This is a genomic window from Microbacterium sp. IO18 (genome assembly GCF_049099505.1).
In the GTDB taxonomy this organism is placed as follows: Bacteria; Actinomycetota; Actinomycetes; order Actinomycetales; family Microbacteriaceae; genus Microbacterium; species Microbacterium aurugineum.
Genome location: NZ_JBMJAF010000003.1, coordinates 1 through 111,671, shown reverse-complemented (window position 1 = coordinate 111,671; position 111,671 = coordinate 1). Strand labels below are relative to the sequence as shown.

Sequence of the window (111,671 nt, the reverse complement as noted above, 5' to 3'; positions counted from 1 at the left end):
CTGGCTTCCGTGGTCAGCTCGATGATGGTCAGCCGAATCCTCACGCAACGGGGTGCGGTGCAGGCCTACCTGTGGGCACTCGGCCTGTTCGGACTCGGCTCGCTGCTCTGCGCCGCGAGTCCGTGGATGTGGGCACTGCTCGGCGGTCGGGCCGTGCAGGGTCTCGGCGGCGGTCTGCTCGCCGGACTCGGCTATGCACTCATCCAGCGCACCCTCCCCGAGCGCCTCTGGGCACGGGCCGCCGCCCTCGTGTCGGCCATGTGGGGCGTCGGCAACATCGTCGGCCCGGTGGTGGGAGGCGTCTTCGCGCAGCTGGACGCCTGGCGCGTGACGTTCATCGGATTGGCCGTCGTCTCGGCACTGATCGGCATCGTCGTCGTGCGCGCCCTGCCGCAGACCACTCGGATGCGATCGAGCGAGTCCGTCCCGTGGACATCCCTCGTGCTCCTCACCGGTGGCGTCGCCGCCGTGGGTGTCGCGAGCATCGTCCCCGCCGGCTTCGGCACGGGAGTCGCCATCGTCGTCGGTGTCGTCCTCGGTGCCTGGTTCCTGCGTCACGAGCGGCGTGGGGGCAACGGCATCCTGCCGCGTGTCACGTTCGCCGCGGGGTCCTCACTCGGATGGGTGTACATCACCGTCGCCGTCCTGGCCTTCGCGATCGGCACCGAGGCGTTCATCCCGCTGTTCGGGCAGGAGATCGGCGGGCTGATGCCCTTCGTCGCCGGCCTGCTCGGTGCCGCGCTCTCGCTCGGGTGGTCGGTCACGCAGGTGTTCACGGCCAACGCCACCGGCGTCCGCTCCCGTCGCCTGCTCATCACCATCGGCCCGGTGACGGTCGCCGCCGGCCTCACCGGCTACGGACTCCTCCAGCACGAGGGCCCGTCCGCGCTCGTCATCGCGCTCTGGTTCGCCACTCTCTTCCTCGCCGGTGCCGGCATCGGCCTGGGATTCCCCCATCTGACCGTCGCCGCGCTCGGCAGCACGTCCGGCGAGGAGGAAGGTGCCAAGGCGGCCGCAGCCGTGAACACGGTCTTCATCATCGCGAGCGCGTTCAGTGCGGCGATGGCCGGAGTGCTCGTCAACCTCGCGATGCCCGACGTCGTCGACGCCGCCCGACTCCTGATGCTGGTCTTCGCCGGAGTCACCCTTCTCGGCGCGTTCGTCGCCAGAGGGGCGAGCTGGGGCATCGGCGAAGACACCAACACCAACACCAACACCAACACCAACGAAATGGAAACGCCATGATCCCCTTCGGACCCCAGCTCATCGGCCAGACGGAGAAGGCGCTGAGCGCGCTCCTGCAGACCGTCCTCACCCCTCACGACCTCAGCGAACGCGAGTGGGTCTCGCTGAGGCTCACCGCACAGTTCGACGGCGCCGGGGAGCTCGACGCCTTCCTGGCCGATCGTCTCCCCGCCACGGAGGTCGGACCGATCCTCACGGACCTGCGCCACCGTGGACTCCTCGCCGGCTCCGCGCTCACCCCGACAGGCGAGGCGCGGGTCGCCGAGATCGGCCGGGAGATCGCAGACCTGACGGGGCCCCTGTGGGCGGACCTCGACCCGCACGAGACCGACGCCGCGGCCGCGGTCCTGAACCGCGTCCTCGACAAGGCACGCCTCCTGCTCCTGCGGGGCGCCACGGCGGGCTGAGCCCTTCGGGACACCCGGAGCCGGAGTCGGAGCGGTTCGGCATCGGACGTAGGCTGGATCGGTGGCGGAATCCCGGGGAAGAGTATGGACCGGCGTCCTCCGCGTCGAACCGCACCGCGGTGATCACCGAGTGGCGCTCCGCGCGGCGATCAGCGTGGCGGCGCCGTTGCTCGTGCTGTGGATGCTGGGCCGCCTCGACCTGAGCATCTACGCGAGCTTCGGCGCCTTCGCCGCGCTGTACGGGCGCCATGACGTGTTCCGCGATCGCATCCGGATGCAGGCGAGCGCCGGGGGCATCATCCTCGCCTCGATGCTCGTCGGCACCGCCCTGTCGGCTCTCGCCGCCCCCGCCCCGGTCAGCATCCTCGTCGTCGCCGTCATCGCCTCCGCCGTCACCCTGCTCGCGTACACGATGCGGTGGCACCCGCCGGGGCCGCTGTTCCCGGTGTTCGCGGTCGGGGCGTGCGCGACCATCCCGGCCACCATCGCCTCGTTCGGCGATGTGCTGTTGGTCGGCGGACCGAGCGTCCTGTTCGGACTCGCGATCACCGCGCTCATCGGCGTCTTCACGCGCCGCACGGACGACGTGCCGCCGAAGACCCTGCAGCCCGTGGGCCCGATCGCCCGAGAGATGGCCCTGTCGGTCGGCGTCGCCATCATCGGGGCAGGCTTCGCCGGGCTGCTGATCATGGACTCGCACTGGTACTGGGCGGCCGTCGGCGCGGTCGCCGCCGTCAGCGGGCCGCAACTCAACGCCCGCGTGATCCGTGGTATCCAACGTCTGCTCGGGACGTTGCTCGGCGTGCTCGTCGCAGCCGGGATCCTCGTCTTCGACCTGCCGCCGCTCGCGGTCATCGCCCTCGTGGTGCTGCTGCAGGCCGCCGCCGAACTCTTCGTCGGACGCAACTACGGCATCGCGATGGTGTTCATCACCCCGCTCGCGCTGCTCATGGTGCACCTCGCCGCGCCGACGCCCGTCGACGTGCTCCTGCAGGATCGCGCGATCGAGACGATCATCGGTGTGACCGTCGGCACGCTCGTCGCCGTCGCTTCGGCCGCGCTGCGCCGGCGACCGCGGAAGACGCGGGTCTGAGCGCCCTCAGAGCCGCAGGGCGACGGCGAGCGACACCGCACTGTCGCTGCTCACCCAGGGGAAGCTCGCGGTGTTGAGCAGGAACACCACGAGGCCGATCGCGGCGATCAGGAGCACGAACAGGAAGACGAAGATCGCCACCGTGAGGCCACCGTAGCCGCCGGAGGTCGGAACCTCCGGCGCGACCGACGGCTGCGCCCAGTCGTCGGCGACGGCGGCGGGAGGCTCACCATCGAGGATCGCGGGAGTCGGGCGCGGGCGGTCGGAGCGACGGCGCGTCTCGGGCGGAGGCGGCGGGATCACCGCGTCCGCCGGTGGGATCGCTGCGGACGAGGGCGGGGCCAGCAGACCGTCCGGGATCGGGATCTCGGGCGGGGGCGGCGGGATCACCGCATCCGCGGGCGGAATCAGCGGCTCCTCGGGAACCCCGCCCTCCTCAGGCTCGATCGGTTCTTCCGGGGTGGTGCCGCTGATGTCGCTCATCTCAGCCTCCGACTGCTCCGACGTCGGTCACGCCGACGTCCGTTCGATGGAAGTTCTGGAACGACCGGGAGGCCGTCGGTCCGCGCTGCCCCTGGTAGCGGTTGCCGTAGGGGCCGGACCCGTAGGGGCTTTCGGCCGGTGAGGTCAGTCGGAAGAAGCAGAGCTGCCCGATCTTCATCCCCGGCCACAGCTTGATCGGCAGGGTCGCGACGTTCGCGAGCTCCAGCGTCACGTGACCGGTGAACCCCGGGTCGATGAACCCGGCCGTCGAGTGCGTGATGAGCCCGAGGCGCCCGAGCGAGGACTTGCCCTCGAGACGGGCGGCGATGTCATCCGGGAGGGTGACCTGCTCGAACGTCGCGCCGAGTGCGAACTCGCCGGGGTGCAGGATGAACGGCTCCTCGGGATCGACCTCGATCAGACGCGTGAGCTCCGGCTGATCGACCGACGGGTCGATGAACGGGTACTTGTGGTTGTCGAACAGCCGGAAGTAGCGGTCCAGGCGCACGTCGATGCTCGACGGCTGGATCATCCCCTCTTCGCGCGGCTCGAGGCCGACGCGGCCGGATGCGAGTTCTGCTCTGATGTCGCGATCGCTGAGAAGCACGGCACCAGCCTAGTTGCCAGGCCGCGACCGTGCCGCGTTGCTTTGGCCATCGGGCGGCGTGCAGGTAGGCTGGCCTTCACCTGCTCCTCGGATGCGGGTACGGGGCTGTAGTTCAATGGTAGAACTTCTGCTTCCCAAGCAGACAGCGCGGGTTCGATTCCCGTCAGCCCCTCCACTTGTGACTTCCAGAGCGACTCCGGACGTCGAACCCTCGACCGCTACGGCAGGTCAGCGAGATCGATGTCGTCGTCCTCGTCGCGCTCCTGATCTTCCTCATCCTCGGGAACGACTCGATCGTCGTCGGTCGAGGGGATGTCCGGGTCGATGCCTTCGGCCTCGACTTCGCGCTCCTCGTCCGGGTACATCTGCGGGTCTGACATCGCAGTCTCCAATCGCATCAGCGGTGACGCCAGTCTTGCTCTCGAACCCCGTCGCCGACTCCCCGTTGACACGCGACCTGGCGAGGCGCGACAATCCGCCTCGCCAGGCCGTGCTCAGGCGGTGGCGAGCGGCGGCCGGTGCGGGATCGCCACCGGCCTGCGGTCGCGCGCAGGGGCGTGGAAGCGCTGGACGTCTTCCAGCACGTCGGCCGCCGACATGTACGAGGTGGCGAGCGGAAGGTCTCGCAGCCACAGCACGTCCACCTCGACCGCATCCAACTGGTACACGCACGCGACGGTGCGCCGGGAATCATTCGACTCGTAGCGATGGTCGAGGATCAACCACTCGGTCTCGGTGATCTTGCGGAGCTCGAATCGGGGATCGGGCATCGTAAACATCGCAACACTCCAATCAATCAGCCAAAGGCGGTGACCGAGAGGAACGCACGACCCTGCGACCAGGGATCGGAACCCTGCCCGATGGGTCGACGGGCGCCCTTCAGCCCGCCGGAATTCACCCTTATTTTAGGATCCGCCGGGCTGCTCCTCAAGCGATGCGCCACGGAGAAGATCCACGCCGCGACGGTAGCTGGTGACCTCGAATTCGGGGAACCGCCGAGCGAACTTCGTGGAGTCGAATCTGTTGTCGTGCTCGTACCGCGGGAGCAGTTCTCTGATCTCCCGCGCCTGCGGGGACACGAGCCCGGCCGCCCCCAGCATCCACGTCGGAAGAACGGTGTAGGCGGGTGGGCGCGGCCGGTCGAACGCGTCGCTCACCAGGGAGACGAACTGTCGGTAGGTGGGACGGTCGGGATCGGTGGGCAGATGCCACGTCTGCTGGAACGCATCCTCGGTGGTGCCGAGTGCCGCGAGAGCACGGCTCGCGTCGGGCGTCCAGATCAGGGTGCGCTGGACGTCATCTCGCACAGGGACGAACGGGCGCTTGCCGATCCTGATCCGGTCGACGATGAGAGCGTTCGTGAAGCTCTGCGTTCTCCCCGGCCCGTAGAACTCCGGGGCGCGGGCGATCAGGACGGGGATGTCACCACGCGCCATCTCGTCGAGCACCATCGACGCCATCGCCGCCCGGACCCGACCCTTCGGTCCGACGGGCTCGAAGGGCGTGCTCTCGGTCTGCACCCGGTCATCCTGCGGATACATGTAGGTGTTGTCGAAGTACGCGAACCTGGCGCCGGCCGCACGGGTCGCGTCGAGGGCGTTCTTGAGCATCGTCGGGAACTGCCGCTCCCACAGTGCCGTGTCCGCGGGTAGACCGGCCGTGAAGTACACCACGTCGCTCCCCTGAACCGCGGCCCGCGTCTGAGCCGCATCGAGCAGGTCGGCGCTCATGAGGTCGTCGGTGTCGTTGACTCTGCGCGGGTTGCGGCTGACGAGCCTGAGCGGGGACGCGTGGTTTCGGGTCAGCTCTCGCGCGAGCTCGACGGCGATCTGGCCGTTCGCGCCCAGTATGGTCTGCATTCTTTCTTCTCGACTTCCGATCGCTGGATCCGTGCGGTATGTTTACACTGTTTACATCATCGTACGGAAGGATGGTGAACAGTGTCAACATCGGAGAAGACCTACCACCACGGTGATCTTCGCGCTGCTCTCATCGACGCGGCGATCCAGGTGCTCGAATCAGGCGAGCCGTTCTCTCTGCGCGCCGTCGCGCGTCGAGCAGGTGTGTCGCCGGCCGCCCCGTATCGGCACTTCGCCGATCGCGAGGCGCTGGACTCCGCCGTCGCCGTCGAAGGGTTCCGCGACTTGCGGGCAGACCTCGCCGCCGCACTCGACAGCGCCCCGGCGTCGTCGTCCGCGGCCGATGTCATCGCAGAGCTCGGCATCGCCTACGTGGCCTTCGCGATGCGTCGTCCCGCGGTCTTCCGACTGATGTTCGGGAACGAATGCGACGACGCGAACGCCGAACGGGTGACGGCGTCCGCGGAACTGCACACCGTCCTGAACGAGGCTGTCGAGCGGTTGTTCCCCGGGGCGGACGTCCCGAGTCTGTCGACGGCCCTGTGGAGCCTGGCTCACGGGTTGGCATTCCTGCACCTCGACGGAAAGCTCCGCCCGGAACCCGCCGACGCGGTGTCCGCACGCGTACACACCGTCGTCGGCGCGATCCTCACTGTCCCCCTCCGACCCGCATCTCTGCAGTTGGTCGACACCACCACGGGAGAGATCTCATGACCAGACGCATTCTTCACGTCGTCACCAACGTCGGCCACTACGACGACCCCTCGCACGCGACCGGCCTGTGGCTGTCGGAACTCACCCATGCGTGGGAGGTGTTCGAGAAGCGCGGCTTCGAGCAACGGATCGTCAGTCCGCAGGGCGGTGCCTCACCGCTGGAACCTCGTTCGCTGAGGTTCCCCAGCTACGACAAGACCGCCAGAGCCTGGCGCGACGACCCCGCACGCATGGCGCTCTTGGAGAACACCCTGCGCCCGGACCAGATCGACGCCGCGGACTACGACGCGATCTACTTCACCGGCGGTCATGCCGTGATGTACGACTTCCCCGAGAGTGAAGGACTGCAGCGGATCACCCGAGAGATCTGGGAACGCGGAGGAGTCGTGTCCTCGGTCTGCCACGGCTATTGCGGGTTGCTCAACACGCGACTCTCCGACGGCTCTCTCCTCGTCGCTGACCGGAAGGTCACCGGCTTCGCCTGGCAGGAGGAGGTTCTCGCCCGCGTGGACAAACTTGTCCCGTACAACGCGGAGGAAGAGATGAAGAAGCGCGGCGCCCACTACGAGAAGGGTCTCCTGCCGTTCGTCTCCCATGCCGTCGTCGACGGCCACCTCGTCACGGGACAGAACCCCGGATCGGCGAAGGAGACCGCCTCGAAGGTCGCGGCCCTGCTCCGAGACGAACCGACGACCGACCAGCCGGGCCCCGCGTCTAACGAATGTGCATCCGGCCCGGATCTGGCGTGACCGGGTCGAACCGGCGGACCGGATGGGTCGCGGCGACCAGCGCGCGCAGCTCTTCCAGCTCGATGTCCACGCCCTCCAGAGCCCGCCACTGCACGAGAACATTCCCGAGGGCGGTCGCCTCGACGGGGCCGGCCAGCACGGGAAGGCCGGCGCGGTCGGCCGTCGCCTGGCACAGGAGCGCGTTGAGTGATCCGCCCCCCACGAGATGGATCACGTCGACCTCTCGCCCCGACAGTGTGGACGCCGTCCGAACCGTCTCGGCGAACGCCGCGGCGATGCTCTCCACGATGCTGCGCGCGAACACTGCACGACTCGCGGGGACAGCCGCCCCCGCCTCCCGGATCAGCGCGGCGATGCGAGACGGCATGTCACCGGGCGCGCTGAGGGACGGGTCGTTCGCATCGAAGAGCGGCACCTGGTGCGAGACCGCGGACGCCCCCGCGAGCAGCTCTGACAGGTCTACCGAGGCACCGTCCTCCGCCTCCCAGGCGCGCACGCTCTCACTCAGCAGCCACAGGCCGGTGACGTTGTGCAGGAAGCGGTATCGCCCGTCGACGCCGCGCTCGTGAGTGAAATTCGCCTCGCGCGCGGCCTCCGTCAACACGGGCTCGGCCAGCTCCAGACCGACGAGGCCCCACGTGCCGCACGAGATGTAAGCGGCGGACGGCGAGCTCAGCGGGACCGCGACCACGGCAGAGGCGGTGTCGTGTGAGCCGACCGCGACCACGGGGAGGGTCCTGCCGATCCGCTCGGCGAGTTCGGGGCGGAGCGATCCGATCAGCGCGCCGGGGTCGAGAAGCGGAGGCAGGACGCGGGTCGGGATGCCGATGCGCGTTGCGAGGTCGACGTCCCACTCGCCGTCACCCACTCCGAGCAGCCCGGTCGTCGAGGCGTTCGTACGCTCGGCGGCGCGAACACCTGTGAGCAGGAACGCGATCAGGTCGGGGATGAGGAGCGCCGTGTCGGCATCCGCGACCCTCTCGTCGATCCGGTACTGGTAGAGCGTGTTGAAGGGCAGGAACTGCAGTCCGTTGCGTGTGTAGAGCTCGGGGAACGGGATACTCCCGTGCACCTCGCCGACGCCGCCCGCGGTGCGCTCATCGCGGTAGTGGAAGGGCTCAGCGAGAAGCTCCCCGCCCGCGATCAGACCGTAGTCCACGGCCCACGAGTCGATGCCGATGCTCTCGATCGCCGGCTCGCGTCGCACGGCCTCCGCCAACCCCTCGAGCACGTTCTCGTAAAGGGCGCCGAAATCCCAGTGCAGCCCGTCGGCGCGCTCGACGGGTCCGTGGGGGAACCGCGAGACGAGCTCGAGGTCGAGCCTGCCGTCGCCGACGCGCCCGATCATGACCCGGCCGCTGGTCGCACCGAGATCGACGGCCGCGACGGCGCGCACGCTCATCGCAGGAACGCCGCGGCGACGCCGGAGTCGACGGGGATGTGCAGCCCCGTGGTGCGACTGAGCTCCGGGCCGGTGAGCACGTAGACCGCGTCCGCGACGTTCTCGGGGACGACCTCGCGCTTGAGGATCGTGCGGTTCGCGTAGAACTGCCCGAGGTCCTCTTCGGCGACGCCGTAGGTCGCGGCGCGGTTCGCGCCCCACCCGGAGGCGAAGATGCCCGAGCCACGCACGACGCCGTCGGGGTTGATCCCGTTCACACGGATCCCGTATTCGCCGAGCTCGACCGCGAGCAGGCGGACCTGATGGGCTTGGTCGGCCTTCGTGGCGGAGTAGGCGATGTTGTTCGGGCCGGCGAAGACCGAGTTCTTCGACGAGATGTAGACGATGTCGCCACCGAGCTTCTGATCGATGAGCACGCGCGCGGCGGCCTTCGACACAAGGAAAGACCCCTTCGCCATGACATCGTGCTGCAGATCCCAGTCCTTCTCGGTCGTCTCCAGCAGAGGCTTCGAGAGCGACAGTCCGGCGTTGTTGACGATGAGGTCGACGCCGCCGAACGCGAGCACCGCATCGTTCAGCGCAGTCTGGATCGCATCGGCGTCGGCGACGTTCGCAGCGACGCCGATCGCGACATCGGTGCTCCCGAGCTCGGCCGCCGCAGCCTGGGCCTTGGCGAGGTCGAGGTCGGCGATGACGACACACGCACCTTCGGCCGCGAGGCGGGTGGCGATGGCCTTGCCGATCCCGGAGGCGGCGCCGGTGACGAAGGCGATGCGGCCCTGATGCGACTTCGGCTTCGGCATCCGCTGCAGCTTGGCCTCTTCCAGCGCCCAGTACTCGATACGGAACTTCTCAGCATCCGAGATCGGAGAGTAGGTCGACAGCGCCTCGGCACCGCGCATCACGTTGATCGCGTTCACGTAGAACTCACCGGCGACACGAGCGGTCTGCTTGTTCGCGCCGTACGAGAACATGCCCACACCGGGGACGAGCACGATGAGCGGATCGGCACCGCGGATCGCCGGAGAATCAGCCGTCGCGTGCGCGTCGTAATACGCCTGGTAGTCGGCGCGGTACTCCGCGTGAAGCTCGTGCAGACGGGCGATCTCCTCCTCGACGGACGCCGTGATCGGCAGGTCGAGGAGGAGCGGCTTGACCTTGGTGCGCAGGAAGTGATCGGGGCAGCTCGTGCCCAGCGCGGCGAGGGACGGCGCCTTCTCGGAGGCGAGGAACTCGAGCACCTCCGGGGCATCGGTGAAGTGGCCCACCATCGGACGGTCCGTCGAGGCGATCCCACGGATCGTCCCGGCGAGCGCGGCGGCGCGTTCACGACGCTCTCCCTCGGGCAGAGGCTCGAAACCGGAGCGGACACCGCCGAACGGATCGGCCTCGCCGTTCTCCGCGATGTACGAGGCGGCGGTGTCGATGATCCACAGCGAGTTCGCCTCGGCCTCGTCGGAGGTGTCGCCCCACGCCGTGATGCCGTGCCCGCCGAGGATGCATCCGATCGCCTGCGGGTTCGCCGCCTTGATCTCGGCGATGTCGAGGCCGAGCTGGAAGCCGGGGCGACGCCAGGGCACCCAGACGACCTTCTCCCCGAAGATCGTCCGGGTCAGCGCTTCACCGTCGGCGGCCGTCGCGATCGCGATGCCGGAGTCGGGGTGCAGATGGTCCACGTGCGCGGCGTCGACGAGGCCGTGCATGGCGGTGTCGATCGAGGGCGCAGCTCCGCCCTTGCCGTGCAGGCAGTAGTCGAACGCCGCCACCATCTCGTCTTCACGCTCGATGCCCGGGTACACGTCGACGAGCGCACGCATCCGGTCCAGGCGCAGCACCGCGAGGCCGTTCTCGGTGAGCGTGCCCAGGTCACCGCCCGAGCCCTTCACCCACAGCAGTTCGACGGGCTGCCCGGTCACGGGATCGATCCCGCTGCCCTTCGCGGAGGTGTTCCCGCCGGCATAGTTCGTGTTCTTCGGATCGGCGCCGAGGCGGTTGCTCCGCGCGAGGAGGTCGGAGGCGGTCGGATTCGTCATGTGAGTCGTTCCTTGGGAGAAGGGTCGAAGATCGAAGGGTCGAAGGCCGGAGCTCAGGCGCCCCAGCCGGCCTGGACGCCGCCCACACGGTCGGCCGCGATCTTCTGCGGGTACCCCGAGGCGAGGTAGGCGGCCATCGGGTCGGCGGCGAGCCCGCGGGACTCCCGCCACTCGGCCAGGGCAGGGCGCACGTCGGTGTAGAACGCATCCATGAACACGGCGTTCGCGGCCAGCACGTCGCCCGACTTCTGCGCGGCGGTCAACGCCTCCCCGTCGACGAGCAGCGCGCGTGCGGTCATCTCCTGCACATTGAGCACCGAGCGGATCTGACCGGGGATCTTGTCCTCGACGTTGTGGCACTGGTCGAGCATGAACGCCACGTCCGGGTTGTTCAGACCGCCGCCGCGCACGACCTCGAAGAGGATGCGGAAGAGCTGGAACGGGTCGGCCGCGCCCACGATCAGGTCGTCGTCGGCGTAGAAGCGCGAGTTGAAGTCGAACGACCCGAGCTTGCCGAGACGCAGCAGCTGCATCACGATGAACTCGATGTTCGTGCCGGGGGCGTGATGCCCGGTGTCGAGGCACACCATCGCCTTGTCGCCGAGGGCGCTCACCTGGGCGTACGACGTGCCCCAGTCCGGAACATCGGTGTGGTAGAACGCGGGCTCGAAGAACTTGTACTCCAGCACGAGCCGCTGGTCGTCTCCGAGACGGTCGTAGATCTTCTGCAGTGAGTCCTGCAGTCGGTCCTGGCGCCCGCGCAGGTCGGCCTGGCCGGGGTAGTTCGACCCCTCGGCGAGCCAGATCTTGAGGTCGCGGCTCCCGGTCGCGTCCATCACGTCGATGCAGGCCAGGTGGTGGTCGATCGCCTTCCGACGGATCGCGGCGTCCTCGTGCGTGAGGGCACCGAACTTGTAGTCGTCGTCCTGGAAGGTGTTCGAGTTGACGGTGCCGAGCGCCACACCCAGGTCCTCGGCATACGTGCGCAGGTCGGAGTACGAGTCGACCACGTCCCACGGGATGTGCAGCGCGACAGCGGGGGCGAGTGCCGTGTACTGGTTGACCTGCGCGGCATCGGCGATCTTCTCCCAGGGGTCACGCGGGGTGCCGGGGGTGCCGAAGACCTTGAACCGGGTACCGGAGTTGCCGAACGCCCAGCTGGGGAGCTCGATGCCCTGCTTCTCGAGGACGGCGAGGGTTTCAGGGGAGAGGATGCTCACGATGCACTGCTTTCGTTGTGGAGACCGGAGGTGGGGAGCTGGTCCTCGAGGTGGAACACCTCGGGAAGTGTGGGAGCGGCCTGGTCCGGCCTGCCGTCGAGACCGACGAAGAATCGGGCCATCTCGGCCTCCCACCGGGCGGCGATGGGCGACGCGGCGAGATACGCCTGAGCCGCGTCGTCGTCGTCGGTCTCGTAGTACCCGATGAGTTCACCGTCGGGCGCGAGGAAGAGCGAGTAGTTGCGGCGTCCGGCCGCCGCGATCTCGGCGAGCATTTCCGGCCACACGGGCGCATGACGCTCGCGATACTCCTCCAGAAGCTCGGGTCGCACCTGGAGCTTCACGCACACGCGCATCATCCCTGCCTTTCTGTGAACGCCCGGTCGACACCCTGCCGACCGGGCGTTCGATGATCATCAGAAGTCGAACTCACCGATGTTGTCGGCGTCGAACACGAACGGGTCGCCGAGCAGCACGACGCCGTCGTCTCCGACCGTGTACTCGCCGAGGTCGCCTGCGGTGAAGGTGTCACCCTTCTCACCCGTGATGTCGCCCTCGATGAGCGCCTGGGCCGCGAAGGCCGCAAGATAGCCGAGGTCTTCCGGGTTCCACAGCGCGAACGACGTGACAGTGCCGTCCTCGACGTACTCGCGCATCTGGTTCGGGGTGCCGAGACCGGTCAGCGAGACCTTGCCCTTGTAGTCCGAGGTGGACAGGTAGCGGGCCGCCGCGGCGATGCCGACCGTCGTGGGCGAGATGATCCCCTTCAAATCGGGGTGCGTCTGCAGCAGCGCCGCGGTCTTGTCGAACGACGTCTGGTCGTCGTCGTCACCATAGACGGTCTCGACGAGGGTGATGTCGGGGTAGTCGCTGGCGAGATAGTCCTCCATCAGGTCGATCCAGGCGTTCTGGTTCGTCGCGTTCGCCGAGGCGGAGAGGATCGCGATCTCTCCGGCACCGCCGATCTGCTCGGCGATCTGGTCGACCTGGACCTTCGCGATGCCCTCGGAGTCCGCCTGGTTGATGAAGACATCGCGGCATTCCGGGTTGGTGTCGGAGTCGAAGGTGACGACCTTCACGCCGGCGTCGCGTGCCTCGTTCAGCGCGTCGCAGATCGCCTTCGGGTCGTTCGCCGAGACGACGAGCGCTCCGACGCCCTGCTGGGTGGCCGTGTTGATGTAGCTGACCTGTGCGTCGGGGGTGGCCTCGGCCGGTCCGACCTCGGCGAAGGTGCCGCCGAACTCCTCGACGGCCGCCTTGCCACCCTTGCTCGATGTATCGAAGTAGGGGTTTCCGAGGTTCTTGGGCAGGAAGGTGATGGCGAGGTTGCCGTCGCCGCCGCTGTCGCCGCCGTCGTCACCGCCGGTGCTCGCGCATCCGGAGAGGGCGACCGCTGCGGCCACCGCGAGGGCGGCGACCGCGGTCACACGCTTGCGTGCAAACATCATTGTTCTGTTCCTTTCGTGAGGTGCCGCGAGTGCGGCGTCGGCGTCATGAAGCTGTGGAGGTGGCGCCGGTGGTCGAACGCCCTGGTCTGCGCCGGGCCTTCTGCAGCCAGGCGAGGAAGCTCGCGGCCACGACCGAGACGATCAGCAGGGCGCCGGTGATGATGTTGATCACATCGGAGGTCACGTTCATCAGACGCAGCGCACTGGCCAGCGAGCCGATGAGGAGCGCGGCGGCGACGACCCCGTAGATCTTGCCCCGCCCGCCGAACACCGACACACCGCCGAGGACGACCGCGGCGATCACCTGCAGCTCCAGACCGGTGGCGTTGTCACCGCGGGCGCTGCCGTAGCGGAGCGTGTAGAACACCCCGGCGAACGCGGCGACCAGTCCGGAGAGCGCGAAGAGGATGAACTTCGTCCGCTCCACGTGCACGCCGGAGAATCGAGCGGCATCCTTCGCCAGGCCGATCGCGTACACGCCACGTCCGAAAGGCGTGTAGTGCAGCAACAGGATGAACGCCACCAGCAGGATCAGGAACGGGATCATGACCACCGGAACCGTCGTGCCCGCGATCTTCGCCTTGGCGAGGTCGGTCCAGAATTCCGGGAACTCGGTGACCGCCGCCGTGCCGAGGATGCCGACCGCGAGGCCGCGGAACAGCGCGAGCGTTCCGATCGTGACGGCGAGCGACGGCAGCCCGACCACGGTCACGAGGAACCCGTTGAAGGCTCCGCCGACCAGACCCACGAGCAGCGCAGCGAGGGCCGCGACTTCGAAGGGGATCCCACCCTGGACCAACGCGCCGGTGACGACGCTGGAGAGGCCGACCATGCTGCCCACCGACAGGTCGATCTCGCCGGTGATCATCACGAGCGTCATCGGAAGGGCGATCAACAGGATCGGGGCGATGTCGAGGAGCAGGTAGGTGAGCGTGATCGGCTGACCGAAGCCGCGGACCGTGCTCGCGGAGACGATGACGACGAAGAGGAGCAGGGCGACGATCGCCATCTCCCTGGTGAGGAGGACACGACGCCAGAGCGGCTTGTCGAAGTCTCGGATGATCCGGGTGGTCGTGGTCGTCGTGGTCGCGGCGGTCATGACTGGTCCCTCGCTTCGATGAGCCGTCGTTTCTGCCGGACGGCGAGGACGCGGTCGAGCACGATCGCGCCGATGATCAGGAGGCCGACGACGGCGCGCTGCCAGAAGTCGGGGATGCCGAGGATGGGGAGAGCCCGGTTGATCGTGAGCAGGAGCACCGCACCGATCGCCGCGCCCCACACCGAGCCGATGCCGCCCGTGATCGCGACGCCACCGATCACGGCCGCCCCGACCGCATCGAGCTCCCACCCGGCTCCGGCCTGCGAGTTGATGGTGCCGTAGCGGGCGGCGTAGAACACTCCGGCGAGACCCGCGAGAGCACCGGACACGACGAAGGCGGTCAGCACGCGGCGCGTGACGCGGAGGCCGTACAACTCCGCTGCTGCCGGATCCGAGCCGATCGCGTAGTACTCGCGGCCACCGCGTGTGTTCTTCATGTACCAGGCGGCCGCGGCCAGGACGATGAGGGCCACGATCGTGAGGATCGGGATGCCGACGAGCTGCCCGGTGCCGAGCGCCAGGAAGTCCTTCGGCATGTCCGAGGCGTTCACCCGGTCACTTCCGGTCCACAGCACGTTGATGCCGCGGTAGGCGTAGAGCGTACCGAGGGTGATCACCATCGCCGGCACCTTGGCGAAGGCGACCAGGGCGCCGTTGATGAGTCCGAGGAGGGCGCCGAACACGACCGCGGCCACCACGACGATCACGATCGGAATGCCGGGGACGTCGATGAACAGGCGACCGGTGAGGTAGGCGGTGAGTCCCATGACCGAGCCGACCGAGAGGTCGACGTTGCGCGTGATGAGGACGATCGCCTGCCCGACCGCGACGAGCACGAGGATCGACGGCGTGAGCAGCAGGTCGCGCCACCCGTCAGGGCTGAACAGGAAGTTCGAGTTATTCGTCGTGGCCGCCACGATCACGAGCGCGAGGGCGAGGAGGATTCCGAACTCCCGCGCCCGGCCGAGCGCGGAGAGCCTCTTCGTCATCGAGGAGACGGGGATTGCGGTGGTCACGAGGAGAGCTCCGATGCGTGCGTCGCGGCGTACATGACGTTCTCGGAAGTGGCCTCCGAGCGGGCGATCTCTGCGGTGATGCGCCCCTCGCGCATGACGAGGACGCGGTCGGCCATTCCCAGTACCTCCGGAAGCTCGGACGAGATCATGAGGATTCCCATGCCCTGCCCTGCGAGCTCGGAGAGCAGCCGGTGCACCTCGGATTTGGTGCCGACGTCGATCCCACGGGTGGGTTCGTCGATGATGAGGACCTTCGGCTGCGTGGCGAGCCACTTCGCGAGGACGACCTTCTGCTGATTGCCGCCGGAGAGTGTGGCGGCGACGGTGTCGAGGGCGTGCGCTTTGACCTCAAGCCTGGTCGCCCACTCCCGGGCGGCACGGTTCTCCATTCCGGTGGTGAGGAACCCCAGCTTCGCGAGCTGGCGGCGGATCGAGAGGGTGATGTTGCCGCCGACGCCCGATTCGATCACGAGACCTTGCTTGCGGCGGTCTTCCGGCACGAGCGCGAGGCCGGCGCGCATGGCGTCGGTGGGACGACCACGCGGGATGGGCACGCCCTGCATCGTGACGGCGCCCTCGCGGTAGGGGTCGACCCCGAAGACGGCACGAGCCACCTCGCTGCGCCCCGCGCCGACCAGACCGGCCAGGCCCACGATCTCCCCTGCGCGCACGGTGAAGGAGATGTCGTGGAAGACACCGGGGCTGGTGAGGTTCTCGACCTCGAGCAGCGGGGCGCCGACGGTGGTCTCCTGCTTGGGAAACAACTCGGTCACCTCGCGGCCGACCATCTGGTGCACGATCTCCTCGACCGAGGTGTCGGCGATCGCGCTGGTGGCGATGTAGGCACCGTCGCGCATGACCGTGACGGTGTCGCAGAGCGCGAACACCTCGTCGAAGCGGTGCGAGATGAAGATGAGCGCGCGGCCCTCGTCGCGAAGACTGCGCGCGATCGTGAAGAGGCGCTCGACCTCGACACCGGACAGCGCGGCCGTGGGCTCATCCATGACGAGCAGACTCGCGTCGAGGGAGACGGCCTTGGCGATCTCGATGACCTGCTGGTCGGCGATCGACAGACCTTCTGCGTGACGATCGGGATCGATCGTCACGCCGAGTCGAGTGAAGAGGCGCTCGACCTCGTGCCGCATGGCCCTGCGGTCGATGCGCCCGAAGCGTCCCGTGGGCTGACGACCCATGAAGATGTTCTCGGTGACGGACAGGTCGGGGAAGAGCGTCGGCTCCTGGTAGATCACGGCGACGCCCGCGCTCTTGGACTGCGCGGTCGATGTGAAGTCCACGTCTTCGCCATGGAAACGGAAGATCCCGTCGTCGCGCTGGTAGAGCCCTGCGACGATCTTCACGAGGGTCGACTTGCCGGCACCGTTCTCGCCGACCAACGCGTGGATGGATCCGCCGACGACGGAGAGAGTCCCGGAACGGAGAGCGACCACCGCACCGAAGGACTTTCGGATGTCGCGGAGTTCGAGCGCCGGCGGAGAGCCGGGAGCCCCAGAGGGAATCGTCATTGATCGGACCTAAACTGCAGGATCATCCCTGCGGATTGAATCGTTTTAAAGGATGGCGCATCTGTAAGTTACGACCCTCGGTGACCTGCTGTCAAGTCATGGGATGGTCGATGGTACGTTTCAGGGACAGGTTTCGCGGTCCCGCGGGAAGGAAGACGCCGTGGTCGTCAGTGTTCGAGATGTCGCTCTCGCCGCATCCGTCTCCGTCGGGACCGTCTCGAATGTGCTGAACCATCCGGACAAGGTCTCCCCCGCCACGGTGGAACGCGTCACGGCCGCCATCGAGAAACTCGGCTTCGTGCGCAACGATGCGGCCCGGCAGCTCAGAGCAGGCCACAGCCGCTCGATCGGCCTCGTCGTGCTCGATGTGCGCAACCCCTTCTTCACCGACATCGCCCGGGGCGCGGAGGAACGCGCGGCCGAGGCCAGGATGACGGTCATGCTCGGCAACAGCGATGAGAAGGCCGAGCGCGAGCGCGCCTATATCGACCTGTTCGAGGAGCAGCGCATCGCCGGTCTCCTCATCTCCCCCCTCGCCGACGACCTCCCGCGTCTGCGCCGCCTGCGTGACCGAGGCACGACCGTGGTGCTCGTCGACCGCGAAGTCGCCGACGAGAGCTTCTCGTCGGTCTCCGTCGACGATGTCGGCGGCGGCTACCTCGCCGTGCAGCACCTCGCGGCCCAGGGGCGACGACGCATCGCCTTCGTCGGCGGGCCGATGGGCATCCGCCAGGTGGTCGACCGTCTCGAGGGAGCCAGCCGAGCGGCCAACGAGGCCGGAGTCTCGCTCGAAGTCATCCTGACCGATTCCCTGAGCGTGCTCGCCGGTCGTGCCGCGGGCGACGCCCTCAGTGCCCGTGCGCCGGAGGACCGTCCCGATGCCGTCTTCGCCGCGAATGACCTGCTCGCGATGGGCGTGCTGCAGGCGCTCATGATGCGGAGCAGCATCCGGGTCCCCGACGAGATCGCCCTGATCGGATACGACGACATCGACTTCGCCGCGGCGGCCGTCGTCCCGCTCTCATCGATCCGCCAGCCCGCCGAGCTGATCGGCTACACGGCCGTCGACCTGATGCTGCGCGAGGCAGGCGGGAAGTCCGATCCCGAGCGCGTGGTGTTCCAGCCGGAGCTCGTCGTGCGCGAGTCGACCGCGCGACCGGCCTGAGCGACGTCCGAAGCGAGAGATCAGACGCTGTCGACCCCGTACATCTCCCCCACCGGGATCGGCACCGCCATCACGTTGCCGGGTTGCGCGAGCGGGCAGGCCCAGGCGGGGTCATAGGCGCAGGACGGGTTGTAGGCGAAGTTGAAGTCGAGCACGATCGTCCCGCGCTCGGCATCGGATCCGAGGTCGGCTCCCTTGATCGTGTCGACCAGATAGCGGCCACCGCCGTAGGTGCCGCCCGGGCGCCCCGCGAGAGCGTCGCGCACCGGGATGAACAGCCCACCGCCGTAGGACATGAGCCGCCAGACGTCGAGTGATCCGGCATCCGGGACCTCGACGCGACCCACGCGCTCGAAAGGCACGACGCCGTCGGTGCCGGTCGCGAAGTCGAAGCCGCCGGGGTCGGCGGGGAGGACCGGCAACTCGAAGCGCCACTCCGGGTCGTACGAGGCGATCGGCAACCCCTCGAACGCAGAACGATCCTCGGCGAGCAGCGGCGTCGCCGGATGATGCAGCATGAGCTCATCCCGTTCGATCCGCCACAGCTCATGCGCATCCTCCGGCGAATCGGAGAGACGCACGGCGGCGTAGAGAGCGAAGACGCGGCGGCGCCAGTCGACGACCTCGGCAGCCGTCCGTGCGAGTGTGTTCGTCATCCCCCCAGGCTACGGGCGCGGCATCGAGTCCTCGGCGATCATCTCGGCGTATCCCGCTTCGAAGGTCGGGTACTCGAGGTGGCCCAGCACGGATCGCAGCAGCGTCCCGTCATAGACGACCCCGCTCGGACCGCCGGACGCCACATCCGGCGGCACCTCCACGCTCAGCTTCCCGGCGATGAACGCGACGACCTCGGCGAGAGGTGCGGGCCGCTCGTCCACCGCGTGCAAGAGCGGCGGCGGTCCCTCCATCCGCACCAGCAGGTCGAGCGTCCGCACCAGATCGACCTCATGGATCCGATTCGTGCGCCGGGCGTGGTCGACGGCAGCGCCCTCGCGCACCTTCCGCAGGAGGAACTCCCGACCCGGCCCGTAGATCCCCGCGGGGCGCACGATCACGGCGGAGAACAGCGCGACGGCCGCCTGCTCACCGTCGTACAGCTCCCGAGATCGCGCACTCGTCGGTGCGGGGACATCCTGTTCGGTCAACGGATGATCTGCCGCAGCTCCCTCGAACACTCCCGTCGACGACACGAACACGGTGCGCGCCGGCAGCACGGGCAGTGCGGCCCTCAAGTTCGTCAACGCGGTGCGGTACCCCGAGCTCACGCCGCTGGGCGGCAGCGTGATCACCATCGCGTCGACGACCGGAAGGGGCGAATCGAGCGGATGGGACGGATCGGCGGAGAGTCCGATCACGCCCGCCGGCAGGGAGCCGGTGCTCCGCCGCAGGGCGAAGACCTCGCCGTCGTCGGCGAGGAGACGTGCGGCGAGTCGCTCGCCGAGCTTCCCGTATCCGACGAGGAGCGTGCGACGAGGTACCGGAGTCATGGGGCTGCCCAGCGAACGGCGAGCGCGGGCAGTCCGCGGCGATCGTGCTGCAATGGAGACCCTCCGAAATCGTCGTCGCGCGAGTCGGTTCACGTAGGGCCACTACCGTACCGGATGGGCGTGACCACGGTGCACGCGACCGATCCGACGCACGCCCTCCTCAGCGAGCGGCCACAATCCCCGTGCGATCGCTCGTGCGGCTGATCGTCGCGAATCCGCGAGCGGCGAGGATGCTCTCGGTGCGGCGCATGATGTCCTCGCCCGAGACCGCGGCCAACGGCCCCGAGGCCGGGATCGCGGAGGTGGTCGTCGCGTCCGTCACGAAGTCCACCTCGTAGCCGAGATCAGCGGCCGTACGAGCGGTCGTCTCGCAGCATTGCTCGGTCCGGATGCCGCAGATGACGACCCGTCGCACGCCGGCGCTCCGCAACCGCTGGTCGAGATCCGTCGAGAGGAAGGCGTTGATCGTGGTCTTGGTGACCGCATCCTCCGAGTCGAGGGGACCGAGCTCGTCGATCACGCGCACGAACCCCTGCGCGGGGTCGAACACACCGCCGGAGCCGGGCTCGGAATGCGTGATCCACACCACCCGCTCGCCACGCTCGCGGGCGTCAGCGACCAGGAGGGCGATGTTGTCGAGCACGGCGGGGTTGGCGGTCGCCGCCCAGTCGTCGGCACGAGCACGGAAAGACTCCTGCGCGTCGATGACGAGCAGGACGGTGTCGGAAGAGGCCATGCGTCCCATGTTCGCCGGGATTCGTCCCCGCGCCAAGCCGCTGCATGGACAACCGTCGAATGGTTCCCGCCAGTGTCACCCCCGTGCGGCGGTGGTCACTCCGCAGGCGGTTCGACGCAGGTGATGGCACCGTGCGTGATCGACTGGTGGTACTGCTCCGCCGTGAAGGGAAGCGCGAATTCCGGCGCGGTCTGCCCGGACGCAGCCGGCGCCTTCGAGGCGATCGCGGCGAGTTCCCACGAGAGCTGCTGCGCAAACCTCGAACCCGCCGTCGAATCGTTCAGCACGACCGCGACCGTGAACCCACTCGACGGGTCCGAATACGCCGCTGTGGCATAGCCGGGGACCCAGCCGTGCTGGCCGATCATCGACCCCACGAGATACGCACCACCGGTGGCCTGGTACCAGGAAGGACCGTCTTCCTTCGCAGGCAATGGCGTGCCGAAGCGCTCTGGTTTCGCGTCGGCTCCACGCAACGCCTGGCGGGCTTCGGCCTGGATGTACCGCCCGAGGTCATCGATGGTCGAGACGGCGCCGGAATCGGTGAATCCCGAGCTCGACGAGATCGTGGTGATGTCGTTGGGGGCGGCGCAGGTGAATCCGCCCTCGACCGCGGGGAGGAAATGCCCCTTCATCGGGTCGTCACCGGGAGCAGCCGGAGCGGGGCCGGGGAGCGACGTGGCCGTGAGCTCGAGCGGGTCGGTGACGTACTCGGCGATCAGCTCGGACGCGGTCATCCCGGTGGCGCGCTCGAGGGCGAGCCCGAGCAGGAGATACCCCGCATCCGAGTCGCGGAAGGTGGTCCCCGGGTCGACACGAGGGCGCGCCAGTCCGTAGCCCGCGAGCTCCAGCGGCGCCCAGATGCGGTCCGGTGTGTTCAACAAAGCGGTCTTGGTGGTCGGCTCGGACGAACCGGCGCCGCTGGTGCCGTTGCACAGGTCGAGGAGCGTGACGCCCTGTTCCCGCATGTCGGCGACCCCGGAGACGTAGTCGGCGACGTTCGCATCGAGTTCGAGCGTTCCCTCATCGGCGAGGGCGTAGAGCACGTCGCACGCCATCAGACGCGTCACGTCGGCGATGCGGAAGGACATGTCGGTGGAGACCTCTCCACCGCCGTCACGGTCCTGCGTGCCGACGGCGGTGACCCAGCTGCCGCTCCAGGGCACCCAGACCCCCACGATCGCCGCGGTGGCCCCGGAAGCGACGAGTGCATTGTCGACCGCGGCCTGCATCGAAGCGACCGTGTCGTCGGGCAGAGCACCGTCGACCTGAGCCGGTGGCGTGTAGCTGAAGGAATCCTCGGATGAGCATCCGGTGAGGACGAGAGCGAGCGCGGCCGCACTGGCCGCAGCGGCACGCCAACGGCGCGACGAGAGAAGCTGCATGAAGGAACCCCCGAGGATGTATCTCCCGAGTCTAGAACGCCCTTCCTGAAAGACGGCATCGCGCCGGGCGCCTTTGCGCGCACATAGGGTGAGAAACGTGCCCCACTTCTTCGATGCCGACGTGATCGCCGCTGTCCTGCGCCACATGAACGGTGACCACACCGATGACAACCTCTTGATCGCCCGCGCCTTCGCAGAAAGCTCCGCCGACATCACCGCCTCCGTGATGACCGGGTTCGACGGCGACGGCGGCGTCTGGGAGATCACCGTCGACGGCGAACCCTCCGAACTGCGGGTTCCGTGGCCCGGCGGACCCATCACGGATCGCCCCGCTGTGCGCCGCGAGGTCGTGGCGCTCTACGACGAGGCCTGCGCGCGCCTCGGGGTCGAGCCTCGCCCGCACGCCTGAACGGCTCGGACGCGGCCCGTCGCCCATCTGACTCGGCACCGCCACTACCGCCCGAGGTAAGGCAACCCTTACACTAGGCACATGCCCGAGATCCTCTCCTTCTCCGCCGCCCTGCGCGAGCGCTCGTCGGGATCACACTCCCGCAGCGAGACCGCCGGCTTCATGTCCGACCTCCTGAAGGGCGAGGGCTCACGCGAGGACTACATCTCCCTCGTCGCGCAGCACTACTTCATCTACGAAGCGCTCGAAGGAGCCGGGGAGCGCATGCGACAGGATCCGGTGGCGGCGGTCTTCCTCAGCGACAAGCTCACGCGACTCCCCGCGCTGGAAGCCGACCTGGAGTTCCTGCTCGGTGGCGACTGGCGCGAGCAGATCGTGCCGCTGCCCACCACCGTGCGCTACGTCGAGCGCATCCGCCAGGTGGGTGCCACGTGGGCGGGCGGCTTCATCGCCCACCACTACACCCGCTATCTCGGCGACCTCTCCGGCGGGATCTTCATCGGCCGGGTGATGGCCCGTCGGTTCGGCTTCGAGACGAACGGCATCGGGTTCTACCTGTTCGACGACATCGCCGACCCGTCCGCATTCAAGGACGTCTACCGCGAGCAGCTCGACGCCGCCCCGTGGGACGACGCGGAGCGTGAGCGTGTGATCGACGAGGTGCTCCTCGCCTATCGATTCAACACCGAGCTTTTCGAGGATCTCGACCGGGCCCGCGCCGCCGCCTGATCCCTCTTCCGTCAGGTCTTCGGCAGCTCGGGCGTCGACGCCGCCAGCCAGGCGTCGCGCATGAACCGGCGCACGTCTTCGTCCACCCGGATGTCGCGTGGCCGCAGGTCGCGTGACAGGTACAGGCCGTCCAGGGACGTCAGTCGACTCAGCGCCACGTACGTCTGCCCCGGCGCGAACGCCCCGGATCCGAGGTCGATGATCGCCCGCTCATACGTCTTGCCCTGCGACTTGTGGATCGTGACCGCCCAGGCGAGACGCAGCGGGAACTGGGTGAACTCGGCGACCACGTCGCGGGTGAGCTTCTTGGTGTTCTGGTCGTAGGCGTAGCGGAAACGCTCCCACACGGCGGGCTCGACGTCGACCTCCTCGCCGTCGATGTCGACGCGCACCGCGCTGCCGAGGATGCGCGTCACCGTGCCGATGGTGCCGTTCACCCAGCGCGGCGGCTCGCCGGACATGGCGGTGTCGTTGCGCAGGAACATCACCTGCGCCCCGACCTTCAGCTTCAGTTCGCTCTCGGCGGGCAGGGCGGCTTCACCGCGTCCGAAGTCGCCGCTCACCTCGGCCCGCGCGGTCTGCTCCTTGCCGGGCAGCGCATTCAGGTGCTGGCTGTTGATCTTGTTCACGATGTCGTTGCGCGTCGCGAGGGTGATCATGGGCACCTCGCCCGGCTCCGGCTCCGGGGGCGTGCGTCGTCCCTGCGTGTTCAGCACGCCCGCGATCTCCGCCGTGACGCGGCCGTAGCGCACGGCGTTGAGCATCGACTTGAAGCCGTCGTCGGACTGCCGGTGGATCTGCACCAGTTCCCGCACGTGCAGTTCAGCACGGGTGTCGACCTGGAACAGCCCCTCCTGGTCCGAGAGCCCCGATCCCCCCGCCCAGACCTTGGCGTCGAAGAACCAGAACGAGCGGTAGTGATCCTGGACGTAGCGGGCCTCGTCGCCGCGGGGTGGGACGGGAGCGAGCTGGTAGGGGTCACCGAACATGACCACCTGGACACCGCCGAAGGGCTCCCCCCTGCGCCCCCTGGCCTGGCGCAGGGAGCGATCGATCGCGTCCATCAGGTCGGCGTTGACCATCGAGATCTCGTCGATCACCAGCGTCTCGATGGCGTTCAGGATGCGCCGGGTCGCGTCGTTCTGGTCGATGTCGGCGTCGCCGATCAGACCGATCGGCAGACGGAAGAGGGAGTGGATCGTCTGGCCCTCGACGTTGAGCGCCGCGACGCCCGTCGGAGCGCAGATGGCGATCTGCTTCTTCGTGTTCCAGGCGAAGTGCTGCAGCAACGTCGACTTCCCGGTGCCGGCGCGACCGGTGATGAAGACGTGCTCGCCGGTGTCCTCGATGAGCCGGAACAGCTCTTGCTGCTCCTCGGACAGGGCGGGAAGGGACACGGCACTCACAGGGGGCAGTGGGCGGAAAACGGGGCGCCACCCATGCTACGTCCCGGCATCCGCGCCCGGCCGCCGACGCTCGGCGTCCCCCCAGGACGCACTCCTAGACTGGCGCCATGGAGCGGGCCAGGTCGAGCGCGCCCCGGCGGTCACGCCTGGGCGTCGATCTCGCGATGCTCGTGGTGGTCGGGCTCATGCTCGTCGCAGCGATCGGCGCCGGAGGTGCCACGCTGTACCAGCAGTTCTACGGCCCGTCCGCGTTCGTGACCCGCTACCTCGACCTGCTCTCCTCCGGCCGCGCCGCGGACGCACTACGGGTGCCCGGCGTCGCGATCGACCGCGAGATCCTCGAGGAGTCCGGCATCGACCCGGCCGCGTCCGAGGCCATGCTGCGCCGCGCCGCGCTCGCACCGCTGACCGATGTGAAGGTGGAGTCGGAGGAGCAGGCCGAAGGCGGCACCGCCGTCACGGTGAGCTACGAGGCGAGCGGTCATGCCGGCACCAGCACCTTCCTGATCGAACAGGACGGCTGGGCGGGCGTCACCCCGAACTGGCGCTTCGCGGAGAGTCCGCTGGCCGTCGTCGAGCTCACGGTCCGCGGCGTGGATCAGTTCGCCGTGAACGGCTTCGAGGTCGACCGCCGGCAGGTGTCCGCAGCGGGCACCGAGGCCGACGCGATCGAACCGCTGCCGCTGCTCGTGTTCACCCCGGGACTGTACGCCGTGACGGTGGACACTCCGATCGCGACGGCCTCCGGACACGGTGTGCTCGCGGACACCCCGCTCGCCGTCACTCCACTCGATGTGCAGACCACGCCGACAGACGAATTCGTCGAGGTCGTGCAGCAGCGGGTCGAGGAGTTCCTCACCGCGTGCACCACGCAGGACGTGCTCCTGCCGACCGCCTGCCCGTTCGGCCTGCGGGTCACGGACCGCATCTCGTCGCCGCCGAAGTGGTCCATCGCGACGCAGCCTCAGGTCACGGTCACGCCCGACGGCGGACAGTGGCAGATTCCCACGACCGATGCCGTCGCGCACGTCGAAGTCGAGATCCAGTCGCTCTTCGACGGCTCCATCGACCCCGTATCGGAAGACGTGCCGTTCCAGCTCAACGGCACCATCGCGATCCTGCCCGACGGTTCCGCGTCCATCAAGATCGGCTCACCGGGCGAACCTCCCGTCGACTGACGGATTCACCCGCGGGCCTCAACGCCTCTCGCGCTCCTCGCGGCGCTGGTCCTGAGCGGCGAGCTCGGCCAACTTGGTGTTGTACTCCTCGAGTTCCCTGTCTCCGGTGCGATCCGCATGCCGGTCGCGCCGACGCTGCAGCTTCGTGTCGCTGCGGCTCCACTGGATCGCGACCGTGATGGCCAGGATCAAGGTCGGGATCTCGCCGATGGACCAGGCGATGCCGCCGCCGACGTACTGGTCCTGCAACGGATCGGCCCCCCAGTCCCGGCCCATCGATCCGAACCACTCCGCGACCATCAGCCCCTCCTGCATCATGATCGCGATGCCGAAGAAGGCGTGCATCGCCATGACGGCGATCAGGGTGATGAGGCGGCCGGGGTAGGGAAGTCGGTACGGCACCGGGTCGGCACCGATCAGGCTCATCACGAACAGGTAGCCCGAGATCAGGAAGTGGATCACCATCCACTCATGACCGATGTGCTCGACCATCGCCCACCGCACCAGGTCGGTGAAGTAGAACGCCCACAGCGACAGGATGAAGATGGCCGCGGCGACGAACGGATGGGTGACGACCCGGGCGAACGGCGAATGCACGGCCCACATGATCCACTCGCGGCCTCCCCGGGTGCCGTCGTCGCGCTTGTGGATCGCGCGCAGGGCGAGCGTGATCGGTGCGCCCGAGACCAGCAGCAGCGGGATGGCCATCGACAGCATCATGTGGCCCATCATGTGGATGCTGAACAGGTACTCCTGGTACGCGTTGAGCGGGCCGCACGTCACCCAGAAGAGCATGAGCAGCCCGAGCACCCAGAAGACCGTGCGATGGATCGGCCAGCGATCTCCGCGCAGACGCAGGCGCCGGACGCCGGCGAGGTAGAAGAACAGGCCGAAGGCCGCGACGACGATCCAGAGCACATCGAAGTCCCACGCCGTGAACCAGCGTTCGAGCGTCAACTCGGGCGGCAGCGTCGACCCGGTGAGGATCTGGGCGGGCGTCTGCGCGAACGCGGCGACCTCGCCGGTGGGAGGGGGCGTGCGCGCGAGCGCGGCAGCGGCGCCGGACGCGAACCCCATCAGCGCGACTTCGCACAGGACGAGGAGCCAGAACCAACCCGTCGCACGCTGTCCGGCGAGCTTCGGGATGAGGCGAGCGCGGTACCAGGCGCCGAGCAGTCCCATGCCGCCCAACAGCGCGGCTTTCGCGAGCACGATCCAGCCGTATTGTGTCGTCCACAGCGCGTCCCAGCTTCCGACGGCCACGATCGACCGGGTCAATCCGGAGAAGGCGACCACCGCGAACGCCGCGATCGCGAGGGAGGAGTAGCGTCCGACGAGTCGAGCGGTGTCGACGTCACCGCGCCCGCGGAGCAGCACGAGGAGCAGGAGCCCACCCAGCCAGACCGCGGCACCGACCGTGTGCAGCAGGATCGAGTTGACGGCCATGTTGTGGCCTGCGAGGTCGCCCGCATGCCCCTGCGTCGCGAGAGGGATGAAGGAAGCCGCGGCGAGCAGTGCGGTGATGAGCGTGGGCGTCCACGAGCGCCAGGCGAAGGCGAGCACCGTGATGATCGCGCCGAAGATCGTCGTGATGAGCCAGGACTGTCCCAGCGGCAGCTCCAACAGGAAGCGGCCGAGCTGCGTGCCGAACTCCCGCTCGATGCTGAGCTTCGGGTTGAAGGCGGCCATGAACGCGAGGAACCCGGCGAGGCCCGCGGAGACCGTGAAGACGGCAGCACCGACGGAGGCGATGTTCAGTGCCGCATCGAAGGAGCGCTCCCCCGCGCGCAGTCCGAACAGCGCGAGGACGAGAGAGCCGAGCATGACGGCGGCCGACATATTCATCACGAGTTTCGCGAGCGGGGTGCCCCAGAGCACGATCGGCCCCGGATCCTGCAGCAGCGGTGCATCGGCCCCGCCCCCGACGAGGAGCGCCACCACCAGGGCCACCAGCGCGGCGACGAGGAGGATGACCACCCCGGCGATTCGATACGCCGAAATCCGACTCGTCGACTCGCTGCGGGAACTCACCCCTCCAGCCTAGGCGCGCCGGGAGGGGCGAAAGCACGAAGGCCGCTCCCGTCGGAACGGGAGCGGCCTTCGAAGAGGTGCGGTCTGCTTACTTGACGGCAGCCTTCAGCTTGGAGCCAGCGGTCACCTTGACGCGCTTGCCGGCCGGGATCTTGATCTCGGCGCCGGTCTGCGGGTTGCGGCCCGTGCGAGCAGCGGTGTCGACCTGCTCGAAGGAGATCCAGCCCGGGATGGAGACCTTGCTGCCCTTGGCAACAGCGTCGGAGACCGTGGCGAACAGCGAGTCGAGGACACCGGAGACGGTGGCCTGGCTCTGGCCCGTGGCGCTAGCGATGCTCGCGACGAGCTCGGTCTTGGTGATGGACTTGTCAGCCATGTCATCCTCCAGCGACGAGATCCCGTCGCATCGTTGTGGGTATCGGGGCGGGTGCCCCTGGTCTAGTGACCGCCTCGAATGTATCAACGACCACCCACATATCCGCGTCATTTCGCGGGTTTTGGGCAATTACTGGGCGTGTCGCGTCACATTCGTCACTCCAGTCACAGTTTTGGGGAGCTCACGCGGTGCGCGCGCGGGCTGACGCAGAACTCTCGGGGTGAGGAGAACTCTCGCTGGTGAGGAGAATTCGCGCTGGCGAGGAGAACTCCTGGGATGAAGGAGAACTCGCGGGATGAAGGAGCAGTCGCAGGGTGAGGAGAACTCGCGGGATGAAGGAGATCTCACGGAATGAAGGAGCAGATGTGGAATGCACTCCTTCATTCCGTGAGTTCTCCTTCGCAACGCGAGGCGTGAGTCCAAGGAAGCAGGCGATCAGGAGGGGGGCGATCAGGAGAGGGCGATCAGGAGAGGGGATGATCAGGAGGGGTGATCAGGAGAGGTGGGCGCCCTGCGCCACGGCCTCCATGATCACGGACTGCACCTCAGACCAACGGTGCATGACCTGTTCGTAGCTGAAGCGCAGCACACGGTAGCCACGGAGGACCAGCTGCGCGTCGTGAGCGATGTCCTTGTCCCGCTGCTCCCCGGTGTGGGTCGCACCATCGATCTGGATCACCAGTCGATCACCGATGAGGAGATCCACCCGCCGATCGAGGCACCAGGCTTGTGGCAGCATACGGAGCCCCAGCCAACGGAGCCGATGGATCACGATGGTCTCCAGCCCCGAGTCCGCGAACGGTCGCGCCCGCTCGAGGAGCGCTCGTGCCGGCGCCGGAAGATCGAGGCCACGGAGGCGCGCGCCGTCGACGTACCCCTTGTTCATGGCCGACTCCCAGATGACCAGGGCGGTCTCGAACGGCTGGCATTGCGCGATCACGGCCAGCACGTTGAGCAGTTCATCCACCGTCGCGTCGGGGGGCCGAGGGACCACCGGTTTCGACCAGTGCACGACGACCTGGGACGGCACCCGGATCCGCGCCGCGTTCGGGTGGGCAGCGACGTGCAGTGGCGTCTTCTCCGGAATCCAGAGTCCTCGCCTCTCCGCCGCCGTGACACAACTGAGCACGACACCGTGAGCCGCCGCCCCGACGATCTGGGGGTCGGCATCCGGCAAGGCCACCCACCCCTGCCGCACGGTGACGACCTCGAGACGCTCCTTCGACCGCCGGAGCGAGTGCGCACTCACCCCGGCCGCGCGCAGAGTGCGCACCCGCGCGACCCCTCCACGACGCCACAGCTCATCCACGGGATCCATCGGACGATCCTGCCTCCAGCGGGCGCGCGCACGCCGCCCGATCACCGGCAGAAGGGCAGAGCTCGATCGCCGAGGCTTCTGTGCAGGAACAGACCTCTGAAGGAGATCTCACGGAATGAAGGAGTGGACCCAGCGTTCGCTCCTGCAATTCGCGAGAAGTCCTTCAGAACGCGCGGGGCGGGACAGGAGTGAGGCAGGGAGGGAGTGAGGGACGGCAGGAGGGACGGCAGGGAGGAGAGAGGAAGGAGGGAGGGATGGATGCAGGGGGAGTGGAGACGCGAAAGGGGCGAGGATCCGAAGATCCTCGCCCCTTTCGGCTGTCTGCTGAGACTTACCAGCTCGACTTGGTCACGCCGGGCAGCTCGCCACGGTGTGCCATGTCACGGAAGCGGACACGCGAGATGCCGAACTTCGTGAGGACACCGCGGGGGCGGCCGTCGATGACGTCGCGCGAACGCACGCGAGCAGGCGACGCGTTGCGCGGCAGCTTCTGCAGGCCGACGCGTGCGGCCTCGCGGGCCTCGTCGGTGGCGTTCGGGTCGACCAGGGTCTTCTTCAGCTCGGCGCGACGCTCTGCGTAACGCTCGACGATGACCTTGCGCTGCTCGTTGCGAGCGATCTTGCTCTTCTTAGCCATTGATCAACGCTCCTCTCGGAATTCGACGTGCTGACGGATGACCGGGTCGTACTTCTTGAGCACGAGGCGGTCGGGGGTGTTGCGGCGGTTCTTCTTCGTCACGTAGGTGTAACCCGTGCCTGCCGTCGAACGCAGCTTGATGATCGGACGTACGTCCTGAGCCTTCTTGGCCATTAGAGCTTCACACCCTTCGCCTGGAGGTCCTTGACCACGTTCTCGATGCCGCGGACGTCGATCACCTTGATGCCCTTGGCGGACACGTTGAGCGTGATCTTACGACCGAGCGACGGGACGAAATAGGTCTTCTTCTGCACGTTCGGGTCGAAGCGGCGCTTCGTCCGGCGGTGCGAGTGCGAGACGTTGTGACCGAAGCCGGGAACAGCTCCGGTCACCTGGCACACTGCTGCCATGATGGTGACTCCTTCTATACCGTGAGGCCGGACGGCCCCACCCAAGATCCCTTGTCTGCACGCAACCCGACCCGCCGATCTCTCGGCCGCAGAAGGAGAAGCATGCGAACTGCGCACAGGAGTGTGCGCAGACAAAGAGTCAGTTTAGCACGGCTCATCCGGCCGCCTGAACCGCCGATTCCGCCTGAGCCCCTCTCCCCCACCGGAACGGCGACACGGTGGGATCCGCGGCGATCCAGAAGCGCCAGGGGAAGGCAGCGGTCCCGGCGACGCCCGCGACGCCGACCCGGGGGCCGCGCACCACATCGTCCCGCGGCTCGCCGAGCCACAACTCGGCCCTCGCCCCGTGCCGTTCCTCGCCGGTGATGGCGTCGATGCCGTCATGAAGGGGATGCCGCAACCCCACGGCCTGCCCGAGACGACCGGGCCCACGCGCCAGATCCCGCCGGGCGATGCGGCTGAGCGGCAGCGTCGCACCTCGGCGCCGTGCCGCGGCATCCGCTCCGGTCACGATCTCCCCCGCACGCAGCAGCACGCCGTCGCCCTGCCCGATCGGCCCGCACACCACGTTGACGCAGGAGTGGATGCCGTGGCTCAGATACACGTAGAGATGTCCGGGCTCGCCCCACATGGTGGCGTTGCGCGGCGTGCGTCCCATCCGCGCGTGGGATCCGGGATCGGCGATCTCGCCGGTGCCCTGCCCGTGGTACGCCTCGACCTCGGTGATGCGCAGTCGCACCTCGACAGGTCCGCGTTCGTCCGTCGCGGGGGCGAACGTCCGAAGCTCGGCCCCGAGCAGGAGCGGCGCGACCTCGACCGCCGAGCCGCTCAGGTCCGCACGGACCGCTCGACGCAGACCATCCTGCTGCGGCATCTCAGAACCGCGGGGCCGTCTGGCACCAGGAGGCATCGAAGCCGGTGAGAGCGACCATCTCCTTGCCGCTCTCCATGTCGATGAGGTGCGTCTCGACCTGCGCAGGCAACGGCAGCAGCATTCCGTCGTAGGGGTTGTTCGCGAGGTCGGGCGCGATCGCCACGGCCGCATACTGACCACTCGGGGAGGCGCACGCCTGCAGGATCGAATCGGTCGCCCCGATCTCGACCAGCGGGGTGGCTTTGCCGTCGTCGTCCACGCGGATGACGGCCTGTCCGATCGGGAGTCCCGCATCGTCACGGGCGACGACGTGCCGGAGCGTGCCACCGGGGAACGGGGTGATGGAGGTCGCCGTCCCGTAATCGGGGTCGGATGCTGCCAGCGGCTGCTCCGATCCGTCCGCGAGGTTCAGTTCGACGACGGCCCCGTCGAGGCGCTCCACGATGGCGGTGTAGGTGCCGCGGGAGATGCCCTGGATCATGGCGGCGAGACCGAGGGACTGCACGCCCGCGTCGCTCGAGCGGTCCACGAGAGACAGCGCACCGTCGAAGTCGATGAACAGCACGGCGGCGCTGTCGGGGACGAACTGCCACACGAAGACACTCGCCTCCGCGCCGGCGACCTCGATCACCTGCGGCTCGTCCTTGCCGCTCAGCGACTGGGTGACGAGCACGCTCGCCCGCCCTTCGTCGTCGCTGAGCTCGCGGTCGGAGTAGCTGTAGCCGACCAGGCCACCTCGTTCCGAGACCTGGACGGCGCCGACGTAGCCGTCACCGGGCAGGTCGAGTTCGCGCTGGTTCTTCCCGTCGCGGTCCATCACGAGCAGGTGGGAGCCGTCCTCTTCCTCCACCGCGACCACGAGCTGCGTCGAGGTGGCCCGGAAGTCGTTGATCTTCTCGTGCTCGTACACCGCCACCCCGTCGCCCTTGAGGTCGGTGAGGAAGATCTTGTCCTTGCCGTCGACGTCTCGGCGCAGCAGGAAGATGGTGGACGGCGGCGTCGTGAACGACGTGGTCAGGGTCGTCGACGGACCGCCACCCGCACCGGCCACGTCGGCCACGCGGATCGTGTACTCCGTCGAGTCGTCGAGCGGCACCGTGAAGCGGACGCCGACGCCGCGCCCCGAGGCGTCGATCGTGAACGGCGTCGCCGGCTCGACGGTGACCTGCTCGGGATCGATGTCGGCGAGCGCCTGGTTCGCGGTGAGGATGACCCTGCTCCCGGAGGACTCGATCGCATGTTCCGCGTCCACCTGCACGTCGCTGATCCGCGGGCCCTGCAGGAGACTGACGATGCCGAGCCCGGTGCCGGCGAGCACGAGGACGCCCAGCACCGCACCGAGTGTGAGGAGGAACCTCCGCGGGTTCCGCGGCGCGCTCGGGGCCGGGGCCTCGGACGCGGCCGTCAGCGGGGGCTCAGCGGGAGGGGATGTCGTCGGCTCGTCGTCGATCTGCGGGGCGGCACCCACGAACACGGGCTCAGGTGCGACAGGGACGGCCGGCAGCGCGGTCGCTTCGGCATCCTCCCGCGCGGCAGCCTCGAACGCGGCCATCTTCCGTGCGGCCGCCTCCTGCTCCGCGACCTCCCGTTCACCGGCCCGGCGCACCGCCGCCTCCCGAAGAGCGGCGTCCCGAAGAGCGGCCTCACGGACAGCGGCGTCGTCCTCTGCGGCTTCCGGCTCGTCGGCGGGGTGCGCGGCGTGATCCGGCGGGGTGACCGCACGCTCGATCCGCTCGGCCTCCGCCGCCTCTGCGGCTTCACGGGCGGCGCGCAGCTCGGCGCGGGTCCGCGGAACGGCGGGCGTCTCGGGGCGCTCGTCGTCAGTACTCATACGGGTCCCCGGGCTCGTCGATCGCGACGACGTCGGTCGGTTCGATGTGGAGCTTGCCGTCGCTGTCCGCGCGCACGGTGCCGGTGACCTCGACCCACTGTCCGGTCGGGTAGTCGTCCGGATCGACGGTGACCGGCAGTGCGGCCGTCTGCGCATCGATCACGCAGTGCGTGATGACCAGCCGGGTCAGGTTCACGCCGTCGCCCGATCCCGGGGTCACGAAGCCGGTGAGGGTCACGGGCGCACCGTCGTAGGCCGAGGTGTTCGTGGACGCGGCGAAGACGCTCGCCCAGTCGCCGACGCCGAAGGTCGAGGTGTCGGCGACGCCGAGCGCGACGCTGTCGGAGCCGGCGAACAGCGCGCTCTGCTCCCCCGCGCGCGACATCGCGAGCTCGACCGAGAGCGACGCCGGGGGCAGCACCAGGGCCGCGATGACGACGCCCGAGGCGATCACCCCTCCTGTGACCGCGCCGACACCCGCAAGGGAACGGCGGCGCGGGGTCGCGGACGAGCCGGATTCCGTGTCGTCGGAGACTTCCGTGCCGTGACCGTGTTCGTGGTCATGACCGTGATCGTCCTCTTCGCCGAGAGGCAGGGTGCACGACCAGATCGCGCCGGCCAGGGTCACGACCGCGGCCGCACACGCGAACCACACGGTTTCGGGGCTGATGTAGAGCGTGAGGCGGTCCGTGATGCCGAGTCCGAGGGTCACGACCGCGATCACCGCAGCGAGGCCGACCCCGAGCCAGCGGGTGGCGAGGGCACGCGCACGTGTGGTGGTCTGCTCAGACAAGGACGTTCACCCCGATCCCGATCGCGAACGCCGAGGCGAGGACGATCCCGACGATCCCGACGAGCGTGCGCCCGGTGAAGGTGGTGCGCATGAGCGCGAGCATCTTGATGTCGACGAGCGGTCCGACCAGCAGGAACGCGACGATCGCGCCGGACGAGAACGTCGAGGCGAACGACAGCGCGAAGAACGCGTCGACGTTCGAGCAGATGGCGACCGTCATCGCGAGTGCCATCATGGCCACGATCGACAGCACCGGGTTCGAGCCGATCGCGAGCAGCCACTCCCGGGGAATCAGCACTTGCACGGCACCGGCGAGTGCGGAACCGATGACCAGCGCGGGCATCACGGCGCGAAGCTCGATGAGGAACTGGGTCAGGCTGCGGCGCACCGGCGTCCCGGGCTCGTGCGTCACCCGGTCGCAGGTGTCGACGAAGCGCTGCGTGAGCATGCCGTCGGGGTCGGGGTGGCGGCTGTAGATCCAGCCGATCAGGTTCGCGATCAGGTATCCGCCGACGAGGCGCGCGACGAGGATCCCGCCGTCCCAACCGAACGCGGCGTGCGTGGTGAGGATCACGATCGGGTTCACGATCGGCGCCGCGATCAGGAAGGTCATCGCCTCGGCCGGGGCGAGACCGCGCATCATGAGCCCACGGGCGAAGGGCACGTTGCCGCACTCGCACACCGGGATGAGCATCCCCAGCAGCGACAGCACGGCCCGCCGCGCCCACGCGCGCTTCGGCAGCCAGCGGTGGATGACATCGGCGGGCAACCAGACCTGCACCACGATCGACAGCAGCACGCCGAGGACCACGAACGGGAGCGCCTCGATCAGCACGCTCAGGGCGAGGGTGAGGCCGTCCTGCGCACGGGTGGGCAGCGACGCCGGGAACAGCGTCGGCAGGAACGCATCGACCAGGAACAGCGCCGCGATGATGACGGCACCGAGGCCGACGCCGATCCATGCCGAGCGCGCAGTGGGCGCCGGGCGATGGGAGTGACCGTGACGGGTCGCCGTCGCTGCCGAGGGGCTCACGCGTTCGCAGTCCGTTCGGCGTCGCGCTTGTTCGCGCACGGGGTGCACAGCCCGAAGATGTCCACCACGTGAGCGGCATCCGTGAAGCCGTGCAGGGCGGCGGTGCGATGCGCCCACTGCTCGACGTCCTTGGCCTCGATCTCCACGGTCAGACCGCACGATCGGCAGATCAGGTGGTGGTGGTGTCCCTGGGTCGTGCAGGCGCGATACAGCGCCTCACCCTCGGGGCTCTGCAGCGAGTCGGCGTCACCGGAGGCGGCGAGTCCCGCGAGAGCGCGGTACACGGTCGCCAGGCCGATGCCGGTGTTGTCGTCGCGCAGGGAGGCATGCAGGCTCTGCGCACTCACGAATCCGCGAGCGTCGGCGAGTGCTTCGCGCACGCGTTCGCGCTGCCAGGTGTTCCGCTGAGCCATACGTCGAGTCTAGGCCGCTGCGGTTGGCGAGGGCTGGGAGCGGCCAGGACCCTTTCGAATCGCGTGAATGGTCGCATCTCGGGCTGATTTCCGGCCATTTGCGCGATTCGAAAGCACGGTCTCAGACCCGCACCCGCCGGACCCTGGCCCGCGCCCGCTGCACGATCCAGCACACGACGTAGATCGTGAACGACAGCGTCGTGATGTACGGGCTCACGGGCAGCGTGCCGGCGAGGGCCAGCAGGATTCCGCCGACCGCCGAGACGAACCCGAAGAGCGCCGCGAGCAACGGCACGGCGATCGGACCGGCCGTCACACGCATGGCCGCGGCCGCCGGGGTCACCAGCAGTGCCATCACGAGCAGCGCCCCGATGATGTGCACGCTCACCGCGACGATCAGGCCGAGCAGCACCATGAACAACAGGCTCACCGCGCGGGTCGGCACACCACGGGCGGCAGCGGATTCCGGGTCGAGGGAATCGAAGCGCAGAGGGTTCCACATCACCAGGAGTCCGATCAGCACGACCAGGCTGATCCCGATGAGCCACCCGAGGTCCGGCGTGGAGACCGACACGATCTGCCCCGTGAGCAGGCTGAAGCGGTTGGCGCTGCGACCGTCGTAGAGCGAGAGGAAGAGGATGCCGAGACCCAGGCCGAACGGCATCAGCACGCCGACGATCGAGTTTCGGTCCCTGGCCTTGGCCCCCAGGATGCCGATGAGGATCGCGGCGGCGAGCGCGCCCGCGAGGGATCCGGCCACGACGCTGCCGCCGAAGAGCAGAGCCGCCGCGGCGCCCGCGAACGACAGCTCGCTCACGCCGTGCACCGCGAAAGCCAGGTCGCGCTGCATCACGAACACGCCGATCAGACCGCCGACGACACCGAGGACGGCGCCCGCGATGATCGAGTTCGCGAGCAGGGCCACGAGCTCGCCGTAGTCCTGAAAGGAGAAGACGTCGCTCCAGTCGACGAGCGGCACCATGACCGATGCGACGTTCATGCGACTCCTCCGTGCTCGTGATCGCCGTGGTCGTGGTGCGGTTCGGCATCCGGAACGCCGACGACGACCAACCGGTCACCCGCACGGAGCACGAACACCGGGGTGCCGTAGAGGTCGGTGAGCACGCGGGTCTGCAGCACCTCGTCCGGAGTCCCGAGCAGGAACCGCCCACCGGCGATGTAGAGGATGCGGTCGACCCGGCCGAGGATCGGATTGATGTCATGCGTGACGAACAGCACCGCCGCCTCGCGCTCGCGCCTCTGACGGTCGATGATGTCGGTCACGGCGACCTGGTTGGCGAGGTCGAGGTTCGACAGCGGCTCATCGCACAGCAGCAGGGCGGGCTCGTCGGCGAGGGCCTGTCCGACCCGAAGCCGCTGCTGCTCGCCGCCCGACAGCAGCCCGACCCGTCGTTCAGCGAACTCCGACGCGCCGACCGCCTCGAGCAGACGGTCGACCTTCGCGCGGTCGCCGCGGTGCGGGATCGGGAAGCCGAAGCGGCTCCCCTGCACTCCGAGGGCGACGAGATCACGTGCCCGCATGCTCGTGTCCGGAGCCAGCGAGCGCTGCTGCGGGATGTAGCCGATGCGGGGGTTGCCGCGGTGCACGGGCTCTCCGGCGACCTTGATCACGCCGGACGACAGCGGCTGAAGCCCCAGGATGCTGCGCAGGAGAGTGGTCTTGCCCGATCCGGAGGGGCCGAGCACGGCGATGAACTCTCCCGGCTCTACGGTGAGGTCGAGTCCCGACCAGAGCTCTCGATCGCCGCGATGCAGTGAGGCGTCGGAGATCTCGAGGACCGGATTGTCGCGCGGTGCGGCGCCGCCGCTCACGACTCGACGGCGGCGGCGAGGCTCTGGATCGCGTCACTCATCCACTCAGAGTACGACGATCCGTCCTCGAGCAGCTCCGTGAAGGCGACGACGGGGATGCCGGCCTCCTCGGCCGCGGCCTCGACGCGCTCGGTCTCCGCACCACCGGTCTGAGCGTTGGTCAGCAGAGCGCCCACCGTGCCGCTGCCGATCACGTCGAGCGCTTCGAGCAGGACGGCGGGCGCGACATCGGTGCCCTCTTCCACGGACTCCGCGAATCCTTCCGGGGTGACGTCGGTCAAGCCCGCAGCCGCGGCGAGGTACCCGGGCAGCGGCTCGGTGATGAACACCTCGACGCCCGCCGCGTCCGCCTTGATGCCCTCGAGGTCGGCCTCGAAGCCCTCCAGGTCGGCGATGAGGTCGTCGGCGTTGGCCGTGAAGTCCTTCGCCCCGTCGGGGTCGAGCTCGCCCAGCTCCTCGCTGATCGCCTCGACGACGTGGATCATGGTGTGCGGGTCGAACCAGACGTGCTCGTTGAAGCCCTCGATGTGGTCGTGCCCCTCATGACCCTCTTCACCGTCGGCATGATCGTGGTCGTGGCCCTCTTCCTCGGGCGCATCGGTGGCGGACTCGTCGGCGTGGTCGTGGTCCGCTTCGTCGTCGTGGCCCTCATTGCCGGGGAAGTCGTGCGAGTACTCGACGGCCGTGATGACGTGCGGGTCTTTCGCATCCTGCAGCAGCGTGTCGACGAAGGCGTCGTACCCACCGCCGTTCTCGATCACCAGGTCGGCCTTCTGCACTGTGAGCCGGTCGCGGGCACTCGCCTCGTAGGAGTGCGGGTCCTGCGAGGCGGAGGTGATGATCGACTGCACGTCGACGCGGTCACCGCCGATCTGCGCGGCGATGTCCCCGTAGACGTTCGTGCTCGCGACGACCGTGATGGTGCCGTCGTCGCCCTCCCCCGCGGCGGGGGTGGAGCATCCGGCCAGCGTGAGGGCGGCAACGGATGCGAGGGCGAGGACGGGCTTCTTCATGCTCCCACTCTAAACGCTAATGAGAACCATTATCAAACCGGGAGTCGAGCCTTTCCTTTTTCCTGCCGTCCACGCCCCCCATACGCGCCGAGACCCCCGCTGACGCGCGGCGACAGACGGGGGTCTCGACGACAGGCGGGGGTCGCTAGCCGAGCAGGTGAGAGGGAGCGATCCAGGCCGTCGCCTCGCCGGGAAGCGCAGCGCCGTCGAGGGGGGCACTCGAGAGGACCACGTCGGCGGCGTCCGCACCGAGGTCGAACGGCGCCGTGCCGAAGTTCGACACCACCTGCCATCCGTTCGGCCGGGCGAAGCGCAGCACGTCGTCGCGCCCGGTCTCGATCCACTCCAGGGCCTCGCCGGTCTGCAACAGATGCCGCAGGCGCAGGGCCTCCCGGTACAGCGACAGTGTCGACGACGGATCCCCCGCTTCCACGTCGACCGCGTACTCCGCGAACCACTCCGGCTGCGGAAGGTGCGAGCCCGCGGCACCGAAGCCGTGCGAGGAACCTTCCGCCGTCCACGGCAGCGGCACGCGGCATCCGTCACGGCCCAGTCCGTCGAACTCGGCGCCGCGGAAGAAGCCGGGGTCCTGACGCTGCTCGGGCGTGATCTGCGCGACCTCGTGGAGTCCGAGCTCCTCCCCCTGGTAGAGGTATGTGCTGCCGGGGAGGCCGAGCAGCAGAAGAGTCGCGGCGTGCGCCCGGCGGAGTCCACCCTCCCGGTCCAGCGCCTCAGACGGCCCGCCGGCCTTCACCCACTCGGTGCCCTGCTTGACCGGACGGCCGTTCAGCGCCGGAAGTCCGTAGCGGGTGGCGTGACGCGTGACGTCGTGGTTCGACAGCACCCAGGTGGTCGACGATCCGGTGGCCCCCGCCTGCTGCAGGTTGTCGGCGATGATGCTCCGGAACTGCGCGGCGTCGAAGTCGGCGACCAGCAGGTCGAAGTTGAACGCCTGCCCGAGCCCCTCGGCCGAGGCGTACTTCGCACGGCGTTCCGGGGTCTCGACCCAGGCCTCGGCGACGGCGGTGCGGGGCGGGTCGTACTCGTTGAAGACCGCACGCCACTCGGCGTAGATCTCGTGCACGTCGTCGCGGTCGATCATCGGATGCGTGCCCGAGGTGCGGTCCATCGCGTCGAGTTCGGCGCGTGAGGGCAGCGGCTCGCTGAGGTCCTTCGTGAGCATGTGGGCGACGTCGATGCGGAACCCGTCGACGCCGCGGTCCGACCAGAAGCGCAGCGTCTTCAAGAAGTCGGCGCGCACCTCGGGGTGATCCCAGTTCAGGTCGGGCTGCTCGACGGCGAAGTTGTGCAGGTACCACTGCCCATCCGCCACGCGCTCCCACGCGCTGCCACCGAACACCGAGTCCCAGTCGGTCGGTGGCTCGGATCCGTCGGGGCCGCTGCCCTCACGGAAGATGTAGCGTTCGCGCGCGGCCGATCCCCGACCGGCGGCGAGCGCCTCCTGGAACCACTCGTGCTGGTCGGACGAGTGGTTCGGGACGATGTCGACGATCACGCGGATGCCGCGGGAGTGCAGCGCCTCGACCATGTCGTCGAAGTCGGCGAGTGTGCCGAGCCGCGGATCGACGTCGCGGTAGTCGGCGACGTCGTACCCGCCGTCGGCGAGCGCCGAGGGGTAGAACGGGCTGAGCCAGACCGCATCGATGCCGAGGTCGCGGAGATAATCGGCCCGGGAGACGATGCCCGGGATGTCGCCGATACCGTCGCCGTTCGCGTCCGCGAAGCTGCGCGGATAGATCTGGTAGACGGCGGCCTGACGCCACCAGGCGGCATCTTCGGCGGTGCGGGTCTCGGCGAGAAGCGCGTCGGTCATGAGAAGAGGACTCCTTCTGTGTTTCCGGTGTTTTCCGGTGGTTCGTGTCGTTCGATGAGGTGGTCAGCCCTTGACGGCACCCTGCGTGACGCCCTCCATGACCCATCTCTGGGTGAACAGGTAGGCCACGATCGCGGGTGCCATCGCCATCAGGTACGAGGCGAAGGCGACGTTGTAGTTGTTGCTGAACTGGTTCTGGAACAGGTTCTGCCGCACGGGCAGTGTCTGCAGCGCCGGATCGGCGATGATGAGCGACGGCATCATGAAGTCGTTCCAGGCGTAGAGGAAGGCGAAGATGCCGACGGTCGCGCTCATCGGGGCGAGCAGCGGGAAGATCAGCTTCCAGAACGTCTGCCAGGTCGTGGCGCCGTCGATGCGGGCGCTCTCCTCGAGCTCGATCGGGATCGACCGCAGGAACGCGGTGAACAGCAGCACGCTGAAGCTCAGCTGGAACATGGTCGCGAGGATGATCACCCCGAACGGGTTGTCGAGTCCGACGCGTCCGGTGAGCTGGATCTGCGGCAGCGCCACGACGGGGAACGGGATGAACATCGCCGCGAGCAGATAGAAGAACGAGTAGCGGAACAGCCGGCGGTCCCAGTTGCGCACGATCGCGTAGGACGCGAACGCGGCCAGCACGATCGTCGCGGTCACCGTACCGGCGGTGACCAGCAGCGAGATTCCCGCGCCCACGGGGAACTTCGTCAGCGTCCATGCCTCGACGAAGCCGTCGAAGCTGAACGGGGCCGGGAGCGAGAAGGCGTTGCCGTCGACCGCCTGCCCGGTGGTCTTGAGCGCCATCGAGATGGTCACGTACAGGGGCAGGAGCACGGTGACCGCGCACAGGATCAGGATGACCGTGCCCGACCAGTTCACGCGTTCCATGCGCACGCGCGGCTTCTTGCCCGAGGTGGGGATGGTGGTGAGTGTCTGCGTCGACATCAGAGTGCGTTCCTTCCGCGCGTCAGCGACAGCTGGAGGAGGGAGATGAGCACGGCGACGATGAAGAAGATGGTCGCGTTGGCCATCTGGTAGGCGTAGTCGCCGCCGTTGAAGCCCGCGATGATCGTCATCGCGACGCTGCGGGTGGACGTGCCCGGACCTCCGTTGGTGAGGCCGACGATGATGTCGTAGGCGTTCAGGAAGCCCTTGAACCCGAGGATCACGTTGATCACGACGTAGCCCGCGACGAGTGGGAGCGTGATGCGGGTGAGCTGTTGCGCCTTGCTGGCGCCGTCGATGCTCGCCGCCTCGTACACCTCGCCGGGGACGGACAGGAGCCCGGCGATGTAGATCAGCAGTGTGCCGGGCACGGCCTGCCAGGCCGTGACGATCACGATGGCGATCCAGGCGAGGTCCGGATTGGCGAGCAGGCTCGTCTCGAGCCACGGGATGCCGGCCGCCGCTCCCGCCGCAGGAATCGAGTTCGAGAACAGGAAGTTGAAGACGTAGGCGATGATGATGCCCGAGATCACCATCGGGATGACGAAGATCGTCCGCAGGCCCGTCTTGAACCGGATGCGCGAGGTGAGCCCGACCGCCAGCAGGAACGCGACCACGTTCACGACGACGACCGTGGCGATCGAGAACCCGAACGTGAACAGGTAGCTCTGCAGGATCGACGGATCACTGAACAGGGCGATGTAGTTCGTCAGCCCGTTGAAGCTCCACTCCCCGATGCCGATCGAGTCCGTGAAGCTGAAGAAGATGCCGATGACGCCCGGCAGCGTGATCGCGAGCGTGAAGAGCACCAGCGTGGGCAGCAGGAACAGGTAGTAGATCGGCTCGACGCGACGCGTGTGCCGCCGGAGCTTCCGGTCGCCGCCCGTCACGATGACGGTCGTGCTGTCCGACGCCGAGGGGGTCGTCGTGGTGCTCATGATGCGCCCTCCTCACCGGCGGCGTTGTCCTGGGTCGAGGGGATCGGCGCACGGAAGGCGATACGGGCCCAGTCCGCGTCCATCGTGCGCAGGATGGAGGTCGGCGAGGCCCCGAGCACCATCGCCTGCGCGTAGTTGAAGATCGGAAGGGTCTTGGGAACGAGCACCGACGGGCCCTGATAGATCTGGCCCTCGTCGTAGTACTCGATCATCCCCTCGACACGGGGGTCGTCCGGAGCCGGCGCCCCCTTCGTCGGGGTGAAGCCCAGCTGCGAGGCGTTGTACTCCTCGATGTTCCGGGGCTCGTAGAGGAACTCGAGGAAGTCCCGGGCGGCCTCCTTGTGGCGGGAGCCCTCCGGGATCATCACGGCGAGGTCCATGTTCACACGCACGCCGAGGTCGTCCGGATCATCGGTCATCGGCAGCGGGAAAGTGCCCAGCTGCAGATCCGGCGCGGTCTTCGCGATCTCACTGAACGCCCACGGCCCCTGCAGGTACATCGCGGCCTCCCCCTTGGCGAAGGCCAGGTTGCCGTCGCCGTAGCCGCGGCTCGGCGCATCCGCGTTCGTGTAGTCGTTCGCGAGCTGCATCATCTTGTCCATCGGCTCGGCGAAGTCCTTCGAGAACGAGACCTCGGAGTCGGGCCCCACCTCCGCCCCCTCGTCCGCGAGGGCGTCGAAGAACTCGATCACGTCGACCGAGCCACCCGCGGTGTAGTCGTACCAGCCCTGCCCCACGGTCCAGTCGTCCTTGAACGTGCCGTAGAACGGGTCGATGCCGGCGGCCTTCAGCTGGTCGCACACCGCGAGCAGCTCGTCCCAGGTCTGCGGAACCTCGAGACCCTGCGCCTGGAAGATCTCCTTGTTGTAGATGACCGATGCGGCCATCACCGAATACGGCAGCGCGCTCGTCCGCCCCTCGCAGGAGCCGTACTGATCCATGAGCGGCTGCAGGTCGTCGCGGATGTCCGCGGCCGCGGCGGTCTCGGACAGATCGGTGAGGGCGCAACGCTGCACGAACCGGGCGATCTCGTAGTTGTAGTTGGCGAGCATGATGTCGGGCGGATTGCCCCGCACGAAGCTCGCCGAGACGACATCGACGCCCGAGGTGTCGATCTCGACCCGCACGTCGCTCTGCGACACGTTGTACTCGGCGACGAGGGCGGTCATGAATTCGATCGCCTCGCGCTTGCTGAAGGTGAAGCGGATGGTCTCCGCTCCTGAGCCCGGGGCGCATCCGGCGAGCGCCGTGCCGACCAGGGTGGCCCCCAGGGCTGCGGCCACCGCTCGGGCCGCTCGTGTTCGTCTCTCAGACACCGTCGTCCTTCCGATATATAAATCCACAGACTAAATCTAGTGAGCGAATTTACTCTGTCGAACGGTACTCTCTCATTGGGAAGACAGGGAGGTCAAGTGTCGTGACAGAAGTCTCCGCAGACCTGGGCACCGGCCGCGCGAGCGTGGGGGCGGTCCTCGACTTCGCCTGGACGGCCGGCGAGTTCACCGCGACCGAGGCGATGGCCTGCACCTCCCTGACGCGCTCGACGGCCATCGACGCGATCGACACCCTCGTCGGCGCCGCCGTGCTGTGCGAGCTTCCGAACGCCCGCGCGGTCGGCGCGTACCGCTCCGGCAGACCCTCGCGGCGCTTCGTCTTGGCCCCCGACCTCGGGGTCGTGATCGGCGTGGATGCGGGAGACGCCCACCTCGCCGTCACGGTGGCCGACCCCCTCGACCGCACGCTCGTGCACCACCGCCTGGAGTTCACGCCCTCGCAATCGGCCGACGAACGGCGCGCGACGATCCTCGAACGCCTCGGCGACGCACTCACCGAAGCCGAGGTGACGCCCGACCGGGTGCTCGCGCTGTGCGTCGGCGTCGCGGCACCCGTGAACCGCGACGGCGTCTCCCCTCCGCACCCCGACGGCTTCTGGGAGCGCACCAACCCCGGTCTGGCCGAGGCCCTGCGCGACTGGGCTCCCATCGTGCAGATCAAGAACGATGCGCAGCTCGCCGCCATCGCCGAGGGGACGGAGGGAGCGGCGATCGGATGCCGCGACTACGTCGCTCTGCTCGCGAGCGAGAGATTCGGCGGCGGCGTGGTGGTCGACGGCCACGTGCTGCACGGCGCGCACGGCGGCGTCGGCGAGGGCGTCGTGTTCGACCACATCGTGGGCGTCGGATCGGCGTTCGGACTCCGCTACGCGGTGGAGGATCAGGTGCGGGCGGCGGTGGATGAGGGCGAGATCGCGGCGGACAGCGCGGTCGGACGCCTCGTCGCAGCAGACCGCATCGATCCCCGCCTCGTGCTCACCCTCGCCGCGTCGGGTGACCCGGATGCCGAGCTGGTCACCTCTCGCGTCGGGGCGACCGTCGCCCGTATCGTCGGCGTGCTCGGCAGCATGTACGACCCGGCGCGCGTCATCGTGTGCGGAGCGGTCGCCGAGAGCATCGAGCCCGTGCTGACCGCCGCCCGGCGCATCCTCCCCGAGGAGCTGCACCTGCCGGCACCGGAGATCCTCGCCTCGACGCTCGGTGCCGAGGTCGTGTCACGGGGGGCCGTCGCGACCGCTCGCCGCGCGGCCAGGGAGTACGCCGTGCCCCGCCTCGCCGAGGAACGCCTCCGCGCGAGCGCGTAAGGCAGAGGAGCGACGCGCGGTCAGTCGCGCCCCTCCTCGTCCCCCGTCGTCTCCTCCGGCTTCTGGCGCGCGCGGAGTCGAGTCTCCCGCCGGTTCTCGCCGACGGTCAGGGAGGCGTCTCCGGAGGCGGTGTGGGCGGGGTTGCCCGGCCCCCGCGGCTGGATGCGACCGGGCTCGAGCGTCCGGGTGACGTCTTCGGCCGAGACGACGGGGACCTGCCCGGTGGCGGTTTCGTACCACTCCGTCAGGGCAGGATCATCCGTGTCGATCCCCGCGCCGGCGCCTTCGTCGGCGGCGACCTCGGTCGCGCCGAACACGAAGTCGTCGCCGTGCTCCGCGATCCCGCGACGCACTCCCTGTGCGATCGCCGCACGCGCATATCGATGACGCAGCATGTAGGGGTCCGTTCGCAGCTCCTTCGCCCACGCGATCATGATGCCGATCACGATGATCGCGAACGGCAGCGCCGACACCACCATGATCGATTGGAGACCGGACAGAGCGGTCTGACCGCCGGCGAGGAGGAGCGCGAGTGCTGCCGCGCCGAGGAGGAGCCCCCACGTGATCGTCACCCAGGTCGACGGCTCCGGTTTGCCGCGCTGGCTCATCGAGCCCATCACGATCGCCGCGGAATCCGCCGAGGTCACGAAGAACAGGATGATCGAGATCATCGCGAGCACGGAGAGCACCACGCCGAACGGCAGCTCGCCGAGAACCGCGAAGAGGATCGCTTCCGGCGACCCCGCCTCCGCGAGGCCGCGCCCCTCGGACTCGAACAGCATCGTGGTCCCGCCCATGATCCCGAACCAGACGACGCAGACGATCGACGGCACGACGATCACGACGGTGACGAACTCCCGAAGCGTCCGACCGCGGGAGATCTTCGCGATGAACATTCCCACGAAGGGCGTCCAGGAGATCCACCAGGCCCAGTAGTAGTTCGTCCAACTCGACATGAACGCGGCGGCGTCCTCGCTCTGGGCGGGGTTCCGCGTGAGCATGATCCACAGCTCCCCGAAGAAGGCGGAGACGCTGGCGGGGATCATGTTCAACAGGAACAGGGTGGGACCGGCGATGAAGATGAACAGTCCGATCACGGCGGCGATCACCATGTTGATGTTCGACAGCGCCCGGATGCCGCGCTTGATGCCGGAGACGGCGGAGACGACGAACGCGGCCGTGAGGACCGTGATGATGACGATGAGGCCCGTGTTACCGAGCGGCCCGATGCCCGTGACGACTTCCACACCACTGGCGATCTGAAGGGCACCCATGCCGAGCGTGACACCGGTACCGAAGAGCGTCACGATGATCGCGAAGACGTCGATCACGGCGCCGATCCAGCCATCGGTGCGCTCGCCGAAGATCGGCCGGAAGATCGCCGAGATCAGTGGAGCGCGGCCTCTTCGATACGCCGCGTAGGCGATCGCCCCACCGACGAGCGCGTAGAACGCCCACGCCATCGGACCCCAATGGAGGATCGACTGCGCGAGAGCGTCGAGCATCGCGTCACGGCTTCCCTCGGCAGCCGTGAAGCCCGGTGGAGGATCCATGAAGTAGGTCAGCGGCTCCGCCGGCCCCCAGAACAGGAGGCCGATCCCCATGCCCGCGGAGAACAGCATCGCGATCCACGACACGGTCGAGAACTCCGGCGACTCGTCGTCCGCTCCCAGCCGGACGCCGCCGGTGCGGCCGTAGCCGACCACGAACATGAAGGCGATCGTCACCACGGCCAGCAGGGAGAACAGCCACCCGAAGTTGTCCGTCACCCATCCGAGCGATGCGGCACCCGCCGCGCTGATGCTCTCCGGGGCGAGGAAGCCCCAGATCACGACCGCCAGCACGAGCACACCGGCGACGCCGAACACGATCCAGTTCGTGTTGAACACACGGGGCGTGTCTTCCACACCGATCCCGGGGATCAGCGCGGGGTGGGTCACTTCTTTCAGGATCTTCTTCGGCGAAGGTTTCCCTGGTATCGAGGTCTTGCTCTCGGCGTCTCGTTCTCGGTCGATCATCGTGATCTCCTTACGCGGCCGGTTCTTCGGGTCAAACTGGTCTTTCCCGCGAGGGCTGAGGTGCTGGACCTCACGATAGGCGAGGTTTCCGCGCGGAACCGCGTAGGAACACACGACTCCGCGCCAACCCGGCGTCTCCCGAGGCGCGACGCAGGACCGGCACGCCCCGGTGAGACGCTGCCGCTCGCACGGCGTGGATTCAGTCGACCAGCAGCGCGGGCTCCTCGAGCACCGAGGCGACGTCGGCGATGAAGCGGCTCATGCCATCGCCGTCGATCACGCGGTGGTCGAACGATCCGGCGACCGTGGTCACCCACCGAGGACGCACCTCGCCGTCGACGACCCACGGCTTCTGACTGATGGTGCCCATCGCCACGATGCCGGCCTCGCCGGGGTTGATGATCGGGGTGCCGGCGTCCATCCCGAACACACCGATGTTCGTGATGGTGATGGTGCCGCCCTGCTGATCGGCCGGCGGGGTCTTGCCCTCGCGCGCGGTCAGCGTCAGACGGTTCAGCGCCCGAGCCAGGTCCTTCATCCCGAGGTCCTGCGCGTCCTTGATGTTCGGCACCAGCAGGCCGCGCGGGGTGGCGGCGGCGATCCCGAGGTTCACGTAGTGGCGCACGGCGATCTCCGCGCCGGCCTCCGTCTCGATCCACGCCGCGTTGACCATGGGCGTGCGGCGGGCGGCCCAGATCACGGCGCGGGCCATGATCAGCAGCGGCGAGACCCGGATGTCGGCGTAGTCGGGCGAAGCCTTGAGGCGCTTGACGAGTTCCATCGTGCGGCTGGCGTCGATCTCCTTCCACACCGTCACGTGCGGGGCCGAGTACGCGCTCTGCACCATCGCCGAGGAGGTGGCCTTGCGCACCCCCTTGACCGGGATCGACTCGGTGCGGTCGTCTCCCGCGGCCGACGGCTGGGTCGGGGCCAGACCACGCGCGAGTCCTGCCGGTGCGGCCTGCGGAGCGGGCACGGTCTCCTCGCGCACGGTCCCCCACTCCGGGGTCTCGATGTTGCGGAAGACACTCGCCTGCGACGCGTGCTTCATGACGTCATCCCGGGTGACCTCGCCGTCGGAGCCGGTCGCGGCGACCGTGGTGAGGTCGACGCCGAGGTCGCGGGCGAGCTTGCGGATCGGCGGCTTCGCGATGACACCGACCGAGGAACGCACCGGGCGCTCGGCCGGACGCTTGCGACGTGAGGTCGCGCCGCCGCCCGTGCCGTAGCCGACCAGCACCGAGCCGCCGCCCTCTTCCGCGGCCGGAGCAGCGGGTGCAGCCGGAGCAGGTGCCGGGGCATCGGTCACGAAGGTGATGATGGGCGTGCCGACCTCGACCGTCGCGCCCTCCTCGACGAGGATCTCGCCCACCACCCCCGCGTGCGGAGACGGCAGCTCGACGAGGGACTTCGCCGTCTCGATCTCGCAGATCACGTCGTTGATCGCGACCGTATCGCCGGGGGCGACCTTCCAGGCCACGACCTCGGCTTCGGTCAGCCCTTCCCCGACGTCCGGGAGGTTGAAGTTCTGCGTGCTCATGACGAGTCCTTTCGGCTGGTGTCTCGTTCGCAACTCAGGAAGATCGTTGGCGTCTGGGCGAAACCAGCCCGAGAATCCGAGATCGGATGAGTTCTTCCTGAGTTGTGAACATGAGGTAGATGTCAGTAGGCCAGGGAGCGATCGACGGCCTCGAGGATACGGTCCGCATCCGGGAGGTAGGTGCCTTCGAGCTTCGCGGGCGGGAACGGGGTGTCGTAGCCGGAGACGCGCAGCACCGGGGCCTCGAGCGCATAGAACGCCCGCTCCATCACGGTCGCCGCGATCTCGCCGCCGATGCTGCCGAAGCCCTGCGCCTCCTGGGCGTAGACCATGCGTCCGGTCTTGCGCACCGAGTCGAGGATGGGCTCGTAGTCGACCGGCGACAGTGAACGCACGTCGACGACCTCGCAGCTCGTCCCCTCGGCCTCGGCGAGCGCGGCGGCCTGCAGCAGCGTGGTGACCATCGCGCCGTGTCCGACGAGCGTCACATCGCTGCCGGTGCGCACGACGCGTGAGGAGTGCAGCGGCACAGCGGAGGCATCGAGCTCGACCTCGCCCTTCTGCCAGTACCGGCTCTTCGGCTCCATGAAGATCACCGGGTCGTTCGACGCGATCGCCTCCTGGATCATCCAGTACGCATCGTTGGGTGTCGACGGCGAAACCACGCGCAGGCCGGGAGTGTGCGCGAAGTACGCCTCCGGGCTCTCCTGGTGGTGCTCGACCGCGCCGATGTGCCCGCCGTAGGGGATGCGGATCACGATCGGCATGCTGATCGCGCCCTCGTGCCGGTTGGTGAGCTTGGCGAGCTGTGTCGTGATCTGGTCGAACGCGGGGAACACGAATCCGTCGAACTGGATCTCGATGACGGGGCGGTACCCGACCATCGCCATGCCGATCGCGGTCCCGACGATCCCCGACTCGGCCAGCGGGGTGTCGAGCACCCGGCGGTCACCGAAGTCGCGCTGCAGGTGCTCCGTCACACGGAAGACGCCGCCGAGCTTGCCGATGTCCTCGCCCATCAGCACGACCTTCGGGTCGTCCTCCATGGCCTTGCGCATCCCCGCGTTCAGCGCCTTGCTGAGCGGCATCGTCTCGAGGGTCACTGGGCTCCTCCTTCGAACGACGCCTCATACTGCGCGCGCCAGGCCTTCTGCTGGTCGATCAGCGGATGCGGCTCGCTGTACACGTGGTCGAACATCTTGTCCGGGCTGGGCGGCCCCAGCTCGACCGTGCGGGCGCGCAGATCCTCCGCGGCGTCCGCCGCCTCGGCCTCCACGTCGGAGAACAGCTGCGCCGAGGCTCCGCGACCTTCGAGGAACGCGCGCATCCGGACGATCGGGTCGCGCCCGGCCCAGTACTGCTCCTCGTCGCTGCCGCGATACTTCGTCGGGTCATCGCTGGTGGTGTGTGCGCCGAGCCGGTAGGTGACCGCTTCGATCGCCTGCGGACCCTTGCCACTGCGGGCCTCATCGAGAGCTGTGCGGGAGACCGCATAGCTGGCGAGCACGTCGTTGCCGTCCACGCGGACGCTCGGGATGCCGTAGCCCGCGCTGCGCTGCACGAGCGGAACCCGCGACTGCGTCGAGACCGGCACCGAGATCGCCCAGTGGTTGTTCTGCAGGAAGAACACGGTCGGCGCCTGATAGCTCGCGGCGAAGACCATCGCCTCGTGCACGTCGCCCTGACTGGAAGCGCCGTCGCCGTAATAGACGATGACCGCTTCGTCACGGTCGGCCTCACCTGTTCCGGTGCGGCCGTCGAACACGAGTCCCATCCCGTAGCCGGCCGCATGCAGCGCCTGCGAACCGAGCACCAGGGTGTACAGCCGGGTGTTGCCGTTCTTCGGGTCGGTCGGATCCCACCCGCCATGCGAGACGCCGCGCATCAGTTTGATGATGTCGACCGGATCGACACCGCGGATGCGGGTGACCGCGTGCTCCCGGTAGGAGGGGAAGATCGTGTCCTGCGCTCGGGCGGCACGACCGGAGCCGACCTGCGCCGCCTCCTGTCCCCGGCTCGGCGGCCAGAGCGCCAGCTGCCCCTGTCGCTGCAGGTTCGTCGCCTGGGTGTCGATCGCACGGATGACGACCATGTCCCGGTAGAACTGCTCGAGCTCGGCATCGCTGATCGCCTCGATCAGGGGAAGGTATCGCTCAGCGGCGGCGGACGGAGCGAACCGTCCGGTCTCGTCCAGAACGCTCACAAGGGGTGTCTCGGAGGTGGTCACGCTCTCACGCTACCCGCGCCCGCATGCCCGGTCACGCATACCTAGGACGCCCTTGCAACTGCCCGGAAACCGGAGAAACACAGGCGAAGACGCCCGGGCGACACGTTCAGCGGACCGAAGACGCGACCTCGAGCACGCGGGCGATGGAGGCTTCCTCGCCGACGGAGATGCGAATGCCGTCTCCGGAGAACGGACGGACGATGAGGTCGTTGGCGACGAACGCCGCGGCCACGTCGTCGGTGCGCTCTCCCGTGGGCAGCCACACGAAGTTCGACTGCGAGTCGGGGACGTCCCAGCCCTGCGCGCGGAGCCCCTCGGCCAGGCGGTCACGGCGCTCGACGATCACGGCGACGCGCTCGAGGAGCTCCCCCTCGGCGTCGAGGCTCGCGATCGCGGCGTTCTCCGCGGCGGAGGTGACCGAGAGCGGGATGCCCGTGGTGCGTGCGGCGTCGAGCACCTTCTCGTGCCCGATCGCGTAGCCGACGCGGAGACCGGCGAGGCCGTACGCCTTCGAGAAGGTCCGCAGTACCACGACGTTCGGGTGCGCGTCGAACACGCGCTCGGCGAGACCGTCGACCGCATCCGGGGCCGTGACGAATTCGGCGTACGCCTCGTCGAGGATGATCAGGACGTCGTTCGGGACGCGCTCGACGAAGGCGGCGAACTCGGCCGAGGTGACGATGGGCCCGGTCGGATTGTTGGGCGTGCACACGATGATCGCGCGGGTGCGTTCGGTCACCGCATCCGCCATGGCGCCGAGGTCGTGGCGGGAGTCCGCGGTGAGCGGCACCTGCACCCCGGTCGCGCCGGCCACCAGCGGCAGGCTCGGGTACGCCTCGAAGGAGCGCCAGGCGTAGATGACCTCGTCGCCCTCCGACGCGGTCGCGAGGATCAGCTGATGCAGGATCGACACGCTGCCGGATGCGACGTGCACCTGGTCGGGCTCGACCCCGTACCGCGCACCGAGTCGTTCGCGCAGACGAGTCGCGGTGGCATCCGGGTAGCGGTTGACGGGCGTCGTCCGCTCCAGTGCCTCGAGCACGGAGGGCAGCGGATCGAAGGGGTTCTCGTTGCTGGAGAGCTTGAACGCGTCTGGCCCCGCTTGCTTGCCCTGACGGTACGGCGCGAGTGCGGCGATGGCAGGACGGATGCGGGGCAGGATCGGCTCGGTCACGAGGTCGAGTCTACGAGGACCGCGGCCGTGGCAGCAGTGTCGATACGCTCTGTTCCCGCCCGATGCGCGGTGGTACCATTTTGGTATGGCGATGACGGTGCGACTTCCGGAAGAACTCGATGCGCAGCTCGGCGAGCTGGCATCACGACGACACACGTCGAAGCACGCCCTCCTGATCGAGGCGGCGGATCGCTTCCTCCGCGAGGAGGTAACCACCGAGCAAGCGGTGGGCATCGCCCGCGGCATCTCCGACCGGTACGCGGACCTTCTCAAGAAACTCGAAGACGCGTGACCCGGTACCTCGAGCTTCCACACGCCGTCGCGGTCGCCGAGGAACTGGGCCTCCACATCCGAGACATCGGGCTCCTCTCCTCTGCCCTGGCCCGTCCCTCCAGTTCGATGTTCGGTGTCGAGGCGTACCCGGACCTCGAAGTCAAGGCTGCCGCCCTCCTGTCCTCGTTGAGCCAGAACCACCCTCTGTTCGATGGGAACAAGCGCTTCTCCTGGATCATCACTCTCACGTTCCTCGAAATGAACAGCATCGTCATCGACATGAACACGGAGGTCGCCTTCGACCTCATCCTCCGCGCAGCCCAGAGCCTGGCCGATCTCGACGAGATCGCCGCACTGCTCCGCTCGAACCGACGCTGAGCGTCCGCGCGATCAGCCCGGCAGCAGGCTGACAGCCGCGGACGTCCGTGGGACACTGGTCGGACTATGCGCTTCCTCATCCGCGTCGTCGTCAACGCCTTCGCCATCTGGGTCGTCACCCTGATCCCGGCTCTGCAGGTCGTGATCACGCCCTTCCCGCCCGGGGAGACCCTGCAGCTGGTGCTCACCCTGCTCGCGGTCGCCGCGATCTTCGCGCTCGTGAACACGATCATCGGCACCGTCGTGAAGATCGTCGCGTTCCCCCTCTACATCGTCACGCTCGGCCTGATCGGCTTCGTCATCAACGGCTTCCTGCTGTGGCTGACGGCATGGATCACGAGCGGCTTCGGATGGGGCCTCGCGATCGGCGACTTCTGGTGGGGCGTGCTCGCCGCGCTCATCATCTCGGTGATCAACGGCATCTTCGGCTTCATCCTGCGCCCGCAGAACAAGAACTCCCGCCGCGACTGAGGCCCCGGCCTCGAGCCGCAGCGTCGTCCCGCTCAGCGGGGTGTCCTCTCGGCGCGGTACTCGGTGCGTTCGATCTCCACCGCGGTGGCGAGCTCGGCCCAGTAGGCGTCGAGGGCCTCGGCCCGCGGGTCATCCGACGCATCGACCATCTCGGCCGTCTCGATGTACGTCTCGAGCGCGTGCGCCCGCAGCGCGACATCCTGAAGCCCGGCCCGAGGATCACCGACACGCGTCGCCGTGAAGCTGTCCGCCGACCCGGTGCCCGCCGCCGACCCACCCGCGGCGAGGTTCGAGACCAGGTCATCGGAGTGTCGAAGCTGGATGAGCGTCTGATCGTCACCCAGCGAAGGCTGCTGCGGACTCCCCGCGGTCACCTGCATGCCGACGTCGTAGGGGCTCTCCGTCGCCAGGTGCGCCGCGATCATGCCCCCTTGCGAGTAGGCGACCACGTCGACCCGGTCGCCGGGCTCCGCCCCCGCCTCGGTCAGCGCGTCGAGGGTCGCCTGATACGACGCCGACGTGTGTCCCTGATACAGCTCGACGTTCGACTTCATGTCCCACGGCTCCCCCTTCCCGCCCTCCCACGGCGCACCGTTCCTCGTTCCCGCGATGTACGTCACGAAGCGGGTCCCGCCGTCGGCCATCGTGTACTTCTCCACCGCCACCTGTGCGGTCGAAGACGGCATCCGCCGGAGCGCGCCGGCGAGGTTCTGCGGCGCGGCAGGGGTCGAGGCCTTGACCGGAGTCACCCGGATCGGATCCGGCCGCCCCTTCAGCGGCGCCCCTGCGACCACCGCGCCGAGCCCCGCGGCGACGCCGATGAACGCCCCGGCCAGGAACACAGGAGAGAGCAGGCCGCCCGCGTCGAACTGGCGTCCCGCCCCCTGGAACCGCCGATCCTCCCAGCCCGCCACCAGCCACTCGGCCATCACCCCGACCCGCTCGTCGCCGCTCACCAACTGCTCCAGACGCGCCTCTGCCGCTGCCGCTGCCGCCGCGTCGGTGAGGGCCAGCGCCTCGATCTCGGCCCGCAGCTCGACGACCTCGAAGGCATCGGCCATCAGCTCCGTGCCCACGCACGCGTCGAGGAGTTCGGCCCCCAGGGCGCCGAGTCGCTCCGCACTCGCTGCCAAGGCGTTCACATCGACCTGCGGACAGGCGGCCGGTGCCGAGAGGATCATCTCCTGCGCTCGCACGACCGCGGAACGGGCGTCTTCGTAGCGCTCGGCCACGCCGCGCATCCGGGATCCGACGTCGCGCAGCTGTCCGGTGTCGACGGCGATCGCCCCGCCGTGCCCGATCTCGAGCCCGCTCACCCCTGCGCTCCGAGCTCCCACTCGCGCACGGTCAGGTGTCCGAGTTCGACGCCCGTCTCCTCTCGGAGCCGTCCCAGCAGGTCGTGCAGCGCACGGAATCCTTCGGACTGCCAGTCCGCGTCGTCGACGAGTCCCACCAGCGCCGCACCCGCATCCTCCAGCATCGACACGGCCGCCCCGATCTCTCGGTGGGCGACGAGCCGAGCCCAGACCTCGGCGGAGGTGAACACACGTCCAGGGGAGAGCGAGTACATGGCTTCAGCCTGCGGGATCGGCCGACGTCTCTGAGCGCCATACCCACGGCCGGTGGAGAGGTGGGGACTCCTCCACGCTGTGCAGGATGGCCCGAGGCGGGCAGAATGTACCTGTGACATCCCCCGTTCCCTTCCGCGTGATCTTCGTGTGCACAGGGAACATCTGCCGCTCCCCCATGGCCGAAGTCGTGTTCCGCGACCTCGCCGAGAAGCAGGGACTCGGATCGCGCATCGTCTCTCGCAGCGCCGGAACCGGAGACTGGCACCTCGGCGAGCGCGCCGACGAACGCACGATCGAATCGCTCTCCCGCCGCGGGTACGACGGCTCGCTCCACCGCGCACGGCAGTTCACTTTCGCCTCGTTCGCCGAGAACGACCTCGTCGTCGCACTCGATCGCACGCACGAACGCATCCTGCGGGAGTGGGCGCGCGACGAAGATGAGGAGGGCAAGGTCACCCTGCTGATGGCCTTCGACCCGAACGCCTCGACCCACGATGTCCCCGATCCCTACTACGCCGGGGCGGAGATGTTCGATTCGGTGCTCGGTATGATTGAGACGGCGACCCGGGGTCTGTTCCGCCAACTGGAGCCCGCCCTGCGCCAGCCCCGCACGCCCCGCATCTGAGGGGCCCGATCAGGAGGACTCCCCTGACTTTCCAGCCTTCGCTCCCGCCGCAGCCCCTGAGCCCGCTCGACGGTCGCTACCGCGGCGCCGTCACCGGTCTCGCCGACTTCCTCTCCGAAGCCGGACTCAACCGCGCGCGGGTCGAGGTCGAGGTCGAGTGGCTGATCGCCCTGACCGACCGCTCGCTGTTCGAGACGACGCCGCTCTCGGATGCCGACAAGGATCGCCTGCGCGCGCTGTATCGCGACTTCGGCCAGGCCGAGATCGACTGGCTCGCCGAGAAGGAAGCCGTCACGCAGCACGACGTGAAGGCGATCGAGTACCTCGTGCGCGACCGTCTCTCGACGCTCGGCCTCGACGCCATCGCCGAACTCACGCACTTCGCCGCCACGAGCGAGGACATCAACTCCGCCTCGTACGCGCTCACCGTGAAGCGGGCGGTCGAGCAGGTCTGGCTCCCCGCCCTCGACACCGTCATCGCGAAGCTCCGCGAACTCGCCGTCGAGCACGCCGATGCGGCCATGCTCTCCCGCACGCACGGCCAGCCCGCGACCCCGTCGACCATGGGCAAGGAGCTCGCGGTGTTCGCGTGGCGTCTGGAGCGCGTGCGCGGTCAGATCGCGGCATCCGAGTACCTCGCCAAGTTCTCGGGTGCGACCGGGACCTGGTCGGCGCATCTCGCGGCCGACCCCGACGCCGACTGGCCAACCATCGCCCGTGAGTACATCGAGGGCATGGGGCTGGGCTTCAACCTCCTGACGACCCAGATCGAGTCGCACGACTGGCAGGTCGAGCTCTACGACCGTGTGCGGCACGCGGGCGGCATCCTGCACAACCTCGCCACCGACATCTGGACGTACATCTCGCTCGGGTACTTCGCGCAGATCCCCGTCGCCGGGGCCACCGGCTCGTCGACGATGCCGCACAAGATCAACCCGATCCGCTTCGAGAACGCCGAAGCGAACCTCGAGATCTCGGGCGCCCTGCTCGCCTCGCTCGGCCAGACGCTCGTCACCAGCCGCCTGCAGCGCGACCTGACCGACTCGACCACGCAGCGCAACATCGGTGTGGCCTTCGGACACTCGCTGCTCGCGCTGGACAACCTGCGTCGCGGCCTCAACGCGATCTCGCTCTCGCGCGACGTGCTGCTCGCCGACCTCGACGTGAACTGGGAGGTGCTCGCCGAAGCCATCCAGACCGTCATCCGCGCCGAGGTGGTGGCCGGTCGGTCCACGATCACGGATCCGTACGCGCTCCTCAAGGAGCTCACGCGGGGTCACCGGGTGGGCGCAGCAGAGCTCGCGACGTTCGTCGAGGGCCTCGAGATCGGGGATGCCGCCAAGCAGCGACTCCTCGCGCTGACCCCCGCGACCTACACCGGCATCGCGGAGCGCCTGGCCCGCTGACCCGCTCTCGCCGCTAGGCCGGTTCGCCGGAGTGGCGCTCGACGTGATCCCGCGGCATGAATGCGGCAGCGAGCAGCGTGAGCATGGCCGTCGCGGCGACGGCGACGAACACCCACACTGAGGCGTGGATGATCGTCTCCGGGTCGTCGGCGCCCGCACCCTGCGCGATGACCGCGTTGGAGATCGCGCCGAACACCGCCACGCCCACCGCACTACCGGCGGAACGTGCAAAGGCGTTCATGCCCGTCACGGCACCGCGTTCCCCCCAGCCCACCGAGGACTGCGCGGCGATCAGGGTCGGGGCGGCCGACCAGCCCAGGCCGAAGCCGAGCACGAACGCGATCACCGACATCACGAACGGGTTCGGCCACGAGGAGACCGCGGCGAGCACGGTCGCCGCGAACGTGGCGATGCTCATGCCGATCAGGGTGGTGCGGCGGAAGCCGATACGCAGGTACAGTCGTCCGACGTTCGCCGCGGCGATGGGCCAGCCGAGAGTCAAGGCGGCGACCGCCAGGCCGGACAGGAGGGGCGCGATGCCCAGTGACCCTTCCAGGTACGCGGGGGCGAAGCTGGTCACACCGATCATGAGCGCCCCCACCCCGAGTGACACGAGCGTGGTCGTCAGGATCAACGGCCGCGCCGCGAGCCGGAGGTCGACGATCGGCTCCGCCGCCCGCCGCTCGACCATCGCGAAGAACGCGAGGGCCACGACGCCGACCCCGAAGCAGAGCGCACTCGGCACGGAGATCCAGTCCCAGGCGTTCCCACCCTCGAGCATCCCGAGGATGAGACCGGTGAGCCCGATCGTGAGCAGGACGGCCCCGGCGTAGTCGATCCGGTGCCGACGGGTCTGCTTCTCCTCCTTGTACTTGAGCTGCAGCATCCACGCGGCGATCAGACACAGGGGGATGTTCACCCAGAAGATCCATCGCCACGCATCGAGCTGCGCGAAGATGCCGCCGAGCGCAGGTCCGACCACGGAAGAGATCGCCCACACGCTCGCGATGTACCCCTGCACCTTCGCGCGCTCGGCGACCGTGTAGATGTCGCCCACGATCGTCATCGCCATCGGCGCGACCGCGCCCGCCCCCAAGCCCTGGATGAGGCGGAACAGGATGAGCGCGGGCATGCTCCACGCGAACCCGCAGAGCACGGAGCCGAGCAGGAACAGGGCGATCCCGAGGAGGATGATCGGCTTGCGGCCCACCGTGTCGGCGAACCGGGAGTAGATGGGGACGCTCACCGCCTGCGCCAGCAGATACACCGAGAACAGCCAGGGGAACTGCTGGTAGCTGCCGAGATCGCGGACGATGCTCGGGACCGCGGTCGCGAGGATCGTGGCGTCGATCGCGATGAGGCCGGTGGCGAGCATCAGCGCGCCGAGGATGGGGCCTCGCGCCGAGCGGAGTCCGATGGAGGCGCGGTCGACGGGGGCGGTCACTTCAGGAACAAGCGGTCGGACGGCGCGACTATTCCGGACGAGGGCGGAACAGCAGGGGATGCCGCACGCCCGACGGTCACGACGAAGCCGCGCGGCCGGGCTGCTCGCCGTCCGCCTCGCCCTCGGGCTCGGGGTCGTCGTAGAGCACCGGACGGTCGATCGTCTTGGTGACATCGGCGGGGTCGACCGCCAGGATCAGCATCGCGAGGATCAGGAGCGTGACGATGAACGCGCCACCGCCGACCACGAGGCCGAGCGCCACCGGGGTCAACCCGTCATAGCTGCCGTTCGCGATCGCCGTGTTCACCCTGGCGGTGAAGGCTCCGGTCGAGACCAGCGTCACGACCATGGCGAAGACGCCGCAACCCAGCGCGATCAGCAGCAGGTGCAGCGGGCGCAGGATGTCCCGACGGGTGGGCTTCTCGTCGCTCATCGCGTTCCTCCGTGCTCCGCAGCGGCGGTGTCGTCGTTCGATTCGGAGACCGCGGTGACGGTGTCCACTCGCTTCGGGGTGAGGCCGGCGATGCCGAGGAAGACGGCGAGGATCGCCGCGTACCCACCGAACATCCCGACGCCGAGGATGATGCCGGACAACACGAACGTGCCGGCCTTCTCGATCGTGTACTCCTGGACGAAGCCGGCCGGGATCAGCAGCAGCACGATCCCGAGCAGCACCCCCAGCGCGCCGACCGTGATCGCATCACGGGACAGCGGATCGGCGTTTCGACGAGAGCGGATGCCGGCGAGGAGCTCGATGCCGCCGCTCAGGATCGCCCAGGTCGAGACGACGATGAAGAACAGGTCATCGGAGCGCCAGGCCGGGATGCCGCTCACGGCGCCGGCGAGGGTGCCGAGGACGCCGAGCAGGATGTACGGCCAGCGGGACCCCGCGGGGAGCACCAGCCACGCGGCCAGCAGCTGGATGAGCGCGGTGACGAAGACGAAGCCGCTGAACACCGAGAGGCCGACGGGAGCGGAGTGGTCCGACGAGAAGGTGATCATCAGGGCGGCGACGGCGGCGAACAGTGCGCGCAGCAATTGCACGTGGCGCATGGTGAATGCGCGAGCAGGGGCAGACATGACGATCCAGAGTCCTCCGGGGTGTTCCTCCCAGTCTACGCGGGGGCGCAGAGCCGCAACGCCCGCGGCGTGCGGAGGAGGTTTCGTGAAGCCCGGCGGATCTCCCCAGATCGATTGCCGGGCTTCACGACGTACGCAGCAAGGGGGGCATCACTGCGTCAGGCCGGTCCTCGCACGGTCGGGCACCCTACCTGCGACGACGGCCAAGTGACCCCACATGCCCACCCGGTCCCCTGAGGTATGCGCGTGCGGTCGTATGCTCACTCTAGGACGGTGGGCTTCACATACCGGATGGGGGCTGTGATGAGTTACGAATATGACGCGCGCAGACCCGGATCCGGCGCATTCGCGGGAGCGCTGCGCGACGCGATCAACGCCAGGGACGTGACACTCTCCTGGTTGCAGCAACAGCTCAACGCACGCGGGAACCGCGTCTCGATGGCCACCCTGAGCTACTGGCGCTCCGGCGCCCGGCACCCCGAGGGCGTGCAGTCGCTCGCCGCACTCGCCGACATCGAGGACCTCCTCCGGCTCGAGCCCGGAGCCCTGAGCAGGCTTCTCCGGTCGACGAACCGCACGGGCCCGCTCGGGCCCAATCAGTTCCCGATCGATGAGGAAGAGCTCGAGCGCGCGGTCATGGACGCGTTCCAGGCGCTCGGTGCGTCGTATCCCGACACCTCCCGAGAGCTCACGACGCACTCGGTGACGGATGTCGGGGCCGACGGCAACATCGCCTACAGCGTCACCCGCAGCATCGTGCAGTCCACGGTCGGCACCATCACGGCGATCCCGTTCCTGGAGATCACTCCCGGGGTTCGCACGCCCGCACCCGTGATCGAAGCCGTCTCCGGAGGCAGGATCGCCGCACGGTACTCCCACCCCGACGGCGAGGTCCACGGGGTGCTGTTCGAGCTCGATATCCCTCTGACGGCCCCGGACACCGCGATGGTCGAGTGGTCGGCGGAGTATCCGCCCGACTACCCGGAGACGCGCGACACCGGGCACGCGCTGGCCCAGAAGGCCCGGGAACTGCTGGTGTGGACCCGTTTCCATCCGGACGCGATCCCGGACTGGTGCGAGGAGCACCTCGAGACCCCTGAAGGCGTGACCCTGACACCGCTGCCGCCGCCCCGAGGCACCTCGGTGCACCTGGTGCGCCGGGCGTTCGGCCCCGGCGCGCTCGGCCTGCGCTGGGGATACGGACCCCGCGAGGATCAGCCCGGCTGATCACCGGTCGCCACCGGGCGGCCAGGGGTGTTCGACCACTGGCTCCAGGATCCGGGGAACACCTTCGCCTCGATGCCCACCTCGTGCAGGACCAGCGCGGTGTGGGCGGCGGTCACGCCCGAACCGCAGTACGCAGCCACCGGTGTGCCCGGGGTCACCCCGACCGCCGCGAGGGTGGCGAGCACGGTATCGGTGTCGAGGAGTCTCCCCTGGTCGTCGAGGTGGAGCGTGGTCGGCAGATTGCGCGCGCCGGGGATGTGACCGGCCACCGGGTCGAGCGGCTCGGTCTCGCCGCGGTACCGCTCGGGGGCGCGCACGTCGAGCAGGACTCCGGTTTCCGGGAACGCCGCCGCCTCGTCGATCGAGAGGGCATCGCGCCCGATCTCCTCGAGCACCACGTCGCCGGGCTCCGGGCTCACGTCATCGGTCGCGACCTCGAATCCCTCGGCCTGCCACCCGCGGAGGCCGCCGGCGAGCACGCGCACGTCGACCCCCGCCTGCCGCAGCAGCCACCACGCGCGCGCCGCCGCCGCGCCCTTGGCATCGTCGTAGGCGACCACCGTGTCGCCCGCGCGGATGCCCCAGCGCCGAGCCGCGGCCTGGAGCGTGGCCGTCGACGGCAGCGGGTGCCGTCCGTCCGAGGGCTCTCCGTGCGTGGAGAGCTCCGTGTCGAGCACGGCGAACACGGCGTCGGGGATGTGTCCTGTGAGGTAGTCGTCGTGCCCCGCCTCCGGGCGATCCAGCCGCCACCGCACATCGATCACGCGCACCGGTGCGCCCCGGGTCAACAGATCGTTCAGCTCGACGGCACTCACGAAGTCGCTCATGCTGCGAGGCTACCGAATCCTCGGGTCACCCCGTCCTCGCCTTCGAATCGCGTGAATGGCCGCATCCGGCGCCGGAATCGGACCATTTGCGCGATTCGAAAGGGGATTCCGGCCACTAGGCTCGATCCGGCAACGTCGAGAAAGGGCCCACGATGCCCTCTCGACTTCGCTGGATGCGGTTCCGCCCGGAGGAGGCCGCGCTCCTCGCGATCACCGCGGTCTGGGGTGGCACCTTCCTGCTCGTGCACTGGGCGATGGACCATTCCGGCCCCTGGTTCTTCGTGGGCATCCGCTTCCTGATCGCGGGTTTGATCAGCGTCGTGATCTTCCGCCGGGTGCTGCGCGGGATCCGGTGGCGCGACGTGGGCGCGGGCGTGGCGATCGGGGTGATGATCTACCTCGGCTACGGCTTGCAGACGCAAGGTCTGCAGACGATCGACAGCAGCACCTCCGCCTTCATCACCGCGATGTACGTGCCCCTGGTCCCGCTCGCGCAGTGGGCCGTGTTCCGCACGCGTCCTCCGGTCATGGCCTTCGTCGGCGCGGGGCTGGCGTTCGTGGGACTGCTGTTCATCGCCGGGCCCGACGCCTTCGCGCTCACCCTCGGCACCGGTGAGATCGTGACCATGATCAGCACGCTGCCGATCGCCGCCGAGATCATCCTGATCAGCCTCTTCGCGGGAAAGGTCGATCTCGGCCGCATCACGGTGATCCAGCTGCTGACGGCCGGCGTCCTGGGGCTGCTCACGATGCCCGTGGTGGGTGAGAGCGTGCCGGAGTTCTCGTGGATCTGGGTCGGCTGCGCGGTCGGCCTCGGAGCGGCGAGCTGTCTGATCCAGCTGACGATGAACTGGGCGCAGAAGTCGGTCTCCCCCACGCGCGCGACCATCATCTACGCGGGTGAGCCGGTGTGGGCCGGCGTCATCGGACGCATCGCCGGGGAGCGTCTGCCCGTGACCGCACTCATCGGCGGGGCACTCGTGGTGCTCGGGATCCTCGCGAGCGAGCTGAAGCTCGTGCGGCGCACTCCGGCGGAACGCCCGCCTGACAGGTAGACGACCAGGAGACATCCGAGGGTCGGGGAATACTCCGCTGGACTGCGCGTTGCACCCGGCATGATTGAAACTTCAACCGTCGCTCCGGTCGCCACGGAGCGCACGCGCGTCCGGGTGCCGCTGCGCTTCGGCGACGGCTTCTCCACGACCGCCGACGTCGTCACCTTCGACGGACTCATCGACGGCCGCGAGCACCTGCTGCTCGGACTCGGCGATTGGCGTGCAGCGCTCGAACGCGCGACCGAGGGCGGCGAGGCCCCGCTCGTGCGCCCGCACAGCGAGTGCCTGACCGGCGACGTCTTCGGCTCGGAGCGCTGCGACTGCGGCCCCCAGCTGCGCGAAGCCGTGGAGCGGATCGCGGAGGACGGCGGCTTCCTGCTCTACCTGCGACAGGAGGGTCGGGGCATCGGCCTCTACGCCAAGCTCGACGCCTACGCCCTGCAGGACGCAGGGCTGGACACCTACGAGGCGAACGTCGCCCTGGGACACGGCGAGGACGAGCGCGACTACACCGTGGCCGCCCAGATGCTGAACGCGATCGGCGTCGACGGCATCCGCCTGCTCAGCAACAACCCCGACAAGGCCGTGCAGCTTGAAGCGCTCGGCATCCGCGTGACCGAGCGGGTGCGCACCGAGGTGCACCTGTCGGAGTCCAACTCGCGCTACCTGCAGGCCAAGAGGGACCACACGGCGCACACGCTCGACCTGTCGGCGGCGTGACACCCGGCGTGACACCCGAGGAGGACACCATGACGGCGGAGCAGCAGCATCCGCGGCGACTCGACGACACCGAGATGGACACCTGGCTCCCCGTCATCCGGTTCGTCCAGCTCCTCCCGCAGGTGCTCGACCGCACCCTGAAGGAGGAGGTCGGCCTCAACCACGCCCGCTACGCCATCCTCGTCACGCTCGCCGGGCAGGGGGACGGCATCGTCACGATGACCGAACTGGCACGCATCGCGGGGCTCAGCCGCTCACGCCTGAGCCATGCCCTCGACTCGCTCGAGGAGCGCGGCTGGGTCGAGCGCACGTCCTGCAGCACCGACAAGCGAACCCTCTCGGCCGCTCTCACCCCTGCCGGTCGGGAGATGCTGCGCACGGCGGCTCCGGTGCACGTCGAGCAGGTGCGCGAACTGGTGCTGGATCCGCTCACCCCCGATGAGCGCGACCAGCTCGGGGCGATCCTCGGCAAGTTGCTGCCGGGAGTCACCGCAGCCCTGTAAACGTCCGGTTCTGCTCTGAGCAGAACCGCTCGAAGCCTCCGGAGACCCCGGTTTATCGTGAGGCATGGCCGACATCGTCCCGTTCCCGCGCACTCCTCGTTCCGACCGTCCACAGCCCCACGGACCCGAGCCCCTGTGGCGACACCTCCTGGGCGACCAGCTGCGCCGACGTCGACACGACCGCGACGAGACGCTCACCGCCACCGCGGAGAAGGCCGGCCTCTCGCCGCAATACCTCTCCGAGGTCGAGCGCGGGTTGAAGGAGCCGTCGAGCGAGATGATCGCCGCGATCGCAGGGGCTCTGGACACGAGCCTGATCGAGCTCACGAGCGCCGTCGCCGAGGAACTCCGCACGACCACCACGGTCCCGCGCGGCGCCTTCGCTCTCGCCGCCTGAGCCTCGCGCGTCAGCCATCCGTCCGGCGGCGTGCGTCACCTGCCCTGCGGCGTCCTTCACCTGCCCTGCGGCGTGCCCACCTGCCCTGCGGCGTGCCCACCTGCCCTGCGGCGTGCTTCACCTGCATGAGCCGCGGACGGATGCATGACCACGAGCACCGCGCCACTCATGCATCCGTCCGTGAGTCATGCATCCGTCCGGCATCCGTCAGGTGCGCGCGCCCAGCACGGTGTCGATCAGGCCGTAGTCCCGGGCGGCGGAGGCGGTGAAGACCCGGTCGCGGTCGGTGTCGGCGCGCAGTTCCGGAACCGTGCGACCCGTGTGCTCGGCGAGGATCTCTTCCATGTCGGAGCGCACCCGCACCACCTCGTCCGCCGCGAGGATCAGGTCGGGGATCGCACCTCGGGACTGTCCCGCGGGCTGATGCAGCACGATGCGCGCGTGCGCGAGGGCGGCTCGCTCCCCGGATTCTCCCGCGGCGACGAGCAGCGCTGCGGGTCCGATCGCCTGTCCGACACACGTCGTGGCGATGCGCGGGCGGATGTGCCGCATGGTGTCGTAGATCGCCAGCGCTGCTCCGGGGTCGCCGCCCTCGCTGTTGATGTAGAACTGGATGCCGGACTCCGGGCTGTCGGCGTCGAGGTGCAGCAGTTGGGCGATCAGCGCGTTGGCGACGCCCGCATCGATGCCGGTGCCGAGATAGATGACGCGCTCGGCGAGGAGGTGCGAGTACACGTCCATGACACGTTCCCCCCGGGGATGCTGCGCGATCACGTTCGGGATCGTGTAGCTGCTCATGCGTCCGCCCCCAGTCCGACCCGCGGGCGTCGTCGCGGCATCACCTCGGCGATCGAGGCCACGATCCCGTCGATGAACCCGTACTCCTGCGCCTGCGTCGCGGTGTACCAGCGGTCGTGGAGCGAATCCTCGAAGATGCGCTCGAGGGGCTGCCCGGTGTCGGCGGAGATGAGTCCGAGCACGGTGTCACGCATGTGGCGCAGATCGTCGGCCTGCGTCTCGAGCTCGCCGGCGGACCCGCCGATCCCCGCGGACCCCTGATGCATCAGGATGCGCGCGTGCGGGAGGGCGCGTCGCTTGCCCGGCGTGCCCGCGGAGAGCAGGAACTGCCCCGCACTGCAGGCAAGCCCCAGGGCCAGGGTCGCGACGTCGTTCGGAACGAGTCGCATGAGGTCGCGGATCGCGAGCATGGACGGCACGGAGCCGCCGGGCGAGTGTATCCAGAGGGCGATGTCGGCGACGGGGTCCTCGGACGACAGTGCGAGCAGCTGCGTCATCAGCAGGGTGCCGTTGTCGTCGTCGAGCGCGCCGTCGAGCACGAGCACCCGCTCGTGGAACAGCGCGCGCCGGGCCTCGGGGCCGAAGTGCGGGATGGGGTTGTCTTCGCTCATGCCCCCAGCTTCCGCTCTCGCGTGCCGCGTCCGGCGGGATTCTGCCGTGGGCGGCTCTGCCCTGAGCAGATGTCGAAAACGCGCCGTAACATCGCCGACTCACGGCACCCCTACCCTCGAGCTCATGGCGAAGCAGAAGGCACCGGCCTGGCAGTGGTCGGAAGACGGACTCAACTTCCGCACCCGCAAGTGGGTGCGCCCGGAAGACCTCAATGCGAACGGCTCCCTGTTCGGCGGGAGCCTGCTGAAGTGGATCGATGAGGAGGCGGCGATCTACGCGATCGTCCAGCTCGGCAACTATCGCGCCGTCACCAAGCACATCTCGGAGATCAACTTCGAGGCCTCCGCGGTGCAGGGCGACCTGATCGAGATCGGCCTGCAAGCGACGCACTTCGGCACGACCTCCCTGACGATGCGCGCCGTGGCTCGCAACATGATCACCCGCAAGCGCATCCTGACGATCGAGAAGATCGTGTTCGTGAGCCTGGACGACGACGGGGTGCCCACCCCGCACGGCTACCACGAGATCACCTACGATCGCGATCGGATGCCGACCGAGCGCATCGCGACCGGGACGATCCGCCTGCCCTCGCTCTGACGCGGATCCTCCTGCGGCTACGCGGGAACGGCCTCTGCCGGCGCGCCGTTGCGGGAGGAATCGGCGACGGCGAAAGCCTGCGCGAGATCCGCGATCAGGTCATCGACGTCCTCCAACCCGATCGACAGCCGCAGCACATCAGCGGCCGGGCGGGCCTCGGGCGGCACGGGCCGGTGGGTGAGCGCCGCCGGGTGCTGGATCAGCGAGTCCACGCCGCCGAGCGAGACGGCATGGGTGAACAACCTCGTCGCCGTCGTCACGGCGGAGGCGGCAGCGAATCCGCCCCGCATCCGGATCGCGATCATCGCCCCCGTGCCGCGCATCTGCCGCTCCAGGATGCCGCGCGGATCGCCGTCGAGCCCGGGATAGAAGACCTCGGCGACCTCCGGCCGGTCGGTCAGCCACTGCACGACCCGCTGCGCGCTCTCCTGCTGGTGCCGCACCCGCACCGGCAGGGTCGTGAGGCCGCGGTGCAGCAGATACGCCCCGAGCGGATGCAGGAGCCCCCCGGTCACCGCCCGCACGCGGCGCAGCGCCTCCGCGGTCTCTTCGCTGCAGGCGACGACACCGGCGATCACATCGCCGTGGCCGCCGAGGTACTTGGTGGCGCTGTGCAGCGACATCGCGGCGCCCACATCGATCGGGTTCTGCAGCACCGGGGTCGCGAACGTGTTGTCGACCACGACCGGCACCGACCCGGCCTGGCGCACCACATCGGCGATGTCGGCGATGTCGAGGGTCGGGTTCGCCGGGGTCTCGACGACGACGAGGCCGGTGTCCGGACGCACGGCGGCGGCGACCTCGTCGGGATGGCAGTACGTGGTCTCGACGCCGAGCAGTCCGGAGCCGAGCAGGTGATCGGTGCCGCCGTAGAGCGGACGCACCGCGACCACGTGGCGTGCGCCCGTCGCGCCGGTGTGCGCGAGGATCACCGCTGTCATCGCCGCCATCCCCGAGGCGAACGCGACCGAGGCCTCTGCATGCTCGAGTTCGGCCAGAGCGTCCTCGAACCGGGCGACCGTGGGGTTCCAGAGCCGGGCGTAGACCATGCTGCCGTCCGCCGGCGGGCGACCACCTGTGGCCATGGCCTCGTACGAGTCGCCCCCGCGCTCGATGTCGGGGAGCGGATTGGTCGTCGACAGGTCGATCGGCAACGCGTGCACCCCGAGACCCTCGAGGTCGGAACGGCCGGTGTGGACGGCGACGGTGTCGGGATGCAACGGAGCAGTCATGCCTCCACGTTGCCGGAATCGCGGCACTTTTGCAGGAAGTCGACAGGATCCACCATGAATCGGGTCGGTTTCGCTATTCTGTGCAGGATCCGTCCGACGAAGGAGCCGAAGGTTGGCGAAAGCACAACTCGATGAGACCGACCTCGAACTGCTCGCGGTCCTCACACGCGACGCCGAGATCACGAACAAAGCCCTGGCGCACCGCCTGCGTCTCGCCGAGTCGACGTGCGCGCATCGCGTGCGTTCCCTGCGCGAGCGCGGGGTGATCCGCGACACCCGCATCCGTGTGGATGGCGCGGCCCTGGGCTTCCCGCTGCAGGCGATCATCAAGGTGCGGCTCGCGAATCACACGGGCGACAAGGTGACGGCGCTGTTCGATGCGCTCGCCGGGGTCCCGCGTGTGCTGCAGGTGTTCCACGTCGCCGGCGTCGACGACTTCCTCGTGCATGTGGCCGTGGAGGACGCGACGGCGCTCCGCGACATCGTCCTCGAGCACATCACCGTCCATCCCGTCGTGCGCGGCACCGAGACGCAGCTCGTCTTCGAGCTGCGCGACGGCCCCGGCCCCCTCCCCCGCTGACCCCCCCGCCCCCGTCCCCGTCCCGTCCCGTCCCCCCGCCGGTTGCGGGATCAAAAGTGCGCCGGAGACGGGGCTGTCAGGCGCGTTTCTGCACTCGCACGCGACAAGATGGAACACGCGACAAGATGGAACACGCGAGCAAGGGAGCACCATGAGCCGCAGCGCGACCGCCGCCACGCAGAGCATCCGCGAGATGCGGGACTTCCTCTTCGCCCATGCGACGGACTACGCGGCCGCGCGAGCAGGGTTCGCCTGGCCCGAGGTCGACGAGTTCAACTTCGCCCTCGAGTGGTTCGACGTGGTCGCCGCCGAGAAGCCGGATCGTCCCGCGGTGCAGATCGTCGAGGCCGACCTGAGCCTGCGCACCTGGACCTACGGCGAGCTCTCGACGCGATCCGACCAGGTCGCCGCCTGGCTCACCGGCCTCGGCCTCCGCCGGGGCGACCACGTGATCGTGATGCTGAACAACACGATCGAGCTGTGGGAGGTGATGCTGGCGATCACGAAGATCGGTGCGGTGTCGATCCCCACGTCCACGCTCCTGTCGGCATCGGACCTCGAGTACCGCGTCGACCACGGCCGCGCCCGCGCCGTCATCACCCTCGGAACCCTCGGCGACCGCGTCCTGACCATCGACCCCGGCATCCTGCGCATCGGTGTGGGCGACGGCATCCCCGCGGGGTGGGAGCGCTTCGACGACTCGGCCGACGCCCCCGCCACCTTCGAGCCGGTCGGACCCACCCCCGCGTCCGACACCGCCCTGCTCTACTTCACCTCGGGCACCACGAACCGCCCGAAACTCGTGCAGCACACCCACGTCTCGTACCCGGTCGGACACCTGTCGACCATGTGGTGGCTCGGGGTGCGCCCCGACGACGTGCACCTCAACATCTCGTCGCCCGGTTGGGCGAAGCACGCCTGGTCGAGCTTCTACTCGCCGTTCCTCGCCGAGGCGACCGTGTTCGTCTACAACTACGCGCGCTTCGACGCGAACACCCTCATGCAGGTCATGGAGACTCACCACGTCTCGACGTTCTGTGCACCGCCGACCGTCTGGCGGATGCTGATCCAGGCCGACCTCTCGCGTCTCACCCACCCTCCGCGCGAGCTGGTCGGTGCGGGCGAACCGTTGAATCCCGAGGTCATCGACCGGGTGCGCGATGCGTGGGACGGCACGATCCGCGACGGGTTCGGGCAGACCGAGATGACGGCGTGCATCGGGAATTCTCCGGGTCAGACCGTGAAGGTCGGATCCATGGGGCGCCCCCTCCCCGGCTACCCCGTCGTCCTGCTCGACCCGGTCACCGGGGCCGTCGTCGAGCACGAAGGGGAGATCGCACTCGATCTGACGAACCCGCCGCTCGGGTTGATGGCGGGCTACTTCGACGACCCGGAGAAGACGGCGCAGTCACGCGCCGGCGGCTACCACCACACCGGTGACATCGCGGTGCGCGATGCCGACGGATACCTCACCTACGTCGGGCGCTCCGACGACGTGTTCAAGGCCTCGGACTACAAGATCTCGCCGTTCGAGCTCGAGTCGGTGCTGCTCGAACACGACCTCGTGGTCGAGGCGGCGGTGATCCCGAGCCCGGATCCGACACGGTTGGCCGTGCCGAAAGCGTATGTCTGCCTGACCCCCGGAGCCACGGTCGCCGACACGGACGCCGCCCGAGCGATCTTCACCTACGCCCACGAGCGCCTGTCGTCGCACCTGTGGGTGCGTATCATCGAGTTCGTGCCCGAGCTGCCGAAGACCATCTCCGGCAAGATCCGTCGTGTCGAGCTGCGAGGGCGCGAGGCCGCGCGCGTGGAATCCGGCGACGAAACCGGACAGCACCGCGACCGCGACTATCGCTGAGCGTTCAGGGGACCACCGCGATCGACGCGGTCGTCGGTGACGTCACCACGCGCGCCGTTTTGGACCCGACCGCGGGCCTCGACACCGGCACAGCTGCGGGCAATGCCTCATCCGTCTCACGCCCCGGCCGCCCGGCACCGGCCGCGGTCATGATGGCCCGCACGACACCGCCGATCACCAGCATCCCGACCAGCGCCGCCCCCGAAAGGATCAACGGCGTCCATTCCTGGGCGAACGACGCCGTGACGCTCAGCAGCGCACCGACGATCCACACCCCCACGGCTCCCCCGGCGAGCCCTCCGGACCCGCGGATCACCGCGACCGCCGCCACGATCGCGCAGACGGCGGCGATCGCCGCACCCACATAACCGATCGGCACCATCACCGCAGCCAGATCGCTGGCCACTCTCATTGTCGTCATGACGACCCCCCGTCAGCGGAAATCCCGCTACCTCGACACTAGAAGTGTGTCTCGGAAAGGCCATCCGTCTCAAGTCCGATCCACATCATCCTGCAGACGGATATCTCACTGGCACGACGGTGGCGTCGCGGACCCTCAGCGCCGACTCGGCCACCGCAGCCGGCGCGCGCGCACCACACGCACGGGCTGGGTGACGACCGCGTCCACGACCATCGAGCCGTCGGTCGGTCCGACGATCGCGATCGCCGAGGTCTCGGTCGCCTCGGCAGGCGCGACCGGGAGATGCGCGAGCGCCCGGTGCGCACGGAGGTAGGCGGGCACCAGCAGCACGATCGCCCCCACCCAGGCGAGCGGATTGCTCAGGGCCACGCCGTCGAACCCGATCCAGGCTCCGAGGACGATGGCTGCCCCGACGCGCATCACCAACTCGATCACGCCGGTCACGGTGGGCACGAGCGTGTGGCCGAGGCCCTGGAGCGCGCCGCGCAGCACGAACAGCATCCCGAGCGCCCAATAGCCGCAGCCGTTGATGATCAGCATCCGATGCGCCATGTCGACGACGTCGTCGGACCCCTCTCCGATGAACAGGCGCACCATCGGCGCACCGAAGGCGATCAGCAGCACGCCGAGCACCACGCCGGCGCCGACCGCCATCCACGTCGCTTCGACGACACCACGACGGATGCGATCGGGCCGACGTCCGCCGTGGTTCTGCGCCACGTACATCGAGACGGCGAGGCCGAGCGACGAGAGCAGCGCGACCGCGAGGCTGTCGACCCGGGATCCCGTCGTGTATGCGGCGACGGCATCAGCCCCGAGGGTGTTCAACGCCACCTGCACGGTGAGCGTGCCGATCGCGATGATCGAGGCCTGGAAGCCCATCGGCAGGCCGAGGCGCAGGTGCTCGGCGATGTCGTCCCGCCCGATGCGCCAATCGGCACGGCGGAGGTGCAGCATGGGCAGGCGGCGGCGCACGAACTCGAGACACAGCGCCACCGAGACCGCCTGCGCCACGACGGTCGCGAGGGCGGCTCCGCCCACACCCCATCCGAGCGGGCCGACCATCAGGACGACGAGTCCGACGTTCAATGCACAGGCGATGGTGAGGAAGACCAGGGGCGTCTTGGAGTCGCCGATGGCGCGGATGATCGCCGAGAGGTAGTTGAAGAACATGGTCGCGCTGGCGCCCAGGAAGCTGATCTGCGTGAAGGTCGTGGCTTCGGGCATGAGCTCGGCCGGTGTCTGCAGCAGCGCCAGGATGGGACCGGCGAGCAGCGGCGCCGCGACCGTGAGGATCACGCTGGTGATGGCGCTGAGGAACACACCCGTCGCGACCGAGCGGCGTACGGCGGCATCGTCACGCGCGCCGAACGCCTGCGCGATCGGGATCGCGAATCCACTCGTCAGACCCCAGGCGAACCCGAGGAGCAGGAACAGCAGGCTGCCGGTCGCGCCCACGGCGGCGAGCGAGGTGACGCCGAGGTGCCTGCCGACGACGATCGCGTCGGCGAACTGGTAGAGCTGCTGGACCACATTGCCGAGCAGGAGGGGGATGGAGAAGGCAAGGATGACGCGCCACGGACGGCCCGTGGTGAGGGAGGTGGCCATGAAGGAGCGGCTCGCAGAGCTGGGGGATGGATCGGTGTGCACACCAGCATATCGAATCGATTCGAAGGCAGGGTCAGGCGGACTTCGCCGGGAGCAGCCGCTTGCGCAGGGCCAGGAAGAGGTGGAGATGCCGGAAGGCTCAGAGCAGACCGGTGTCGCGGGCGATGGCGATGGCGCGGGCACGACTGTCGGCGCCGAGCTTCTCGAACACGTGCACGAGGTGCGTCTTCACGGTGGCCTCCGTCACGAACAGGGTCTTCGCGATCTCGCGGTTCGAGGCGCCCGTGTCGAGCAGCCGGAGCACCGCCAGCTCGCGTTCGGTCAGCCGCACCCGCGGTGCGCGCATGACCTGCACGACCCTTTCGCTGAGTTCCGGGGTGAGCACGAGTCCTCCGGCGGCCGCCTGACGGATCGCGCGAACGATGTCTTCGGGTGCCACATCCTTCAGCAGGTACCCGGATGCGCCGGCTTCGATCGCCCCGAGGATCTCGGCGTCACGGTCGAACGTGGTCAGGATGAGGACGGCGGGCGCCGGATCCAGCCCGCGGAGCGCGGCCGTCGTCTGCACTCCGTCCATGCCGTCGCCGAGCCGCAGATCGCAGAGCACGACGTCCGGATGCAGGTGTCGCGCGAGAGCCACGGCCTCCTCGCCGGACGCGGACTCCCCGACCACCTCGACGTCGTCACGATGGTCGAACAGCGAGCGCACTCCGGCCCGGACGATGGGATGGTCGTCGACGAGCAGCACGCGTACAGCGGTCATGCCGTGCCTTCCGTCCGCTGCGACGGCGCTGTTCCACCGAGCGGGACATGGGCGGACAGCGCGGTGCCGTCGCCCGGGGCGCTCTCCACGTCGAGCCCTCCGCCGAGTTCCCGCAGCCGCGCGCGCATCGACCGCAGCCCGTAGCCCCCGCCACGGCTGCCGATCCCGCCCTGCGCGTCCCAGTGCCGGGCGTCGAAGCCGACCCCGTCATCGACGATGTCGAGCCGCACCGCGTCACCGGCGTCGGCCAGGGTGACCACGACGCGAGAGGCCTCGGCATGGGATCGGACGTTCGCGAGAGCGGACTGCGCCGTCCGCAGCAGGGCGACCTCCGCGTCGATGCCGAGCGCCGGGAGGTCGTCGTCGGCGTTCAGCGTCCCCTCGATCCCGGTCTCTTCGGCCAGTCGCGCGAGCATGCGGGCGAGTGCGTCGCCGAGTGCGGTGGACTCGAGTTCGGCCGGCATCAGCGCGTTCACGATGCGCCGCGCGTCCGCCATCCCCTCCGTGGCGAGCGCACCGATCTGTTCGAGCGCGCGGGTGCGCTGTGCCGGATCGTCCGCCTCCAGCGCCGACCGTGCCAGCATGCCGATCGAGGACACGCTCTGCGCGACCGTGTCATGGATGTCGCGAGAGACCCGGGTGCGTTCCGCGCTCGCCCCCGACTCGCGCTGGGTACGGGCGAGCTCGTCCTGCAGGGCCGCCATCTCCTCCTGCGTCGCGACGAGAGACGCGATCAGTCGACGCCTCTCCCGGCCGTCACGCACGAGCTCGAGGTACCCGCGGGAGATCCCCAGCGCGAAGACACCGCCGACGAGAGGACCGATCACGTTCGCGTAGGTCGTGGTGCCGGTGTGCAGCAGCGGAGCGGTGACCACGACGGCGAGCACCACCACGCTCAGCAGCAGCGCCCACCGCAGGCGCATCACGAAGCCGGCGAGCAACCACAGCGGGAACGCGAGCCACACGAACTCCGGAGAGACCACGACCGCACCGAGCCAGATGAGCGTCAGCCCGAGCAGCCACCAGGTCGCCAGACGACGGTCGGAGGTCCGCTCGCCCAGCAGCAGGCCGCCGCCGTACCAGCCGAGGAAGACGAGCGAGAGGGCGAGCACCCACGGCAGCGGAACGCCGTCGGCGGCCGCACGCCAGGCGCCGATCGCGACCAGCACGACCGTGATGACGGCCTGGCCGATCCGGATAGACCCGACCAGGCTCGCCCACGTGCGCGGCGCGCGGATCCCTGCCGCGGGGTCGACGCGGCCGGGACGCTCAGCCCGCGTCTGCGGGGNGGCCGATCCGGATAGACCCGACCAGGCTCGCCCACGTGCGCGGCGCGCGGATCCCTGCCGCGGGGTCGACGCGGCCGGGACGCTCAGCCCGCGTCTGCGGGGACGGCGACTGCGGCATCCTCGTATTCTCCCCCGCGCGCGCGGTCTCCGTGTCGATCGGCGCGGGATCCGGCGCCCCCGACGTTCCCCGGCCACCACATCCGCTCGCCGACGAGGGCGAACATCGCAGGGACCACCAGGGTGCGCACGACGAAGGTGTCGACGAGCACCCCGATCCCGACGATGAGCCCGATCTGTCCGAGCGTGACCAGGGGCAGCAACCCGAGCGCCGCGAACACCGCCGCGAGCACGACTCCGGCGCTGGTGATCACGCCACCCGTCGCAGTGACCGCTCGCACCATCCCCTGCCGCGTCCCGACCGTCTGCGCCTCGATCCTGGCGCGATGGACGAGGAAGATCGTGTAGTCGATCCCGAGCGCCACGAGGAACAGGAACGACAGCAGCGGCACCTGCAGGTCGAGCGACTCCCATCCGAACACGACCCGGCTCAGCCACGTGCCCGCACCGATCGCCGCGACCGCGCTGAGGATGTTCACCGCGAGCAGCAGCACCGGTGCCACCAGGGAGCGCAGCAGCACGATGAGCACGAGCAGGCTGACCGCGAGCACGAGCGGGACGATGAGCAGCAGATCGCGCTGATTGCCGTCGCGCGCGTCGAGATCTGCGGCGACGGGTCCCCCGACCGCGGCATCCGCCTCCGGCACCGACGCCGCGGCCTCTCGCACGGCACGGACCAGATCGAGACTTTCGGTCGTGCCCGGCGCCGGCTCTCCGACGACGAGCAGACGGGTGAGCGCGCCGTCGCTGCTGTCGCCCGTGGCCGACACCCGCAGCACACCCGGCACGTCGTCGATCGCCGCGGCCAGCGCCTCGGCCTCCGCCGTCCCCCCGATCACGACCATCGGCTGCGCCTCTCCTGCGGGGAAGTGATCCCCGAGCGTCGTCAGCCCCGCGGCGGACTCCGACGCGACCCGGAACTTCTCGACCTGGGTGAGCCCGACGGATGCCCCGGCCAGACCGCCGGCGAGGACACCGAGGAGCGCGAGGCCGCCGACCAGAGGCACCCACGGGCGACGGGACACGCGCTGTGCCACCACGCCCCACACGCGCCCCGTGACGGCGGTGTCGCCCACGCGCGGCGCGAACGGCCAGAAGAGCCGACGACCGCACACGGCGAGCGCCGGCGGGAGCACCAGCAGCACGGCGGCGAGCGCGATCAGGAGCCCGACGGCCGAGGCGATACCGAGCCCCCGCGTGCCCGGGATCACGGCGAGGGCCAGCGTCGACAGCGCAAGGACCACGGTGACGTTCGAGGCGACGATCGCCGGAGCGGTGGCCCGCCACGCGGCGACCAGGGCGCGGCGGTGATCGGCCTCACGGGCGAGCTCTTCGCGATAGCGCGAGATGAGCAGGAGGGCGTAGTTCGTCCCGGCCCCGAACACGAGCACGCTGACGATGCCGGAATCGAACTGCAGACCGAGCCCGGCGCCGATCGCGGCGGTCGCCTTATTCGCCAGCTGATCGGCCAGCGCGACGACGACGAGCGGGATCATCCAGAGCACGGGTGAGCGATAGGTGACGATGAGCAGCAGTGCGACGACCCCGAGGGTCACGATCAGCAAGGTGAAGTCGGCGCCGTCGAACGCGGAGGCGACGTCCACACCGAACGCGGGACCACCGGTGACCTGCACACCGACCCCGTCGATCGGATGCGCCGCCACCGTGTCGCGCAGAGCGTGCACGGCCTCCGCGGCGGCATCATCACCGCCGTCGAGCGTCAGCGTCACCTGGATCGCCGCGGCCTCGCCGTCGTCGCTGACGATCGGACCACGCGGTTCGTGTCCGGTCTCCTCCTCGACGTCGGCCGCGAGGGCACCGAGGGCGGTGAGGTCGGCGTCGCGGAGCTCCCCGCCGTCGTCACGGGCCGCGACCAGCAGCATCGTGTGCTCGTCCGCGTCGGGGAACTGTTCGGCGAGCATCGCCGCCTGTGCGGATTCCGAGTCGGGCGGGGCGACGTCAGTGCCGGCGGGGAGCGACGCCCGTCCGAGCGCACCGAGGAGGGCGGTGAAGGCGATCACCGCGATCAGCAGGGAGACCCACGCGCCGCGACGGGAGGTGAGCCACAGGGGGAGGGAGCGGAGGGTGCGGAGCATGGATCCAGTCCAGCCGCCGCGACTCCCCCGTGGATCGCGCGCGGGGCGGAGACCGGTCTCCACCCTTCGATGGATCCGCTCCGGGCGGAATGCCGGCCTGGGTATCGTGAGGCGGGTGACCTCCGCCCGCAGCTATCCCGCCACCATCGCCGCCGCGGTCACGCACGAGACGGTCATCCGCAAGTCGCGCTTCCTCACGCACGTCGAGCCCGTGACCTCGGTCGAGCAGGCGGAGGCAGTGATCGCAGGGATCCGCAAGAGGGCCTGGGACGCGAACCACAACTGCACCGCGATGGTCACCGGCCTGCTCGGCGATCAGGCCCGGTCGTCGGATGACGGGGAGCCCTCGGGCACGGCCGGGATCCCGATGCTGGAAGTGCTGCGTCGGCGTGACCTGACCGACGTGGTCGCCGTGGTGACGCGGTACTTCGGCGGGGTGAAGCTCGGAGCGGGAGGGCTCGTGCGCGCATACTCCTCCGCGGTGTCGGAGACCCTCGACCAGGCGGCCCTCGTGCGCAGGGCAGCGCTGCGGCAGGTGACGCTCGAGGTGCCGCACGCCGACGCGGGTCGCTACGACAACCTGCTGCGCGAGTGGGCGGCTCATCACGGCGCGACGCTCGGTGAACCGACCTATGCCGCGACGGCCACGCTCGAGCTGTGGGCCCCGCAGACGGAGCTCCCTCGACTCACCGACGACCTGGCCGCCGCGTCCGCGGGAGCTGTCGTCCCGGTGCTCGGCGTCGAGCGCATCGTCGACGTGCCCGCCTGACCCCCTTCGAATCGCGAAGGAAGCCAGTCGGGTGGATATCCTGGATGCCGCGGTCGCGGAGGGAGAGCGATGTTCGACAGTCCGCTCTCGGCGTCGGCCTATGAGGTCCTCGGCGTCGACCCCTCGATCGATGAGGACGGGTTGCGCCGCGCCTACCGCCTGCGCCTCCGGCAGACCCATCCGGACACGGGCGGCGACGCCGCTGTCTTCATCCAGGTGCAGCGCGCGTGGGAGCTGGTCGGCACCGTCGAGAGCCGCGCCGCCTACGACCGCCGAACCGGCGTGACCCACGATGCCGGTGCCGAGTGGAGCGGATGGCGACCGCCGGCCGCTCGCACCGACACACGTCCGCGCGCCCGTGCCTACGGCCACCCCGGAGGCTGGCGCCGGGAGCGCTACCTGGCGCTCATCCGCGAATGGGCGGGCCGCGGCGTCGACGTGCCCAACCCCTACGACCCCGCCCTGGTGCGCTCGGCACCGCGTGACGTGCGCCGCCTCCTCGCCGATGCCCTCGCGGAAGAGGCGACGGCGCGCACGGTCTCCGACCTCGGGATGGGCTACACCGTCTGGCACGACGTCGTGGCCGGAGCAGACGCCGACGACAAACTCGACCACGTGATCCTCGGTCCCTCGGGTCTGTACGGCGTGATGTCGGAGGACTTCGGCGGGGTCGTCGGCTTCCGTCGCGGCGAGATCACCGGACCGAGCCTCGGCACGCGGGCGCCCGTCACCGCGGCCCTCCGCCGGATGCGAACGATCGCCAAGGCCGCACGCGTCCGATTCAGCGGCGCCATCGTGGTGCTCCCCGATGACGACCTCGCCCAGGCCGTCACACCGCTGGGCACCAGTCGCGGAGTTCCGGTCGTGGTGGTGCGCCGCAGTGCGCTCGCCATGGTGCTGCGCCAGGGTGTCCCGCACGCGCGCGCGATCGGCGGCAACGAGCTGTTCGACGTCCGGACGCGCCTGCAGCAGACCGTCCGCTTCGTCTGACCTGCCGGTCCTCCGCTTTCGGATCGCGCGAACGATCGTATCCAGCGTCGTCGTCGCGCCATTTGGGTGATTCGAAGGCTGACAGGACCGTTGACTTCCGGAATCAAACCGGTTTACACTCATCAAACCGGTTCACGCTGTACATCTCTGTGCCGGGTCCACGAGGAGGTGGCATGAGCCGCACGACGATCGCCGATGTCGCCCGGGAAGCCGGCGTCACGAAGGCCACGGTCTCGCATGCCCTGAGCGGCAACCGCCCCATCTCCGAGGAGACGCGGGCGAAGGTGCTCGCCGCGGCCGAGAAGCTGGACTGGGCCCCGAGCCAGAGCGCACGGGCACTCGCCACCCGCCGGGCCAACGCCATCGCCGTGGTGCTCGCCCGCGACCCGGAGGTCATCGCGAACGACTCCTTCTTCCCGGCCTTCATCGCCGGAGTCGAGTCGGTGCTCGCCGAGACCGAGACGGCACTCCTGCTCCAGGTCGTCCCCGACCGCCACGCCGAGGAACGGGCGTACCGCACGCTCACCCACGGCAGGGCCGACGGGGCGCTCCTGCTCGATCTGCGTACCGACGACTGGCGCGTGCCGTTCCTCGACGACCTCGGCCTGCCGACCGTGCTGGTGGGCGCCTACGACCAGCCGACCGGGTTCTCGTGCGTGCGCACCGACGATGCCGCACCGATCCGGGAGCTCGTCGCACACCTCCGCGCCGCCGGGCACGGACGCATCGCCCACGTCTCCGGCCCCCTCGACTACGTGCACTCGAAGGCACGCGCCGAGGCCTACGTCGAGGCGGTCGGCGACGACGAGCTGCTCCGCGAGGGCGACTTCACGGCCGCGAGCGGGCGCGCCCGCACCGCCGAGCTCCTCGCCCTGCCCGACCGGCCGACCGCGATCCTCTATTCGAACGACACCATGGCGATCGCCGGCCTCTCCTATGCACGCGCACAGGGACTCTCGATTCCCCAGGACCTCGCGATCTCCGGGTTCGACGACGATCACCTCTCCGCCCACCTGTCGCCGGCGCTGACCAGCGTCTCCTCTGATCCCGCCGCCCGGGGCCGCGCCGCCGCCCGGCTCCTGCGGGCGGAGATCATCGGAGCGCCGCCGCGCACCGAGGTCGTCGACTGCAACGTCGTGCACTTCCGGGAGAGCACCGGGTCGGCAGCACGCGCCTGACCGCACCACCACCTACCGCACCACCCCACGGCCACGCAGCCGTACCCCGCAGTGTCAAGGAGGACATCATGAAGAAGTTCCGCGCAATCGCCCTGATCGGCGCCACCGCTCTCGTCGCCACCGGATGCTCGGCCGGAGGTGGTGGCGGGGAGGGATCCGCCGACGGCACCGGCCCCATCAGCATCTGGCTCTCCAACAACGAGCAGGAGGTCGCCTGGGGCACCGCCGTCGTCGAGGCCTGGAACGCCGAGCACCCCGACGAGCAGGTGAAGGCACAGGAGATCCCCGCCGGATCGTCGTCGGAAGAGGCCATCACCGCTGCGATCACCGCCGGCACCGCGCCGTGCCTCGTCTACAACGTGGCCCCTGCCGCGGTCTCGGGCTGGGTCAAGCAGGGAGGTCTCGTCGACCTCAGCGCGATCGACGGGGGCGCCGACTACATCACCGAGCGCGGCGGCGACGTCGACGCCTATGCCAGTGACGGCAGCTTCTACCAGCTGCCCTGGAAGTCGAACCCGGTGATGGTCATGTACAACAAGGCGCTCTTCGAAGCCGCCGGCATCGACCCCGAAGACCCGCAGATGAACACCTACGACTCCTTCCTCGAAGGCTCGCGCGCGATCGTCGACTCCGGTGTGCAGAGCGCCATCTGGCCCGCTCCGACCAGCGAGTTCTACCAGCCGTGGTTCGACTTCTATCCGCTGTACCTGGCCGAGACGGACGGCACGATGCTGGTGGAAGACGGCAAGGCCACGTTCGACTCGGACGCCGGGCGCACGGTCTCCGAGTTCTGGAAGACCTTCTACGACGAGAAGCTGTCGCCGAACGAGGCGTCGACCGACGACGCGATGTCGGCCGGCACCACCGCCATGCAGCTCGCCGGCCCCTGGGCCATCCCGTCGTACGCCGACACCGTCGACGTCGGCTTCATGCCCGTGCCGACCAGTGACGGCCGGGAGAACCCCACGACCTTCGCCGACTCCAAGAGCGTGTCGATGTTCACGGCCTGTGAGAACCAGGGCACGGCGTGGGAGTTCCTGAAGTTCTCGACCAGCGAGGAGAGCGACGGACAGCTGCTCGAGGCGACCGGTCAGATGCCGATGCGCACCGGCCTCACCGACGCCTACGGCGACTACTTCGCCGCGAACCCGAACTACGTGGCGTTCGCCGAGCAGGCCGAGAAGACCGCCGACGTCCCCAGCATCCCGAACTCCGTCGAGGCATGGCAGGCGTTCCGCGACGAGTACTCCTCCGCCGTGATCTTCGACAAGGAGTCGATCGACGACTTCCTCGGGAATGCGGCGACGAAGATCGACGAGCTCGTCGCCGAGTGACATCGTGACCGACAAGAAGCGGTTGCGCACCCGATGGCTGGGTGCGCAACCGGTCGGCGGGCTGTTCGCGCTGCCGTACTTCGTGTTCGTGATCGCGATCTTCGCGTATCCGCTCGCGTTCGCCGTCTACATCGCCTTCCACGACTACTTCTTCACGGCACCCGGCACCGAGGTCGACCGCCCGTTCGTCGGCTTCGACAACTTCGTCACGGTGCTCACCGACCCGCGGGTCCTCGGATCCTTCCGCAACACCCTGATCTTCCTCGTCATCAACGTGCCGCTCACGGCGGTGCTCGCCCTGGTCCTCGCCGCGGCGCTCAACACCGGCATCCGCTGGGTCGCCGCCTACCGAGTCGCGTTCTACGTCCCCTACCTGACGGCGAGCGTCTCCCTCGTGGGCGTGTGGATGCTGCTGTTCTCGGGCAACGGGCTGATCAACACCATCCTCGGCCCGCTCGCCCCGGATCCGTCGTGGCTCGTGAACAGCGGACTCGCGATGCCGATGATCGCGTTCTACGTGACCTGGAAGCAGCTCGGGTTCTACATCCTGCTCTACCTGGCGGCCCTGCAGAACGTGCCGAGGGAGCTCTACGAGTCGGCGGAGACCGACGGCGCCGGAGTGTTCTCGCGTTTCCGGCACGTCACGATCCCCGGAGTGCGCAGCGCCACGACCCTCGTGCTGATCCTCTCGATCATCACCGGAGCCAACCTCTTCACCGAGCCGTACCTGCTCACCAACGGCGGCGGCCCGGACGGCGCCTCGACCACCCCCGTCCTGCTGATCTACCAGCTGGGCATCCAACAGCAGAACCCCGATACGGCAGCGGCGATCGGCATGATCCTCGTGATCTTCGTCGGGATGCTGTCGCTGGCGGCCAATCGAGCGACGAGGGAGCGATGATGCGAAAGAAGCGTTCACTGCCCCGCATCCTGAGCATCATCCTGCTCACGATCGCGGCCATCGGCTTCGCCTTCCCGTTCTACTTCATGATCGTGGGGGCGTTCCAGGAGAATCCGACGAACTCCCCCAGCGAGCTGTTCCCGACGAGCGGGTGGACGGTCGACAACTTCGTCGCGATCGACTCGCGCATCGACCTGGTCGGTTCGCTGGTCAACTCGCTGATCTTCACGGCGGGCGTCCTCCTGGGAACGGTCGTGTTCGGGCTGCTCGCCGGCTATGCGATCGCCCGGCTGGACTTCCGGGGGCGCGGCGTGGTCTGGGTGCTGATGCTGCTCGTGCAGATGGTGCCGTTCCAGTTGCTGATGATCCCGCTCTACGTGCAGATCACCCGCAGCTATGGACTCGGCGACTCGTATCTGGGCATGATCCTGCCGTTCCTGATCAACACCACGGCGGTGTTCATCTTCGTGCAGTTCTTCAAGGCGCTGCCGGTGGAGATCTTCGAGGCCGCACGGATCGACGGTGCCGGCGAGATCCGCCTGCTCACATCGGTCGCGATCCCGCTCATCCGCCCCGTGCTCGTGACGGTCGTGCTGGTCACGTTCATCGGCCCCTGGAACGAATTCCTCTGGCCGTTCCTCATCACGAAGGATGCGAGCCTGCAGCCGCTGGCCGTGTCCCTCGCCAACTACATCTCCAACGTGGCGCAGTCGACGGCCAACCCGAACGGCGCGATCCTCGCCGGCGCCACGGCGCTCGCGTTCCCCGTCGTCATCCTCTTCATCGTCTTCCAGCGCTTCTTCAAAGCCACCGACCTCGGCGCGGCCGTCAAAGGCTAGCCCCCATCCCCCGACAGAAAGTGCCCCATGTTCACCGGAGCCTCCTTCCCCCTCGGTCCGTTCACGCCCTACGAAAGCAACCCGATCCTGCGCCCTCGGGGTGACAGCTGGGAATCGGCCAACCTCTACAACCCGGCGGCCCTCGTCGATGGCGACGAGGTCGTGCTGCTCTACCGAGCGCACGCCGACGACATCGTCTCCCACATCGGCATCGCCCGGTCGAAGGACGGGGTGACGTTCACCCGCGAGGACGCGCCGATCCTGTCCCCGTCTGAAGACTACGAACGCTACGGCTGCGAAGATCCGCGTATCGCGCTGATCGACGGCACGTACTACCTGACCTACACGGGGTGGGATCGCCGCAGTGCACAGCTGTGCCTGGCCACCTCGACCGACCTGCGCACCTGGACCAAGCACGGTCCGTTGTTCGACGACTTCGACACGTTCAAGACCATGGACCCGCGCGGATTCAACTGGTCGAAGGCCGGGGTCATCGTGCCGCAGCGCATGCACGGCAGGTGGTGGATGTACTTCGGCGAGGGCGCGATCTACTGGGCGACCAGCGACGATCTGATCCACTGGACCCCCGGAACGCCCGACACCGAGCCGATGTACTCGCCGACGCCCGGCACCTGGGACGAGGCGCTCGTCGAGATCGGCGCCTCTCCCGTGGTGACCGACAACGGGCTGCTGCTCTTCCTCACCAACGGCGCCACCCGCACCGTGCACGACGACGGCACGGTGGAGGTGGACTACCGCTGCGGGCAGATCGCGATCGACCCCGACGAGCCGACGCGTGTCATCGCGCGACTGCAGGAGCCCTGGCTGCGCCCGCAGACGTTCGAGGACACGCACGGACTCGTCTCCAACGTGACCTTCGTGGAGGGGCTGGTGAAGTTCCACGGCAAGTGGTTCGCGTACTACGGCCAGTCCGACACGACCCTCGCTGTGGCGATCCACGACCCCGCGCAGCCCTGGGGACGGGCACTGCGCACCGATGCCGCCTCGCGCACGGAAGCCGGAGAGTGACGTCATGGAGACCTCACGACGCACGTTCCTGACCCTTGCGGCGACGGCGTCCGCCCTCGCCCTCGTCCCCGCGGAGTCGGCCGTCGCCGCCTCCGTGACGCCCGACTCGGCTGTCCGGCTCGGGGGCCCGCACCGGCGGAGGCTGACGAACCTCGCCCACCTGCGATTCCTCCTCGCGGAGGTCCCGGTCACGGCGAGCGCGACGCACACCACGTTCGGCATCGAGGCGAAGCCGACGGTCCGCGCTCCCTGGACCTACGCGGACACCGATGGAGCGGGCGGGTACCGCCCGGTCGGCGGTGGCACCCTCGACGCGGCGACGGGGTACTGGTCGCAGGGAGCGTACAACGCGGACGACATCGCGCGCGCGGCGATCGTGTTCCTCCGCGACTGGAAGGCGACGCGCGACACGCAGAGCCGCGACGAGGCGAAGGACGTCCTCCGCTCTCTGGCGTTCCTGCAGACGACGTCGGGGCCGAACGCCGGGCGCGTGGTCCTGTGGCAACAGGAGGACGGCACGCTGACCCCGAGCGCGATCCCGGTCGAGCTGCCCGATCCGTCCGACTCCGCCGAGTCCTACTGGCTGGCACGCAGCGTCTGGGCGTTCGGTGAGGGCTACGCGGCCTTCCGTCGCGAGGATCCCGAGTTCGCGGCGTTCCTCCGCGAGCGGTTGCACCTGTGCCTGGATGCGCTGCGCCGCGAGTCGCTCTCCCGAGCGGGGCGATGGGTGAAGAGCGACGGCCGCCGGCTGCCCGCCTGGCTGATCGCCGGTGGCGCGGATGCGACGGCCGAAGCCATGCTCGGCCTCGCCGCCGCGGCCGAGGTCGGCGACTCCCGCAGCCGCGCCGCGCTGCAGACCTACGGCGAAGGCGTGGCCGCGATGGCCACCGATCCCTCGAAGGGCTGGCCCTTCGGCGCGGTCCTGCCCTGGACCGGCTCGCTCGGGTTCTGGCATGCCTGGGGTGCTGCGGCACCCGAGGCGCTGGCTCGCGGCGGGGCACTGCTCCGGCGGCGGGAGTGGTCCGCCGCCGCCATCGCGGATGCCGGGCGCTTCACCCCGCAGGTGCTCACGTGCGGGGGTCCGCACAACGCCTGGGCACCTCTGCCGGCCGAGGCCCAGATCGCCTACGGTGCCCACGGCCGCGTCGCGGGAGCTCTGCAAGCGGCGGCCGTCGGCGGCGACGGGCTGCGCGTGCTCGCGGGTCTCGCCGCCGGCTGGTTCTTCGGCGCGAACACGGCGGGGGTTCCGGTGTACGACCCGGCGACGGGCGTGACCTTCGACGGGGTGGAGACCGACGGGCGGGTGAATCGCAACTCCGGCGCCGAGTCGACGATCCACGGGCTGCTCACGATGCTCCTGCTCGACGCCAACCGTGATGTGGCCGACCTCGCGACCTCGATCACCGGCCTCGCCTCGTTCTCGGGGCTGCGGGTCCTGGAGGCCGAGGCAGCGCGACGGTCGCCCGGCGCCGCGATCGTGACCCCCGAGACGGGCGCGTGGATCGGCGAGGGGAACCTGTCCGGCGGAGCCTTCGTGCACCTGCCGAAGGGCGAGTGGGTCGAGTTCGACGTGACAGAAGCCGACGCCGTCCTGCACGCTGTCGTCTGGCGTCAGGCCGCGCAGGCAGGCGAGGCGGTGTGGGAGGTCTTCCGCGGTCGACGTCGCCTGTGGACGACACGGACACCCGCCGGAGGTACCGGCGACCCCGGACTCACCGAGGCGGAGGGGATGCTGGTACCGCAGCGACTCGGCGGCGATCTGCCGGATGCTCCGGTGACCGTGCGGTGCACGAGTCGCGGCGACGTCCGGCTCGACGCGCTTCTGATCCAGCCGCGGGTGGCGAGCGCGGTGTACTCGACGACCGGACGCCCGGCCGTGCTCTACACCGAGGCGACCGGTCGCACGCAGCAGGTCGCTCCCCTGGCCCCGGGTTCCGGACGCTCCTACGACGCCGACGGCAGCCAGCGCGGACCGGCGGCCGGTCACGGGAAGGTTCGTGTTCACGGCGGAGGCTTCACCGTCACCCGCTGAATCGGGCGCCGACACGCCGTTCTTTTGAATCACTCAAAAGAAGCGCTAGGCTCGGGGACATGGAGACAGAATTCGACTCGGTGCTTCACGGCGCCGGGCTACGGTCGACCGCGGGCCGCGTCGCCGTTCTCGAAGCTCTCGACTCCATGGCCCATACGGATGCGGAGCGGCTCTACCGCGCCGTGTCCGTCGTGCTCCCGACCACGTCGATCCAGTCGGTGCACAACATCCTCGCGGACCTGACGACGGCGGGCCTCATCCGTCGGATCGAACCGGCAGGTTCCGCGGCGCTCTACGAGCGGCGTATCGGCGACAACCACCACCACGTCGTCTGCACCTCTTGCGGTGCGGTCGGCGATGTGGACTGCGTGGTCGGCGACGCGCCGTGTCTCACCCCGTCCTCCGCGGCGGGATTCACCGTCCAGACAGCCGAAGTCACCTTCTGGGGCGTCTGCCCCAGCTGCCAGAACGCCGCGTAGGTCCCCGGCGATCCTCCCCTCAACGGATGGGTCATTCGCCGCGCCAGCGCGCAGAAGGAGAACACCATGACGAACCCTGCCACCCCGAAACCCGCCACCACGACGCAGACCGGCACACCGGTCGCCAGCGACGCGCACTCCCTGACGGTCGGGGCCGACGGTCCCACGGTCCTCCACGACCGCTACCTGGTCGAGAAGCTCGCCTCCTTCAACCGCGAGCGGGTGCCGGAGCGCAACCCGCACGCCAAGGGCGGCGGCGCCTTCGGCACCTTCGTCGTCACGGAAGACGTGTCGGCGTACACCCGTGCAGCCGTGTTCCAGCCCGGAGCGGAGAGCGAGACGCTCCTGCGCTTCTCCTCGGTGGCCGGTGAACAGGGCTCCCCCGACACCTGGCGCGATGTGCGCGGCTTCTCGCTGCGCTTCTACTCGACCGAGGGCAACCTCGACATCGTCGGCAACAACACCCCGACGTTCTTCCTGCGCGACGCGATGAAGTTCCCCGACTTCATCCACTCGCAGAAGCGTCTGGGCGACTCCGGCCTCCGCGACGCCGACATGCAGTGGGACTTCTGGACCCTCTCGCCCGAGACCGCCCACCAGGTCACGTACCTCATGGGCGACCGGGGCCTCCCGCGCAGCTGGCGGCACATGAACGGCTACGGCTCGCACACGTACCAGTGGGTGAACGCGGCCGGAGAGCGCTTCTGGGTGCAGTACCACTTCCTCTCCACCCTGGGCTTCGAGACCATGGAGGCCGACGAGGCCGAGAAGCTCGCCGGGTCGGACGCCGACTACTACCGCCGCGACCTCTTCGATGCGATCAGCCGGGGCGACCACCCCTCGTGGGACGTGTACGTGCAGATCATGCCGTACGACGAGGCCAAGGCCTACCGGTTCAACCCGTTCGACCTCACGAAGACCTGGTCGAAGAAGGACTACCCGCGCATCAAGGTGGGCACGTTCACGCTGAACCGCAACCCGCAGAACTTCTTCGCCGAGATCGAGCAGGCCGCGTTCTCGCCCGGAAACCAGGTGCCCGGCACGGGGATCTCGCCCGACAAGATGCTGATGGCACGGGTGTTCTCGTACTCCGACGCGCAGCGCCACCGCATCGGCGCGAACTACAACCAGCTGCCGGTCAACCAGCCGCACGCGGCCGAGGTGCGCAACTACATGCACGAAGGCCAGATGCAGTACCGGTTCAACCCGGCCGAGCACCGCACCTACACGCCGAACTCCTACGGTGCGGCCGGCGGGCCCGAGGCCGATCCGGCAGCAGGCGTCGAGGCGAGCTGGGAGTCCGACGGCGAGCTGATCCGCTCCGCCGCGACGCTGCACGCCGAGGACGACGACTTCGGCCAGGCCGGCACGCTCTACCGCGAGGTGTTCGACGATGTGCAGCGGGCCCGGTTCCTGGAGACCCTGACCGGCCAGGGTCGTTCGATCACGGTCGACGGCATCCGCGAGCGCTTCTTCCAGTACTGGACGAACGTCGACGCGGGACTGGGTGAGGCGCTGCGCGCGCACGTCTGACCCCCGTCCCCCCTCCCCCTCCCGTCCCTTTTGGGTCGAGGCCCCCGCGGCTCGTCGAGGCCCCCTCCTGTACACGCGTATGGGAGGGGGCCTCGACGGTGAAAGGGGGCGTCGGCCAGAGGGGAGGGACAGAATGGATGGCGTGACCGTCCCGCTCTCCGACCTGACCTCCATGCCCGACCCCCAGCACGTGTACGCCCTCGACGGCACACGGCTGGCCACCTACACCTGGGGCGAGCTCGATGCCCCGGTCGTGGTGATCGTGCACGGCTTCGCCTCGAGCGCGCGCGACAACTGGGTGCTCACCGCGTGGGTGCGCGCGCTCACGGGCGCCGGATACCGCGTACTGGCACTCGACCAACGCGGGCACGGCCTCAGCGAGAAGCCGCATGACCCCGACGGGTACCGCATCCGCACCCTCGTCACGGACGTCGAGACCGTGATGGACACGTACCTGGTCGACGACGCCTTCTACGTCGGATACTCGCTCGGAGCCCGCGTGGGATGGGAGGTCGTCCGTGAGCTTCCGCACCGCATCGGACGGGCCGTGCTGGGTGGCGTGCCCGACGGCATCCCCCTCGCCCGGCTCGACCTCGAGCAAGTGCGGGCCTACATCGCGGACGGGACGCCCGTCGCGGATCGGACCACGCAGAACTACATCACGCTCACCGAGAGGGTTCCCGGCAACGACCTGCAGGCGCTGGTCGCGCTCGCGGAGGGCATGCGGGCCTCGGGCATGATCGACCCCGATCCTTCGGATGCTCCGACCCGGGCGATCCTCTTCGCCACCGGCTCCAAGGACGCGATCATCGAGGGGTCCCGGGCTCTGGCCGCCGCGGCCCCCGACGGGCGTTTCTTCGAGATCCCGAACCGGAACCACTTCAACGCGCCCGGCTCGCGCGACTTCAAGGAAGCGGCGGTCGCGTTCCTCGCCGAGGCATAGCGAGGCATAGCGAGGCATAGCGCCGAAACCCCCCTCCACCGCCGAGACCCCCTCCTGCTGGCGTCAGCAGGAGGGGGTCTCGGCGCGGTGCGGGGGTCTCGGCGCGGTGGGCGACCGGGCAGCTCCGGGGGGGATCCGCGTCAGACCGCGGCGGCCTCGTCACGCTTCGGCAGCACCCAACCCGCACGCGGGAAGTGGCAGGTGTATCCGTTCGGGTACTTGACCAGGTAGTCCTGGTGCTCCTCCTCGGCCTGCCAGAACGGACCGGCGGGCTCGATCGTGGTGACGGCCTTCGCCGGCCACAGGCCCGAGGCGTCGACGTCGGCGATCGTGTCGCGTGCGACCGTCTCCTGCTCAGGGGTGAGCGGGAAGATCGCGGAACGGTAGCTCGACCCGATGTCGTTGCCCTGACGGTTCAGCGTCGACGGATCATGGATCTGGAAGAAGAACGCGAGGATGTCGCGGTACGTCGTCTTCGCCGGATCGAACACGATCTCCACGGCCTCCGCGTGACCGGGGTGGTTGCGGTAGGTGGCATGGTCGTTCGAGCCGCCGGTGTAGCCGACCCGGGTGTCGAGGACTCCCGGCTGGCGGCGGATCAGGTCTTCCATGCCCCAGAAGCAGCCGCCGGCGAGGACGGCCGTCTCGGTCCCGGGCGTGCGGGTGATGGTTCCGGTGTCGGTCATGACTGCTCCTCAGAAGAATCGGTGGTGGGGTGTGCGAAGAGGGGACTGTAGCGACCGTACCCCTCCTCTTCCAGCCTGTCAGCCGGGATGAAGCGCAAGGCCGCCGAGTTCATGCAGTAGCGCAGGCCGCCCTCGGCGCGGGGACCGTCGTCGAACACGTGCCCGAGGTGGCTGTCGGCGCCCGCCGAACGTGCCTCGGTGCGCGTCATCCACAGCGAGCGGTCGGTCCGCGTGGTCACCGCATCCGCATCGATCGGCTTGGTGAAGCTCGGCCATCCGGTGCCGCTGTCGAACTTGTCGGTGGACGAGAACAGAGGCTCGCCCGAGACGACGTCGACGTAGATGCCGTCGTCGTGGTTGTTCCAGTACGCGTTGCGGAACGGAGGCTCGGTCGCGTCCTGCTGGGTCACCTCGTATTGCAGGGGGCTGAGGCCGCTGACGGCCTCGGGGGTCTTGCCGTAGTCGTTCGACATGATCTGACTCCTTGTCCGACGTCGCTGGCTGCGGCGTCATAGAGGAGAACCGACGAGCGGCCCGTTTTGGTCCCGCAGCCCTGGGAACGGGCTGTGAGTTTCGGGCGTATCGATAGAGTTGCCTCCGCACCGCAACCTCTCGAGGGGAACCGCCCATGTCCGTTGGACTGCTCGCCGTCGTCGACGACATCCTGAGCGCCGCGATGAAGGCGTCGGCCAAGGCAGCCGGCGTCGTGATCGACGACGCCGCGGTCACCCCGCAGTACGTGCAAGGTCTCACACCGGCCAGGGAGTTGCCCGTCGTCGGCAAGATCGCTCTCGGGTCGCTGGCGAACAAGTTCCTGATCATCATCCCGGCGGCGCTCCTGCTGACCGCGTTCGCGCCGTGGGTGCTGCCGTATCTGCTGATCCTCGGCGGGGCGTACCTGTGCTTCGAGGGCGCCGAGAAGGTGCTCGAATGGTTCGGGGTGCAGCACGGTCACGCTGATGAGGGCGCCCGCGACGAGAAGAAGCTGGTGCTCGGCGCCGTGCGCACCGACCTGATCCTCTCGACCGAGATCATGCTCATCTCTCTCGCGAGTCTCGAGAAGGGGCTCGACATCTGGGCGACGCTGGCGATCCTCGCCGTGATCGCCCTCCTGATGACGGGCGTCGTCTACGGCGCGGTCGCACTGCTCGTGAAGATCGACGACATCGGCCTGAAGATGGCGAAGAACCCGGTGCAGCGCGTGCGTCACACCGGCACCAGGATCGTCCGCTCCATGCCTGCGGTGTTCCGCTTCATCAGCGTGCTGGGCACGGTCGCGATGCTCTGGGTCGGCGGTCACCTCGTGCTGGTGAACCTCGGCGAGGTGGGCTGGCACTTCCCGGTCGACGTGCTGCACGGGATCGAGCATGCGCTGGAGCCGTTCGGCGGTTTCGTGGTCTGGGTGGTCGAGACGATCGTGTCGGCCATCGCCGGCCTCGCGCTCGGGCTGGTGATCGTCGGGATCGTCCTGGGCATCGCCCGGCTCTTCGGCAAGACTCCCAACTTCCACGAGGGCGAGGCGTCCCCCGCCGACGTGCACGTCTGACACTCCGGCATCGCCGTTGCCGTATCCTCGACGCCATGTCCGCCTCCCCGCACACGCTGAAGCCCGGCGACGCGTCGCGCGGTGCCGACCGTTGGTTCCGCGAGCAGGGGCTCCCGACGTTCGTGCCGCTGCGCCGCTGGTTCACGGATCTGCCCCGACGCGTGGCGCCGCTGATCGCCTGGGTCGCCGTGGCTGCGTACCTCTTCCAGGACGGGATCGAGCTCGTGATCGAGTTCGCCATCGATGACGAGTACCCCGAGGTGGCCGCGTTCATGCTGTTCCTGGCGCTGGTCATCTTCGTGCTGGCGGCGGGTCTCGCCTGGGCCGCCTACTTCCTCGTCCGTGCCCTGCTGCGTCGGCTTCCGGTCGGCATCGGCACCGCGGTCGCCCTCCTCGTGATAGCCGGATGCCTCGCCTTCACGATCGCGTGGGGCTACAGCACACAGCCGGACGCCTCGGTCGGACCCGTCCTCCGCACGCTCCTGGTGCTCGGCCTCTGCATCCTGGTGACCGGCATGGGCGGTGGCGCCTTGATCTCCTGGGCCTCCCGCCTCGCGGTGCGCAACGCCTCGGCGATCGGTCACATGGCCTCGATCGCGCTGCCGGTGATCCTCATGCTCGTCGTGTTCTCCTTCTTCTCCGTCGAGGTGTGGCAGATGGCCTCCGCGATGTCCTGGGGATCGATCGCGCTGCTCACCCTCGTCGTCGCGGTGCTCGCGGGCATCGTCGTGCTGCGGGTCGCCGCCTCCGAGATCGAGGACGACGCGCAGGCGCCGTCGGATGAGCAGCGCACCGCCCTGCTCGTCGGCACGCCCGCCGAAGGACGCCGCGTCGCGCCCGGCGCACCGCGAAGGCTGCGCGCACCGCAACGCATCAACATCCTGCTCGCCCTGACCGTCGCTCAGTTGGTGCAGGCGCTGTTCTTCGCCGGGCTGCTCGCAGCGCTGCTGATCATCATCGGCGCGATCACCGTCCCCGCGGGGCTCGTCGGCCTCTGGCTCGGGCCCGGCAGCGCCACACAGCCGATGACGGTGCAACCTCTCGAGTTCTTCGGGGCGACGCTGCCGCTCACCGTCAACCTCCTCAAGGTGGCGACGATCCTCGCGGTGATCGCGGCCCTCCCGTTCGTCTTCTCCGCCGTCAGCGAGACCCGCTACCGCGAGCGATTCTTCGACCCGATCATGGTCGACATGCGCCGGGCGATCCTCGTGCGCGATGCGATCGACACGACACCGTCGCGCTGACGGGCGTAACTGTTCGGTTGCGACGCATCCGTGGTCCTCGCATCCTGCTAGCGTCGGCGATGCGCCCCGAAGCGCCGACGCAGCATGCGCACCCGAAGCGCAGAAGAAGAGAGACCGCCCGCCGATGACAGCCGTGCGAATCAGGGATGCCGAGCCCGCCGATCTCGAGACCATCACCGCGATCCACAACCACGCCGTGGTGCACACCACCGCGATCTGGAACGAAGAGGCGGTGGACCTCGAAGACCGCGCCGCCTGGCTCGCCGACCGCACCGCGCACGGCTACCCGGTCCTGGTCGCCGTCGACGATTCCGGCGTGCTGGGCTATGCGTCCTACGCGCAGTGGCGACCGCACAGCGGCTATCGGCTCACCGTCGAGCACTCGGTCTACGTTCTCGGTGGTCAGCACGGCCGCGGCATCGGCACCACCCTGATGGCCGCGCTCATCGAACGCGCCACCGCTGCGGGGATGCACGTGATGATCGCAGGCATCGAGAGCGGGAACACCGCATCCATCGCCCTGCACGAACGGCTGGGCTTCGTCGAGGTAGGGCGGATGCCGCAGGTCGGCGCCAAGTTCGGGCGCTGGCTCGATCTGAGCATGCTCCAACTCGTCCTCGACGACCGCCCCGATCCCGACGCAGGATCCTGACGATGAACCTGCTGCAGTGGTTCGTCGAGGCGTTCAACTCCCAGTGGGTGTTGCCGGGCGGGCAGACGCTCCTCGTGCGTGAGGTCGTGGGCAACGCCTTCGGCCTCGCGAGCGCCCTCGGCGGCATGCGCCGCAAGGTGTGGGCCTGGCCGGTCGGCATCATCGGCAACCTGCTCCTGCTCACGGTCTTCCTGGGCTCCGCCCTGAGCCCTGATCCTTCGTTGCCGCACCTGCTGGGTCAGGCCGGACGGCAGATCATGTTCATCGCCGTGGCCGTCTACGGCTGGATCCGCTGGCGGAATCTCGACGGCGGCCGGGTGGTGCCGCGCTGGGCGCCGACGAGCGCGCGCATCGGCATGGTCCTGGTGATGATCATCGGCACCGTCGCCCTGACCCCGCTGTTCCGGCTGCTCGGATCGTGGGAGCCGGTCTGGGCCGATGCCTGGACCTTCGTCGGTTCCCTGCTCGCCACCTACGGCATGGCGAAGGGGTGGACCGAGTTCTGGCTGATCTGGATCGCCGTCGACGTGGTCGGGGTGCCGCTGCTGTTCAGCTCCGGCTACTACGCGACCGGCTTCATGTACGTCTTCTACGGAGTCTTCACCGCCATCGGGTTCGTGATCTGGTGGCGAGCGCAGCGCCGCGCCGCCCACCCGATCGAGATCCTGCCGCCCGACCCGAGCCCGCGGCGGCCGGAGGAAGAGGAAGAGCTCGCCTGACGCGGAGGATCGGACCGCGGTCAGTGCCGCACGCGAGCGAGGAACTCCGCAGTCGCGGCCTCCTGCGGGGCGTCGAACACCTGCGACGGCGGCCCCTGCTCGACGACGACGCCGTGCTCGAGGAACACGATGCGGTCGGCGACCTCGCGGGCGAACGACATCTCGTGCGTCGCCATCACGATCGTCGCCCCCTGACGCTTCAGCTCCCGCACCAGGTCGAGCACCTCACCCACCAGCTGCGGGTCGAGCGCACTCGTGATCTCGTCGAGCAACAGCACCTCGGGCTGCGTGAGCACCGCGCGCACGATCGCCACCCGCTGCTGCTGGCCACCGGAGAGTCGGTCGGGGTATTCGTCGGCCTTCGCACCGAGTCCGAGCGTCTCCAGGAGCGCGCGCGCCTTGGCACGGGCTTCCGCCTTGCGCATGCCGTGCACCCGGACGGCGGCGAGCGTGACGTTGTCGAGCACGGTCAGGTGCGGGAAGAGGTTGAAGTGCTGGAAGACGACACCGATTCGCGCCCGCACCCCGTCGGCGTCCACGCGCGGGTCGGTGATGTCCTCTCCGACGAGGAAGATCTGCCCGTCGTCGATGTTCTCGATGAGGTTCATCGTCTTGAGCAGGGTGGACTTGCCGGAGCCGGACGCGCCGATCAGCACGACCACCTCGTGTGTGCCCACCGACAGGTCGATGCCGCGCAGCACGTCATGATCGCCGAAGCGCTTGCGCACGCCCCTGGCCTCGATCACCGGGACACTCATACGACTCCTCCGGCCTGCTCGCGCTTGTTCATCCGAGCGGTCACGATGTCGGTCAGGCGGATCATGGGCCAACTGAGGATGATGAACATGAGCCCTGCGACGAGGTAGGGCGTGTAGTTGTAGGTCTCGGCGACCATCAGCTGGGCGGCGCGGACGGCGTCGACGGCACCGAGGACCGAGATCAGACCCACGTCCTTCTGCATCGACACGAAGTCGTTCATCAGCGCCGGGACGACCTTGCGGACGCCCTGCGGGATCACGACGATGCGGAGGGTCTGCCCGTGCGTCAGCCCGAGCGATCGTGCGGCGATGCGCTGCGAGGGGTGCACCGCCTCCATCCCTGCGCGGAGCACCTCCGCGACATACGCCGAGTAGGTGAGGACCAGGGCGATCGTGCCCCAGAACATCGCGGGCATGCGCGGGAAGATCATCAGTGCCGGGATGCCGAAGCCGACCAGGTACAGCACGATCAGCAGCGGGATGCCGCGGAAGAAGTCGGTGTACGCGGCGGCGAGCGCGCGCAGCGGGAAGAACACCGGTCCGCGCAACGAGCGCATCGTCGCCAGGAGGGTGCCGAAGATCGCGACGCAGACCACCGCGATCGCGAGCACCAGGAGGTTGACGAGCAGGCCCTGGAAGATCGGCCCGATGCTCTCCAGTGCGACCTGCGGGTCGAAGAACGTCTGACTGACGACCGCCCAGCCGGGGGTGTTGACCACGACGAGGAGCAGCACCGTCACGAGGACGATGCTGCTGAGGAGCGCGATCAGGACGGAACGCGTGGTCGCCCGTCGCCGCAGAACGCGGCGTGACAGCTCGAGTTCGCTCGGCTGCCACTCCGCGTCGACGGAGGTCGAGGTCATTTCAGGACGGGGACGTCGACGGCGTCGCTGAGCCACTTCTGCTGCAGCTCGTCGAGCGTGCCGTTCTCGCGCAGGGCGTCGACCGCCTCGGTGACATCCGCCGTGAGGGCGGATCCCTTGGGCAACACGATGCCGAAGTCGTCGCCGCCGTTCGCGTCGGCGAACTGGCCGGTGACGACACCGTCGTCGAGCTGAGCGCCCACGACGTAGAAGGCGCCGGGGAGGTCGGTGATCATCGCGTCGATCTGGCCGCCCTTGAGCGCGAGCACGACGTCGTCGACCGAGTTGAAGACGCTGAGGTTCGCCTCGCCGAGCTGCTCCTTGGCCACCGTGTAGCTGGTGGTGCCGCTCGCGACGCCGACCGTCGTGGCCTTGAGCTCGTCGATGGTCGTCGCGGAGGCCGCGGGCGAACCGCCGACCGCGACGACCGCCTGCGTGGTCGTGTAGTACGGCGAGGAGAAGTCCACGGCCTTCTTGCGGTCGTCTGTGATGGAGAACTGCTGGAGGTTGATGTCCCAGTCCTTCGGACCCGGAGCGATGGCACCGTCGAAGGTCGTGCGGACCCAGACGATGTCGTCGGCCGCGAAGCCGAGCTGCTCGGCCACGGCGTTGGCCACCGCGCCCTCGAAGCCCTCACCGTTGGAGGGGTCGTCGTCGACGAACCACGGCTCGTAGTTCGGCTCCCCGGTGGCGATCGTGAGCTTGCCCGCCGTCACGGTCTGCAGTCCGGAGTCGCCACCGTCGCCGGTGTCGGCGGACGGAGAGGCACAGGCGGCGAGAGTGACGGCGAGGACGGTGGCAGCAGCGGCGGCTGCGGCACGGCGGAGGGAGGGAGCGAAGGGCACGATGACTCCAGTGCGAAGAAGGGTGAGGAGGAAGCTGCGAGGCAGGACGGGTCTGCCCTTACAGAGTAGGCGATGCGGCGAGTCGCCAATCCGCGAAATCGAAACCTGGGGACACGAAGCACGAGACGAGGACTTCCTCGGCATCCAGGGGACGCGCTGCCTGCCAGACGCCGGCGGGCACCAGTACCTGGGCCGCGTCGTCGGGACCGAGCACGATCGCGGTGGCTTCGCCCGGCTCTGCCGCATCTCCGCCGAGACGGAGCTCGAGTCGGCCGGGACCGTGCCACAGCCACAGCTCGTCGCTGGTCACGACGTGCCATTCACTGCGCTCGGAGGGCCGCAGCAGGTAGTGGATGCACGTCGCCGCGGGTCGCGGGCCGTTCGGGGTCTCGACCGGAAGCGGACTCGTCCACGTGCGGCGGAACCATCCGCCCTCGGGATGCGGCGCGAGGTCGAGGCGCTCGGCGGTCGTGGGGCGCTGTGTCACGCGACACCTCCGGGTTCGGATGCGGGTACGGTCACGGGGCGACCGCCGGACGGTCGAAGCTGTCGATCGCGTAGCGGACCTCGCCCGACACCACGGTCGCGGCGGTGCGGCCGGCGCCGTGGTCGACGAGTTCCGCGACGGCATCCGGTCCGGCCGGCACGTCGAAGAAGGTGAGGTCGGCGAGCGCACCCACGGCGAGGTAGCCGGTGCGGTCCGGGCCGACGTCGATGCCCATCGCGTGCGCGCCGCCGAGGGTGGCCGCGCCGAGCAGGCGTGCAGGGAGATCACGGTCGGTGTATCCCTGCGACCGGGCGATGCGGGCGAGTTCGGCCACATCGGCGAGCACGTCGAGCGAGGGGCTCGACGACAGCGAGTCGGTCCCCACCGCGATCGGGCTGCCCTCACGCAGGTACGCGGCGATCGGGGGTTCCTCGAGTCCGATGACGGCATTGGACCTCGGGCACAGGGCCACCGTCGTGCGGCGCTCGCGCAGGATCGCACGGTCCCTGGCGCTCATGTACACACCGTGCGCGATGTGGCAGTCGGGTCCGAGCACGCCGAGCTGGTCGACGAACTCGGTCGCGCTGGTGCCGAATCCGGCCTTGCGCAGCTCCTGGAAGCTGGCGAGCCCGGCCGTGTGCCACGCCTGCGGATGCTCGTGCGCGAACTCCCTCTCGAATGCGGCCTCGCCGAGGTGGATGTGGATGCGCCCGCCGCGCTCGCGCACGATGTCGGGGATCTCCAGGAGGGGCTCGATGTCCAGTGAGTACGGGGCGTGCGGCGACAGGCCGGTCCCGGGCGGGGTCGGCAGGGCGTCCAGCGCCTGCTCGACCTGCGCGCGTCCGGTGCGCGCCCAGTCGGCGTTGGTCCAGCTCATCACCTCCCAGTAGGTGATCCCGTGCAGCCCCGCGTCGTGCAGGGCGGTCGCGGCCGAGCGGTCGGTCACCACGTCGGCGAGCGCCGTCGTACCCGCCCGCAACGCCTGCGTCGCGCCGTCCGCAGCATCTGCGGCCCAGTCACGCCCGCCTTCGTACACCGGGTCGAACGCGCGCACCCAGTCCTCGAAGCCGTCGTACTGCCCACTTCCGACCGAGGCCATGCCTGTGTACTGCAGATGGGTGTGCGCGTTCACGAGGCCGGGGGTCAGGACACCCGGCCAGTGCACCTCGTCGGCGTCGATGCCCCGTTCCGCGAGGGAATGCAGCACCCAGGCGCGCTCCCCGACGTGCATGATCCGGCCGTCCCGCACGGCGACCGCCCCATCGACGATCGGCGGCGCGGTGATCGGCACCACGAGTCCTGCCGAATAGACCATGACGGCACTCATGCGGACTCTCCTCGGAACCGTGGCGAGCGCCACTCCTGCTGCGCTTCGACCTGCGCCGGACTGCGCTGGTCGATGCGCTCACCGCGGGCTGCGAGCGCGGCGGCGCCGATCGTGGTGTCGGCCTCGGCCGGAAGCGGATGCACCCCGGGCGGCAGGTCGTGCGCGAGCAGGTGCCCGACGGCGAAGAGCTGCACCGAGAACGACAGGTCCATGATCTCGATGGGGTTGCCCTCACCGGCGGACAGGTTCACGCAGCCTGCCCGGGCGATCACGAGTGCTCCGTCACCGGCGCGTTCGACGGCAGCGGAGGCGTGGCCGTTCTCGCCCGCGTACGGTCGCAGCATGGCAGGGTCGAGGTCGACCTCGTGCGGAACTCCCCCGGCGACCGCGACGATCGCCGCAGCGCGCAGCACCTCGGCGTCGATGGTGTGCGGAGCACCGGTGGCCGAGACGACGAGCGCGCCCGGGGCGAGGTCGCGCAGGCGGCCGATACGGAATCCGTCGTGGGCGGCGCGCAACGCGCGGACGGGGTCGGTCTCGGTGACGAAGACGTCGACCCCGAGGGCGCGCAGGTGCGCCGCGACGCCTTCCCCGACGGGGCCGTAGCCGACGACGACGGCCGGCTGGTCGCGGAGGTCGATCCCCACGGCGTCCAGCGCATCGGCGATCGCGAACACGCACGATTGACCGGTGCCGTACCGGTTGTCGAAGGAGGTCTTGGTCAGGGCGTCGTTGACCGCGATGACCGGGATCTCGAGCACTCCCTCACGCTCCATGAGCCGCAACGGGGCGAGCCCGCTCGTCGTCTCCTCCGCGGCACCTCGCAGTTCGGCGGCGAGGCCCTCCTCGTGCGCCAGGCGGATCAGGTGCGAGCCGTCGTCGAGCAGCAGGTCGAAGCCACGGCGCAGGAAGTCCACGGCGGCAGCGCGCTCGGCGGCACCCGAAAGGCTCGGATCCCCGTCGACCGGGATCCCGCGCCGGCGCAGCACCGCGGCGACCTCGACGTCGATCTCATCGGGATGGGCGTAGACGGCCACGATGGCTCCGGCATCCCGCAGCAGCAGGGCGAGCTGGGCGGTCTTCGGCTCGAGCACCATCGCGATGCCGATCCGGAGTCCTCTCACCGTGCCGGCGTCGCCCAGGCGTGCGGCGAGAGCGGTGGCGACCGACATGTGCCGTCCGGCCGCGTCCACGCGGTCCTCGGCGGTCTCCCGTACCGGGAGGGGCCCACCGTCGAGCAGGATCTCGCAGGAATCCCCCGGCGCGAAGGTGACGCCGCCGTCTCCGAGGCGCGCACCGAGGGCGGGGAGGAGGGATCGCAGCGCATCGGCCACCGCATCCGTCCCGACGACCGAGAAGTCCCGACCGGACACGAGCAGGTTGGTCTCACGGGCGAATCGGCGCACCAGACGCTGGGCGGTCGAGATCTCGTCGGTCACCAGTCAAGGGTAGAGCCCGCGGAGGAGAGCGCATGCCAGAGGGGTCGGGCCTGCGGACCTGAAATGTGTCCGTGCGTGTCGGCCGCCCTGGATTCGCGCACGCCGTTCGCCTTTCATGGGTGCATGACACGTCAGATCCGCTTCAACGCCTTCGACATGAACTGCGTCGCCCACCAGTCGTCCGGGCTGTGGCGGCATCCCGACGACCGGTCGCGGCAGTACAACACGCTCTCGTACTGGACCGACCTCGCGAAGCTCTTGGAGAGCGCGACGTTCGACGGCATCTTCATCGCAGACGTGCTCGGGACCTACGACGTCTACGGCGGCACGAACGAGGCCGCGATCCGCAACGGCGCCCAGGTGCCGGTGAACGACCCGATCCTGCTGGTGAGCGCGATGGCCGCCGTCACCGAGAACCTGGGATTCGGCATCACCGCCGGCACCGCCTTCGAGCACCCCTACCCCTTCGCGCGCCGGCTGAGCACGCTCGACCACCTCACACAGGGCCGCGTGGGGTGGAACGTCGTGACCGGATACCTGCCCAGCGCCGCGCGGAACATGGGCCAGGAGGACCAGCTCGCGCACGACGACCGCTACGACCATGCGGACGAGTACGTCGAGGTGCTCTACAAGCTCTGGGAGGGGTCGTGGGAGGACGACGCGGTGGTCGAGGACCGCGAGCGCGGCATCTTCACCGACCCGGCCAAGGTGCACCCGATCGGGCATGACGGCACGCACTTCAGCGTGCCGGGCATCCACATCTCCGAGCCGTCACCGCAGCGCACGCCGGTGATCTACCAGGCCGGCGCCAGTCCGCGCGGGGTGAAGTTCGCGGCCGAGAACGCCGAGGCCATCTTCGTCGCCGCCCCCTCGAAGGAGGTGCTCGCCGGCACCGTGAAGCGAATCCGCGATGCCCTCGAAGCGGCGGGCCGCGACCGGTACGACGCCCGCATCTACACGTTGCTCACCGTGATCACCGCCGCCACCAGCGAAGAGGCGACCGCGAAGCACGCCGAGTACCTCTCCTACGCGAGCCCCGAGGGTGCGCTCACGTTCATGTCGGGATGGATGGGCGTGGACCTGTCGCAGTACGCCGAGGACGAGCCGGTCGGGAACGTCGAGTCCAACGCGATCCAGTCGGTGCTGCAGCACCTGAAGGAGGAGGCCGACCTCGGCCGCGAATGGACCGTCGGGGACTTCGGGCGGCACAACGCGATCGGCGGCCTCGGCCCCACGATCGTCGGGTCCGGCGTCGAGATCGCCGACGAACTGCAGTCCTGGGTGGACGAGACCGACATCGACGGCTTCAACCTCGCCTACGCGGTCACCCCCGGCACGTGGCAGGACATCATCGAGCACGTGATCCCGGTGCTGCGCGAACGCGGCGCCTACCCGGAGGAGTACGCGCCGGGCACCCTCCGCAACAAGCTCCACGGTCGCGGCGACCGGGTGCAGGACACGCACCGTGCCGCGAAGTACCGGGTCGGGGAGTTCGCCCGGGCCTGACGCGGAGGCTCACGGGCAGGAGTGCCTCAGTCGTCGCTGCGGCTGAAGATCCCGCGGAGCACGAGGAAGACCACCACGGCGACGACCGCGACGATCGCGAGCTTGAAGATGAACGCGAGGACCGAGAACAACGCGCTCACGATCCACCACGCGATCACGACGGCGAGGACGACGCCGAGGATGGTCCAGATGTTCTTCGTCATGCCTCCAGCCTACGGAGTCGAACCGGGAGAACGAGCAGATCGTGCACGTGCCCCGCGGCGGCGAGGAGCGCGACGCTGCGTCGGGTGAGCGCCGCGAGCCGCTCCGCGAGGATCACCTCCACCTCGTCCGTGCGATCGTGGGCGCGTACCTGGTCGAGGATGCGGGCGATCGCAGGGATGCCGTACCCACCCGAACGGAGTGCCGCGACGACACGCGCCTCGGTGATCGCCGTGGAACCGTAGGAGCGCGCCGACGCCGCACCCCGGAGCGGGTGGACGAGCCCCTCGCGCTCCCAATGACGCAGGGCGGAGGGGCGGATGCCGAGCGCCTGGGCGAGTTCACCGATGGCCATCGCATCATCCTCGTCGAAGTCGTCGTCGGCTTCCTCCCTGGCGACCTCGAGGCCGCGGAGCGCTTCCCGCACGCGTGAGCGCTCCTCGGCGAGGTCGGCGTGCAAGAGGTCGATCCGCTCGGCGGCGTCTTCCATCGATGCGTCGATCAGTTCGGGCATCAGTCGTCGTGCGGGCACAGGGCCGAGGGCCGCTGCCATCGCCCGGTAGGCACGCAACGCCGTTTCATGGTGCGGACCGTAGCGGCGGTAGCCGTTGGGACCGCGCGCGGCCGCGGGGAGGACGCCGAGCCTCTCCAGGTCCCGCACCTGTTGGGTCGAGTACCCCACACGTCGCCCGAGCAGCGCTGTCGTCAGAGTCACCTCTTGAGGGTTCATCATCGGTTTTCCCTTCGCCACGGAGAAAACTCCACATAAGCGCTTCAACTTCATCATTGAAGCATGAACATGCAGAAGATCATCGACGCCGTCCGTGGATTCGACGGCGTCCTCGTCATCACCCCCCAAGCAGGTGGCCCCTACCCCGAGCTCTCCTGGGGAGACGCCTACTTCTACTACGCCCCGGACGGGCGGATGCCGGAGCGCACACAGCCCTACGGGACGATCATCACGAAGAACTATCCGGACGACGAGTCCTCCGCGCTCGACACCCCCGGGCGCTTCCGGGTGAACATCCACGTCGGCCAGGGCAAAGCCGACCCACTCGTGGCCGCGGACGCACAGCCGACCGATGTCGATGTGTTCCAGCCGCATCCGCTGTACGGCACGGCCGGGTGGGTCTGCGTGATCGATCCGGCCGAGCGGACGTCGGACACCGTGCTCGCCCTGCTCCGCGACGCGCACGAGTCCGCCCGCGCTCGCGCCGACCGCCGAGCGCGACGAGGATGACCACCGTGCAGGGCATGGCCGAGGAGGATCGGCGCCTGGTCGCGGTGTGGGCCGCCGACTGTGCCGAACGCGTGCTGCCCCTCTTCGAGAGGGAGGCGCCGGACGATGACCGTGCGCGCGACGCCATCGCCAGAGCTCGCGCCTTCGCACGGGGAGAACTCACCGCTGCGGGAGAGATCCGCCGCCGTTTCGTCGCCGGTCGCGCCGCCGGCGCAGCGACCACGCCCGCCGGCGCGGCCGCTGCGCGGTCGGCCGCCCAGGCTGCGGGCGTCGCGCACATGGGTGCTCATGCGTTCGGGGCGGCCGCCTATGCCGCGAGCGCGGTCGAGCTCGCGCACCCCGACGACTCCGACGCTCGTGCCGGAGAGGTGCACTGGCAGCTCGCGCACCTCTCCCCCGAAGCCGCGGCGGCGCTCCGACGACTCCCGCCCCTCGCTACGGACACGGCGGGCCCGCTCGGCCCGGGCCTCCTCGCCGCCGGAACCCTCGGCGCCGTGATCCGGGAGCTCCAGGCCGCCCTCTCCTGACCCTTTCGGATCGCGCAACTGGTCGCATCTGACGCCGAGATCGAGCTGCTTGCGCGATTCGAAAGGGCGGGGAGGGCGCTTCAGCCGCGATTCAGCGTCGACGGGCCACACTGGAGGAATGCGGATCCTGGTGGTGGACGACGAGGTGCGTCTGGCCGAGGGCGTGCGCCGTGGCCTGGAGGCCGAGGGGTTCGCCGTCGACGTCGCGCACAACGGTGTCGACGGGCTCTGGCGTGCACGGGAGACACGGTACGACGCGATCGTGCTCGACCTCATGATGCCGGGTATGAGCGGGTGGAAGGTGTGCGAGGCGCTACGCGCCGAAGAGAACTGGACGCCCGTCCTGATGCTCACCGCGAAGGACGGCGAGTGGGATCAGGTCGAAGCGCTCGAGACCGGAGCCGACGACTACGTCACGAAGCCGTTCTCCTTCGCGATCCTCGTCGCACGCCTGCGCGCCCTCGTCCGGCGCGGTGCCGTCGCGCGCCCGGCGATCCTCGAGGCCGGGGACCTGCGCCTCGACCCCGCCGCGCATCGTGTCTGGCGAGGCGACACCCCGGTGGCACTGACCGCACGGGAGTTCTCCGTGCTCGAATACCTCCTGCGTCACCGCGGCCAGGTGCTGTCGAAACGCGCCCTCATCGAGGGGGTCTGGGACGACGACTTCGACGGCGACCCGAACATCGTCGAGGTGTACGTGGGGCATCTGCGCCGCAAGCTCGACAAGCCGTTCGGACGCGAGGCGATCGAGACCATCCGCGGTGCGGGGTACCGGCTGGCGGCCGACGGTGGCTAGCCGCAGTTGGCGCTCCGTGCGCGGCAGGACCACGCTCGGAGCCACGGTGGTCGTGGCCGTGGCCCTGCTCATCGGCTCCTTCTCCTTTTACGGTGTCCTGCGCAGCAGCATGCACGACAACACCGTGCGCGCGGCGGAGCAGCGTCTCGAGCAGCTCTCCGACCGTACGGGCGGACCGGGCGGCCGGGGCATCGACGCTCTCGACGATGAGATCCTGCAGCTCATCGGACCGGATGGCTCCGTCCGCGCCGCGAGCGAGGACGCCCGCGAGAAGCTGGGCTCCACACCGCTCCCGATCGACGATGACCCGCAGACGACGACGGTCGACGGTGACCCGGTGCTCGTCGTCTCGGAAGAGCTCGACGATGACCGGACGCTCGTGCTCGCCGTCGCGATCGACGACGACGCCGAGACCCTCGCGACGGTCGCGACCTTGCTGGCGATCGCCGTCCCCCTCCTGCTGCTGCTCGTCGCGGTGACCACATGGCTCGTCGTCGGTCGAGCGCTGCGTCCGGTCGAACGCATCCGTGAAGAAGTGGACGGCATCACCGCCGAGCGGCTCCACCAGCGCGTGCCGGTGCCCGAGACGGCCGACGAGATCGCGGCACTCGCGACGACCATGAACGGCATGCTCGATCGCCTCGATGCCGCCGCCACCGCACAACGACGCTTCGTGTCCGATGCCTCCCATGAGCTGCGTTCGCCGCTCGCGACCATCCGCCAGCACGCCGAGCTCGCACAAGCCCACCCGGAGGTGACGAGCATCGGCGAACTGGCCGAGGTGGTGTCGGAGGAGGGACTCCGGCTGCAGGGCATCGTCGAGTCACTGCTGCTCCTGGCGCGTCTCGACGAGGGGGCGAGCACGCGCGGCGAAGCGGTCGACCTCGATGACATCGCGCTGGGCGAGGTGCGCCGATTGCGCGCGGCGGGACTCGACGTCGACGGCTCGGGGATCGCCGCGGCCCGGGTGCACGCGGACCCCCGTCTCCTGGGCCAACTGGTGCGGAACCTCGCGGACAACGCCGTCCGCCACAGTCGCGGCCGAGTCGCCATCGGTGTCGTCCCCGCGGACGGGCACGTGTTCGTGATGGTCGAAGACGATGGCGCCGGGGTCCCCCTCGAGGAGCGGGAGCGGATCTTCGAACGTTTCGTCCGGCTCGACGAAGCCCGCAGCCGAGACGCCGGCGGGAGCGGTCTGGGGCTTGCGATCGCCCGCGGCATCGCCGTCTCCGCCGGTGGGACGCTGATGGTCGACGACTCGCGCTGGAGCGGCGCCCGCTTCGTGCTCGCGCTGCCCGTCGCGCCCTGAACGCCCGGGGTGGTCGATCCTGAAGAGGTCTTCAGGTCGCTTCAGGATGGCTTCAGCGACTCCGGGGGACCATCGGGTCATGGATGACAAGACCCCCACCCCCGACCAGACGCCCGAGAGCACCCCGGATGCGCAGACCGTTCCGGTGTCCCCGGCTCCGGAGTCCGCCGCTCCGACCGTCGGCGACGGGCAGCACCCGACGTTCCCCGCAGCCGATCCCGTCGCCGCTCCGGCGACATCCGCTCCCAGGTCGGGCCGCACACGCGCACTGCTCATCGGGGGCGGCATCGCGGCAGCCGTCGTCCTCGCAGGCGGCGGTATCGCCGTCGGCGCCGCGATCAGTGATGAGTTCGACGACGATCACCGCCCCTCGATCTCCGACGACGGTCGCCACGACGACAGCCACCACGACGACGGTCGCCACGACGACGGTCGCCATGAGGAGCACCGCGGCGAGCGCGACGACGCGCGGATGAACGACCGGGGTCCCGCGACCGGTATCGGCGCGTCTTCGGCCGATGAGCTGATCGACATCGCGGATGCCGCGCGCGGCGCCGCCGAGGGCGAGGTCACATCGATCGACGCGAAGCGCGACGGGACCTGGGAGGTGCAGTTGACGGCCTCCGACGGCAGTGAGAGCGAGGTGCGAGTCGCCGAAGACCTCGCCGCATCCGTCATCGCGACGGACGCCGCGGACGACGATGACACCGCACCCACGCTCACTCTCGACGATGCCACCATCCGCGCCCTCGTCGCAGCAGCCTTCGAGGAGGCCGAGGGCACGATCACGGATCTCGACGTCGATGGGGATGACACCAGCCCTTATGACGCCTCGGTCCTCACCTCCGACAACCGCTCGATCGACATCGACTTCAGCGCCGACTTCGCGGTCGTCGGGACCGACCTCGACTGATCGAGCCCCGTCCGAATCGCGCACATGGCTTCATCCGGTGCCCCCATCGAGCCGTGTGCGCGATTCGAACGCTTGCCGCGCGACTAGCATTCAGGGATGACGAGTTCCGGACCGATCGACGACATCTCCATCGGCGGTGAGGTGATCCGCCTGGGGCAGTTCCTCAAGTTCGCGGGTCTCCTCGACTCCGGCGGTGACGCCAAAGAAGTGATCATCGACGGCTACGTGACGGTCAACGGCGAGGTGGATCGCCGCCGCGGCCGCCAGCTGCGCGACGGGGACCTGGTCTCGTTCGAAGGCCGCACGGTCCGCGTCCGGCCCTGACGCCTCAGACCGCTACGGCGCTGATCGAGGCGTGAGGTCGTGCTCCGGTCCGCACGCGGGTCTCACTGTCGATCACCGAGAAACCTGCCTCTTCCAGCAGCGCGGACATCCCGTCGACGCTCCAGTGGTGCGCGGTGGTCACGGCATGGGGGAACGGCTCACCGTCGGGGCCGTCGAAGAAGCCGAGGAGCAGGGCCCCTCCGTCTTCGAGAGCCGACCGCACCGTCGCCAGGAGCGAAGGAAGCTCGCCCGGGCTCGCATGGATCAACGAGTACCAGGCGAGCACGCCACGGAGCGAGCCCTCCTCGAGGTCGGCCTCGGACAACGACGCGACACGGTAAGGCACACCCGGGTATCGGGCGGTCGCGAGGGAGATGAACTCCGGCACGAGGTCGATGCCCTCCGCCGCGTGGCCTCGCGCGGCGAGGAACGCCGTCCAGTGGCCGGGACCGCACCCCGCGTCGAGAAGGCGACCGTCGATCCCCTCCGCCCAGTTCGCGATGCGTTCGCGGTCGCCGGCATCCATCTGGTCGATGTCGCCGAAGAGTTCCGCGTACTCCCCCGCGCGGGCGGAGTATCCCTCGCGGATGCGGCCGTCGCTCCCGGTGTTCCTCGGCATGGGTGTTCGTCCCTTCACCGGGTCTTCCGGATCGTCGACACCCACGGTATCGGGCGGCTCCGGGAACGGCGCCGACCTCGTGCCGCCCGGCCTCGGGTGGGTGGGCGGCACGGACGGATCAGCTTTCGGCGTCTTCGCTGATCGCGGCGAGTCCGGCGGCAGCGCATGTCTGGTCGGCGTCCCCGGAGGGCGCACCGCCCACACCGATGCCGGCGATGGAGGCGTCACCGACCTTCACGCTGACGCCTCCGGCCAGGAAGAGGGTTCCGGGAAGGTCACGGAGGGCGTCGGCGCGAGCGACGAGGTCACTCGTGTCGGTCCCGAAGGCCGCCGCGGTGTAGGCCTTCTGTTGCGAAGCCTCGATGGTGTGCGCCGCGGCGTTGTCCCCGCGCACGAACGCCTGCAGCTGCCCGGATCGGTCGACGACCGAGACACTGACGAAGCCGAGCCCGTCGGCCTGGCACTGGGCGAGGGCGGCCTGCGCGGCGACCATCGCGGTCTCGGCCGTCAGACGTGACGGGGTGACAACGGCATCCTCGGTCACGGTGACGACTGCTGTCTCGGTGTCTGCGGGTTCTGTCGGGCCCGATTCCGTGGCGGCCGTGCATCCGGCCAGGAGGAGCAGGGCGGAAACCGCCCCGACGGCGGTGAACAGGGAACGGGGGCGGAGAGTGGTCATGGGATGGTCCTTTCGGTGGATGTGGTCTTCCATCCTTCGAGGCCGCGACTGCCGCCACATCGACCGATCAGCCAGCGCAGGATCTATCGAACGGATGATGCACTCAGCCGGGGCGCGGATAATCGTGGGAGACATGACCCCTGCGCCTTCCTCGGACTCCACGACGCGGCCCGTCGAGATGTCGACCATCGACATCGCCGTGGACGTGGCCTTCGCGGTGCTCCTGGTCGTGTGCGGGTCACGGTACGTGGTGAACCACGGCCTCGACGAGGTCGGGGTGTTCGTCCTCATCGGCGCGTCGATCTCCTGGCTCGCCTACCTCGCCGGTCGGGTCCGAGAGCCGAGCGTGGTTCGCCGGCGCGTCGGCGTGGCGGTCGCGATCACCGCCTGGATCGTCCTGGTGGTCGCGGCTCCCAGCTTCGCGTGGTGCGCCCTCCCTCTGTTCTTCGCCGCCCATCGCGCTTTCTCCGGAGCATGGGCCCTCGCGCTCACGGTCATGATCGTCGTCGCCGTCGGAGTGAGCCTCTACCGATGGTCGGGGTGGCTCGACATCGGAATGCTGTTCGGCCCCCTGTGCGCCGGGGGGATCCTCACGCTCGCGTACGCGGCGCTCGAACGCCTGCACGCGGCCCGCGGTGCGCTCATCACCGAGCTGGAGACGACACAGGCGCGGCTGGCATCGACCGAACGCGAGGCGGGGAGGGAAGCCGAACGACGTCGCCTCGCTGCCGAACTCCACGACACCGTGGTGCAGGGGACCGCCAGCGCCTTGCTGCTCCTCGAGGCAGAGGAGCAACGGAACGGCGGGGCATCACCCGAGTCGATCCGTGCGCAGGACGTCCTCCGCGCCAACCTGGTCGAAACGAGGCGGGTCGTGCACGGCCTCTCGTCCACACGGCTGGCCGAACACTCCCTGGCATCGGCGTTGGCCGAGTCCGCAGCGGAACTCGGCGCGGAGTTGCACATGATCGGCACCGATCACGCGATCTCGGAACCACAGGCGCACGCACTGCTCCGGATCGCCCAGGAAGCAATGGTGAACGCCGTCCGGCACGCGCACGCCGATCGGGTGATCGTGACCCTGACCTTCGACCAGGCCAGGATCGGGATCGACGTCGGTGACGACGGCATCGGATTCGACCCCGAAGCCGCTGGCCGCGCCGACCGCGGCTACGGCTTGCGCGCGATGCGCTGGCGCGCGACCACAGCGGGAGGCACGTTCGACGTGGAGTCTTCCCCGGGGAACGGCACGATCATCTCCGCAACCGTTCCGTCGAGCCCCCTTCCCCCGCGCACCGCGGAGCACGGGGGATGATCCGCGTGATGCTGGTCGACGACCATCCGGTGCTGAGATACGGGATGGCCGGACTGATCGACACCCAGGATGACCTGAGCGTGGTGGCGCAGACGGGAGACGTCGATGAGGTCATCCGGCTCGCAGCGACGCAGACGCCGGATGTCGTGCTGATGGACCTGGATCTCGGAGCAGAGATCTCCGGTATCGATCTCACCGCCCGCCTGAGGGCGGAGTCGCCCGGCACTCGCGTGCTGGTCTTCACCACCTACGACACCGATGCCGACATCGTGCGGGCGATCGAAGCAGGCGCCACCGGGTACTTCCTCAAGGACTCACGCCCCGCCGATCTGTTCGCCGCCATCCGCTCCGCCGCCGCCGGGATCTCCGCGCTCTCACCGACGATCGCGACCCGCCTGCTCGGACGCACGCAGAAGCCGGACGAGACACTGACCGCGCGCGAGATCGAAGTGCTCGAGCTCCTCGCGCGCGGCTACTCCAACAAAGAACTCGGACATGCGCTCTTCGTCAGTGAGGGCACAGTGAAGTCGCACCTCCACCACATCTACACGAAGCTGCGCGTCGACAGTCGTGGCGCGGCGATCGCGCATGCCGTCCGTGAGGGCATCGTCCGCCTCTGACCGCCGACGCGCCGTGAGCGGATCTCTATCGAACGGCTGATTCGGGGCGGCACGTCGTCGGCGAGGCTGGAAGGAGACCGCGTTTCACCCTCCGAGGAGATCCCATGCCCGCTCGCCGGCCCCACACCGCTCTGATCATCCTCACGCTCGCCGCAGTGCCGCTCGTCGGGTGCACGCCGGAACGAGCTCCCGCGGTCTCCGTCACGCCGCACGCACCGACCGCGTCGCCGTCTGCGGATGCCTCGCCGAGCCCGTCGGCTGAAGAGGTGGCCGCCGCGACCACTGCCCTGTTCGACGCGGTCGCTCGCGACGACCATGCCGCCATCGCGGAAGCGATCGACGCCGGCGCCGACCTCGAGACCCGCGACTCCTCCGGCCGCACCCCGCTCGTGATCGCGACGAAGAACAACAGCGCGGACACCGCGATCCAGCTGCTCGAGGCGGGCGCCGATCCCGATGCGAAGGACGACATCGAGGACTCCGCCTTCCTCTACGCGGGCGCGGAGGGCTACGACCGGATCCTCGAGGAGACGATCCGGCACGGCGCGGATGTCACCTCGACCAATCGCTTCGGCGGAACGGCACTCATCCCGGCCAGCGAGCACGGGTACGCCGAAACGGTGCGGATCCTCCTCGCCGCGGGGGTCCCGGTCGACCACGTGAACGACCTCGGATGGACCGCCCTGCTCGAGGCCGTGCTCTTCGGAGACGGCTCAGCGAGCTACGTCGAGGTCGTCGGCCTCCTCGTCGAAGCGGGCGCCGACACCAGCATCGCCGACTTCCAGGGGCGCACCGCTCGCGACACCGCCCGGGACCGCGGACATGCCGAGATCGTGCGGGCGATGGGATGACCCGAGGATCACCGATCGCCGCGCGTCAGGGCCAGCGATAGATGGGAACCGTGGCACCGAACGCGTTTCGTGGGGTGGTGTTGCCTGTGCCGAGCTGGCCGGTTCCATTGCTGCCTGCGGAGGCGAAGGTGCCCTCCTGGCCGAGATACAGGGCATGGCCCGCTCCCGCTCCGACTTCGCGAGTGAGCGAGCCGGGCGCCAGTGGAACGAGTGTCGGGTCCGCCACAGCAGTGCTGTTGGTGCCGAGACCGAGTTGGCCCCCCGCATTGGCTCCCCACGCGAACAACTGCCCGCCCGACGTCCACGCGTAGAACGACGAGATTCCCGCAGACGGGACCGAGGCTGCGGCGCCGACGACCCCGGTGACGCCCGCGACGAGTGACAATGCGCTCGTCGTCCCGTGGAACAGGTCACCGCTCGCGGTCCAGACCAGGGTGTTGTTGCTGCCTACCGTGACGCCGGCCGCCGGCGGGGTGGTGATCCCCGTGACGATCGAGCCGGACGCGGCCCCGAGGAGGTTCCCCCAGGCGATCACGGTGCTACCACCGTCGACGCGAGCAGCTCCCCCGAACCGCCCGGCGGAGGCGTCCTCCACATTCCGCGTGAGCATGGCCTGCGCGGTCACTCGGGCAGGAGGACTTTGACCCGTCGCCGCCCGCCCCAGGCGCCCTCCACCGCTGTCGCCCCACGAGTAGAGGGCTCCGCTCTCGGTCCAGGCGAGGTAGTAGAAGCCACCGCTGGAGACACCGACGACCGGATCAGCGAGCGACGCGAAGAACGGATGCGAAGTGGGCGTGGGGGTCGTCCCGGATACGGTGGAGTTCCCCCAGGTGAACACCTCGCCGTCTTGGGTCAGCGCGATCGCCGTGTTGATGCCGGCGGATGCTTCGATCACCACTTCTCCGTTGAGCGCGACGACACGCTCCGGGATGAGGCGCGAGCCACCCGTGGAGCCGTCTCCCAACACACCGTTCGCGTTGGTGCCCCACGTGTACAGGGCCCCGTCCGGAGTCCAGCCGATCGAGTAGCTCTCGCCCGCATCGATCCCCGCGAACTGAATCGGCACAGCATCGGTGCTGCGCACACTCGCCTGAACCGCGCCCGCATCCTGCAAGCTGGCCTGCGAGGGAACGGCTACGAGCATCACCGTGGCAAGCGCGACCAGGAGCCCGCCGCTCGCCAGGAGCGTTCGTCGCGACCGACCGCCTTCTCGGCTCCCCATCGTGATCTCGTCTCTTCCTACAGCACGCTCTTCGCATTCATGAGCAGTTCCTTCCGGCTGACACGATCGGCTGCGCGAAGGGCTGCACCCAGCGCCAGGAGCAGTGCAGCGAGTGTGAGCCCTCCGCCCAGCGCCGCACCGGTGACGGCGAGACCGCCGCCCCCTCCACCCGGAGGCGCGGGGGGAGCCGGAGGTGCTGCGGTGGCGACGGTGACGGTGGACTCGCTCGGCGGAGGCGGCGCGACGCCGTCCGGGGGCGTCCCGTTCACGGTCGCCACGTTCACGACACTGCCCCGAGCGATATCGTCCGTCGTGACCGTGTAGGGCGCACCCGCGCACTCCATCATCGTCGCCGGTGGCAGCGACTCCGAGTCGCAGGTGACAGCACCGATCATCGGGTCGTCGATCGTGACGGGGTCGAGCGTCACGTTCCCGGTGTTGCGCACCTGGAAGCGGTAGTCGATCGTCTCGCCGACGTCGGCGAGGCCGTTTCCGTTCGCATCGTCGAGGGTCGCGCTCTTCACCATCTCGATTCCGGCCGTGGGGAAATCGGTCGGTGTGGTGACCGTGTCGGTGGGCGGCTCGACCGGTTCCACCCCGTCGGGCACCGTGCCGTCAGCGGTCGCCGTGTTCACCACCCCACCGGCGAGGAGATCCGCCTCCACCACCGTGTACGGCACATCGGCTGTGCACGTCATCGACGCACCACCCGCCAACGACGTCGCCGGACACGTCACACTCCCCGCCAGAGGATCCGTGACCGTGATGTCACTCACCGTCACCGTGCCCGTGTTCATCACCACGAACGAGTAGGCGATCGTCTCGCCGAGCCCGGCGAGACCGCTCGAATCCGCGTCGTCCACCTGAGCGATCTTGGTGATCGCCAGCCCCGCGCTGTCAGCAGGGGTGGGGGTCGTGACCGTGTCGGTGGGTGGCTCGAACGGTTCCACCCCGTCGGGCACCGTGCCGTCAGCGGTCGCCGTGTTCACCACCCCACCGGCGAGGAGATCCGCCTCCACCACCGTGTACGGCACATCGGCTNCAGCGGTCGCCGTGTTCACCACCCCACCGGCGAGGAGATCCGCCTCCACCACCGTGTACGGCGCATCCGCGGTGCACGTCATCGACGCACCACCCGCCAACGACGTCGCCGGACACGTCACACTCCCCGCCAGAGGATCCGTGACCGTGATGTCACTCACCGTGACCGTGCCGGTGTTCATCACCACGAACGAGTAGGCGATCGTCTCGCCGATGTCCGCGAGACCGTTCCCGTTCGTGTCGTCGATCGTCGCGTCCTTCACGATGGACAGCCCCGCCGACGCCTCGACGGTCGGGACGATAGCGGTGTCGATCGGGGGAAGGAACCCGACGTTCACCGGCGGTGTGGCCACGCCGGTCGCGGTGTTCGTCACCGCCCCCGCAAGGACGTCATCCTCCGTCACCACGTGCGTGGCAGGAGCGACACACGTGGTGGATTCGCCGATCGCGAGCGTGGTCGTGTCGCAGATCACCGTGCCGACTGTCGGGTCGCTGACCCCGACATCCACCAGCGTCACATTGCCGACGTTGGTGAGGAGGAACTCGTAGCTGATGACATCGCCGATCTCGGCGATCCCGTCACCATCCGCTTCTGCGAGAGTCGCGATCTTCTCCAAGGACAGGCCAGCATCAGGAATCGCCGTCGGTACGATGACGGTGTCCTCCACCGGGTCCGGAGGAGTCACACCCGCCGGCGG

General features: G+C 69.0%; 117 protein-coding genes and 1 tRNA gene (1 of these 118 running past the window's edge). 49 read left to right on the top strand and 69 right to left on the bottom strand.

From position 1 onward, the window contains the following. From ACLF6J_RS16965 to ACLF6J_RS16955, 3 genes are all read left to right on the top strand, one after another. A protein-coding gene (locus ACLF6J_RS16965; protein ID WP_134352454.1) for an MFS transporter crosses the window boundary here: on the top strand, positions 1-1,245 show its 3' portion. Its footprint begins 204 nt before the window's first position; the window shows 1,245 of its 1,449 coding nt (coding positions 205-1,449); its start codon lies off the left edge, out of view; the stop codon is at positions 1,243-1,245. Next, positions 1,242-1,652: a hypothetical protein gene (locus ACLF6J_RS16960; RefSeq protein ID WP_134352455.1), complete on the top strand. Its 411-nt coding sequence runs from the start codon at positions 1,242-1,244 to the stop codon at positions 1,650-1,652. The genes ACLF6J_RS16965 and ACLF6J_RS16960 overlap by 4 nt, the downstream gene beginning before the upstream one ends. Before the next feature lie 61 nt (positions 1,653-1,713). Further along, on the top strand, positions 1,714-2,745 hold the full coding sequence (locus ACLF6J_RS16955; protein ID WP_134352456.1) for an FUSC family protein: 1,032 nt from the start codon (positions 1,714-1,716) through the stop codon (positions 2,743-2,745). A gap of 6 nt (positions 2,746-2,751) precedes the next feature. Here the strand turns inward: ACLF6J_RS16955 and ACLF6J_RS16950 are convergent, their stop codons facing one another. Further along, positions 2,752-3,228 carry a hypothetical protein gene (locus tag ACLF6J_RS16950; protein WP_134352457.1) on the bottom strand — a complete coding sequence of 159 codons (477 nt, stop codon included), beginning with the start codon at positions 3,226-3,228 and terminating at the stop codon, positions 2,752-2,754. A 1-nt stretch (position 3,229) separates the two neighbouring features. Further along, positions 3,230-3,835, bottom strand: coding sequence for a dCTP deaminase (gene dcd / locus ACLF6J_RS16945; protein WP_047524231.1), 606 nt, complete (start codon positions 3,833-3,835; stop codon positions 3,230-3,232). Between the two features lie 101 nt (positions 3,836-3,936). On the opposite strand from dcd, the gene ACLF6J_RS16940 reads away from it, so the two are divergent. Beyond that, positions 3,937-4,010 (top strand) — tRNA-Gly (locus tag ACLF6J_RS16940). Positions 4,011-4,053: 43 nt separating this feature from the next. Here the strand turns inward: ACLF6J_RS16940 and ACLF6J_RS16935 are convergent. The 3 genes from ACLF6J_RS16935 to ACLF6J_RS16925 all read right to left on the bottom strand — a co-directional run bounded on the left by ACLF6J_RS16935 (position 4,054) and on the right by ACLF6J_RS16925 (position 5,694). After that, a complete protein-coding gene (locus ACLF6J_RS16935) occupies positions 4,054-4,215 on the bottom strand; it encodes a hypothetical protein (protein WP_153243117.1) in 162 nt (53 codons plus the stop codon). A gap of 114 nt (positions 4,216-4,329) precedes the next feature. Then, entirely contained in the window at positions 4,330-4,605 is a 276-nt protein-coding gene (locus ACLF6J_RS16930) for a hypothetical protein (RefSeq protein WP_227991843.1), read from the bottom strand. 135 nt (positions 4,606-4,740) lie between these two features. Continuing rightward, complete coding sequence (locus ACLF6J_RS16925) at positions 4,741-5,694, bottom strand: NAD-dependent epimerase/dehydratase family protein (RefSeq protein ID WP_134352467.1); 954 nt, start codon at positions 5,692-5,694, stop codon at positions 4,741-4,743. Positions 5,695-5,775: 81 nt separating this feature from the next. Here ACLF6J_RS16925 and ACLF6J_RS16920 point away from each other — a divergent pair, with 81 nt between their 5' ends. Then, positions 5,776-6,408 (top strand): TetR/AcrR family transcriptional regulator, encoded by a 633-nt coding sequence (locus ACLF6J_RS16920; RefSeq protein ID WP_134352468.1) that lies wholly within the window; start codon positions 5,776-5,778, stop codon positions 6,406-6,408. Beyond that, positions 6,405-7,157 (top strand): type 1 glutamine amidotransferase domain-containing protein, encoded by a 753-nt coding sequence (locus tag ACLF6J_RS16915; protein ID WP_134352469.1) that lies wholly within the window; start codon positions 6,405-6,407, stop codon positions 7,155-7,157. The genes ACLF6J_RS16920 and ACLF6J_RS16915 overlap by 4 nt, the downstream gene beginning before the upstream one ends. Here ACLF6J_RS16915 and ACLF6J_RS16910 read toward each other — a convergent pair. From ACLF6J_RS16910 to ACLF6J_RS16875, 8 genes are read right to left on the bottom strand one after another with little or no spacing between them, the layout of a single operon-like run. Continuing rightward, positions 7,123-8,559, bottom strand: coding sequence for a rhamnulokinase (locus tag ACLF6J_RS16910; RefSeq protein WP_134352470.1), 1,437 nt, complete (start codon positions 8,557-8,559; stop codon positions 7,123-7,125). The genes ACLF6J_RS16915 and ACLF6J_RS16910 overlap by 35 nt on opposite strands. After that, on the bottom strand, positions 8,556-10,592 hold the full coding sequence (locus ACLF6J_RS16905) for a bifunctional aldolase/short-chain dehydrogenase (RefSeq protein ID WP_134352471.1): 2,037 nt from the start codon (positions 10,590-10,592) through the stop codon (positions 8,556-8,558). The genes ACLF6J_RS16910 and ACLF6J_RS16905 overlap by 4 nt, the downstream gene beginning before the upstream one ends. Positions 10,593-10,645: 53 nt before the next feature. Then, complete coding sequence (gene rhaI, locus ACLF6J_RS16900) at positions 10,646-11,812, bottom strand: L-rhamnose isomerase (RefSeq protein WP_134352472.1); 1,167 nt, start codon at positions 11,810-11,812, stop codon at positions 10,646-10,648. Continuing rightward, positions 11,809-12,171, bottom strand: coding sequence for an L-rhamnose mutarotase (locus tag ACLF6J_RS16895; RefSeq protein ID WP_134352473.1), 363 nt, complete (start codon positions 12,169-12,171; stop codon positions 11,809-11,811). The genes rhaI and ACLF6J_RS16895 overlap by 4 nt, the downstream gene beginning before the upstream one ends. 57 nt (positions 12,172-12,228) lie before the next feature. Further along, positions 12,229-13,260, bottom strand: coding sequence for a rhamnose ABC transporter substrate-binding protein (gene rhaS, locus ACLF6J_RS16890; protein WP_047524225.1), 1,032 nt, complete (start codon positions 13,258-13,260; stop codon positions 12,229-12,231). 43 nt (positions 13,261-13,303) lie between these two features. Beyond that, positions 13,304-14,359, bottom strand: coding sequence for an ABC transporter permease (locus tag ACLF6J_RS16885; protein ID WP_134352474.1), 1,056 nt, complete (start codon positions 14,357-14,359; stop codon positions 13,304-13,306). After that, positions 14,356-15,348: an ABC transporter permease gene (locus ACLF6J_RS16880; RefSeq protein WP_047524259.1), complete on the bottom strand. Its 993-nt coding sequence runs from the start codon at positions 15,346-15,348 to the stop codon at positions 14,356-14,358. Before ACLF6J_RS16880 ends, ACLF6J_RS16885 begins: the two co-directional genes overlap by 4 nt. A 23-nt stretch (positions 15,349-15,371) precedes the next feature. Then, a complete protein-coding gene (locus ACLF6J_RS16875) occupies positions 15,372-16,898 on the bottom strand; it encodes a sugar ABC transporter ATP-binding protein (RefSeq protein WP_421076926.1) in 1,527 nt (508 codons plus the stop codon). Between the two features lie 160 nt (positions 16,899-17,058). Here ACLF6J_RS16875 and ACLF6J_RS16870 point away from each other — a divergent pair, with 160 nt between their 5' ends. Next, a complete protein-coding gene (locus ACLF6J_RS16870) occupies positions 17,059-18,063 on the top strand; it encodes a LacI family DNA-binding transcriptional regulator (RefSeq protein ID WP_047524222.1) in 1,005 nt (334 codons plus the stop codon). 20 nt (positions 18,064-18,083) lie between these two features. On the opposite strand, the gene ACLF6J_RS16865 is transcribed toward ACLF6J_RS16870, so the two are convergent. The 4 genes from ACLF6J_RS16865 to ACLF6J_RS16850 all read right to left on the bottom strand — a co-directional run bounded on the left by ACLF6J_RS16865 (position 18,084) and on the right by ACLF6J_RS16850 (position 21,671). Further along, on the bottom strand, positions 18,084-18,719 hold the full coding sequence (locus ACLF6J_RS16865; protein ID WP_134352476.1) for a DUF1684 domain-containing protein: 636 nt from the start codon (positions 18,717-18,719) through the stop codon (positions 18,084-18,086). 9 nt (positions 18,720-18,728) lie between these two features. Then, positions 18,729-19,550, bottom strand: a complete 822-nt coding sequence (locus ACLF6J_RS16860; RefSeq protein WP_134352477.1) for a sugar nucleotide-binding protein — start codon at positions 19,548-19,550, stop codon at positions 18,729-18,731. 160 nt (positions 19,551-19,710) lie between these two features. Then, entirely contained in the window at positions 19,711-20,286 is a 576-nt protein-coding gene (locus tag ACLF6J_RS16855) for an isochorismatase family protein (protein ID WP_134352478.1), read from the bottom strand. A gap of 95 nt (positions 20,287-20,381) precedes the next feature. Beyond that, positions 20,382-21,671: a serine hydrolase domain-containing protein gene (locus ACLF6J_RS16850; protein ID WP_134352479.1), complete on the bottom strand. Its 1,290-nt coding sequence runs from the start codon at positions 21,669-21,671 to the stop codon at positions 20,382-20,384. A 97-nt stretch (positions 21,672-21,768) separates the two neighbouring features. On the opposite strand from ACLF6J_RS16850, the gene ACLF6J_RS16845 reads away from it, so the two are divergent. Further along, positions 21,769-22,080 carry a DUF2470 domain-containing protein gene (locus tag ACLF6J_RS16845; protein WP_134352480.1) on the top strand — a complete coding sequence of 104 codons (312 nt, stop codon included), beginning with the start codon at positions 21,769-21,771 and terminating at the stop codon, positions 22,078-22,080. Positions 22,081-22,161: 81 nt separating this feature from the next. Next, on the top strand, positions 22,162-22,809 hold the full coding sequence (locus ACLF6J_RS16840; RefSeq protein ID WP_134352481.1) for a heme oxygenase (biliverdin-producing): 648 nt from the start codon (positions 22,162-22,164) through the stop codon (positions 22,807-22,809). 11 nt (positions 22,810-22,820) lie between these two features. Here the strand turns inward: ACLF6J_RS16840 and ACLF6J_RS16835 are convergent, their stop codons facing one another. Next, positions 22,821-24,206 carry an ATP-dependent DNA helicase gene (locus ACLF6J_RS16835; RefSeq protein ID WP_047524258.1) on the bottom strand — a complete coding sequence of 462 codons (1,386 nt, stop codon included), beginning with the start codon at positions 24,204-24,206 and terminating at the stop codon, positions 22,821-22,823. Positions 24,207-24,322: 116 nt separating this feature from the next. Here ACLF6J_RS16835 and ACLF6J_RS16830 point away from each other — a divergent pair, with 116 nt between their 5' ends. Beyond that, positions 24,323-25,393: a hypothetical protein gene (locus ACLF6J_RS16830; protein WP_047524215.1), complete on the top strand. Its 1,071-nt coding sequence runs from the start codon at positions 24,323-24,325 to the stop codon at positions 25,391-25,393. A gap of 18 nt (positions 25,394-25,411) precedes the next feature. Here the strand turns inward: ACLF6J_RS16830 and ACLF6J_RS16825 are convergent, their stop codons facing one another. The 18 genes from ACLF6J_RS16825 to ACLF6J_RS16740 all read right to left on the bottom strand — a co-directional run bounded on the left by ACLF6J_RS16825 (position 25,412) and on the right by ACLF6J_RS16740 (position 42,985). Next, on the bottom strand, positions 25,412-27,424 hold the full coding sequence (locus ACLF6J_RS16825) for a cytochrome c oxidase assembly protein (RefSeq protein ID WP_208526488.1): 2,013 nt from the start codon (positions 27,422-27,424) through the stop codon (positions 25,412-25,414). An 88-nt stretch (positions 27,425-27,512) separates the two neighbouring features. Continuing rightward, a complete protein-coding gene (locus ACLF6J_RS16820; RefSeq protein ID WP_017203554.1) occupies positions 27,513-27,800 on the bottom strand; it encodes an HU family DNA-binding protein in 288 nt (95 codons plus the stop codon). 493 nt (positions 27,801-28,293) lie between these two features. Then, positions 28,294-29,118 (bottom strand): endonuclease domain-containing protein, encoded by an 825-nt coding sequence (locus ACLF6J_RS16815; RefSeq protein ID WP_134352483.1) that lies wholly within the window; start codon positions 29,116-29,118, stop codon positions 28,294-28,296. Between the two features lie 331 nt (positions 29,119-29,449). Beyond that, entirely contained in the window at positions 29,450-29,755 is a 306-nt protein-coding gene (gene rpsN / locus ACLF6J_RS16810) for a 30S ribosomal protein S14 (RefSeq protein ID WP_017829734.1), read from the bottom strand. Positions 29,756-29,758: 3 nt separating this feature from the next. Further along, entirely contained in the window at positions 29,759-29,929 is a 171-nt protein-coding gene (rpmG, locus tag ACLF6J_RS16805) for a 50S ribosomal protein L33 (RefSeq protein WP_017203558.1), read from the bottom strand. Then, positions 29,929-30,165 (bottom strand): 50S ribosomal protein L28, encoded by a 237-nt coding sequence (gene rpmB / locus ACLF6J_RS16800; protein ID WP_017203559.1) that lies wholly within the window; start codon positions 30,163-30,165, stop codon positions 29,929-29,931. The genes rpmG and rpmB overlap by 1 nt, the downstream gene beginning before the upstream one ends. Before the next feature lie 154 nt (positions 30,166-30,319). Then, positions 30,320-31,039, bottom strand: coding sequence for a DNA-3-methyladenine glycosylase (locus ACLF6J_RS16795; protein WP_134352484.1), 720 nt, complete (start codon positions 31,037-31,039; stop codon positions 30,320-30,322). Between the two features lies 1 nt (position 31,040). Beyond that, the gene (locus tag ACLF6J_RS16790) at positions 31,041-32,870 is read right to left on the bottom strand and encodes a hypothetical protein (protein ID WP_244093536.1); all 1,830 of its coding nucleotides are present in this window, start codon (positions 32,868-32,870) and stop codon (positions 31,041-31,043) included. Next, a complete protein-coding gene (locus ACLF6J_RS16785; RefSeq protein WP_134352485.1) occupies positions 32,860-33,663 on the bottom strand; it encodes a TIGR03943 family putative permease subunit in 804 nt (267 codons plus the stop codon). The genes ACLF6J_RS16790 and ACLF6J_RS16785 overlap by 11 nt, the downstream gene beginning before the upstream one ends. Continuing rightward, positions 33,656-34,696, bottom strand: coding sequence for a permease (locus ACLF6J_RS16780; protein WP_134352486.1), 1,041 nt, complete (start codon positions 34,694-34,696; stop codon positions 33,656-33,658). Before ACLF6J_RS16780 ends, ACLF6J_RS16785 begins: the two co-directional genes overlap by 8 nt. Beyond that, a complete protein-coding gene (locus ACLF6J_RS16775) occupies positions 34,693-35,109 on the bottom strand; it encodes a Fur family transcriptional regulator (RefSeq protein ID WP_047524209.1) in 417 nt (138 codons plus the stop codon). The genes ACLF6J_RS16780 and ACLF6J_RS16775 overlap by 4 nt, the downstream gene beginning before the upstream one ends. Before the next feature lie 121 nt (positions 35,110-35,230). Then, complete coding sequence (locus ACLF6J_RS16770) at positions 35,231-36,091, bottom strand: metal ABC transporter permease (protein ID WP_047524250.1); 861 nt, start codon at positions 36,089-36,091, stop codon at positions 35,231-35,233. 14 nt (positions 36,092-36,105) lie between these two features. Then, entirely contained in the window at positions 36,106-36,942 is an 837-nt protein-coding gene (locus ACLF6J_RS16765) for a metal ABC transporter ATP-binding protein (RefSeq protein ID WP_047524208.1), read from the bottom strand. Then, on the bottom strand, positions 36,939-37,955 hold the full coding sequence (locus tag ACLF6J_RS16760) for a metal ABC transporter solute-binding protein, Zn/Mn family (protein WP_134352487.1): 1,017 nt from the start codon (positions 37,953-37,955) through the stop codon (positions 36,939-36,941). Before ACLF6J_RS16760 ends, ACLF6J_RS16765 begins: the two co-directional genes overlap by 4 nt. Positions 37,956-38,100: 145 nt before the next feature. Beyond that, entirely contained in the window at positions 38,101-39,789 is a 1,689-nt protein-coding gene (locus ACLF6J_RS16755; RefSeq protein ID WP_134352488.1) for a glycoside hydrolase family 13 protein, read from the bottom strand. Between the two features lie 63 nt (positions 39,790-39,852). Next, a complete protein-coding gene (locus tag ACLF6J_RS16750) occupies positions 39,853-40,731 on the bottom strand; it encodes a carbohydrate ABC transporter permease (protein ID WP_131493533.1) in 879 nt (292 codons plus the stop codon). Then, positions 40,731-41,669, bottom strand: a complete 939-nt coding sequence (locus tag ACLF6J_RS16745) for a carbohydrate ABC transporter permease (RefSeq protein WP_047524204.1) — start codon at positions 41,667-41,669, stop codon at positions 40,731-40,733. The genes ACLF6J_RS16750 and ACLF6J_RS16745 overlap by 1 nt, the downstream gene beginning before the upstream one ends. After that, complete coding sequence (locus ACLF6J_RS16740; protein ID WP_134352489.1) at positions 41,666-42,985, bottom strand: ABC transporter substrate-binding protein; 1,320 nt, start codon at positions 42,983-42,985, stop codon at positions 41,666-41,668. Before ACLF6J_RS16740 ends, ACLF6J_RS16745 begins: the two co-directional genes overlap by 4 nt. Before the next feature lie 101 nt (positions 42,986-43,086). Here ACLF6J_RS16740 and ACLF6J_RS16735 point away from each other — a divergent pair, with 101 nt between their 5' ends. Next, complete coding sequence (locus ACLF6J_RS16735) at positions 43,087-44,307, top strand: ROK family protein (RefSeq protein ID WP_134352490.1); 1,221 nt, start codon at positions 43,087-43,089, stop codon at positions 44,305-44,307. A 20-nt stretch (positions 44,308-44,327) separates the two neighbouring features. Here ACLF6J_RS16735 and ACLF6J_RS16730 read toward each other — a convergent pair whose 3' ends face one another. From ACLF6J_RS16730 to ACLF6J_RS16710, 5 genes are all read right to left on the bottom strand, one after another. After that, positions 44,328-46,325, bottom strand: a complete 1,998-nt coding sequence (locus ACLF6J_RS16730) for a BCCT family transporter (protein WP_421076925.1) — start codon at positions 46,323-46,325, stop codon at positions 44,328-44,330. A gap of 199 nt (positions 46,326-46,524) precedes the next feature. Then, the gene (locus ACLF6J_RS16725; protein ID WP_134352492.1) at positions 46,525-47,865 is read right to left on the bottom strand and encodes a dihydrolipoamide acetyltransferase family protein; all 1,341 of its coding nucleotides are present in this window, start codon (positions 47,863-47,865) and stop codon (positions 46,525-46,527) included. Positions 47,866-47,987: 122 nt separating this feature from the next. Then, on the bottom strand, positions 47,988-48,953 hold the full coding sequence (locus ACLF6J_RS16720; protein ID WP_047524248.1) for an alpha-ketoacid dehydrogenase subunit beta: 966 nt from the start codon (positions 48,951-48,953) through the stop codon (positions 47,988-47,990). Between the two features lie 11 nt (positions 48,954-48,964). Beyond that, on the bottom strand, positions 48,965-50,092 hold the full coding sequence (locus tag ACLF6J_RS16715; RefSeq protein WP_131493541.1) for a thiamine pyrophosphate-dependent dehydrogenase E1 component subunit alpha: 1,128 nt from the start codon (positions 50,090-50,092) through the stop codon (positions 48,965-48,967). A gap of 106 nt (positions 50,093-50,198) precedes the next feature. Continuing rightward, entirely contained in the window at positions 50,199-51,266 is a 1,068-nt protein-coding gene (locus ACLF6J_RS16710; RefSeq protein WP_134352493.1) for a histidinol-phosphate transaminase, read from the bottom strand. An 85-nt stretch (positions 51,267-51,351) separates the two neighbouring features. On the opposite strand from ACLF6J_RS16710, the gene ACLF6J_RS16705 reads away from it, so the two are divergent. From ACLF6J_RS16705 to ACLF6J_RS16695, 3 genes are all read left to right on the top strand, one after another. After that, the gene (locus ACLF6J_RS16705; RefSeq protein ID WP_047524198.1) at positions 51,352-51,558 is read left to right on the top strand and encodes a ribbon-helix-helix protein, CopG family; all 207 of its coding nucleotides are present in this window, start codon (positions 51,352-51,354) and stop codon (positions 51,556-51,558) included. Continuing rightward, positions 51,555-51,917, top strand: coding sequence for a type II toxin-antitoxin system death-on-curing family toxin (locus ACLF6J_RS16700; protein WP_134352494.1), 363 nt, complete (start codon positions 51,555-51,557; stop codon positions 51,915-51,917). The genes ACLF6J_RS16705 and ACLF6J_RS16700 overlap by 4 nt, the downstream gene beginning before the upstream one ends. 66 nt (positions 51,918-51,983) lie before the next feature. After that, positions 51,984-52,388: a phage holin family protein gene (locus ACLF6J_RS16695; protein ID WP_134352495.1), complete on the top strand. Its 405-nt coding sequence runs from the start codon at positions 51,984-51,986 to the stop codon at positions 52,386-52,388. Positions 52,389-52,420: 32 nt separating this feature from the next. On the opposite strand, the gene ACLF6J_RS16690 is transcribed toward ACLF6J_RS16695, so the two are convergent. Both ACLF6J_RS16690 and ACLF6J_RS16685 read right to left on the bottom strand, forming a co-directional pair. After that, entirely contained in the window at positions 52,421-53,704 is a 1,284-nt protein-coding gene (locus tag ACLF6J_RS16690) for a hypothetical protein (protein ID WP_134352496.1), read from the bottom strand. Next, positions 53,701-53,958 (bottom strand): hypothetical protein, encoded by a 258-nt coding sequence (locus ACLF6J_RS16685; RefSeq protein ID WP_047524195.1) that lies wholly within the window; start codon positions 53,956-53,958, stop codon positions 53,701-53,703. The genes ACLF6J_RS16690 and ACLF6J_RS16685 overlap by 4 nt, the downstream gene beginning before the upstream one ends. Positions 53,959-54,044: 86 nt before the next feature. On the opposite strand from ACLF6J_RS16685, the gene ACLF6J_RS16680 reads away from it, so the two are divergent. Further along, positions 54,045-54,584 (top strand): low molecular weight protein-tyrosine-phosphatase, encoded by a 540-nt coding sequence (locus ACLF6J_RS16680; protein ID WP_208526489.1) that lies wholly within the window; start codon positions 54,045-54,047, stop codon positions 54,582-54,584. Positions 54,585-54,607: 23 nt separating this feature from the next. Beyond that, positions 54,608-55,990, top strand: coding sequence for an adenylosuccinate lyase (gene purB, locus ACLF6J_RS16675; protein WP_052193805.1), 1,383 nt, complete (start codon positions 54,608-54,610; stop codon positions 55,988-55,990). 13 nt (positions 55,991-56,003) lie between these two features. Here purB and ACLF6J_RS16670 read toward each other — a convergent pair whose 3' ends face one another. The 3 genes from ACLF6J_RS16670 to ACLF6J_RS16660 all read right to left on the bottom strand — a co-directional run bounded on the left by ACLF6J_RS16670 (position 56,004) and on the right by ACLF6J_RS16660 (position 58,514). Next, on the bottom strand, positions 56,004-57,434 hold the full coding sequence (locus ACLF6J_RS16670) for an MFS transporter (RefSeq protein ID WP_047524193.1): 1,431 nt from the start codon (positions 57,432-57,434) through the stop codon (positions 56,004-56,006). 76 nt (positions 57,435-57,510) lie between these two features. Continuing rightward, positions 57,511-57,867, bottom strand: a complete 357-nt coding sequence (locus ACLF6J_RS16665; protein ID WP_047524192.1) for a hypothetical protein — start codon at positions 57,865-57,867, stop codon at positions 57,511-57,513. Beyond that, positions 57,864-58,514 (bottom strand): acyl-CoA synthetase, encoded by a 651-nt coding sequence (locus ACLF6J_RS16660; RefSeq protein WP_134352497.1) that lies wholly within the window; start codon positions 58,512-58,514, stop codon positions 57,864-57,866. Before ACLF6J_RS16660 ends, ACLF6J_RS16665 begins: the two co-directional genes overlap by 4 nt. Positions 58,515-58,817: 303 nt before the next feature. On the opposite strand from ACLF6J_RS16660, the gene ACLF6J_RS16655 reads away from it, so the two are divergent. Next, on the top strand, positions 58,818-59,741 hold the full coding sequence (locus tag ACLF6J_RS16655) for a hypothetical protein (RefSeq protein ID WP_134352498.1): 924 nt from the start codon (positions 58,818-58,820) through the stop codon (positions 59,739-59,741). Here the strand turns inward: ACLF6J_RS16655 and ACLF6J_RS16650 are convergent. Continuing rightward, positions 59,729-60,568, bottom strand: coding sequence for a sulfurtransferase (locus tag ACLF6J_RS16650; protein ID WP_134352499.1), 840 nt, complete (start codon positions 60,566-60,568; stop codon positions 59,729-59,731). The two genes, ACLF6J_RS16655 and ACLF6J_RS16650, sit on opposite strands and share 13 nt — an antisense overlap. A gap of 152 nt (positions 60,569-60,720) precedes the next feature. Here ACLF6J_RS16650 and ACLF6J_RS16645 point away from each other — a divergent pair, with 152 nt between their 5' ends. From ACLF6J_RS16645 to ACLF6J_RS16630, 4 genes are all read left to right on the top strand, one after another. Beyond that, entirely contained in the window at positions 60,721-61,623 is a 903-nt protein-coding gene (locus ACLF6J_RS16645; RefSeq protein ID WP_166804668.1) for a DMT family transporter, read from the top strand. Between the two features lie 60 nt (positions 61,624-61,683). After that, a complete protein-coding gene (locus ACLF6J_RS16640; RefSeq protein ID WP_047524366.1) occupies positions 61,684-62,343 on the top strand; it encodes a GTP cyclohydrolase II in 660 nt (219 codons plus the stop codon). A 29-nt stretch (positions 62,344-62,372) separates the two neighbouring features. Beyond that, on the top strand, positions 62,373-62,846 hold the full coding sequence (locus ACLF6J_RS16635; protein WP_134352500.1) for a MarR family winged helix-turn-helix transcriptional regulator: 474 nt from the start codon (positions 62,373-62,375) through the stop codon (positions 62,844-62,846). 64 nt (positions 62,847-62,910) lie between these two features. Continuing rightward, the gene (locus tag ACLF6J_RS16630) at positions 62,911-63,243 is read left to right on the top strand and encodes a helix-turn-helix domain-containing protein (protein ID WP_134352501.1); all 333 of its coding nucleotides are present in this window, start codon (positions 62,911-62,913) and stop codon (positions 63,241-63,243) included. Between the two features lie 207 nt (positions 63,244-63,450). On the opposite strand, the gene ACLF6J_RS16625 is transcribed toward ACLF6J_RS16630, so the two are convergent. Next, positions 63,451-64,041: a ClpP family protease gene (locus ACLF6J_RS16625; RefSeq protein WP_134352502.1), complete on the bottom strand. Its 591-nt coding sequence runs from the start codon at positions 64,039-64,041 to the stop codon at positions 63,451-63,453. Beyond that, positions 64,038-64,652, bottom strand: a complete 615-nt coding sequence (locus tag ACLF6J_RS16620) for a ClpP family protease (protein WP_131493575.1) — start codon at positions 64,650-64,652, stop codon at positions 64,038-64,040. The genes ACLF6J_RS16625 and ACLF6J_RS16620 overlap by 4 nt, the downstream gene beginning before the upstream one ends. A 124-nt stretch (positions 64,653-64,776) precedes the next feature. On the opposite strand from ACLF6J_RS16620, the gene ACLF6J_RS16615 reads away from it, so the two are divergent. Beyond that, a complete protein-coding gene (locus tag ACLF6J_RS16615) occupies positions 64,777-65,250 on the top strand; it encodes an acyl-CoA thioesterase (RefSeq protein ID WP_052193822.1) in 474 nt (157 codons plus the stop codon). A 17-nt stretch (positions 65,251-65,267) separates the two neighbouring features. Here the strand turns inward: ACLF6J_RS16615 and ACLF6J_RS16610 are convergent, their stop codons facing one another. Further along, on the bottom strand, positions 65,268-66,482 hold the full coding sequence (locus ACLF6J_RS16610) for a trans-sulfuration enzyme family protein (RefSeq protein WP_134352503.1): 1,215 nt from the start codon (positions 66,480-66,482) through the stop codon (positions 65,268-65,270). 112 nt (positions 66,483-66,594) lie between these two features. Here ACLF6J_RS16610 and ACLF6J_RS16605 point away from each other — a divergent pair, with 112 nt between their 5' ends. Together ACLF6J_RS16605 and ACLF6J_RS16600 are read left to right on the top strand one after the other, a co-directional pair. Next, positions 66,595-67,062 (top strand): Lrp/AsnC family transcriptional regulator, encoded by a 468-nt coding sequence (locus ACLF6J_RS16605; RefSeq protein ID WP_047524371.1) that lies wholly within the window; start codon positions 66,595-66,597, stop codon positions 67,060-67,062. Between the two features lie 151 nt (positions 67,063-67,213). Further along, positions 67,214-68,923 carry an AMP-binding protein gene (locus ACLF6J_RS16600; protein WP_421076924.1) on the top strand — a complete coding sequence of 570 codons (1,710 nt, stop codon included), beginning with the start codon at positions 67,214-67,216 and terminating at the stop codon, positions 68,921-68,923. Between the two features lie 4 nt (positions 68,924-68,927). Here ACLF6J_RS16600 and ACLF6J_RS16595 read toward each other — a convergent pair whose 3' ends face one another. The 5 genes from ACLF6J_RS16595 to ACLF6J_RS16575 form a co-directional block, all read right to left on the bottom strand. Further along, the gene (locus tag ACLF6J_RS16595; RefSeq protein ID WP_134352505.1) at positions 68,928-69,344 is read right to left on the bottom strand and encodes a hypothetical protein; all 417 of its coding nucleotides are present in this window, start codon (positions 69,342-69,344) and stop codon (positions 68,928-68,930) included. A 135-nt stretch (positions 69,345-69,479) separates the two neighbouring features. Beyond that, on the bottom strand, positions 69,480-70,952 hold the full coding sequence (locus ACLF6J_RS16590; RefSeq protein WP_047524554.1) for an MATE family efflux transporter: 1,473 nt from the start codon (positions 70,950-70,952) through the stop codon (positions 69,480-69,482). A 139-nt stretch (positions 70,953-71,091) separates the two neighbouring features. After that, on the bottom strand, positions 71,092-71,715 hold the full coding sequence (locus ACLF6J_RS16585; protein WP_047524552.1) for a response regulator: 624 nt from the start codon (positions 71,713-71,715) through the stop codon (positions 71,092-71,094). Continuing rightward, positions 71,712-72,884, bottom strand: coding sequence for a sensor histidine kinase (locus ACLF6J_RS16580; protein WP_421076923.1), 1,173 nt, complete (start codon positions 72,882-72,884; stop codon positions 71,712-71,714). The genes ACLF6J_RS16585 and ACLF6J_RS16580 overlap by 4 nt, the downstream gene beginning before the upstream one ends. A gap of 203 nt (positions 72,885-73,087) precedes the next feature. Continuing rightward, on the bottom strand, positions 73,088-75,217 hold the full coding sequence (locus tag ACLF6J_RS16575; RefSeq protein WP_134352507.1) for an MMPL family transporter: 2,130 nt from the start codon (positions 75,215-75,217) through the stop codon (positions 73,088-73,090). Between the two features lie 115 nt (positions 75,218-75,332). Here ACLF6J_RS16575 and ACLF6J_RS16570 point away from each other — a divergent pair, with 115 nt between their 5' ends. The 11 genes from ACLF6J_RS16570 to ACLF6J_RS16520 all read left to right on the top strand — a co-directional run bounded on the left by ACLF6J_RS16570 (position 75,333) and on the right by ACLF6J_RS16520 (position 87,244). Then, positions 75,333-75,986, top strand: a complete 654-nt coding sequence (locus ACLF6J_RS16570) for an IMPACT family protein (protein ID WP_047524547.1) — start codon at positions 75,333-75,335, stop codon at positions 75,984-75,986. A gap of 69 nt (positions 75,987-76,055) precedes the next feature. After that, on the top strand, positions 76,056-76,976 hold the full coding sequence (locus ACLF6J_RS16565) for a DnaJ domain-containing protein (protein ID WP_134352508.1): 921 nt from the start codon (positions 76,056-76,058) through the stop codon (positions 76,974-76,976). A gap of 173 nt (positions 76,977-77,149) precedes the next feature. Further along, complete coding sequence (locus ACLF6J_RS16560; RefSeq protein WP_134352509.1) at positions 77,150-78,154, top strand: LacI family DNA-binding transcriptional regulator; 1,005 nt, start codon at positions 77,150-77,152, stop codon at positions 78,152-78,154. Between the two features lie 68 nt (positions 78,155-78,222). Next, the gene (locus ACLF6J_RS16555; protein ID WP_134352510.1) at positions 78,223-79,488 is read left to right on the top strand and encodes an extracellular solute-binding protein; all 1,266 of its coding nucleotides are present in this window, start codon (positions 78,223-78,225) and stop codon (positions 79,486-79,488) included. A 4-nt stretch (positions 79,489-79,492) separates the two neighbouring features. Next, positions 79,493-80,389 (top strand): carbohydrate ABC transporter permease, encoded by an 897-nt coding sequence (locus tag ACLF6J_RS16550; RefSeq protein ID WP_047524561.1) that lies wholly within the window; start codon positions 79,493-79,495, stop codon positions 80,387-80,389. After that, positions 80,386-81,228, top strand: a complete 843-nt coding sequence (locus ACLF6J_RS16545) for a carbohydrate ABC transporter permease (RefSeq protein WP_134352511.1) — start codon at positions 80,386-80,388, stop codon at positions 81,226-81,228. The genes ACLF6J_RS16550 and ACLF6J_RS16545 overlap by 4 nt, the downstream gene beginning before the upstream one ends. Positions 81,229-81,255: 27 nt before the next feature. Beyond that, a complete protein-coding gene (locus tag ACLF6J_RS16540; protein ID WP_134352512.1) occupies positions 81,256-82,257 on the top strand; it encodes a glycoside hydrolase family 130 protein in 1,002 nt (333 codons plus the stop codon). 4 nt (positions 82,258-82,261) lie between these two features. Next, a complete protein-coding gene (locus ACLF6J_RS16535; protein WP_244093538.1) occupies positions 82,262-84,289 on the top strand; it encodes a hypothetical protein in 2,028 nt (675 codons plus the stop codon). A 59-nt stretch (positions 84,290-84,348) separates the two neighbouring features. Beyond that, a complete protein-coding gene (locus ACLF6J_RS16530; protein ID WP_047524503.1) occupies positions 84,349-84,768 on the top strand; it encodes a Fur family transcriptional regulator in 420 nt (139 codons plus the stop codon). 66 nt (positions 84,769-84,834) lie between these two features. Beyond that, on the top strand, positions 84,835-86,301 hold the full coding sequence (locus ACLF6J_RS16525; RefSeq protein ID WP_134352514.1) for a catalase: 1,467 nt from the start codon (positions 84,835-84,837) through the stop codon (positions 86,299-86,301). A 142-nt stretch (positions 86,302-86,443) separates the two neighbouring features. Beyond that, positions 86,444-87,244, top strand: a complete 801-nt coding sequence (locus ACLF6J_RS16520; protein WP_208526490.1) for an alpha/beta fold hydrolase — start codon at positions 86,444-86,446, stop codon at positions 87,242-87,244. Positions 87,245-87,384: 140 nt separating this feature from the next. Here the strand turns inward: ACLF6J_RS16520 and msrA are convergent, their stop codons facing one another. Together msrA and msrB are read right to left on the bottom strand one after the other, a co-directional pair. Beyond that, positions 87,385-87,930, bottom strand: coding sequence for a peptide-methionine (S)-S-oxide reductase MsrA (gene msrA / locus ACLF6J_RS16515; RefSeq protein ID WP_047522878.1), 546 nt, complete (start codon positions 87,928-87,930; stop codon positions 87,385-87,387). Further along, positions 87,927-88,403 (bottom strand): peptide-methionine (R)-S-oxide reductase MsrB, encoded by a 477-nt coding sequence (msrB, locus tag ACLF6J_RS16510; protein WP_047522879.1) that lies wholly within the window; start codon positions 88,401-88,403, stop codon positions 87,927-87,929. Before msrB ends, msrA begins: the two co-directional genes overlap by 4 nt. 155 nt (positions 88,404-88,558) lie before the next feature. On the opposite strand from msrB, the gene ACLF6J_RS16505 reads away from it, so the two are divergent. The 4 genes from ACLF6J_RS16505 to pnuC all read left to right on the top strand — a co-directional run bounded on the left by ACLF6J_RS16505 (position 88,559) and on the right by pnuC (position 92,091). After that, positions 88,559-89,476, top strand: coding sequence for a DUF808 domain-containing protein (locus ACLF6J_RS16505; RefSeq protein WP_134352516.1), 918 nt, complete (start codon positions 88,559-88,561; stop codon positions 89,474-89,476). Positions 89,477-89,511: 35 nt separating this feature from the next. Beyond that, the gene (locus ACLF6J_RS16500) at positions 89,512-90,720 is read left to right on the top strand and encodes a hypothetical protein (RefSeq protein ID WP_134352517.1); all 1,209 of its coding nucleotides are present in this window, start codon (positions 89,512-89,514) and stop codon (positions 90,718-90,720) included. Between the two features lie 124 nt (positions 90,721-90,844). After that, positions 90,845-91,372, top strand: a complete 528-nt coding sequence (locus ACLF6J_RS16495; protein WP_134352518.1) for a GNAT family N-acetyltransferase — start codon at positions 90,845-90,847, stop codon at positions 91,370-91,372. Positions 91,373-91,374: 2 nt separating this feature from the next. Further along, positions 91,375-92,091, top strand: coding sequence for a nicotinamide riboside transporter PnuC (gene pnuC, locus ACLF6J_RS16490; protein ID WP_131493256.1), 717 nt, complete (start codon positions 91,375-91,377; stop codon positions 92,089-92,091). A 20-nt stretch (positions 92,092-92,111) separates the two neighbouring features. Here the strand turns inward: pnuC and ACLF6J_RS16485 are convergent, their stop codons facing one another. From ACLF6J_RS16485 to ACLF6J_RS16460, 6 genes are read right to left on the bottom strand one after another with little or no spacing between them, the layout of a single operon-like run. Continuing rightward, a complete protein-coding gene (locus ACLF6J_RS16485; protein ID WP_047522888.1) occupies positions 92,112-92,849 on the bottom strand; it encodes an amino acid ABC transporter ATP-binding protein in 738 nt (245 codons plus the stop codon). Continuing rightward, complete coding sequence (locus ACLF6J_RS16480; protein ID WP_047522889.1) at positions 92,846-93,712, bottom strand: amino acid ABC transporter permease; 867 nt, start codon at positions 93,710-93,712, stop codon at positions 92,846-92,848. The genes ACLF6J_RS16485 and ACLF6J_RS16480 overlap by 4 nt, the downstream gene beginning before the upstream one ends. Next, positions 93,709-94,557 carry an ABC transporter substrate-binding protein gene (locus ACLF6J_RS16475; RefSeq protein ID WP_134352519.1) on the bottom strand — a complete coding sequence of 283 codons (849 nt, stop codon included), beginning with the start codon at positions 94,555-94,557 and terminating at the stop codon, positions 93,709-93,711. The genes ACLF6J_RS16480 and ACLF6J_RS16475 overlap by 4 nt, the downstream gene beginning before the upstream one ends. A gap of 58 nt (positions 94,558-94,615) precedes the next feature. Beyond that, positions 94,616-95,044, bottom strand: a complete 429-nt coding sequence (locus tag ACLF6J_RS16470; protein ID WP_134352520.1) for a cupin domain-containing protein — start codon at positions 95,042-95,044, stop codon at positions 94,616-94,618. A 31-nt stretch (positions 95,045-95,075) separates the two neighbouring features. After that, a complete protein-coding gene (locus ACLF6J_RS16465; RefSeq protein WP_134352521.1) occupies positions 95,076-96,371 on the bottom strand; it encodes an amidohydrolase family protein in 1,296 nt (431 codons plus the stop codon). Next, a complete protein-coding gene (locus ACLF6J_RS16460) occupies positions 96,368-97,810 on the bottom strand; it encodes an adenosylhomocysteinase (protein ID WP_134352522.1) in 1,443 nt (480 codons plus the stop codon). Before ACLF6J_RS16460 ends, ACLF6J_RS16465 begins: the two co-directional genes overlap by 4 nt. A 123-nt stretch (positions 97,811-97,933) precedes the next feature. Here ACLF6J_RS16460 and ACLF6J_RS16455 point away from each other — a divergent pair, with 123 nt between their 5' ends. After that, the gene (locus ACLF6J_RS16455; RefSeq protein ID WP_134352523.1) at positions 97,934-99,316 is read left to right on the top strand and encodes an LLM class flavin-dependent oxidoreductase; all 1,383 of its coding nucleotides are present in this window, start codon (positions 97,934-97,936) and stop codon (positions 99,314-99,316) included. A 26-nt stretch (positions 99,317-99,342) separates the two neighbouring features. Here ACLF6J_RS16455 and ACLF6J_RS16450 read toward each other — a convergent pair whose 3' ends face one another. Next, on the bottom strand, positions 99,343-99,519 hold the full coding sequence (locus ACLF6J_RS16450) for a hypothetical protein (protein WP_166804669.1): 177 nt from the start codon (positions 99,517-99,519) through the stop codon (positions 99,343-99,345). Then, entirely contained in the window at positions 99,516-100,232 is a 717-nt protein-coding gene (locus ACLF6J_RS16445; RefSeq protein WP_244093539.1) for a MerR family transcriptional regulator, read from the bottom strand. The genes ACLF6J_RS16450 and ACLF6J_RS16445 overlap by 4 nt, the downstream gene beginning before the upstream one ends. Before the next feature lie 78 nt (positions 100,233-100,310). On the opposite strand from ACLF6J_RS16445, the gene ACLF6J_RS16440 reads away from it, so the two are divergent. The 6 genes from ACLF6J_RS16440 (at position 100,311) to ACLF6J_RS16415 (ending at position 104,626) form a co-directional block, all read left to right on the top strand. Further along, positions 100,311-100,757 carry a DUF6194 family protein gene (locus tag ACLF6J_RS16440; protein WP_134352524.1) on the top strand — a complete coding sequence of 149 codons (447 nt, stop codon included), beginning with the start codon at positions 100,311-100,313 and terminating at the stop codon, positions 100,755-100,757. Next, a complete protein-coding gene (locus tag ACLF6J_RS16435; protein ID WP_134352525.1) occupies positions 100,754-101,284 on the top strand; it encodes a putative immunity protein in 531 nt (176 codons plus the stop codon). Before ACLF6J_RS16440 ends, ACLF6J_RS16435 begins: the two co-directional genes overlap by 4 nt. 118 nt (positions 101,285-101,402) lie before the next feature. Beyond that, complete coding sequence (locus tag ACLF6J_RS16430; RefSeq protein WP_047522895.1) at positions 101,403-102,080, top strand: response regulator transcription factor; 678 nt, start codon at positions 101,403-101,405, stop codon at positions 102,078-102,080. Between the two features lie 16 nt (positions 102,081-102,096). Next, the gene (locus ACLF6J_RS16425) at positions 102,097-103,389 is read left to right on the top strand and encodes a sensor histidine kinase (protein WP_134353911.1); all 1,293 of its coding nucleotides are present in this window, start codon (positions 102,097-102,099) and stop codon (positions 103,387-103,389) included. Positions 103,390-103,468: 79 nt separating this feature from the next. Beyond that, positions 103,469-104,302 carry a hypothetical protein gene (locus ACLF6J_RS16420; RefSeq protein WP_134352526.1) on the top strand — a complete coding sequence of 278 codons (834 nt, stop codon included), beginning with the start codon at positions 103,469-103,471 and terminating at the stop codon, positions 104,300-104,302. A 96-nt stretch (positions 104,303-104,398) separates the two neighbouring features. Then, on the top strand, positions 104,399-104,626 hold the full coding sequence (locus ACLF6J_RS16415) for an RNA-binding S4 domain-containing protein (RefSeq protein ID WP_131493235.1): 228 nt from the start codon (positions 104,399-104,401) through the stop codon (positions 104,624-104,626). A gap of 4 nt (positions 104,627-104,630) precedes the next feature. Here the strand turns inward: ACLF6J_RS16415 and ACLF6J_RS16410 are convergent, their stop codons facing one another. After that, on the bottom strand, positions 104,631-105,245 hold the full coding sequence (locus tag ACLF6J_RS16410; protein WP_134352527.1) for a class I SAM-dependent methyltransferase: 615 nt from the start codon (positions 105,243-105,245) through the stop codon (positions 104,631-104,633). A gap of 118 nt (positions 105,246-105,363) precedes the next feature. Beyond that, on the bottom strand, positions 105,364-105,924 hold the full coding sequence (locus tag ACLF6J_RS16405) for a GlcG/HbpS family heme-binding protein (protein ID WP_047522912.1): 561 nt from the start codon (positions 105,922-105,924) through the stop codon (positions 105,364-105,366). 133 nt (positions 105,925-106,057) lie between these two features. Between ACLF6J_RS16405 and ACLF6J_RS16400 the strand changes: the two genes are divergently transcribed. The 3 genes from ACLF6J_RS16400 to ACLF6J_RS16390 all read left to right on the top strand — a co-directional run bounded on the left by ACLF6J_RS16400 (position 106,058) and on the right by ACLF6J_RS16390 (position 108,710). Further along, a complete protein-coding gene (locus ACLF6J_RS16400) occupies positions 106,058-107,239 on the top strand; it encodes a sensor histidine kinase (RefSeq protein ID WP_166804671.1) in 1,182 nt (393 codons plus the stop codon). Next, positions 107,236-107,859 carry a response regulator gene (locus tag ACLF6J_RS16395; RefSeq protein ID WP_134352529.1) on the top strand — a complete coding sequence of 208 codons (624 nt, stop codon included), beginning with the start codon at positions 107,236-107,238 and terminating at the stop codon, positions 107,857-107,859. Before ACLF6J_RS16400 ends, ACLF6J_RS16395 begins: the two co-directional genes overlap by 4 nt. Positions 107,860-107,963: 104 nt before the next feature. After that, positions 107,964-108,710 carry an ankyrin repeat domain-containing protein gene (locus ACLF6J_RS16390; RefSeq protein ID WP_134352530.1) on the top strand — a complete coding sequence of 249 codons (747 nt, stop codon included), beginning with the start codon at positions 107,964-107,966 and terminating at the stop codon, positions 108,708-108,710. A 25-nt stretch (positions 108,711-108,735) separates the two neighbouring features. Here the strand turns inward: ACLF6J_RS16390 and ACLF6J_RS16385 are convergent, their stop codons facing one another. Both ACLF6J_RS16385 and ACLF6J_RS16380 read right to left on the bottom strand, forming a co-directional pair. Then, positions 108,736-109,932, bottom strand: coding sequence for an RCC1 domain-containing protein (locus ACLF6J_RS16385; protein ID WP_134352531.1), 1,197 nt, complete (start codon positions 109,930-109,932; stop codon positions 108,736-108,738). Between the two features lie 17 nt (positions 109,933-109,949). After that, complete coding sequence (locus ACLF6J_RS16380; protein WP_425185827.1) at positions 109,950-111,641, bottom strand: DUF7507 domain-containing protein; 1,692 nt, start codon at positions 111,639-111,641, stop codon at positions 109,950-109,952. Positions 111,642-111,671: the final 30 nt, after the last annotated feature.

Coding starts and splice junctions, on each gene's coding strand:
- ACLF6J_RS16960 (WP_134352455.1), top strand. CDS start 1,242: ATGATCCCCTTCGGACCCCAGCTCATCGGCCAGACGGAGAAGGCGCTG.
- ACLF6J_RS16950 (WP_134352457.1), bottom strand. CDS start 3,228: ATGAGCGACATCAGCGGCACCACCCCGGAAGAACCGATCGAGCCTGAG.
- ACLF6J_RS16935 (WP_153243117.1), bottom strand. CDS start 4,215: ATGTCAGACCCGCAGATGTACCCGGACGAGGAGCGCGAAGTCGAGGCC.
- ACLF6J_RS16930 (WP_227991843.1), bottom strand. CDS start 4,605: ATGCCCGATCCCCGATTCGAGCTCCGCAAGATCACCGAGACCGAGTGG.
- ACLF6J_RS16925 (WP_134352467.1), bottom strand. CDS start 5,694: ATGCAGACCATACTGGGCGCGAACGGCCAGATCGCCGTCGAGCTCGCG.
- ACLF6J_RS16915 (WP_134352469.1), top strand. CDS start 6,405: ATGACCAGACGCATTCTTCACGTCGTCACCAACGTCGGCCACTACGAC.
- ACLF6J_RS16910 (WP_134352470.1), bottom strand. CDS start 8,559: ATGAGCGTGCGCGCCGTCGCGGCCGTCGATCTCGGTGCGACCAGCGGC.
- ACLF6J_RS16905 (WP_134352471.1), bottom strand. CDS start 10,592: ATGACGAATCCGACCGCCTCCGACCTCCTCGCGCGGAGCAACCGCCTC.
- ACLF6J_RS16895 (WP_134352473.1), bottom strand. CDS start 12,171: ATGATGCGCGTGTGCGTGAAGCTCCAGGTGCGACCCGAGCTTCTGGAG.
- rhaS (WP_047524225.1), bottom strand. CDS start 13,260: ATGATGTTTGCACGCAAGCGTGTGACCGCGGTCGCCGCCCTCGCGGTG.
- ACLF6J_RS16885 (WP_134352474.1), bottom strand. CDS start 14,359: ATGACCGCCGCGACCACGACGACCACGACCACCCGGATCATCCGAGAC.
- ACLF6J_RS16880 (WP_047524259.1), bottom strand. CDS start 15,348: ATGACGAAGAGGCTCTCCGCGCTCGGCCGGGCGCGGGAGTTCGGAATC.
- ACLF6J_RS16875 (WP_421076926.1), bottom strand. CDS start 16,898: ATGACGATTCCCTCTGGGGCTCCCGGCTCTCCGCCGGCGCTCGAACTC.
- ACLF6J_RS16865 (WP_134352476.1), bottom strand. CDS start 18,719: ATGACGAACACACTCGCACGGACGGCTGCCGAGGTCGTCGACTGGCGC.
- ACLF6J_RS16860 (WP_134352477.1), bottom strand. CDS start 19,550: ATGACTCCGGTACCTCGTCGCACGCTCCTCGTCGGATACGGGAAGCTC.
- ACLF6J_RS16855 (WP_134352478.1), bottom strand. CDS start 20,286: ATGGCCTCTTCCGACACCGTCCTGCTCGTCATCGACGCGCAGGAGTCT.
- ACLF6J_RS16850 (WP_134352479.1), bottom strand. CDS start 21,671: ATGCAGCTTCTCTCGTCGCGCCGTTGGCGTGCCGCTGCGGCCAGTGCG.
- ACLF6J_RS16840 (WP_134352481.1), top strand. CDS start 22,162: ATGCCCGAGATCCTCTCCTTCTCCGCCGCCCTGCGCGAGCGCTCGTCG.
- ACLF6J_RS16830 (WP_047524215.1), top strand. CDS start 24,323: ATGGAGCGGGCCAGGTCGAGCGCGCCCCGGCGGTCACGCCTGGGCGTC.
- ACLF6J_RS16820 (WP_017203554.1), bottom strand. CDS start 27,800: ATGGCTGACAAGTCCATCACCAAGACCGAGCTCGTCGCGAGCATCGCT.
- ACLF6J_RS16815 (WP_134352483.1), bottom strand. CDS start 29,118: ATGGATCCCGTGGATGAGCTGTGGCGTCGTGGAGGGGTCGCGCGGGTG.
- rpsN (WP_017829734.1), bottom strand. CDS start 29,755: ATGGCTAAGAAGAGCAAGATCGCTCGCAACGAGCAGCGCAAGGTCATC.
- rpmG (WP_017203558.1), bottom strand. CDS start 29,929: ATGGCCAAGAAGGCTCAGGACGTACGTCCGATCATCAAGCTGCGTTCG.
- rpmB (WP_017203559.1), bottom strand. CDS start 30,165: ATGGCAGCAGTGTGCCAGGTGACCGGAGCTGTTCCCGGCTTCGGTCAC.
- ACLF6J_RS16795 (WP_134352484.1), bottom strand. CDS start 31,039: ATGCCGCAGCAGGATGGTCTGCGTCGAGCGGTCCGTGCGGACCTGAGC.
- ACLF6J_RS16790 (WP_244093536.1), bottom strand. CDS start 32,870: ATGAGTACTGACGACGAGCGCCCCGAGACGCCCGCCGTTCCGCGGACC.
- ACLF6J_RS16775 (WP_047524209.1), bottom strand. CDS start 35,109: ATGGCTCAGCGGAACACCTGGCAGCGCGAACGCGTGCGCGAAGCACTC.
- ACLF6J_RS16770 (WP_047524250.1), bottom strand. CDS start 36,091: ATGGTGCCGCTCGTCGACTGGAGCGACGTCTTCTCCTTTCAGGACTAC.
- ACLF6J_RS16760 (WP_134352487.1), bottom strand. CDS start 37,955: ATGAAGAAGCCCGTCCTCGCCCTCGCATCCGTTGCCGCCCTCACGCTG.
- ACLF6J_RS16755 (WP_134352488.1), bottom strand. CDS start 39,789: ATGACCGACGCGCTTCTCGCCGAGACCCGCACCGCCGAAGATGCCGCC.
- ACLF6J_RS16750 (WP_131493533.1), bottom strand. CDS start 40,731: ATGTCGACGCAGACACTCACCACCATCCCCACCTCGGGCAAGAAGCCG.
- ACLF6J_RS16745 (WP_047524204.1), bottom strand. CDS start 41,669: ATGAGCACCACGACGACCCCCTCGGCGTCGGACAGCACGACCGTCATC.
- ACLF6J_RS16730 (WP_421076925.1), bottom strand. CDS start 46,325: ATGATCGACCGAGAACGAGACGCCGAGAGCAAGACCTCGATACCAGGG.
- ACLF6J_RS16725 (WP_134352492.1), bottom strand. CDS start 47,865: ATGAGCACGCAGAACTTCAACCTCCCGGACGTCGGGGAAGGGCTGACC.
- ACLF6J_RS16720 (WP_047524248.1), bottom strand. CDS start 48,953: ATGCCGCTCAGCAAGGCGCTGAACGCGGGGATGCGCAAGGCCATGGAG.
- ACLF6J_RS16705 (WP_047524198.1), top strand. CDS start 51,352: ATGGCGATGACGGTGCGACTTCCGGAAGAACTCGATGCGCAGCTCGGC.
- ACLF6J_RS16695 (WP_134352495.1), top strand. CDS start 51,984: ATGCGCTTCCTCATCCGCGTCGTCGTCAACGCCTTCGCCATCTGGGTC.
- ACLF6J_RS16685 (WP_047524195.1), bottom strand. CDS start 53,958: ATGTACTCGCTCTCCCCTGGACGTGTGTTCACCTCCGCCGAGGTCTGG.
- ACLF6J_RS16680 (WP_208526489.1), top strand. CDS start 54,045: ATGGCCCGAGGCGGGCAGAATGTACCTGTGACATCCCCCGTTCCCTTC.
- ACLF6J_RS16665 (WP_047524192.1), bottom strand. CDS start 57,867: ATGAGCGACGAGAAGCCCACCCGTCGGGACATCCTGCGCCCGCTGCAC.
- ACLF6J_RS16660 (WP_134352497.1), bottom strand. CDS start 58,514: ATGTCTGCCCCTGCTCGCGCATTCACCATGCGCCACGTGCAATTGCTG.
- ACLF6J_RS16655 (WP_134352498.1), top strand. CDS start 58,818: ATGAGTTACGAATATGACGCGCGCAGACCCGGATCCGGCGCATTCGCG.
- ACLF6J_RS16650 (WP_134352499.1), bottom strand. CDS start 60,568: ATGAGCGACTTCGTGAGTGCCGTCGAGCTGAACGATCTGTTGACCCGG.
- ACLF6J_RS16645 (WP_166804668.1), top strand. CDS start 60,721: ATGCCCTCTCGACTTCGCTGGATGCGGTTCCGCCCGGAGGAGGCCGCG.
- ACLF6J_RS16640 (WP_047524366.1), top strand. CDS start 61,684: ATGATTGAAACTTCAACCGTCGCTCCGGTCGCCACGGAGCGCACGCGC.
- ACLF6J_RS16635 (WP_134352500.1), top strand. CDS start 62,373: ATGACGGCGGAGCAGCAGCATCCGCGGCGACTCGACGACACCGAGATG.
- ACLF6J_RS16630 (WP_134352501.1), top strand. CDS start 62,911: ATGGCCGACATCGTCCCGTTCCCGCGCACTCCTCGTTCCGACCGTCCA.
- ACLF6J_RS16625 (WP_134352502.1), bottom strand. CDS start 64,041: ATGAGCAGCTACACGATCCCGAACGTGATCGCGCAGCATCCCCGGGGG.
- ACLF6J_RS16620 (WP_131493575.1), bottom strand. CDS start 64,652: ATGAGCGAAGACAACCCCATCCCGCACTTCGGCCCCGAGGCCCGGCGC.
- ACLF6J_RS16615 (WP_052193822.1), top strand. CDS start 64,777: ATGGCGAAGCAGAAGGCACCGGCCTGGCAGTGGTCGGAAGACGGACTC.
- ACLF6J_RS16610 (WP_134352503.1), bottom strand. CDS start 66,482: ATGACTGCTCCGTTGCATCCCGACACCGTCGCCGTCCACACCGGCCGT.
- ACLF6J_RS16600 (WP_421076924.1), top strand. CDS start 67,214: ATGAGCCGCAGCGCGACCGCCGCCACGCAGAGCATCCGCGAGATGCGG.
- ACLF6J_RS16595 (WP_134352505.1), bottom strand. CDS start 69,344: ATGACGACAATGAGAGTGGCCAGCGATCTGGCTGCGGTGATGGTGCCG.
- ACLF6J_RS16590 (WP_047524554.1), bottom strand. CDS start 70,952: ATGGCCACCTCCCTCACCACGGGCCGTCCGTGGCGCGTCATCCTTGCC.
- ACLF6J_RS16585 (WP_047524552.1), bottom strand. CDS start 71,715: ATGACCGCTGTACGCGTGCTGCTCGTCGACGACCATCCCATCGTCCGG.
- ACLF6J_RS16575 (WP_134352507.1), bottom strand. CDS start 75,217: ATGCTCCGCACCCTCCGCTCCCTCCCCCTGTGGCTCACCTCCCGTCGC.
- ACLF6J_RS16565 (WP_134352508.1), top strand. CDS start 76,056: ATGTTCGACAGTCCGCTCTCGGCGTCGGCCTATGAGGTCCTCGGCGTC.
- ACLF6J_RS16560 (WP_134352509.1), top strand. CDS start 77,150: ATGAGCCGCACGACGATCGCCGATGTCGCCCGGGAAGCCGGCGTCACG.
- ACLF6J_RS16555 (WP_134352510.1), top strand. CDS start 78,223: ATGAAGAAGTTCCGCGCAATCGCCCTGATCGGCGCCACCGCTCTCGTC.
- ACLF6J_RS16545 (WP_134352511.1), top strand. CDS start 80,386: ATGATGCGAAAGAAGCGTTCACTGCCCCGCATCCTGAGCATCATCCTG.
- ACLF6J_RS16540 (WP_134352512.1), top strand. CDS start 81,256: ATGTTCACCGGAGCCTCCTTCCCCCTCGGTCCGTTCACGCCCTACGAA.
- ACLF6J_RS16535 (WP_244093538.1), top strand. CDS start 82,262: ATGGAGACCTCACGACGCACGTTCCTGACCCTTGCGGCGACGGCGTCC.
- ACLF6J_RS16530 (WP_047524503.1), top strand. CDS start 84,349: ATGGAGACAGAATTCGACTCGGTGCTTCACGGCGCCGGGCTACGGTCG.
- ACLF6J_RS16525 (WP_134352514.1), top strand. CDS start 84,835: ATGACGAACCCTGCCACCCCGAAACCCGCCACCACGACGCAGACCGGC.
- msrA (WP_047522878.1), bottom strand. CDS start 87,930: ATGACCGACACCGGAACCATCACCCGCACGCCCGGGACCGAGACGGCC.
- msrB (WP_047522879.1), bottom strand. CDS start 88,403: ATGTCGAACGACTACGGCAAGACCCCCGAGGCCGTCAGCGGCCTCAGC.
- ACLF6J_RS16505 (WP_134352516.1), top strand. CDS start 88,559: ATGTCCGTTGGACTGCTCGCCGTCGTCGACGACATCCTGAGCGCCGCG.
- ACLF6J_RS16500 (WP_134352517.1), top strand. CDS start 89,512: ATGTCCGCCTCCCCGCACACGCTGAAGCCCGGCGACGCGTCGCGCGGT.
- ACLF6J_RS16495 (WP_134352518.1), top strand. CDS start 90,845: ATGACAGCCGTGCGAATCAGGGATGCCGAGCCCGCCGATCTCGAGACC.
- pnuC (WP_131493256.1), top strand. CDS start 91,375: ATGAACCTGCTGCAGTGGTTCGTCGAGGCGTTCAACTCCCAGTGGGTG.
- ACLF6J_RS16485 (WP_047522888.1), bottom strand. CDS start 92,849: ATGAGTGTCCCGGTGATCGAGGCCAGGGGCGTGCGCAAGCGCTTCGGC.
- ACLF6J_RS16480 (WP_047522889.1), bottom strand. CDS start 93,712: ATGACCTCGACCTCCGTCGACGCGGAGTGGCAGCCGAGCGAACTCGAG.
- ACLF6J_RS16465 (WP_134352521.1), bottom strand. CDS start 96,371: ATGAGTGCCGTCATGGTCTATTCGGCAGGACTCGTGGTGCCGATCACC.
- ACLF6J_RS16455 (WP_134352523.1), top strand. CDS start 97,934: ATGACACGTCAGATCCGCTTCAACGCCTTCGACATGAACTGCGTCGCC.
- ACLF6J_RS16450 (WP_166804669.1), bottom strand. CDS start 99,519: ATGACGAAGAACATCTGGACCATCCTCGGCGTCGTCCTCGCCGTCGTG.
- ACLF6J_RS16440 (WP_134352524.1), top strand. CDS start 100,311: ATGAACATGCAGAAGATCATCGACGCCGTCCGTGGATTCGACGGCGTC.
- ACLF6J_RS16435 (WP_134352525.1), top strand. CDS start 100,754: ATGACCACCGTGCAGGGCATGGCCGAGGAGGATCGGCGCCTGGTCGCG.
- ACLF6J_RS16430 (WP_047522895.1), top strand. CDS start 101,403: ATGCGGATCCTGGTGGTGGACGACGAGGTGCGTCTGGCCGAGGGCGTG.
- ACLF6J_RS16420 (WP_134352526.1), top strand. CDS start 103,469: ATGGATGACAAGACCCCCACCCCCGACCAGACGCCCGAGAGCACCCCG.
- ACLF6J_RS16415 (WP_131493235.1), top strand. CDS start 104,399: ATGACGAGTTCCGGACCGATCGACGACATCTCCATCGGCGGTGAGGTG.
- ACLF6J_RS16410 (WP_134352527.1), bottom strand. CDS start 105,245: ATGCCGAGGAACACCGGGAGCGACGGCCGCATCCGCGAGGGATACTCC.
- ACLF6J_RS16405 (WP_047522912.1), bottom strand. CDS start 105,924: ATGACCACTCTCCGCCCCCGTTCCCTGTTCACCGCCGTCGGGGCGGTT.
- ACLF6J_RS16400 (WP_166804671.1), top strand. CDS start 106,058: ATGACCCCTGCGCCTTCCTCGGACTCCACGACGCGGCCCGTCGAGATG.
- ACLF6J_RS16395 (WP_134352529.1), top strand. CDS start 107,236: ATGATCCGCGTGATGCTGGTCGACGACCATCCGGTGCTGAGATACGGG.
- ACLF6J_RS16390 (WP_134352530.1), top strand. CDS start 107,964: ATGCCCGCTCGCCGGCCCCACACCGCTCTGATCATCCTCACGCTCGCC.
- ACLF6J_RS16385 (WP_134352531.1), bottom strand. CDS start 109,932: ATGGGGAGCCGAGAAGGCGGTCGGTCGCGACGAACGCTCCTGGCGAGC.